The 115343-nt window shown below is 52.8% G+C and carries 97 protein-coding genes and 12 pseudogenes; 46 read left to right on the forward strand and 63 right to left on the reverse strand.

Annotation, left to right across the window (positions count from 1 at the left end):
- Positions 1–246 precede the first annotated feature (246 nt).
- The gene (locus JCM25146_RS24770; protein ID WP_199897680.1) at positions 247–507 is read right to left on the reverse strand and encodes a helix-turn-helix transcriptional regulator; all 261 of its coding nucleotides are present in this window, start codon (positions 505–507) and stop codon (positions 247–249) included.
- Between the two features lie 74 nt (positions 508–581).
- On the opposite strand from JCM25146_RS24770, the pseudogene JCM25146_RS23285 reads away from it, so the two are divergent.
- Positions 582–1047: pseudogene (locus tag JCM25146_RS23285) on the forward strand (IS5 family transposase); the annotation flags it as partial.
- Between the two features lie 9 nt (positions 1048–1056).
- Here JCM25146_RS23285 and JCM25146_RS02445 read toward each other — a convergent pair.
- The 7 genes from JCM25146_RS02445 to JCM25146_RS02475 form a co-directional block, all read right to left on the reverse strand.
- Positions 1057–2409, reverse strand: a complete 1353-nt coding sequence (locus JCM25146_RS02445; protein WP_025825639.1) for a sensor histidine kinase — start codon at positions 2407–2409, stop codon at positions 1057–1059.
- Positions 2406–3080: a response regulator transcription factor gene (locus JCM25146_RS02450; protein ID WP_025825641.1), complete on the reverse strand. Its 675-nt coding sequence runs from the start codon at positions 3078–3080 to the stop codon at positions 2406–2408. The genes JCM25146_RS02445 and JCM25146_RS02450 overlap by 4 nt, the downstream gene beginning before the upstream one ends.
- The gene (locus tag JCM25146_RS02455) at positions 3061–6150 is read right to left on the reverse strand and encodes an efflux RND transporter permease subunit (protein WP_025825643.1); all 3090 of its coding nucleotides are present in this window, start codon (positions 6148–6150) and stop codon (positions 3061–3063) included. Before JCM25146_RS02455 ends, JCM25146_RS02450 begins: the two co-directional genes overlap by 20 nt.
- A complete protein-coding gene (locus JCM25146_RS02460) occupies positions 6150–7301 on the reverse strand; it encodes an efflux RND transporter periplasmic adaptor subunit (RefSeq protein ID WP_025825645.1) in 1152 nt (383 codons plus the stop codon). Before JCM25146_RS02460 ends, JCM25146_RS02455 begins: the two co-directional genes overlap by 1 nt.
- Complete coding sequence (locus tag JCM25146_RS02465) at positions 7298–8533, reverse strand: TolC family protein (protein WP_025825648.1); 1236 nt, start codon at positions 8531–8533, stop codon at positions 7298–7300. The genes JCM25146_RS02460 and JCM25146_RS02465 overlap by 4 nt, the downstream gene beginning before the upstream one ends.
- Before the next feature lie 19 nt (positions 8534–8552).
- Entirely contained in the window at positions 8553–9068 is a 516-nt protein-coding gene (locus tag JCM25146_RS16640) for a hypothetical protein (RefSeq protein ID WP_051543957.1), read from the reverse strand.
- Positions 9069–9277: 209 nt separating this feature from the next.
- Complete coding sequence (locus JCM25146_RS02475; protein WP_025825652.1) at positions 9278–11416, reverse strand: heavy metal translocating P-type ATPase; 2139 nt, start codon at positions 11414–11416, stop codon at positions 9278–9280.
- A gap of 75 nt (positions 11417–11491) precedes the next feature.
- Between JCM25146_RS02475 and JCM25146_RS02480 the strand changes: the two genes are divergently transcribed.
- On the forward strand, positions 11492–11935 hold the full coding sequence (locus JCM25146_RS02480; protein WP_025825654.1) for a MerR family transcriptional regulator: 444 nt from the start codon (positions 11492–11494) through the stop codon (positions 11933–11935).
- 437 nt (positions 11936–12372) lie between these two features.
- On the opposite strand, the pseudogene JCM25146_RS16645 reads toward JCM25146_RS02480, so the two are convergent.
- The 3 genes and pseudogenes from JCM25146_RS16645 to JCM25146_RS02495 all read right to left on the reverse strand — a co-directional run.
- Positions 12373–13656, reverse strand: a pseudogene (locus JCM25146_RS16645) (recombinase family protein); the annotation flags it as partial.
- A gap of 13 nt (positions 13657–13669) precedes the next feature.
- On the reverse strand, positions 13670–14050 hold the full coding sequence (locus JCM25146_RS02490; protein ID WP_025825656.1) for a helix-turn-helix domain-containing protein: 381 nt from the start codon (positions 14048–14050) through the stop codon (positions 13670–13672).
- Positions 14040–14363, reverse strand: coding sequence for a type II toxin-antitoxin system HigB family toxin (locus JCM25146_RS02495; RefSeq protein WP_025825658.1), 324 nt, complete (start codon positions 14361–14363; stop codon positions 14040–14042). Before JCM25146_RS02495 ends, JCM25146_RS02490 begins: the two co-directional genes overlap by 11 nt.
- 361 nt (positions 14364–14724) lie before the next feature.
- Between JCM25146_RS02495 and JCM25146_RS22740 the strand changes: the two genes are divergently transcribed.
- The 4 genes and pseudogenes from JCM25146_RS22740 (at position 14725) to JCM25146_RS02520 (ending at position 15777) form a co-directional block, all read left to right on the forward strand.
- The gene (locus JCM25146_RS22740; protein ID WP_199897681.1) at positions 14725–14901 is read left to right on the forward strand and encodes a hypothetical protein; all 177 of its coding nucleotides are present in this window, start codon (positions 14725–14727) and stop codon (positions 14899–14901) included.
- A 206-nt stretch (positions 14902–15107) separates the two neighbouring features.
- Positions 15108–15370, forward strand: a pseudogene (locus JCM25146_RS23290) (DUF3363 domain-containing protein); the annotation flags it as partial.
- Positions 15371–15430: 60 nt separating this feature from the next.
- Positions 15431–15559: pseudogene (locus JCM25146_RS23295) on the forward strand (TrbI/VirB10 family protein); the annotation flags it as partial.
- A complete protein-coding gene (locus JCM25146_RS02520) occupies positions 15556–15777 on the forward strand; it encodes a DUF2274 domain-containing protein (RefSeq protein ID WP_025825664.1) in 222 nt (73 codons plus the stop codon). The pseudogene JCM25146_RS23295 and the gene JCM25146_RS02520, both read left to right, overlap by 4 nt.
- A gap of 405 nt (positions 15778–16182) precedes the next feature.
- Here the strand turns inward: JCM25146_RS02520 and JCM25146_RS21895 are convergent, their stop codons facing one another.
- Complete coding sequence (locus JCM25146_RS21895; protein ID WP_148298948.1) at positions 16183–16500, reverse strand: hypothetical protein; 318 nt, start codon at positions 16498–16500, stop codon at positions 16183–16185.
- Between the two features lie 270 nt (positions 16501–16770).
- On the opposite strand from JCM25146_RS21895, the gene JCM25146_RS02525 reads away from it, so the two are divergent.
- The 5 genes from JCM25146_RS02525 (at position 16771) to JCM25146_RS02540 (ending at position 25551) form a co-directional block, all read left to right on the forward strand.
- Positions 16771–18735, forward strand: a complete 1965-nt coding sequence (locus JCM25146_RS02525; protein WP_199897682.1) for a UvrD-helicase domain-containing protein — start codon at positions 16771–16773, stop codon at positions 18733–18735.
- On the forward strand, positions 18732–20066 hold the full coding sequence (locus tag JCM25146_RS22755; RefSeq protein ID WP_199897683.1) for a hypothetical protein: 1335 nt from the start codon (positions 18732–18734) through the stop codon (positions 20064–20066). The genes JCM25146_RS02525 and JCM25146_RS22755 overlap by 4 nt, the downstream gene beginning before the upstream one ends.
- Positions 19976–21937: a hypothetical protein gene (locus tag JCM25146_RS22760; RefSeq protein WP_199897684.1), complete on the forward strand. Its 1962-nt coding sequence runs from the start codon at positions 19976–19978 to the stop codon at positions 21935–21937. The genes JCM25146_RS22755 and JCM25146_RS22760 overlap by 91 nt, the downstream gene beginning before the upstream one ends.
- A 1-nt stretch (position 21938) precedes the next feature.
- A complete protein-coding gene (drmB, locus tag JCM25146_RS16660) occupies positions 21939–23639 on the forward strand; it encodes a DUF1998 domain-containing protein (protein ID WP_199897685.1) in 1701 nt (566 codons plus the stop codon).
- Positions 23640–23814: 175 nt separating this feature from the next.
- Positions 23815–25551 (forward strand): nuclease-related domain-containing DEAD/DEAH box helicase, encoded by a 1737-nt coding sequence (locus tag JCM25146_RS02540; RefSeq protein ID WP_025825668.1) that lies wholly within the window; start codon positions 23815–23817, stop codon positions 25549–25551.
- Positions 25552–25798: 247 nt separating this feature from the next.
- Here the strand turns inward: JCM25146_RS02540 and JCM25146_RS22765 are convergent.
- Positions 25799–26131, reverse strand: a pseudogene (locus tag JCM25146_RS22765) (DNA cytosine methyltransferase); the annotation flags it as partial.
- Between the two features lie 524 nt (positions 26132–26655).
- A pseudogene (locus JCM25146_RS23305) lies at positions 26656–27444 on the reverse strand (DNA cytosine methyltransferase); the annotation flags it as partial.
- A 69-nt stretch (positions 27445–27513) separates the two neighbouring features.
- Between JCM25146_RS23305 and JCM25146_RS21150 the strand changes: the two are divergent.
- Together JCM25146_RS21150 and JCM25146_RS24775 are read left to right on the forward strand one after the other, a co-directional pair.
- Entirely contained in the window at positions 27514–27837 is a 324-nt protein-coding gene (locus JCM25146_RS21150; protein ID WP_242400884.1) for a very short patch repair endonuclease, read from the forward strand.
- Positions 27838–28281: 444 nt separating this feature from the next.
- Positions 28282–28635, forward strand: coding sequence for a sigma factor (locus tag JCM25146_RS24775; RefSeq protein ID WP_081774722.1), 354 nt, complete (start codon positions 28282–28284; stop codon positions 28633–28635).
- Positions 28636–28929: 294 nt separating this feature from the next.
- Here the strand turns inward: JCM25146_RS24775 and JCM25146_RS02575 are convergent, their stop codons facing one another.
- Positions 28930–29229 (reverse strand): EthD family reductase, encoded by a 300-nt coding sequence (locus JCM25146_RS02575; protein ID WP_025825680.1) that lies wholly within the window; start codon positions 29227–29229, stop codon positions 28930–28932.
- A gap of 164 nt (positions 29230–29393) precedes the next feature.
- Complete coding sequence (locus tag JCM25146_RS02580) at positions 29394–29783, reverse strand: (R)-mandelonitrile lyase (protein WP_025825682.1); 390 nt, start codon at positions 29781–29783, stop codon at positions 29394–29396.
- Positions 29784–29912: 129 nt separating this feature from the next.
- Here JCM25146_RS02580 and JCM25146_RS02585 point away from each other — a divergent pair, with 129 nt between their 5' ends.
- On the forward strand, positions 29913–30806 hold the full coding sequence (locus tag JCM25146_RS02585; protein ID WP_025825684.1) for a LysR family transcriptional regulator: 894 nt from the start codon (positions 29913–29915) through the stop codon (positions 30804–30806).
- Between the two features lie 75 nt (positions 30807–30881).
- Here JCM25146_RS02585 and JCM25146_RS16670 read toward each other — a convergent pair whose 3' ends face one another.
- The 6 genes from JCM25146_RS16670 to JCM25146_RS16675 all read right to left on the reverse strand — a co-directional run bounded on the left by JCM25146_RS16670 (position 30882) and on the right by JCM25146_RS16675 (position 34284).
- Entirely contained in the window at positions 30882–31535 is a 654-nt protein-coding gene (locus tag JCM25146_RS16670; RefSeq protein ID WP_051543933.1) for a dihydrofolate reductase family protein, read from the reverse strand.
- A 5-nt stretch (positions 31536–31540) separates the two neighbouring features.
- Positions 31541–31708 (reverse strand): hypothetical protein, encoded by a 168-nt coding sequence (locus tag JCM25146_RS22360; RefSeq protein ID WP_159101947.1) that lies wholly within the window; start codon positions 31706–31708, stop codon positions 31541–31543.
- A 4-nt stretch (positions 31709–31712) separates the two neighbouring features.
- Complete coding sequence (locus JCM25146_RS02595) at positions 31713–32039, reverse strand: carboxymuconolactone decarboxylase family protein (RefSeq protein ID WP_025825686.1); 327 nt, start codon at positions 32037–32039, stop codon at positions 31713–31715.
- A 142-nt stretch (positions 32040–32181) separates the two neighbouring features.
- Entirely contained in the window at positions 32182–32325 is a 144-nt protein-coding gene (locus JCM25146_RS21160; RefSeq protein WP_148298950.1) for an SDR family NAD(P)-dependent oxidoreductase, read from the reverse strand.
- A gap of 182 nt (positions 32326–32507) precedes the next feature.
- On the reverse strand, positions 32508–33713 hold the full coding sequence (gene nhaA, locus JCM25146_RS02605) for a Na+/H+ antiporter NhaA (protein ID WP_025825688.1): 1206 nt from the start codon (positions 33711–33713) through the stop codon (positions 32508–32510).
- Between the two features lie 259 nt (positions 33714–33972).
- Positions 33973–34284 (reverse strand): VOC family protein, encoded by a 312-nt coding sequence (locus JCM25146_RS16675; RefSeq protein WP_051543960.1) that lies wholly within the window; start codon positions 34282–34284, stop codon positions 33973–33975.
- A 463-nt stretch (positions 34285–34747) separates the two neighbouring features.
- On the opposite strand from JCM25146_RS16675, the gene JCM25146_RS22365 reads away from it, so the two are divergent.
- From JCM25146_RS22365 to JCM25146_RS24390, 5 genes are all read left to right on the forward strand, one after another.
- The gene (locus JCM25146_RS22365) at positions 34748–35251 is read left to right on the forward strand and encodes an RNA polymerase sigma factor (protein ID WP_025825691.1); all 504 of its coding nucleotides are present in this window, start codon (positions 34748–34750) and stop codon (positions 35249–35251) included.
- 86 nt (positions 35252–35337) lie between these two features.
- Complete coding sequence (locus JCM25146_RS20545; protein WP_051543935.1) at positions 35338–35769, forward strand: DUF4880 domain-containing protein; 432 nt, start codon at positions 35338–35340, stop codon at positions 35767–35769.
- Positions 35741–36307 (forward strand): FecR family protein, encoded by a 567-nt coding sequence (locus JCM25146_RS20550; protein ID WP_051543937.1) that lies wholly within the window; start codon positions 35741–35743, stop codon positions 36305–36307. The genes JCM25146_RS20545 and JCM25146_RS20550 overlap by 29 nt, the downstream gene beginning before the upstream one ends.
- Before the next feature lie 154 nt (positions 36308–36461).
- Positions 36462–38687 carry a TonB-dependent siderophore receptor gene (locus JCM25146_RS20555; RefSeq protein WP_081774725.1) on the forward strand — a complete coding sequence of 742 codons (2226 nt, stop codon included), beginning with the start codon at positions 36462–36464 and terminating at the stop codon, positions 38685–38687.
- The gene (locus JCM25146_RS24390; RefSeq protein WP_277909531.1) at positions 38630–38953 is read left to right on the forward strand and encodes a TonB-dependent receptor domain-containing protein; all 324 of its coding nucleotides are present in this window, start codon (positions 38630–38632) and stop codon (positions 38951–38953) included. The genes JCM25146_RS20555 and JCM25146_RS24390 overlap by 58 nt, the downstream gene beginning before the upstream one ends.
- Before the next feature lie 269 nt (positions 38954–39222).
- Here JCM25146_RS24390 and pnuC read toward each other — a convergent pair whose 3' ends face one another.
- The 5 genes and pseudogenes from pnuC to JCM25146_RS16690 all read right to left on the reverse strand — a co-directional run bounded on the left by pnuC (position 39223) and on the right by JCM25146_RS16690 (position 45201).
- Positions 39223–39780 carry a nicotinamide riboside transporter PnuC gene (pnuC, locus tag JCM25146_RS21175; RefSeq protein ID WP_081774727.1) on the reverse strand — a complete coding sequence of 186 codons (558 nt, stop codon included), beginning with the start codon at positions 39778–39780 and terminating at the stop codon, positions 39223–39225.
- Between the two features lie 36 nt (positions 39781–39816).
- On the reverse strand, positions 39817–40713 hold the full coding sequence (locus JCM25146_RS02630; protein WP_035371855.1) for a sulfurtransferase: 897 nt from the start codon (positions 40711–40713) through the stop codon (positions 39817–39819).
- 5 nt (positions 40714–40718) lie between these two features.
- A complete protein-coding gene (locus tag JCM25146_RS02635) occupies positions 40719–41867 on the reverse strand; it encodes a phosphotransferase enzyme family protein (RefSeq protein ID WP_025825694.1) in 1149 nt (382 codons plus the stop codon).
- An 11-nt stretch (positions 41868–41878) separates the two neighbouring features.
- Entirely contained in the window at positions 41879–42826 is a 948-nt protein-coding gene (locus JCM25146_RS02640; RefSeq protein WP_035371857.1) for an ABC transporter substrate-binding protein, read from the reverse strand.
- A gap of 3 nt (positions 42827–42829) precedes the next feature.
- Positions 42830–45201, reverse strand: a pseudogene (locus tag JCM25146_RS16690) (TonB-dependent receptor).
- 251 nt (positions 45202–45452) lie between these two features.
- Between JCM25146_RS16690 and JCM25146_RS16695 the strand changes: the two are divergent.
- Complete coding sequence (locus JCM25146_RS16695) at positions 45453–46052, forward strand: LysR family transcriptional regulator (protein WP_159101948.1); 600 nt, start codon at positions 45453–45455, stop codon at positions 46050–46052.
- Between the two features lie 717 nt (positions 46053–46769).
- On the opposite strand, the gene JCM25146_RS02660 is transcribed toward JCM25146_RS16695, so the two are convergent.
- Genes JCM25146_RS02660 through JCM25146_RS16705 form a run of 7 tightly spaced genes read right to left on the reverse strand, consistent with a single transcriptional unit; the run spans position 46770 to position 53226 of the window.
- Complete coding sequence (locus JCM25146_RS02660; RefSeq protein ID WP_035371859.1) at positions 46770–48278, reverse strand: ABC transporter substrate-binding protein; 1509 nt, start codon at positions 48276–48278, stop codon at positions 46770–46772.
- A 16-nt stretch (positions 48279–48294) separates the two neighbouring features.
- Positions 48295–48633 carry an ABC transporter ATP-binding protein gene (locus JCM25146_RS23315; RefSeq protein WP_242400869.1) on the reverse strand — a complete coding sequence of 113 codons (339 nt, stop codon included), beginning with the start codon at positions 48631–48633 and terminating at the stop codon, positions 48295–48297.
- Positions 48634–48677: 44 nt separating this feature from the next.
- The gene (locus JCM25146_RS23320) at positions 48678–49187 is read right to left on the reverse strand and encodes an ATP-binding cassette domain-containing protein (RefSeq protein WP_242400870.1); all 510 of its coding nucleotides are present in this window, start codon (positions 49185–49187) and stop codon (positions 48678–48680) included.
- Positions 49180–50199 (reverse strand): ABC transporter ATP-binding protein, encoded by a 1020-nt coding sequence (locus JCM25146_RS02670; RefSeq protein WP_025825701.1) that lies wholly within the window; start codon positions 50197–50199, stop codon positions 49180–49182. Before JCM25146_RS02670 ends, JCM25146_RS23320 begins: the two co-directional genes overlap by 8 nt.
- Before the next feature lie 43 nt (positions 50200–50242).
- Positions 50243–51085 carry an ABC transporter permease gene (locus tag JCM25146_RS02675; protein WP_025825703.1) on the reverse strand — a complete coding sequence of 281 codons (843 nt, stop codon included), beginning with the start codon at positions 51083–51085 and terminating at the stop codon, positions 50243–50245.
- Between the two features lie 10 nt (positions 51086–51095).
- The gene (locus tag JCM25146_RS02680) at positions 51096–52016 is read right to left on the reverse strand and encodes an ABC transporter permease (protein ID WP_025825705.1); all 921 of its coding nucleotides are present in this window, start codon (positions 52014–52016) and stop codon (positions 51096–51098) included.
- 52 nt (positions 52017–52068) lie between these two features.
- Positions 52069–53226 (reverse strand): SidA/IucD/PvdA family monooxygenase, encoded by a 1158-nt coding sequence (locus JCM25146_RS16705; RefSeq protein ID WP_242400871.1) that lies wholly within the window; start codon positions 53224–53226, stop codon positions 52069–52071.
- A 540-nt stretch (positions 53227–53766) separates the two neighbouring features.
- Here JCM25146_RS16705 and JCM25146_RS02690 point away from each other — a divergent pair.
- On the forward strand, positions 53767–54723 hold the full coding sequence (locus tag JCM25146_RS02690) for a LysR family transcriptional regulator (RefSeq protein WP_159101949.1): 957 nt from the start codon (positions 53767–53769) through the stop codon (positions 54721–54723).
- Between the two features lie 46 nt (positions 54724–54769).
- On the opposite strand, the gene JCM25146_RS02695 is transcribed toward JCM25146_RS02690, so the two are convergent.
- From JCM25146_RS02695 to JCM25146_RS20565, 3 genes are read right to left on the reverse strand one after another with little or no spacing between them, the layout of a single operon-like run.
- On the reverse strand, positions 54770–55657 hold the full coding sequence (locus tag JCM25146_RS02695; RefSeq protein ID WP_025825709.1) for an alpha/beta fold hydrolase: 888 nt from the start codon (positions 55655–55657) through the stop codon (positions 54770–54772).
- A 44-nt stretch (positions 55658–55701) separates the two neighbouring features.
- The gene (locus JCM25146_RS20560) at positions 55702–56742 is read right to left on the reverse strand and encodes a TonB-dependent receptor domain-containing protein (RefSeq protein ID WP_051543941.1); all 1041 of its coding nucleotides are present in this window, start codon (positions 56740–56742) and stop codon (positions 55702–55704) included.
- A gap of 19 nt (positions 56743–56761) precedes the next feature.
- A complete protein-coding gene (locus tag JCM25146_RS20565) occupies positions 56762–58033 on the reverse strand; it encodes a TonB-dependent receptor plug domain-containing protein (protein WP_051543943.1) in 1272 nt (423 codons plus the stop codon).
- A gap of 759 nt (positions 58034–58792) precedes the next feature.
- Between JCM25146_RS20565 and JCM25146_RS02710 the strand changes: the two genes are divergently transcribed.
- The 7 genes and pseudogenes from JCM25146_RS02710 to JCM25146_RS16720 all read left to right on the forward strand — a co-directional run bounded on the left by JCM25146_RS02710 (position 58793) and on the right by JCM25146_RS16720 (position 67110).
- Positions 58793–59200 carry a hypothetical protein gene (locus tag JCM25146_RS02710; protein ID WP_148298952.1) on the forward strand — a complete coding sequence of 136 codons (408 nt, stop codon included), beginning with the start codon at positions 58793–58795 and terminating at the stop codon, positions 59198–59200.
- Positions 59193–59768: a peroxidase-related enzyme gene (locus tag JCM25146_RS02715; RefSeq protein WP_051543946.1), complete on the forward strand. Its 576-nt coding sequence runs from the start codon at positions 59193–59195 to the stop codon at positions 59766–59768. The genes JCM25146_RS02710 and JCM25146_RS02715 overlap by 8 nt, the downstream gene beginning before the upstream one ends.
- A 32-nt stretch (positions 59769–59800) precedes the next feature.
- Complete coding sequence (locus tag JCM25146_RS02720; RefSeq protein WP_025825716.1) at positions 59801–61885, forward strand: hydantoinase/oxoprolinase family protein; 2085 nt, start codon at positions 59801–59803, stop codon at positions 61883–61885.
- A gap of 97 nt (positions 61886–61982) precedes the next feature.
- A pseudogene (locus JCM25146_RS24725) lies at positions 61983–63547 on the forward strand (hydantoinase B/oxoprolinase family protein).
- Between the two features lie 508 nt (positions 63548–64055).
- Positions 64056–64184, forward strand: a complete 129-nt coding sequence (locus JCM25146_RS25110; protein WP_408734901.1) for a transposase — start codon at positions 64056–64058, stop codon at positions 64182–64184.
- A 252-nt stretch (positions 64185–64436) separates the two neighbouring features.
- A complete protein-coding gene (locus JCM25146_RS25115) occupies positions 64437–64658 on the forward strand; it encodes a hypothetical protein (RefSeq protein ID WP_408734902.1) in 222 nt (73 codons plus the stop codon).
- Between the two features lie 180 nt (positions 64659–64838).
- Positions 64839–67110: pseudogene (locus tag JCM25146_RS16720) on the forward strand (TonB-dependent receptor).
- Between the two features lie 46 nt (positions 67111–67156).
- Here the strand turns inward: JCM25146_RS16720 and JCM25146_RS02750 are convergent.
- The 7 genes and pseudogenes from JCM25146_RS02750 to JCM25146_RS02780 all read right to left on the reverse strand — a co-directional run bounded on the left by JCM25146_RS02750 (position 67157) and on the right by JCM25146_RS02780 (position 74561).
- Entirely contained in the window at positions 67157–67456 is a 300-nt protein-coding gene (locus tag JCM25146_RS02750; protein ID WP_025825718.1) for a hypothetical protein, read from the reverse strand.
- Positions 67453–68910 carry a PepSY-associated TM helix domain-containing protein gene (locus JCM25146_RS02755; protein ID WP_025825720.1) on the reverse strand — a complete coding sequence of 486 codons (1458 nt, stop codon included), beginning with the start codon at positions 68908–68910 and terminating at the stop codon, positions 67453–67455. Before JCM25146_RS02755 ends, JCM25146_RS02750 begins: the two co-directional genes overlap by 4 nt.
- The gene (locus JCM25146_RS22370) at positions 68910–69122 is read right to left on the reverse strand and encodes a hypothetical protein (RefSeq protein ID WP_159101950.1); all 213 of its coding nucleotides are present in this window, start codon (positions 69120–69122) and stop codon (positions 68910–68912) included. Before JCM25146_RS22370 ends, JCM25146_RS02755 begins: the two co-directional genes overlap by 1 nt.
- Positions 69123–69279: 157 nt before the next feature.
- The gene (locus JCM25146_RS02765) at positions 69280–69801 is read right to left on the reverse strand and encodes a RidA family protein (protein ID WP_035371861.1); all 522 of its coding nucleotides are present in this window, start codon (positions 69799–69801) and stop codon (positions 69280–69282) included.
- Positions 69802–69805: 4 nt separating this feature from the next.
- On the reverse strand, positions 69806–70222 hold the full coding sequence (locus JCM25146_RS02770; protein WP_025825725.1) for a c-type cytochrome: 417 nt from the start codon (positions 70220–70222) through the stop codon (positions 69806–69808).
- A pseudogene (locus tag JCM25146_RS16725) lies at positions 70222–71822 on the reverse strand (FAD-dependent oxidoreductase). The gene JCM25146_RS02770 and the pseudogene JCM25146_RS16725 overlap by 1 nt, the downstream one beginning before the upstream one ends.
- Before the next feature lie 99 nt (positions 71823–71921).
- Positions 71922–74561, reverse strand: a complete 2640-nt coding sequence (locus JCM25146_RS02780; RefSeq protein ID WP_025825728.1) for a TonB-dependent receptor plug domain-containing protein — start codon at positions 74559–74561, stop codon at positions 71922–71924.
- A 595-nt stretch (positions 74562–75156) separates the two neighbouring features.
- Here JCM25146_RS02780 and JCM25146_RS20570 point away from each other — a divergent pair.
- Together JCM25146_RS20570 and JCM25146_RS20575 are read left to right on the forward strand one after the other, a co-directional pair.
- Positions 75157–76347: a TonB-dependent siderophore receptor gene (locus tag JCM25146_RS20570; RefSeq protein ID WP_148298953.1), complete on the forward strand. Its 1191-nt coding sequence runs from the start codon at positions 75157–75159 to the stop codon at positions 76345–76347.
- Between the two features lie 5 nt (positions 76348–76352).
- A complete protein-coding gene (locus JCM25146_RS20575) occupies positions 76353–77540 on the forward strand; it encodes a TonB-dependent siderophore receptor (RefSeq protein WP_159101951.1) in 1188 nt (395 codons plus the stop codon).
- A 213-nt stretch (positions 77541–77753) separates the two neighbouring features.
- Here JCM25146_RS20575 and JCM25146_RS02795 read toward each other — a convergent pair whose 3' ends face one another.
- The 4 genes and pseudogenes from JCM25146_RS02795 to JCM25146_RS02810 all read right to left on the reverse strand — a co-directional run bounded on the left by JCM25146_RS02795 (position 77754) and on the right by JCM25146_RS02810 (position 82029).
- Complete coding sequence (locus JCM25146_RS02795; protein ID WP_025825732.1) at positions 77754–78644, reverse strand: LysR family transcriptional regulator; 891 nt, start codon at positions 78642–78644, stop codon at positions 77754–77756.
- 204 nt (positions 78645–78848) lie between these two features.
- The gene (locus tag JCM25146_RS02800; RefSeq protein ID WP_025825734.1) at positions 78849–79877 is read right to left on the reverse strand and encodes a methionine synthase; all 1029 of its coding nucleotides are present in this window, start codon (positions 79875–79877) and stop codon (positions 78849–78851) included.
- A gap of 28 nt (positions 79878–79905) precedes the next feature.
- Positions 79906–81001, reverse strand: a pseudogene (locus tag JCM25146_RS16735) (DUF1852 domain-containing protein).
- A gap of 17 nt (positions 81002–81018) precedes the next feature.
- A complete protein-coding gene (locus JCM25146_RS02810; protein WP_025825735.1) occupies positions 81019–82029 on the reverse strand; it encodes a LysR family transcriptional regulator ArgP in 1011 nt (336 codons plus the stop codon).
- A gap of 75 nt (positions 82030–82104) precedes the next feature.
- On the opposite strand from JCM25146_RS02810, the gene JCM25146_RS02815 reads away from it, so the two are divergent.
- Together JCM25146_RS02815 and JCM25146_RS02820 are read left to right on the forward strand one after the other, a co-directional pair.
- Positions 82105–82743: a LysE/ArgO family amino acid transporter gene (locus JCM25146_RS02815; RefSeq protein ID WP_369347393.1), complete on the forward strand. Its 639-nt coding sequence runs from the start codon at positions 82105–82107 to the stop codon at positions 82741–82743.
- An 8-nt stretch (positions 82744–82751) separates the two neighbouring features.
- Positions 82752–83072 carry a DMT family transporter gene (locus JCM25146_RS02820; protein WP_025825739.1) on the forward strand — a complete coding sequence of 107 codons (321 nt, stop codon included), beginning with the start codon at positions 82752–82754 and terminating at the stop codon, positions 83070–83072.
- Between the two features lie 24 nt (positions 83073–83096).
- On the opposite strand, the gene JCM25146_RS24780 is transcribed toward JCM25146_RS02820, so the two are convergent.
- The 5 genes and pseudogenes from JCM25146_RS24780 to JCM25146_RS20580 all read right to left on the reverse strand — a co-directional run bounded on the left by JCM25146_RS24780 (position 83097) and on the right by JCM25146_RS20580 (position 87169).
- Complete coding sequence (locus tag JCM25146_RS24780; RefSeq protein ID WP_369347394.1) at positions 83097–83531, reverse strand: helix-turn-helix domain-containing protein; 435 nt, start codon at positions 83529–83531, stop codon at positions 83097–83099.
- A 101-nt stretch (positions 83532–83632) separates the two neighbouring features.
- A complete protein-coding gene (locus JCM25146_RS22775) occupies positions 83633–84013 on the reverse strand; it encodes a DJ-1/PfpI family protein (RefSeq protein ID WP_199897686.1) in 381 nt (126 codons plus the stop codon).
- A gap of 65 nt (positions 84014–84078) precedes the next feature.
- Positions 84079–85588: pseudogene (locus JCM25146_RS16745) on the reverse strand (acetyl-CoA hydrolase/transferase family protein).
- Positions 85589–85793: 205 nt separating this feature from the next.
- Positions 85794–86333 carry a DUF1214 domain-containing protein gene (locus JCM25146_RS24785; protein ID WP_369347395.1) on the reverse strand — a complete coding sequence of 180 codons (540 nt, stop codon included), beginning with the start codon at positions 86331–86333 and terminating at the stop codon, positions 85794–85796.
- On the reverse strand, positions 86225–87169 hold the full coding sequence (locus JCM25146_RS20580; RefSeq protein WP_081774732.1) for a DUF1254 domain-containing protein: 945 nt from the start codon (positions 87167–87169) through the stop codon (positions 86225–86227). The genes JCM25146_RS24785 and JCM25146_RS20580 overlap by 109 nt, the downstream gene beginning before the upstream one ends.
- A 135-nt stretch (positions 87170–87304) precedes the next feature.
- Between JCM25146_RS20580 and JCM25146_RS02840 the strand changes: the two genes are divergently transcribed.
- The gene (locus JCM25146_RS02840; protein WP_035371863.1) at positions 87305–89290 is read left to right on the forward strand and encodes a sulfatase family protein; all 1986 of its coding nucleotides are present in this window, start codon (positions 87305–87307) and stop codon (positions 89288–89290) included.
- Between the two features lie 51 nt (positions 89291–89341).
- Here JCM25146_RS02840 and JCM25146_RS02845 read toward each other — a convergent pair whose 3' ends face one another.
- The 4 genes from JCM25146_RS02845 to JCM25146_RS02855 all read right to left on the reverse strand — a co-directional run bounded on the left by JCM25146_RS02845 (position 89342) and on the right by JCM25146_RS02855 (position 94121).
- A complete protein-coding gene (locus tag JCM25146_RS02845; RefSeq protein ID WP_242400874.1) occupies positions 89342–91531 on the reverse strand; it encodes an arylsulfatase in 2190 nt (729 codons plus the stop codon).
- Positions 91532–91721: 190 nt separating this feature from the next.
- A complete protein-coding gene (locus JCM25146_RS23330) occupies positions 91722–92510 on the reverse strand; it encodes an arylsulfotransferase family protein (protein WP_369347396.1) in 789 nt (262 codons plus the stop codon).
- Between the two features lie 54 nt (positions 92511–92564).
- Positions 92565–93077 carry a hypothetical protein gene (locus JCM25146_RS23335; protein WP_242400876.1) on the reverse strand — a complete coding sequence of 171 codons (513 nt, stop codon included), beginning with the start codon at positions 93075–93077 and terminating at the stop codon, positions 92565–92567.
- A 60-nt stretch (positions 93078–93137) separates the two neighbouring features.
- On the reverse strand, positions 93138–94121 hold the full coding sequence (locus JCM25146_RS02855; RefSeq protein ID WP_159101952.1) for an ABC transporter substrate-binding protein: 984 nt from the start codon (positions 94119–94121) through the stop codon (positions 93138–93140).
- A 169-nt stretch (positions 94122–94290) separates the two neighbouring features.
- Between JCM25146_RS02855 and JCM25146_RS02860 the strand changes: the two genes are divergently transcribed.
- The 10 genes from JCM25146_RS02860 to JCM25146_RS24425 all read left to right on the forward strand — a co-directional run bounded on the left by JCM25146_RS02860 (position 94291) and on the right by JCM25146_RS24425 (position 104851).
- On the forward strand, positions 94291–95112 hold the full coding sequence (locus JCM25146_RS02860) for an ABC transporter ATP-binding protein (RefSeq protein WP_025825746.1): 822 nt from the start codon (positions 94291–94293) through the stop codon (positions 95110–95112).
- 127 nt (positions 95113–95239) lie between these two features.
- On the forward strand, positions 95240–95956 hold the full coding sequence (locus JCM25146_RS02865; protein ID WP_025825747.1) for an ABC transporter permease: 717 nt from the start codon (positions 95240–95242) through the stop codon (positions 95954–95956).
- The gene (locus JCM25146_RS02870; RefSeq protein ID WP_242400877.1) at positions 95922–96914 is read left to right on the forward strand and encodes a TauD/TfdA dioxygenase family protein; all 993 of its coding nucleotides are present in this window, start codon (positions 95922–95924) and stop codon (positions 96912–96914) included. Before JCM25146_RS02865 ends, JCM25146_RS02870 begins: the two co-directional genes overlap by 35 nt.
- Before the next feature lie 561 nt (positions 96915–97475).
- The gene (locus tag JCM25146_RS16760) at positions 97476–99725 is read left to right on the forward strand and encodes a TonB-dependent receptor (RefSeq protein WP_277909533.1); all 2250 of its coding nucleotides are present in this window, start codon (positions 97476–97478) and stop codon (positions 99723–99725) included.
- Positions 99679–100005 (forward strand): hypothetical protein, encoded by a 327-nt coding sequence (locus JCM25146_RS24405; protein ID WP_277909534.1) that lies wholly within the window; start codon positions 99679–99681, stop codon positions 100003–100005. Before JCM25146_RS16760 ends, JCM25146_RS24405 begins: the two co-directional genes overlap by 47 nt.
- An 81-nt stretch (positions 100006–100086) precedes the next feature.
- Positions 100087–100965 carry a sulfatase-like hydrolase/transferase gene (locus JCM25146_RS24410; RefSeq protein WP_277909535.1) on the forward strand — a complete coding sequence of 293 codons (879 nt, stop codon included), beginning with the start codon at positions 100087–100089 and terminating at the stop codon, positions 100963–100965.
- 92 nt (positions 100966–101057) lie between these two features.
- A complete protein-coding gene (locus tag JCM25146_RS24415) occupies positions 101058–102413 on the forward strand; it encodes a sulfatase-like hydrolase/transferase (protein ID WP_277909536.1) in 1356 nt (451 codons plus the stop codon).
- A gap of 21 nt (positions 102414–102434) precedes the next feature.
- Positions 102435–103418 carry a formylglycine-generating enzyme family protein gene (locus tag JCM25146_RS02890; protein WP_199897687.1) on the forward strand — a complete coding sequence of 328 codons (984 nt, stop codon included), beginning with the start codon at positions 102435–102437 and terminating at the stop codon, positions 103416–103418.
- 12 nt (positions 103419–103430) lie between these two features.
- Positions 103431–104000 carry a sulfatase-like hydrolase/transferase gene (locus JCM25146_RS24420; protein ID WP_277909537.1) on the forward strand — a complete coding sequence of 190 codons (570 nt, stop codon included), beginning with the start codon at positions 103431–103433 and terminating at the stop codon, positions 103998–104000.
- Between the two features lie 29 nt (positions 104001–104029).
- Positions 104030–104851: a sulfatase family protein gene (locus JCM25146_RS24425; protein ID WP_277909538.1), complete on the forward strand. Its 822-nt coding sequence runs from the start codon at positions 104030–104032 to the stop codon at positions 104849–104851.
- A gap of 55 nt (positions 104852–104906) precedes the next feature.
- On the opposite strand, the gene JCM25146_RS23340 is transcribed toward JCM25146_RS24425, so the two are convergent.
- The 3 genes from JCM25146_RS23340 to JCM25146_RS02905 form a co-directional block, all read right to left on the reverse strand.
- Complete coding sequence (locus JCM25146_RS23340) at positions 104907–105134, reverse strand: hypothetical protein (protein ID WP_242400878.1); 228 nt, start codon at positions 105132–105134, stop codon at positions 104907–104909.
- Positions 105107–106291, reverse strand: a complete 1185-nt coding sequence (locus JCM25146_RS16775) for a sulfatase family protein (protein ID WP_242400879.1) — start codon at positions 106289–106291, stop codon at positions 105107–105109. Before JCM25146_RS16775 ends, JCM25146_RS23340 begins: the two co-directional genes overlap by 28 nt.
- Before the next feature lie 234 nt (positions 106292–106525).
- On the reverse strand, positions 106526–107944 hold the full coding sequence (locus tag JCM25146_RS02905) for an aminotransferase class I/II-fold pyridoxal phosphate-dependent enzyme (RefSeq protein ID WP_025825755.1): 1419 nt from the start codon (positions 107942–107944) through the stop codon (positions 106526–106528).
- 137 nt (positions 107945–108081) lie between these two features.
- On the opposite strand from JCM25146_RS02905, the gene JCM25146_RS02910 reads away from it, so the two are divergent.
- Complete coding sequence (locus JCM25146_RS02910; RefSeq protein WP_025825757.1) at positions 108082–108942, forward strand: DMT family transporter; 861 nt, start codon at positions 108082–108084, stop codon at positions 108940–108942.
- A gap of 57 nt (positions 108943–108999) precedes the next feature.
- Complete coding sequence (locus tag JCM25146_RS16780) at positions 109000–109806, forward strand: dihydrodipicolinate synthase family protein (RefSeq protein ID WP_369347392.1); 807 nt, start codon at positions 109000–109002, stop codon at positions 109804–109806.
- 171 nt (positions 109807–109977) lie between these two features.
- Here JCM25146_RS16780 and JCM25146_RS02920 read toward each other — a convergent pair whose 3' ends face one another.
- Together JCM25146_RS02920 and JCM25146_RS02925 are read right to left on the reverse strand one after the other, a co-directional pair.
- Positions 109978–112080, reverse strand: a complete 2103-nt coding sequence (locus JCM25146_RS02920) for a S46 family peptidase (protein WP_025825759.1) — start codon at positions 112078–112080, stop codon at positions 109978–109980.
- A gap of 132 nt (positions 112081–112212) precedes the next feature.
- Positions 112213–112833: a DUF1826 domain-containing protein gene (locus tag JCM25146_RS02925; RefSeq protein WP_025825761.1), complete on the reverse strand. Its 621-nt coding sequence runs from the start codon at positions 112831–112833 to the stop codon at positions 112213–112215.
- 262 nt (positions 112834–113095) lie between these two features.
- Here JCM25146_RS02925 and JCM25146_RS02930 point away from each other — a divergent pair, with 262 nt between their 5' ends.
- Positions 113096–113986 carry a LysR family transcriptional regulator gene (locus tag JCM25146_RS02930; protein ID WP_025825762.1) on the forward strand — a complete coding sequence of 297 codons (891 nt, stop codon included), beginning with the start codon at positions 113096–113098 and terminating at the stop codon, positions 113984–113986.
- 53 nt (positions 113987–114039) lie between these two features.
- On the opposite strand, the gene JCM25146_RS02935 is transcribed toward JCM25146_RS02930, so the two are convergent.
- The gene (locus JCM25146_RS02935; protein WP_025825764.1) at positions 114040–114915 is read right to left on the reverse strand and encodes an arginase family protein; all 876 of its coding nucleotides are present in this window, start codon (positions 114913–114915) and stop codon (positions 114040–114042) included.
- Positions 114916–115343: the final 428 nt, after the last annotated feature.

The raw sequence follows: 115343 nt of genomic DNA on the forward strand, positions 1-115343 counted from the left end.
TTCCAAATAAAACAGATCACTCACGCTGTGGTGACAGACCTCCACATCACACCAATCCCGCGCAGCGGGTTCGTTCTGCCCCCATTTACTGACGAAGCACAGACGTCAATCACAATGATGTCGTTGGGCGAGACGACTCTAGTTAGTGATCCGGCTCGGTGTCAGTGTGCATATCGTCGCTCAGTTCACGATTGACCCATATCCACAGAAACAGACGAGAGTGAGCTAGTCGTTCGTTAGATATGCCTACCGTGATGCTGTTGCATACTGCTTTGGCGTAACCCCGAAATGTCGACGAAACTGATTGATTAAGTGGCTCTGGTCATAAAAGCCAACGCTCGTCGCCGTTTGCGCGGCACTTACGCCTTGAGCGAGCAGTGTCTTGGCGTGACCGAGCCGGATTTGTGTCAAGAATTGATGGACCGACAGTCCAGTCGCTGCACGAAAACTGCGCATGAGGTGATATTGGCTGATCCCAACGGCCGAAGCGACCTCATCGATGCGCAAATGTCCATGGAATGCGTCTGCGAGAAATGTCTGTGCTTTCCGGATATCGGCAGAACGCGATGCAGCTTTGACCGATTGTCCGCGCTCACTAGCATAGTGCGGGCGCCCGTAAAAAGGGGACGGATCAGGCCATCGGGCGGCCCCGGGGCGGACTGACCACGAAAATCCATACCATTCTTGATGCCGCGGGGAAGGCTGTGGCTCTTTCTTTGACGCCCGGATAAAGGGCCGACATCACTGAAGCAAAGCTATTGCTCAATGAAGTCGATTCCGTGTCCTTCATCGCCGACAAGACTTATGAAGTCGATCCCCTCATCGAAAATCTTGAAGATCGGGGGATCACACCGATTATTCCATCAAAGAGAAACCATATCTGTCCACGAAAAACCCGTTTTTTGATTTATAAAAAACCGAAATATTATTGAGCGCTTCTTTGCCAGACTGAAGCTGTTCAGAGGCATTGCAACACGCTATGATAAGCGGAAATCAGTCTTCTGTGCAGCAGTGCTACTCGTCTCCGCTGTCATCGGAGCTAACTGACGATACGTCCTAGTCGTCCTGATCATCAGTCTGGGTTTCCAGATCAGGAAAACGGATGGAAACACCAAAACCACGTTTTGTTCCGGCAAGGGGGGAATAGAGCAAGAGCGTGGCGTCCATTTGTTTGGCAATATTGCTGGCAATAGCCAGCCCCAGCCCACTGCCATGTACTGTATGACTTCCACGCACAAACGGGTTTGTTAATCTGGCAAGAGTTTCAGGGGGTAAAGCGGCACAGTCGTTCGTAATATCAATACAGCCGTCAGGCAGAATGGTTACCACAACGGGTGTTGCGATATTGCGGTGTAACAGGGCATTTTCCAGAAGATTACGGATTAGAATACCCGTTGCATCCATGTCTCCGTAAACAAATATTTTCGATATTCCATTTGTTTTTAAAATAATATGCACATCATCATACACATTGCACGAAAGGTCATCGACCAGAACGTGTATGACGGCCAAAAGATCAAAACGGTCTCGGCGGAATGCAATGCCGGACGATGCGCGCGATAATTGCAGCAGTTTTTCTACAGTCCGGGCTAGTCTGCGGGTCCGGCTGGCGATGAGTTCCACCCGTTCATCCAGCTCCGAGCCAGCGGGGAGCATACGACCGAGCATTTGCACCTGCGCCATAAGTGCCCCTAGTGGATTACGGAGTTCATGGGCTGCACTGGCGGCAAAAGCACGTTCAGTTGATAAGGCAGTTTCCAGCCGTTCCATAAGCGTGTTGACGGAGCGCTGGATGGGGAGCAGCTCATCTGGCAGGTTCAGGGAGAGAATGGGGCGCAGGTTCCCGCTCCCACGGGCGCGCATTTCATCGTGCAGGCGGTCCATGGGGCGCAGGGCCCGGTGCACAATCAGACGTACCAGCAACCAGATGACCGGCATAAAAAGCAGCATCGGGACGATGGAAATCATGATGGCCCGTCGGACGGCTTCCTGTCGGTGGAATGTAGGCTCTCCCACAAGAACATGATAGTGATCAGCCGAAGGGGCCGCGACATAAACGCGAAACTGCGCCACGTTGACAAACCCGACCTTGCCACCCTGCACAAACGGAGTGGTGGGGGCATTCTGTGAGCGCAGTACAATATGCCCCGTATCATCAAGCACCTGATACGCCAGTGTTCGGGGGCCAGCTTCTGGTAACCATGCGACGGAAACAGAGGTCTGGTTGCGCATTCGGTCTGCTACAACTGTCTGCAGGCGTTCAGAGACTTCCTGCAAGGAATTATCCAGTCTTTCCGTCACCTCATAACGGGTAAACCCACCCACGGCCGTGCTCAGCAGCAGCATGCCCAGCATGACCACCATCAAGATACCGCTGACAATGCGCGTTGAAAGCTTCCAGCTTTTCATGCGTTGTGCGTCTTGTCATTCAGGCAGTACCCACGGCCACGTATGGTTCGTATGGCCGTATTCCCTACCTTTCTGCGCAAACGGCTGATAAAAACCTCCACGGTGTTACTGTCCACCTCATGGTCGAGGGCGTAGAGTGCTGTATCAATCTGCTGGCGCGAATAAATCCTGCCCGGATTGCGTGATAGCAGTTCCATGATAGCCCACTCACGGGCTGTCAGGTCCAGTCTCTGTTTATTGCGTGCGACTGATTGGTTTTCGCGGTCAATGGTCAGTTCACCAAGGTAATGGATCACCTGCTTACGAGGTGCAACATATCTGCGCGCGACAGCCGCAATCCGCGCAACCAGTTCGTTCAGATCATATGGTTTGACAATGTAATCATCCGCCCCATCAGACAGGCCCGTAATCCGGTCACTAATCTGGTCTTCTGCCGTGGTAATCAGGATGGCAACATTGTGGGATGTCTGGCGGATTCCACGCAGTAATTCGCGTCCATGGCCGTCTGGTAATCCCATATCCAGCAAGATAAAGTCATACTCTACCGTAGCAAGGGCTGCCCAGGCGTCCTCCAGTGTCATGAACCAGTCCACGGCATGCCCTTCCAGGCTAATCCGTTCCTGTACTGCCGCTCCCAGATCCTGTTCATCTTCAACGATAAGGATACGCATTAACTCTGCTCCTTTTCCCGCACGGTCCGGCATATAGCAAGGGGAGCACCAGAAGCGTCAGCAGAGTGGAGGATACAAGCCCACCGATGACAACACTGGCCAATGGCCGTTCCACTTCTGCTCCGGCACTCTGGGAAAACGCCATGGGGAAAAATCCGAGGCTTGCCACAAGAGCCGTAGCCATGACCGGCCGGAAGCGCGACTGGGCAGCCCTGAAAGCAGCCTGGGCAACCTGCATGCCTCTGGCGCGCAAAGCTGATATTTCACTGACCAGCACAACACCATTGAGAATAGCAACACCAAACAGGGCAATGAACCCGATGCCTGCAGAAATACTGAACGGCATCCCCCTGAGTGTGAGGGCAATAACGCCGCCGGTTGCAGCTACCGGCAGGTTGATAAACACGAGCAGGGCCGGAAGTAGGGCACCAAATGCGAGAACCAGCAACGCAAAGATCAGCCCCAGAGCAATGGGCAGAACAAGCTCCAGCCGACGTGTGGCAGATTGCAGGTTCTGGAACTGACCCTGCCATTCCATTGTGTAACCTGCAGGGAGTTTGACCTCCTGCCTGACGCGGGCCTGTGCCTGCGCCACGTAGGAAGCAAGGTCCCGGCCCCTGACATTAGCCTGTATGACCATGCGCCTGCGCACCCTGTCCCTGCTGATGCGTGGTGGACCGTCCACCTCATGCACATGCGCAACCTGTGACAGCATGACACGCCCCAGACCATCGGCCCGCCGGATCTGTAGTGCGCTGATAGCAGCAATGGACGCGACCTGACGGGCATCAAACCGGACCTGGGTGCTGATCATGGCATTACCCACAGTCACAGGGTGCCCTATGTGGCCACCGACAGCTTCTACCGTATCCAGAATATCCTGCATGGCAACATTCCGGCTGGCCGCCTGAATGCGGTCCACGTCAATGACAATCAGCGGCACGGTGCCATCACCCGCAGGGGCTACGTCTGCTGCTCCCTGCACGCCAGACATGACCGCAGCCACCTGATCGCCTAATCTGGCAAGGGTTTGCAGGTTGTCACCATAAATGGAAACAGCAATCTGGGTTCTGACACCCGACAGAAGGTCGTCCATACGCATCTGGACAGGCTGGCTCCATGAGTAAAGCGCATCGGGAAGTTCCCGCCGCAGGGTTTCATCCATTGCGGCAACCAGTCCGGCCTGAGTGTGTGCGGTTTTCCATGTTGAAGGGTCATTGAGGAAAATAAAACTGTCTGTTTCATTCACGCCCATTGGGTCGGTTGGTATGGCGGAGGTGCCAGTATTGCTGACCACGGCTTTGACCTCAGGAAAACGGCGGAGGATCTGCTCCTGCAGAGAAACGGATGCAAGTACCGTGTTTAAGGATGCCGAAGGAAGGCGCGTTGTTGTTACTGTGAGCGCCCCTTCATCCAGTTGGGGAATAAACTCTCCGCCCAGCCGCATTGCCAATCCGGCGGAGAGCACCAGAATGGCCAGAGTGCCACCAAACAGAATGCGGGGATGGTCTTTCCCCCATTTGACCATGATGGCGTATGGCGCGCGCAGGGTGGTTATCAGATACGTCTCGCCTTTGGGGTGCACACGTCCCAGCAGCAAAACGGAAAGAACGGGAACACAGGTAAAGCAGTACAGCAGGGAAGCCAGAAGCGCCATAATCACAGTCTGCGCCATAGGGCGAAACATATGTCCTTCTATGCCCTGTAACGTCAGCACCGGCAGATACACCATGATGATAACAAGTATGGCAAACCCTACCGGGCGTATGACCTGTTGCACGGATGAGATAACCAGAGCCGTGAAGTCCACATCAGGTTCTTCTTCCCGTCGTGCGAGAATATGCTCGACAACAACAAGAGAGCCATCAACAATCATGCCAAAATCAATGGCGCCAAGGCTCAGCAGATTGGCTGAAATGCCAAAATACCGCATGCCAGCCATGGTTGTGACAAGAGCGACCGGAATAACGGATGCAATAACCAGAGCCGCCCGCCAGTTGCCGATCACGACAATCAGCACGCCCAGCACCAGCACGGCCCCCATAAGTAGGTTGTCGCGCACAGTGGCAATGGTGGTGCCGGTCAATGTGGCGCGGGTGTAATAGGGGTCAAGCGTAACGCCTTCCGGCAGGGATTGCCGGATGCGGGGCAGGGCGTCCTTTATGGCCGCCAGCGTTGCATTCGAGCTTGCCCCGCTTTCCATCATCACTACACCAATGACGATTTCACCCTGTCCATCGCGGGTGACTGCGCCAAGGCGGGTGCGCACTCCCATGCCAACGTGCCCAAGGTCTCGCAGGCGCAGGATGGAACCATCGCTGTTGCTTCGGACAGGAATGTTCGCAAAATCATCTAGGTCGCGCACCAGACCACGACCGACAACAATCTGCTGCTCCGCATGGTGTGTAATCCACCCACCACCAGATGCGGCATTGTTGCCATCTATCGCGCGGTAGACGTCTCCAGCAGAAAGATTGCTGGCAACCAGTCGTGCCTGGTCCAGTGTGACTTCATATGTTTCCTCTCCACCCCCGTTCACGTTTACATCCACCACACCGGGCACCAGACGCATCTGGGGCACCACGACCCAGTTCATCAGGCGGTTCAGTTCTGTCAGTGAATGCCCCGCTCCCTTGATCTGGAATTGCATGATCTCACCCATGCCGGTGGCAAGTGGCCCCATGCTGAGTGTAATACCGGGGACGGATATGGTCGTACGGGCCTGCTGCATCCGTTCATTAACACGTGTGCGATCGAGGTTGATGTCCGTATCATCGGCAAACTGTGCGTAAACGACCGAAACCCCACTGCGGGAAACAGAACGTAGATCCGTCATGCCGGGAATGCCGGTCATGCTTGTTTCCACGGGGAATGTAATCAGTTTTTCCACCTCTTCGGTCGCAAGACCAGGGGCGACAACAGACACAAGGACCTGCTTGGGAGAAATATCGGGCACGGCTTCCACCGGCAGACCCATGACCACCATAACTCCGGCAGCCATGAACAGGCTCAGCCCCCCCATGACCAGCAGACGGCTGCGCAGCAATGCGTGCAGGTATTTGAGCACCATCAGTCCGCGTCCATTCCGGCCAGCTCCACAACGGAGCGCAATGCAAAGCTGCCGTGGGCTACAACGTGTTCCCCTTCCTTCAGCCCTGTGTGGATAACGGCCTGCTCACCATTGTCCATGGCTACATCCACCACAACCGGATGGTAATGTGTGTTGTCTTTCTGGATAAACACAACGGACTGACCAGAAATTTTCTGTATGGCTTCGGAGGGCACGACAAGCCCCCGGACACCGTCTTTTCCAGCAAGTGTTCCATTGAGCACCATACCGGGTACCAGTGCGCCAGTCGGATTGGGAACAATGCTGATCAGCCTGACCAGCCCCGTAAGGGCACTGGCCATTGCGCCCACCGTATTGATGTGTGAGATAACCGGCCCTGCTGTCGTTACCGTGCTCTGCTGGGCACCGGGCTGAATATGCGCTGCCTGCTCTGGCGTCACATCGGAGACAACCCATACGCTGGAAAGGTCCGCCAGTGTCATGACATCCTGTGCGGGAGAAAGGTCTGCCGCAACGCTAATATCCAGTGTCTGCACCACTCCATCCACAGGGGCAATCAGGGTAGACGTTTCGTCCCGGCCTTTACGTGCGCCCTGTTCCGAAACCGAGTTGAACTCCTCCTTGAAGCGATGGCCCAGCGTATCCGCATCGGCCTGACGGGTCCGCACATTGGCATTGGCCTGCGCCAGCGCATCCTGTCTGCGGTGTAACTCGGCAATGGATACGGCCTGCCCCGCCAGCAGCTGTGCACGCTGTACAGCCTGTGCTGCATCATGCTGTGCTGCAATGGCAGCGGTCAGGGCTGCCTGTATCTGTGCATCCTGCAACTGGGCGGCGTGCAGGGAATGGTTCTGATAACGTAGTAATGGCTGCCCTTGGCGTACATGTGTTCCGGGCTGTACCAGCACCGCGAGCACCTTACCACTGCCTACGGGGTGAATGTGCACAAGCCGCGTGGTGTCGGGCATGACCTGACAGACGACCGGTATGCTCGGAAAAACCGTGCCAGATGCAACGGGAAAGACCGTAATCCCTTCATGGCTGACCGCTGCGGCATCAAGGGAGATATCGGCTGGTAACGCCTGTTCTGCGGCATAGGCGGCAAACTGCGGGAAGGCGCTTGCAAAACAAAGGAGCAGGAGTTTTTTCATGGCACAACGCCCATGGCCAGCAGCATGCGGATGGTTGCAACACGCCATTCAATGTCTGCCCGTGCACTGGCCATCTGGGCGTTGCAGGCTTCCTGCCGGGCTTGCAGGGCCGTATTCAAGGCGACTTCACCAACCCGCCATGCCCGCTCCTGCGCTACGGCACGTTTTTCCAGACTGTCTGCGGCTGTGCGCATGGTCTGTCGGGCGGTTGTTGCCGCCATAAGACGCTCGCGGACCCGCGTAATTTCCAGATGCACCATGCGGCGCGCCTGCATTTCCTCACTATTGGCCGTGGCCAACCGGTTGCTGGCTTCGGACATCATGGGCGTATTGCGCACTTCACTCGGCAACGGAACGCTGAAGTTAATGCCTACACGGTCATCCCAGGGGCTGCCGTATTGTTTTTCATGGATGGCATCAATGCCAATTTCTGGATTAGGCATAAAAGACCGGCGCGCCAGCTTCATGTTTGCTTCCGCAGCTTCAACATTATGGCGCACGACTTTTATGCGTGGGTCGTTCTCTTCCATATCATGCGGGTCCACAAAACGTGCATGTGCCAGCCCATCACCGCTGTTAAAGTCCACTTCACTGGCACGCCCCAGCAGGACTTCCTGCTCGGCAAGGGCATTATTCATGGCCTCTTGCGCCAGTGTCTGTTCATTACGGGCATTTTCCAGTCCTGCCTGTGCCATCTGGCTGTCCGAAAGAGCCAGTTCGCCTGCGTGCACCGCGTGCGTCACATTCTGGTTGATCCGGCTTGTGGCGCTGTACAGCGCGTTTGCTACATTCAGGCGCGCCTGCGCGATCTGCAATGCTGCGGCAGCTTCCAGCACTTTGATCGAAAGCACCATATGCTCGACGTTAAGCTGCTCATTAATGGATTCAGATTCCGCCCCCGCGACCTCGCGGGTAGCGCTACCTTGCCCGGGCAGCCAGAGCGGTACGGACAGACCGCCCTGATAGGTTGTGTATCCCTCATTACTGCCTATGGCATGGTCATCCATATACTCACCCGAGAGTGTTGGCCCGCCCGCAAACCAGGAACCAGCCGCACTGACACGTGCTTTAGCGGAATGATGCCCCACCTGAAGTGCCTTACGCACGGGGTCAATGCTCCAGGCCACGCTGACTGCATCATGGAAAGACAGCGCTTTTTGCGGTGTCTGGGCCTGAAGGGAGGGCATGCCTATGCCCCAGCAAGCCACACTTAAAAACAGGACAAGCCGCATTGGATGACTCACGTCCCAATCATTGAGGAATAATTGGCTTGTTATGCGTCACGCGTGCCGCCAGATCGTTCCATAAATTCGTGGTCACGAGGTTTATGTCTGCTTTGACTGACGAGGGGGATTGTGTACGAGAGAAAGAGGAGAGGGACATCCGCTCGCCAATCACAAATCGTCCTTGGGCATACAGCATGGCGGAGATTGTTCCCTGCCGCCCTTGCCCCAACGGTCGTTTGACGGTGATCCGCATATGTGGAGGTGGGGCTGCTATAGTCTCAAATGCCTGCACTTGCAGGGCACCGGAAGGACAGGCAACCCCACCCAATACTGCTTCACGCAATACGGAAAATGGGTAACCACCATAGGTGCCATCAATATGCAGGCTAATGCCTTGCCCGATAGTTTTGCAAATATCTTCTGTAGCATCGTTTGCATGGGCCAGTCGGGGGCTCGTGCAAACCAGACTCAGGATGATTACCCCATAACGGGCGAGCTGGATTGCGCTGTTGGTCTGTTCTCGTTTGTTAGTCACGTTCATGTCATCCTGTTGAAAGTCATAACCTTCATAACAGAGGAAAATGACGTGAACCTGAACGGCAGGGAAAAGGTAGAAAATCAGGCTCGCAGGGTATAGCGACTGTTTGCCTATGTCAGGCATGAGAGTGTAGGCCGACGACCCTTGCTCTCATGCCTATTTTGCCCCTTGCCTTTTGTTGCTGGAGCATCAAAGGGCAAGGGCAGGCTCTCCTAATTTTTTTGTGCAAGTCCCGCGGGTTTTGTGCGTAAAAGCCGCAGGGCGTTCAGGGTTACAAGAACGGTGGCGCCGGTATCGGCCATAATGGCCAGCCACAGGCCCGTCATGCCAATAATGGTTGTTACCAGAAAAACCCCTTTCAACCCGAGTGCGATGGATACATTCTGCCGGATATTGCCCATGGTCGAGCGGGCAAGGCGAATAAGGGCCGGAATGTCTGTAATACAGTTACGCAGTATGGCGGCGTCCGCGGTTTCCAGCGCAACATCTGTTCCCGATCCTATGGCAACACCAACTGTTGCCTGTTTAAGGGCTGGGGCATCGTTAATGCCGTCCCCCACCATCATAACCGGGCCACGTGCTGCCAGTTCGCGGATGGTCTGCTGTTTCTGCTCCGGCAGCAGTTCGGCTTCGTAATCCGTGTGCAGCAGGGCTGCAATGGCTGCGGCTGTGCGTTGGTTATCTCCTGTCAGGATAATGGGCGTGACCCCAAGGCTGCGGAGTTGCCGTATTGTTTCCTGCGCATCCTGCCTTGGTTCATCCCGTAATCCGATCAGTGCCAGAGCCGTGCCGGTATAAAGGACAACAACCGTTTTGCCTTCACTTTCCATGGCAGTGGCCTGTGCCGCGGCTGTGCTGGACAATGCGCCATCCTGCATTGCATGCCGGGGGCTGGCGATTGTTATGATCTGCCCATCAAGCATGGCAGACACACCCTTGCCCGCAATGGCGCGGCTATCCTGCACAGTTGGCAGCGCCATGCCTGCCGCCTTGCGTACAATGGCCTGAGCCAACGGGTGGTTGGAGGCTTTTTCCACTGCTGCGGCAAGAGCAAGAACTTCGGCCGTAGAGTGCTGATCCAGGCAGAGAATATCCGTTACCTCGGGCTGGCCCATGGTCAGGGTGCCTGTTTTATCCAGTGCAACCGTTTTGATTGCCGCCGTGGCTTCAATAACGGCACCGCCCTTCATAAGCAGGCCGTGCCGTGCCCCAGCGCATAGAGCCGATGCAATGGCGGCAGGGACCGAGATAACCAGAGCGCACGGGCACCCAATAAGCAGCAGGGACAGGCCACGATAGACCCAGACCGACCACGCCTGCCCAAAAAATAGGGGTGGGATAGCTACAACCAGTGCAGACAGAACTACAATGGAAGGCATGTACCAACGGCTGAAGCGGTCAATAAACCGCTGTGTTGGTGCGCGTGAGTCTTCCGCCTGTTCAACCATCCGGATAATCCGGGCAATGGTATTGTCTGCGGCTGCACGTGTTACCTGTATCCGCAGGGCTGTTTCGTTATTAATCGCCCCAGCAAATACCGGGTCGCCCGGCCCACGTGTTACGGGCATGCTCTCACCCGTTACGGGGCTTTCATCCACACCGCCGGTGCCAGAAATGATCGTGCCATCGGCAGGGATACGGTCCCCCGGCCGCACAATAACAATATCGCCGGGCACAAGTTCTGCTGCCGCGACGTCTTCCAGCATGTCGTTTTTTTCGCGCAGTGCCGTTTTGGGGACCAGCGTGCTTAACGCCCGAATGCCATCGCGTGCATGGCTTACAGCAACGCCTTCAAGCAGTTCGCCCACTGCAAACAGAAAGACAACCAGAGCCGCTTCCTGCGCTGCGCCAATAAACAGCGCACCAGTTGCGGCAATGGTCATCAGTGCTTCAATGGAAAAAGGCTGCCCTGCACGGATGGCGGCAAAAGCCCGTAAGGCAATGGGGATAAGGCCCGCAAGGCACGCTACAATAAAAGGCCAGTTCCCGGAAGCCGGCAGCAGAAGTGTTAGCCCCCATGCCACCACAAGCAAGGTTGCGGTGAGCAGAACAAGATGCCCTTTTCCTGTTCGGTACCAAGGCGCGGCGGTTTGTGTGGTGTGCTCGTCAGACTCATTGCGCGCGCCGCCTGCCTGTGCAATGGCTTCAATACCGTAACCAAGGCTTTTTACCCGGTTTTCAATGTCTGCCGGGGAAGTGGCATGCGTCGTTGCCGTAACCCTGAGTTTTCGGGACATGACAGATATTTCAACCGCTTCAATGCCGGGTAGCTGGTCTACGGCTCCTTTTATTTTTGTAGCGCAGGATGGGCAGTCCATCCCTGTTACGAACCATTCATGTGTATCCGGCATTATATCCTCCTGTCCCAACGAGAGAGAATGAGATAGCTACATCCTCTAGTAACTAGAGGTTCAAGGGGATTCTGCATGTTGAGTATCGGAAAGCTGTCTGGGCTGACTGGTGTAAAAGTGCCAACCATCCGGTACTATGAGCAGATCGGGCTGCTCCCCAAGCCGGAACGGAATGAAGGTGGGCAGAGAATTTACAATCATACCAGCCGCGAACGTCTGAATTTTATTCGCCATGCGCGCGAACTGGGTTTTCCGCTGGACGATATTCGTGAATTGCTGGCTCTGTCGGACGACCCCGACCAGAGCTGTGACGCCATTGATGCCATTGCAAAGCGCCAGCTTGCGGAAGTGGAGCACCGGCTTGTAAGGCTGAAGGCCCTGCATAAGGAACTTGAGCGTATGATAGTACAATGCACCTGTGGCACAGTGCAGACATGCCGGGTTATTCAGGTTCTGGGGGATCATGGCCTATGCGCGGCTGATCATCAGAAAATCGTGTCTCATGATATTGACCAGTAACGACGCAAATGACTGCTTGCTTGGAGTGCCCTGCCAAACTTCCTTTTACGGTATAAATATCAGGCGTGACTATGGCCTGATTTATCAGGATTATTGTGAGTAAAACTCAGCAATATAGTTCTATGAAATGCATATTATTCATGAAAAAATACTCAGGACTGAGAGCGCTAGGCCGTAACACAGGCCGGGCCGGAATGATGATCTGATCAAACCTGCCAAGTCTAATGCAGGCGCTCTCGTGCTGATCGTTTTGGGAGAGAGTGCGTGTCAAAACCGGACAAGAACACACTGCGTCTTATTTTTCCGCAATGGCAGGGTGGGGATAACCCACCATATTATCTGGGGTCCAGATTGCTGGCATGGCTGGCACCCCCATCCCACGGACCGGTTGAGAAATGCTAACCATGCCAGGAGCGGGTTTTGTTATGATCAAACATGCCTTCCTTGATGGCTTCGATGATGCCCCGGATCTGTTTCTCGACCTTCACCTGTTCGATCTGCCAGACATCGGCATTGGACCTGCGTTCGCGATTGAGGCGGTTGGTCTCCTCGGCATAGGCGCGCATCGCCTCGGCCGCGATCTCCGGCGCCATCATCCGGTCCTTCAGCCCGGAGAGCACGCGGCGCTCCAGATCGGGGCGGGGGATCGTCCGGCTGTTGGTGCAGGAGCCGTTGGTGACATGGGACGAGCAGGCGAAACGGTCGGAACCGCGCAAGGTGTAGGGACCGCCGCACTGGCCGCAGAACAGCAGACCCGACAGCAGGGATTTCGGTCGGCGTGTGCCGTTGAGCCGGTTGCGCTTGTGATGCGCCCGCACGGCCTCGGTGACGTTGACGTATTTCTCGGCGATGACGCTCTGACGGGCCTTGGTCGCCTGCCAGAGCGCGTCGTCGACGATCCGCAGGTCGGGAACTTCCGTGATCACCCATTCTGACTCCGGGTTCAGGCGCGAGACGCGCTTGCCGGTGGACGGATCTTTCACATAGCGTTGGCGGTTCCAGACCAGACGCCCGATATACAATTCGTTGTTGATGATGCCGGTGCCGCGCTTCACATGGCCCCGGATGGTGGTGTCGCTCCACAACTTGCCCTCGGGGCCAGCAATGCCCTGATCGTTCAGGGCCTTGGCAATGGCGCGTGGCCCAATGCCAGCGGCGAAGTCATGGAAGATGCGACGGACGATCTCCGCCTGGCGGGCGTCGATCTCGCGGTCGCCCCGGATCTGCTCGCCCTTTGCATTGAACTGCCGGACAACGCGATAGCCGTAGCACAGGCCGCCGCCAGATTTACCGTCCTCGACCCGACCGCGCAGGCCGCGATGGGTCTTGGCGGCGAGGTCTTTCAGGAACAGGGCGTTCATCGTGCCCTTGAGGCCGACATGCAGTTCACTGATCTCGCCCTCCGCCAGGGTGACGATAGGAACGCCGGCGAATTTCAGGTGCTTGAACAGGGTGGCCACGTCGGCCTGATCGCGCGAGATGCGATCCAGCGCCTCGGCCAGCACGATATCGAACCTTCCCGCCTGGGCGTCCTGCAACAGGGTCTGAATGCCGGGACGCAGGATCATGCTCGCGCCAGAGATGCCCGCGTCCTTGTAAGCACCAACGATTTTCCATTTCTCGCGCTTCGCGTGTTCCCGGCAGATGCGGAACTGGTCCTCGATCGAGGCGTCGCGCTGGTTGTCGGAAGAATAGCGGGCATACAGGGCGACGCGGGTCATGGGATGTTCCTTATCAGGCGACCTTATCCATCCGGCTGGGCCGGATCAGCACCTCGGCGGAGATGCCGAGACCGTCATGCAACTGGCGGATCATGTCGATCGACAGGCCGCGCTTGCGGTTCAGCACATCGGCCACCCGGTTGCGTGGGCCGATCATCGGTTCCAGATCCTTGCGGGTCAGGCCCTGCTGCTCCATGCGGAAGCGGATCGCCTCGACCGGATCGGGCGGATCGATCGGATGGTGCTTCGCTTCATAGGCGTCGATCAGGGTGGCCAGCACGTCCAGACGGTCGCCGTCCGGTGTGCCGCTCTTCGCACCCCACAGGCGCCCGACTTCTTCCAGCGCTGCGTCATAATCCGCCTCGTTGCGGATGGGTTTCAGATCAGCCGTCATGTTTCACCTCCGTCACGTCGATCCTGTCATACGCTTTGTGTGTGCCGATCCATTTGATCCAGACGATGCTTTTTTCGAAATCGACCGCCACCACTAGGCGATAGGCATTGCCCTTGATGTTGAAGACGATCCGTTCGGCGCTAACGATGCTGGCCGTCGCATAGAGCCGCTTCACATCGGCGGTGCTCGTCCAGGCGGCCCTGCCGACTTCGGCGAACCAGGCGTCCAGCGCCGCCTTCACGGCCGGCTGGTCCTTCTGACCTGCCAGGCTGTCGACGAACTCTCTCAGCGTGCGACGGGCGATGATCCTCATTGACTGGCCTTATATCACGGGACCATAATGGTCACAAGGAAAATGCACGACAGCCCGGCGAATGGTCTTTCGCCGGGAGAAATGTAGTCGGGAAGGGGAGGCTACCGCATAGGGCCGGATCGGTTCTGACGGGCCTGTTTCCTCTCCAGCGCGCGGGCACGCTCGAACTGCTCGCGGGCCATTTGACGGCCGATCAGGCGGGCGAGGGAAAGGATGGCCTCATTGGAGGGGCTAACCGCATGTTCGGCCGTTTCCGCCTCACTGGCGGGGCCGAACACCTCGATCCTGATCCTGTCGGGTCATCGTCTCACCGGAGGATGCCGGGGATCTCGCCGACCTGACGGGCTACACCCGAGATCTGATGGCGCAGGTTGAAGCCGATCTGGGCACGAAACTCGATTGGGTTGCCGTCAATCATCATAACACCGGCCATTCGCATGTGCATGTCGTCGTCAACGGACGTGACGATCTGGGCGAGGATATGGTCATCAATGGCGATTATCTTCCAACGGCATCCGCGAACGGGCGAGCGAACTAGTGACCTTGGAACTCGGCCCTGCCACCGAGATCGAGCTGCGCCGAAAGCTGGTTGCCGAAATCGACCAGGATCGTTTTACCCGTATCGACCGGGCGATGCTCGCAGAGGCGGAGGACCGGTTTCTCGATGTGCGCTACGAGCCTGATGATCCGCGCGGGCAAGCGGATCGGACCCTCCGTCTGCGCCGTCTTGGCAAGCTGGGCGATATGGGCCTCGCCACGGAACATGCGCCGGGCGTGTGGGAGCTGAGCGAGCGGCTGGAGCCGACGCTGCGCGAGATGGGTGAGCGCGGCGACATCATCCGCACGATGCAGAAGGCGCGCGGGCGGAGGGCGCTGAGCGCGACCCGATGAGTTTTGCGATCCATGATGCAGCACCTGCGACGCCGATCGTCGGTCGCGTCCTCGACAAGCATCTGTCGGACGAACTGGGCGAGGAACTGACGCTGGTGGTCGATGGGATCGATGGTCGCACGCATCATGTCGCGGGCATGGACGCGGCCCGTGTCGCAGAAGCACGGATCGGCAGCAACCGCCTGATCGATCGCAGTCTGAATATTCAGCCGACGCTGACCGACCGGCCGGGCCTGCCGTTCACGCTTATTTTGAATCGCGATCTTGCCCTCACACCCTGGAAAGCGAAGGAACCCCGCCCATGACGAAGTTGAAGCTTGGTCCGATCGAGGATGACAAGCCCGTGAAGATTACGCTGGAGCTGCCCGCCGCTCTGCACCGTAATCTTGTTGCCTATGCTGAGATATTGGGTAGTGGAGCCGGGCAGGCGCCCACCGATCCCGTGCGTCTCGTTGTGCCCATGCTAGAGAGATTTATCGCTACTGATCGGGGATTCGCGAAAGTGCGGCGAGCAGCATTATAACGGGTTACGGGTGAATGAAGACGGGCCGAGGCACAAGCCGACAGGCAGATAGCGCCTTATATCAGACCTCTGGGTAGTCCTTATCTATGTCCAGAAGCAGACACGGTAAGAGTAAAAAGCGCTTATATTCGTAGCATATAAACTTTCACTACTTGTCAGATTTGATATACAATAGGATTAATGAATCGAATATCTCTCCTGGTAAGTTTAAAGGTTAACCACAATTACCGACATTACTATAGATAGACAGACAAATTTTTATGAAACGCCCCGGCGTGGGCTGCATGCCCCGCAACTAGATATATAAAAAAATCAATTAAATCAGCATGCTGTGGATCGTTCACCAATGGCCTATCCTGTGCCGGTGAAGAGACTACACGATTTCAATCGTTTACGTAAACGGGTTCAAATCGGGGGGGAAATACCCGCAACCAAATAGATGCAGGCTACGCGGGTAGCTGCTTCCATCATACCAAGCACTGACAATACTGCCGATTGCCCGCTGCGGCTCGATATTGCCGCCGATCGCCGCATGACCATGCGGTATAGGTCGCCCCATTTGCGCGGTCGCCCGCAGACCGGGTCTCCGATCAACAGCGATGCGAGTACCGCCCATTCAATATCCGTCAGGCCCTTCATATCGCTGCAATCTGCGGCTATAGTTTCGCCATGTGGTCGGGGGGGGGGGAAAGTCATGGCCCAGTTGATGGTTTCGCAACCCATTGAAATCATAAGGCCTTCGATCGCTCAGCCCTTCTCGAATGGGCTTTGAAGGGGGAGGTAGATGACCATCACGGTAGCTCTGAGGACGGTTGATATTTGCAACGATAGTTTGGCGCATTAGCTTGGATGCGAAGGCAAGTGGATACGGTTCGAGTTGCCGTTTGGCGAGCAGGTCAAATTGTTGATACTATCGACGAGCCTCCTCTCGACCAGTCGGCGACCGAGGCCGTCACGTCGAGTAGCCGGATCCATGGACTGAGTCAGGAGCAGATGGCAGAACAGCCGCACGACGCCGGTACGCGTCGGGAGATTATCGGCGCACCTGCGTCCGCCCGCATGATCGTAGAAGCCGGGCCGGGTATGGGCAAGACGGAGGTCGCAGCCCGTCGTCTGGCCAGCCTCATCCGCAATGAACTCTCACCGGCCCAGATCCTGGTCCTGAGCTTCTCCCGAGGCGCGGTTAGGACGCTGACCAAGCGTCTCGGCAGAGTCGACGAGGCCGATCCTCGGGTGGTGGAGGAACTGCGCCATTTGTCGGTGCGCACGTTTGACTCATGGGCCTTCCGCATGCTGAGATTACTTGGAGAGGCCCCTCAAAGGCTACTGGCGCGGAAACACGACGACAATATCGCCGCGCTCACCAATCTGATTACCGGCGATCGCGGCGGCGACGTCCGCCGCTTCATGGGTGACCGGCGACACCTCATCGTGGACGAGTTTCAGGATCTTCCTGGCGTCCGGGGAGATCTCGTCCTCGCTCTGCTGTCGCTTTTAGCTCCGCCGGACCAAGAAGGTTGCGGGTTTACCATTTTGGGCGATCCGGCACAGGCGATCTTCGGTTTCGCGCGTGGTGTTCGCGCGAACGGGGCGCCGTTCCCGTCTCCGCAGGAATACTGGCAAGAGGTCTTGCGATCTTACGGGAGTGGCCTTGACGAGAAAAGGCTCGCCCGCAACTTCCGCGCCGATCCGCCTCTCGCGCGTATGTCGGCCGAGTTGCGCAGCGTGTTGTTAAGCAACCGGCCGGACAAAGAGAAGCTGCGTCACATGCTCGCTGCCGTGGCCGCACTTCCGGAGACTTCGCTCCCCCTCGGACGCGGCTTGCTCGAGGCAGTCACTGGTGGCAGTCGGGCCATCCTGACACAGACCAATGGCGAGGCACTAAGGGTGCTCCAGGCTCTGTACAGGGACGACCCTGAACCATCCACGATCCGCGTGTGGTTGCATGCGGGCAGTCATACAATGTTGCCGCCGGCGTGGATCGGCGGCTTATTGAGAAAGCTACGCTCTACCTCTCTACCACGTACGCAGTTCGCGAAAATTTATGCTCTTCTGACGAAACTCTGGGGAGAGGAGGCCTGCGTTCGGTTGGGGCTGCCAGCCGAGGAGGTTGCGTGGGTTCGATTGGCGCAGGCTAGCGGAGCCCCGAACGATGCGACCGCCATCGACGTTACTCAACTTCGCGAACGTCTGGCTTGGCCCGATGCATTCCCGGACGACCAGTCGATCGCCGAGGACGGTGTGATCGTCACAACCGTCCATCAATCGAAGGGAATGGAATTTGACGCAGTCACCCTGCTCGAGCCCCCCGTCGCTGGCGGCGAAGACGACGATGAAGAGGCCGATGTCGAGAGTGACGAAGAGCAGGGAGAGCGTGCCAGCGTCGCCTATGTCGCCATGACGCGCGCCGGCAAATCTCTCGACCGCGCGGGTGCCGATCAGATCTTCCAAGTGCCGGTGCATCGGAAGTTCGCCGGCGGGCGCAGACGACTGTGTTCATGGCGGAAGAACTGGATCAACATGGAAATGGGTCTTCGGGGGGACGTCGATCCCATCGGCTTCGCCGATCCAGCGCTGTTGGGCGGAGTGGCCGGCGTTGAAGAGTTGCAGGCGTTCCTGCTCTCCAACGCCAGCGCGCTTTCGGGCCGCAAGGTGATGCTTTGCAGGCAGTATGCCGATGGCAAAGCCGAGTGGCATATACATCTCCAGGAGGGTTCGAAGCCGGGCCGCCTTGTAGGCCGGACGTCCAATCGGCTTTCGCTCGACCTGCTGAGGATTTTACACAAGCATCGTCAGAAACTTCCTCGGACCATCATGAACCTCCGTATTTCGTCGGTGGGGACCGTGACTTCAGATGGCACCGGCCGCCTTGGCGAACCGGAGAGAACCAGTGGGCTATGGCTGGGGGTCGGCCTCTTCGGCACCGGTGATTTCCAGACATGGAAGGATAAGAAGTGAGCCGTCCCGATTACCGCTCGGTCCGCACTGATCTGCTGCGCACTGCGACCGCCCTGCTTCTGGGACCTCTCGAACCGAACGAGGAGATCGCTTCAGCACCAGTTGACACTTACCTGACCGGCATCCTTTGGCCGGAAGGTGAGATGCTGGACGTTATGGAGGACGACCAAGACAATGGCGCGCCCAACGACGCCGACGGTGAGATTGATGCTGGTGTGCCTGGTTATCGCGCCGTTCGACCGTGTTCGCTGGGCCTTACATTCGCTGTTGACGAGCAAGCCACAGTCGTCGTCTCGACGGCGTTGACGGCGCGATATGTGCCGATCGAGCGCGAACCGACCGAAGGGGGTAAGAGGCGGCGTCGAATCTGGGCAAGGCGGCAGCTCGACTACATCCACGAGATTCTGCCCGGTGAAGCTGGCATTTGGAGCGTCCACGACTTCGTAGGTCCGGACGGCGCCCCTATTCACGATCCCACAGTCCGACTGCATATTCGTCGACGTCTTTCCGGAGGTCGTCAGATCCTGACGATCACATTGATCAACAAGGCGCAACCCACTGACGACCGCCTGAGAGACGAATTCTGCCTTCTGCAGTCAGGCCTCAAGATCCAATCGATCGCATCAGATGGCCAAGGCGCAATCCGCCCACGGCAGACACCCGCACCTGCTGGCGCGGACGATGACGCACGCTCCGCAGCGCTTCTCTATCGTGACGTGCTTGAATATGCTGTCGGACACGGCGTGGCCGTTATTTGGGAACCAGCTCCGGAACAGCGGATCGGCTGGCTCGAAACGGCATGGATGCCTGTCGCCTCCGTGAAAGGCATGAGCGCGTCCGGGCACGATACCCTGAGGAAGTTCCTCGGCCAACATCCGCAGGCGCTGTCCGCCGAATGGCTGGCCCGACAGGAGGAGCGCGGCAAGGTCACGAGCGTACTCCGCGGATTGGCGTGCAGCTATGAGGAGTGGATCCGCGACGAGCTCGCATCCCGCGTCGACGGGTTTTCGGGCGACCTCCGGATCGCGGCTGACCGGAACCTGGGCCTCTGCAGGATGACGCTCAGGCGCATCCAGGCGGGGATCGATACGCTTGCCAGCGACGAGGACGCTTGGAAGGCATTCACGTTGGCTAATGCGGCGATGGACAGGCAGTCGCGGTTTCCTGCCAAGGGTGAGCGTGCGGGGCCGCTCACTTGGCGGCCGTTCCAGCTGGCTACATACTTATGGTCTTACCAGGTTTGGTCGATCTCGCGGATCCCGACCGCGATCACGTCGACCTGCTCTGGTTTCCCACCGGCGGTGGCAAGACCGAAGCATATCTCGGGTTAACGGCTTTTCAGATCCTCTACCGCCGGCTAACTGACGCAGCACGACGGCACGAGGGCGGTGTAGACGTGCTGATGCGCTACACCCTCCGTCTTCTGACCGTGCAACAGTTTCAGCGCGCCGCTGCGCTGATCTGCGCATGCGAGGCGATCAGGATTGAGCGTAAAGATCTCGGCGAGGCCCCGATCTCACTCGGTCTCTATGTCGGAGGGGACGCTACTCCGAACAGAGTCAGCAAGGCGCTAGAAGCTCTCGACCTTGAACACGACGGTCAGAAGCCGAAATCGACCCCTCGACAGCTGTTGGAATGTCCGGTCTGTGGCAGCAGACTTGACGCCGATTGCTACGAACGGGCTCCAGACGACGCCGGCATAGATATCCGCTGCCCGAACGAGGTTTGCGCGACGGGCGGCAAACCGCTCCCCGTGATGACGGTGGATGACTTCATCTACAATGCGCCGCCCAGTCTCCTGATAGGCACCATAGACAAGTTCGCTCAGCTTCCACGACGCAACGACATCCGGGCCCTCTTCGGCCTGGATGGCGGCCTCCGGCCCGGGCTTATCGTCCAGGACGAACTGCATCTGATCTCTGGACCGCTCGGGTCGATTGCCGGCCTCTACGAGACCGTCGTCGACTTGCTCTGTACCGACGACGGAATCCGCCCTAAGGTGATCGGCTCGACCGCTACGATCGGGCAGGCCAGACGCCAAGTCCGGGCATTGTTCGACCGCCCGGTGCTCCAGTTTCCTCCGTCCGGCTTCGAGGCTGCAGACTCCTTCTTCGCTGTGCGTGACAAAGACGGTCCTGACCGGCTGTATGTCGGGTTGTGCTCGGCCGGTCGAAGCCCGAAGTTCGCGCTCCAAGCGGCAGCCGCGGCGCTCCTCCAGGGGATCGGCCACCTCGTCAACGTTGGAGCGGACCCCGCTCTCGCCGATCCCTTCTGGACTGCCGTCCTCTACTTTAACAGCCTCCGCGAGCTCGGCGGCGCCCATGTGCTCCTGCAAGACGATATTCCACGACAGATTGCATTCCTCGCGAGCCGCCTCGGAGGTGGTGCGCGGGTTCTCGAGACCGATGCAATCGAGCTGAGCAGCCGGGTATCTTCCCGCGACCTCCCAGACTTCCTCGCTCAACTTGGAAATCCGCTTACCGACGGCAGCGATCCGTTCGAACCCGAGCCGCGTGATGCGGTCCTGGCATCTAACATGATTTCCGTGGGTGTCGACGTATCCCGCCTCGGCCTGATGCTGGTCAACGGACAGCCCAAGTCGACCGCCGAATACATTCAGGCGAGCAGCCGAGTGGGCCGCGGCATCGACGGCCTCGTGATGACTCTCTACAATTTCGGACGGCCGCGCGACGTCTCGCACTTCGAGCACTTCTTGACCTATCATGGCGCGCTCTACCGGAGCGTCGAGGCGACCAGTGTCACCCCTTGGGCGCCTCGCGCACGTGACAAGGCCCTCCATGCGGTCATCGTGGCGGCAGTCCGGCACCTCTCTCACGGAATGGACGGCGATGAGGACGCGGTCGACTTCGATGCCAAAGCAGAGGACGTAAGGCTACTCATCGCTGCCATCCGCCAGCGCGCGGACACAGCCTCTGAGGGAATCGAGGCGGAGGCCGCCGCCGAGGACATCGACGCCATCGTAGAGGAGTGGGCTTGGAGAGGCGCAGGCGCGCGCGCCGCTGGAACCGACCTGCTTTACTGGAAGCGGCCCGCCCCTTTCGGCAAGACCAGGCCATATCTGATGACGTCGGCCGAGGAGGGCGGCCAACCGGGTACTCTGGCCTGGATAACCCCGAACTCGATGCGCGAAGTCGAGCCGTCCACCGCTTTTGTATTGAAATCGATCAGCAGGAGGCCCTGACGTGGCAAGACGACCCCGGAGCTTCCCCACGCCTGAACCAATCGATGCTATCGAGCCGATTGGAACCGTTCGCCGATCGCAACTCGTCTCGACCTTCGGCATTGGAGCGATCGTCGATCTTGAGAAGGGATCGTTCATGCCCATGGGCCTCGAGGACTGGGAACGGGTCAACTCCCTACCGTCGCTCAGGATCGGCGAGGAGCGCCTGCAGGCGATGCTTGGTGTCAGCCACTTCCGCCTCGGTCCCGTGAAGGAGCAGTTGGCCGGAACCACACAGATCCGCGCCCGCAGCGCGGCACCCGCAGTGAGGTTTCCCGAGTGGCACGAGTGTCCAAAGTGCCATATCATCGGGCGAGAGGGCACGCCCTTCGAACTCGCCGACGATGGTGCCCGACTGCGCTGCACAGCCCATGGCGGCAATGTCTTCACCAATCCTGTCCGCTTTGTAGTTGCCTGCCGCCGCGGCCACCTCAGCGACTTCCCGTGGGAATGGTGGGCACATCGAGGTCATGAAGAGGGTATTTGCCAGCGTCCGCTGCTGCGGCTCGGCTCGCACGGCGAGTCCGCGTCCCTCGCCGACCTTTTCGTAATTTGCGAGGCCTGCAGCACGCCGAACCGGAAGACTTCGCAGTCGTTAGGGACCGCGTTTGGCGCGGATGCCCTCAATGGCTGGGCATGCGATGGCTTCAGACCCTGGCTGCATGATCGTCAAGCTGACTGCCCGGAGCCGGTGCGCGCTCTCCAGCGCGGCGCCTCCAATGTTCACTTCGGCGTGGTTGGCTCCGCACTTTCCATCCCGCCCGCATCTGAGGCGCTGACACAAATCGTCGAGCAATCCCGAATGTATCTCGATGGCGTGCCCGAGGCGGCGCTTCCCGCCGTCCTGACGGGCGTGTCCCAGACCTACGGCGTCCCGGTGGACCAGCTACTGGCGGCATACCGGCGCCTGCGGTCACTTGAAGGAGGCGGCCCTCCTCTCACAGAAAAGATCGCGCGCGAGCAAGAGTACGACGCGCTATCGCAAAGCCGCGACGACCCCATCGTTGGCGGGGTAGTGCCGCAGTTCCAGAACGATGTACTAGATCCGCCACCGGCGTTGTCCAACTGGTTCGATCTCGTCGGAGCGACGTCGAGGCTTCGCGAGGTGCGTGCCCTTGCAGGGTTTTCCCGGATCGAGCCGTACCCCGTCAGCCCGGAGCGCGTCCGGCAAGCAATTGCAGAAGGCAAGGTATCCCCGCTTTCGAAGACCGAAAGAGCTTGGCTCCCTGGTGCCGAAATAAGGGGCGAAGGCATCTTCCTGCGCTTCCGAACGGAAACCGTCGACGGCTGGATCGAGGACAACCCCGGCCTTATAACCCGCGCCGCCATCCTCGAAACCCGAAGTGGAGCGATCGCGCAGGAGCGCGGCTATGACCGCGATTACACAATCACGCCGCGCCTGCTGTTGGTGCACGCCTTCTCGCACGCCTTCATCCGGCAGATCTCGGTCGAATGCGGCTACTCAGCCTCCGCGCTGCGCGAACGCCTCTACGTATCCGACACCGGGAGGACCATGAACGGCGTCCTCATCTACACCGGCTCGCCCGACTCAGAAGGTAGTCTGGGAGGCTCGTCCGCTTGGCCGACCCCCAACTGCTCGAACCGATCGTCCTCCGAACGCTCGCCAACGCCGGCTGGTGCGGAAGCGATCCGGTGTGCCTAGAGACGGACCCAAGGCAGTCGGGCGATCGAATCAGCGGCGCGGCCTGTCACTGCTGCCTCCTCCTTCCAGAAACGGCGTGCGAGCGCTTCAACCGGGAACTCGACCGTGCGATGCTGGTCGGCGACGCGGAGAACGCTTTCTCGGGCTTCTTCAAAGATCTCGTTTCGGAGGCCCAATGGCAATCCTGATCCCCGACGTCCCGGAGCGCTGCCCCAATAGCGAGCGGCTCGTCTATGAGCGACTGGGGCGCGAGCTGCCGGACGACTGGGTCGTGCTCCACTCGCTTGGACTGCCGGGTCACGAGAAGAAGATCTGGGGGGAGGCGGACATGATAATCCTGTCGACCCTCGGCGTCTTTGCCCTGGAGGTGAAGGGCGGGAAGGTTTCGTGCGCCAACGGTGTCTGGACCTTCTCGGGAGACTTCAAGAGCTATACCAAGCGGGAGAGCCCTTGGACGCAGGCGTCGGGTGCGATGAATGCGGTCAGAGACCGCCTCCAAGCGGCTGCCGGGTCGTTCAAAGATGTGCTCTTCGGCTTCGGCGTCGTGATGCCGTATACGACCTTTACAACGACGGGTGCAGAGATCGTACCGGAGGTTCTGCTCGACAAGCGGCAATTTCGTGACACACTTCGCCACTTTATATCCGCTATCCAGCGATACTGGAACGACGTTTATCTCGAGAAGCGGGGTAGGACTTACCGTGGCCTCAGACCGGACGAAATCCTGCTCGCAAGGCAAACGGTGAGGCCGGACTTCGAAACTGCGTTGAGCCTCGGCGGATATCTCACGGGCGTCGACGCCCGGCTGATCTACCTCTCCAACGAGCAGATCCGAGCCTCGCGCCGGCTTGCCGCCAATCCGCGAACGGTCGTGCGCGGCGCGGCCGGAACAGGAAAATCGGTCATTGCGCTTGAACGCGCGCGTCAGCTCGCTGCAGATGGCAAGCGCGTGCTGATGCTCTGCTTCAACCAGCTTCTGGCTGCTCACGTGCGCGACGGCCTTGCGGCTGAAGGGGGGGCGAAGCCAGAGGTCCGCCATGTCCACGCGCTCTACCGCAAGCTCATCGCGGACGCCGGCCTGCTGTCGCGACTCGAGATAGAGGACCCCGATCATCAGGAATTCTTTCCGAAGCGCTTTCCCGAGTTGGCGGCGGAAGCGCTCTGCGAACGGGACCCGGAGCAATGGGACGTCCTGATCGTGGACGAGGCTCAGGACCTGCTCACGCCAGAGCACCTCGACGTCATGGACTTGCTGGTTCGTGGCGGATTGAGGCGGGGACAATGGCACCTGTTTCTGGATCCTCTCCAGAACATTTATGGTGTAGAGACGCAGGAGATCGTGGGACGGAGGCTAAGTGAGAGTGCGCCGGCGTTCGACGATCTATTCGAGAATTGCCGGAACACGCGGCAGGTTGCGGTGCAAGCCTCGATCATCTCCGGGATTGACCTCGCAGTAGCCGGCGCACCTGATGGGCCGCAGTGCCACGTTCATTACTATGCGAGCAGGGAGGACGGCATTGCCCAGCTCGACGCCATTGTCCGCGAACTCATAGATCGCGACGTCCCGGCCCGCGACATCGTTATTCTGTCCACCCGCCGCCACGAGAACTCGCTCCTCGCGGGGCGATACGAACTCGCAGGTCGCCGCCTCGCCGATCCGTCGGACGAGGCGGCGCTGCGCGGCGGATCCCTGCTGTTCACAACAATGCACGCATTTAAAGGTCTCGAACGGCGAGTCGTCATCGCCACCGACATGGCGGAAATTGGCGAGGATCGGTGGGTGATGCTTCACTACGCGGGACTTTCGCGCGCCCGTGGGCTGCTGCACGTTTTTATGCCTACTTCCGCCCGCCGCGCGTATGATCGACAGGGAGAGGCGTTTGGGAGGCGATTGGAAACTCGGCGGATCTGATTCTTGCTTATGATAGAGCGTCAGTTCATTGCAATTTATTTAAAGAACACTCTAATTGCGCCAGAGTCGTCCGTGATCCTGCCCCCTAACATGCCTTCGGTTTTGAGTCAGCTTCTGTGGATTGATATATGTCTTGTCGGCGTTCTGAGCGAAAGCCTTAGGCGTCATACCGTCGAGACCGGCGGGGGGTCTGACGGCGTTGTAATCGGCTCGCCAGTGAGCCGCGCCGGGGCTCGTGATGCCATACTCAGGCGACATGACTTAGTCTCGCTTTTTCGGCGGGAGCGGAGCGGGTGGAAAGGATCGTGGCCAGCGCCTCGCCGATCCAGCGCGCAAGAAGTGGCGGCACCGCATTGCCGACTTGGACGTACTGCTGGGTGCGGTTGCCCTTGAAGAAGTAATTGTCCGGAAAGGTCTGAAGCCGGGCGGCTTCCCGGACCGACAGGCTGCGGCACTGCTGCGGGTCGGGATGAATGAAGTAGTGACCATCCTTCGAAATATGGCTAGTGACGGTGGTCGATGGGCCGGTCGCCACTTGGACCCGGAAGCGATCGGCGAATTTTCCCGATGACCAGTTCTGGTGTTCCGGTGCAAGCTCGTCTGGAAAGTCCGACGCTTCGGCGACCTGCCGGTCACCTCGGCGAAGACGGCTGCGAAGAAGTAACGCGCGAGGTCGCTTGCCATATGGCTGCGGGCCTGATGGTTGGGCAAGGTCTTGAGGCGAGCGTCAGTCAGCCATCCGGCGAGATAGGCCGGACAGTCGGACGAGATGCCTTTGCCGCGACCTTCCCGCCGGGGAAAGCGCTTCGAAGCGCGAAAAGCATCGTGGTGACGGGCTACGGCGACCGTGAAGGCGAGATGCTGTTCGTCGGCAAGGCCGGTATCTACGTCCGCCACGAAGGCCATCGCGGCCGACACGATCTGCCGCCATTCGTCCTCAGTGTCGGGACCGCGACTGAGGCCGCTTCTCAGCTTCGGCATGCCCTCGATCACTTGGCCGACCGTTGCCTTGAGGCTGTGGCGTACCATAAGCTGGGTCAGCGCACGATCGGATATGCCGGTTGCAATATCGGACCGCAGTCCGACGACGATGACGCGGTGTCGGGCTTGGGGGACGCCGAAGTCCTCGGCTCGTATGACGAAGTCGCTGCCTTTCGGCTCGAAGCGGCTGAAATCGAGCTGCCGTCGTTCTCCCGGCGCCAAGGCAATAAGACGATATCGGCCGCCGCCACGTTCCTCGCCGCCTAGATCCTTCAGTACCTGATCGAAAATGCGGTTTTCGCCATCGACCGAAGAGGAAAGCATCCCTTTGACGTTCTCCATAACGAAGGCAGCAGGTCTGAGCCGGTCCAGGATCCGGATATATTCTTCGTACAGGAAGTGCCGGTGGTCCTCGCTGGCGATGTAGCCTTTCTTGCCTTGATTTCGCGCTCTGCCGACGAGCGAATAGGCTTGGCAGGGAGGTCCGCCGATCAGGACGACGTTTCCGCCAGAGCTTTCGCGAATCTGGTCGAGCCGAGGGTTCAGACGAAGGTCGGGATTTTCCTTGCCAAGTTCCAGCTGCCACGCTTCGGCGACGGCTGCGTCCCACTCTCTGGGAAATTCGGTTGCCCAGTCGGGTTCGCCGCCGCCATCGTTCAGGAACTCATAGTAGCGATCGGGAAGCCCCTCGGCGAACTGGCGCAAAAAAGCCCGCAGGCGCAGCGTCGAATGGGCGGCAAAGTCCTTCTCGATGGAAAGTGCTATGTCGAACGCGCGCGTGCCGTCACTTCCCGAAACGCTCGAAAACCCTTCGGCCAGTCCTCCCGGACCTGCAAATATGTCGACGACAGAATATGTGGGCAAGAATCGTGCGCTTTCGGTCCCGCTGGCATGTTGCACAACGAATAGCATCTGCAGTCAGACATAGACAGGCCAAGGTTGATGGTAGACGTAGTAGATCCGAGGACCCGATCACGGATGATGGCGGGCATTCGCGGCAAGGATACGAGGCCCGAGCGGTTGCTCCGGCAAAAGCTCCATGCAGCTGGCATCCGCTACCGGCTGCATGCGCCCGATCTGCCCGGCAAGCCCGATCTTGTCTTCCCCCGGTTCAAGGCGGTTGCCTTCGTCCACGGCTGCTTCTGGCATCGCCACAAGGACTGTCACTGGTGTAGCACTCCTTCGTCCAACACGGACTTCTGGAGTGCAAAGTTCGAACGCAACGTCGTGCGCGACAGGGACGCGGACCGCTTAACTTTGCTCAAACTCGCTCTCCGGCGAACGCAAGCCAAGCGTCTGTTGTGAGGAAAGGCGTTATTTGATTGATATTAATAAATTATATCGCTGCCTGAAGTGAATATGGGTATCGGTGCTTGCGTGCCCCCGCAACCATCTGAATTTCCAAATAAAATCAGGTCGTTAGCCCGCTCACAGAGCGGGCTTTCTGCGTTCCAACACACCAACTGGAATCATATAGGAATCATCCGGAAGCGAATTCACGCGTAGTTCCGGGACGCGCCGAGTGCGCAGCTAGAGGGCCGGGAAGGGTAAGAATCGGCTTGAGCCGCACAGCACAGAGCCGATCCGCGAACCTTCTCCTTGCCTTCCCTGGCGTCCTCACGTAGCTACCAAATAAGAATGGTTCTTAATGTGGTGAAATGCTGAACGGTTGAAGGAGTCGAATATCCTCTGCCAGCCTGTTCACGGAGTGAGAGATCGACGCCAGTGTCGCATGCAGAGACGATCGAGATGGCCTATCAGAACAGCCGGTCTGAACTGCTGAAATATGCCACGGCCATTACAGGCGACCGTCAGCAGGCAGAAGACATCCTTCAGGACGAATGGCTTCGCTGTACAGCGGCTGCGGTTTCAGAACAGATCAGGGAGCCAATCCGTTTTCTGTTCCGGGTCGTTCGGAACCTTGCACTCGATTACCGACGGCGGCGCACATACGAAAAACGCTATATCAATGTCGAGGTTGATGATCGTAGCACTCGCTGCGTGGGGCGGTTCCGGAGGGTTATGGGGACTGGTTGTTCCGCTTTTCATCTTTGCCTCGGCGACCGGTTTTATTGTTGCCAATTCGATTGCTGGCGCTCTTAATGTTTCTCCCGCACGATCAGGTTCGGTTTCAGCATTTGTGGGGGCGGCGCAATATGGGAGCGGCATACTTGGCTCCGGTCTGATCGGTGTATTTGCGGATGGCACACCATGGCCTATGGGCTGGGTGGTTGCATTAACAGGAGTTGGTAGTTTTCTGTGCACGCTTGCGTTGCTTTTCCATCATGGCGGAAGCAACAAAGAAAAGACCTGACTGCAGGTATTCAGGACGGATAGAATAGAAAGACTGGTCCAAAATTCTTTTTTCACATCACATCCGCCCGAATGGCATTGAGATCAGAGCGCGGTGCCACGCAGAATGATCGGCACGATTGTCGTGAAATTCTTTACATCGTTCATGACAGCCGGTGTATGCGGAGACGCAAGAGCGGCCTGAAGCGCGCTTTCTCCTTCAAAAACACATTCGCAGATCGCATGATTGCCATTTGGCGCCGGACTTGGAAAAAACGCTGTCGCCGAGATCAGGCCCAATGGTTTCCACACGCTGTTTACCAGCGGAATGTGATGGGTCGTGTAATAGTCATGATCGAACGAGGCATCAGCGCTCGCAGGGTAGGTCACGAAGAGTGTTATCATGTCCAGTTCTCTCTTTCCCACTCGCGGGATAGGCATTTTTGTTTGTTAACTCATCATTGTGCCATAAAAATATGTGCTTACAAGAGACCCGTTGCGCAACTGTCCCACTCCCCAATATAATTTTCTGATTGTATTACAGGTCGAGCTTTTATGCCTTTAGGACTTCAGCGACGATACTGTTCGTTGCTGACATGCTCCATCCACTCCGCAGCTTTACCGTCTTTCGATTCAGTGATGGCGATATGGGTCATCGCGCATTCTGGCGACGCACCATGCCAATGCTTCTCCTCTGGTTCAAACCAGACGATATCGCCGGGGCGCACATCTTCGATTGGTCCGCCCTCACGCTGAACCCAGCCGAAGCCTTCAGTGATGAGGAGAGTCTGGCCGAGCGGGTGTGTGTGCCAGGCCGTGCGTGCACCCGGTTCAAAAGTGACGGTCGCGCAGGCAAGCGCACCACTACCAGCAAAGGGCGCATCGACCCGGACAGTGCCGGTAAACCATTCGGCCGATCCTTTAACGGAGGGTTTGAAACCAGGACGACGGATATCCATACATAGTCTCCTTCAAAGAGTGCCTAACGGGCAAAACACCACCCAACAGCTTCATCAGACATCAAAGCATGAGGTCATTTCCATGATTAGATGCTATGATCAGCTTGATCTTATGCTTGGAGTTCATAAATGCGCCGCGAGGAACTAGTCGATCTCAATGCGTTCATGGTGGTCGCGGAAGAACAGAGCTTTACACGGGCAGCTGCGAAACTTGGTACGTCCCAATCCACGTTGAGCCATACGATCCGTCGATTGGAAACTCGTCTGAATGTCAGGCTTCTTACACGCACGACCCGCCGGGTCGCCCCGACGGAAGCGGGCGAACGTCTGTTAACAACACTTGTTCCAGCGCTCGACACAATCAGCAGTGAAATTGCTTCCCTCAGCGAACTTTCTGAGAGACCGTCAGGCACAGTCCGGATTACGACTTCCGAACATGCCGCCAATACGCTGCTGTGGCCGGCACTTGCTAAGATTCTGCCCAATTATCCGGATTTGCATGTTGAACTGGCGATTGATGCCAGTCTAACCGATATTGTTGCCGAACGTTTTGATGCCGGAGTACGCCTTGAGGAAACAATTGCCCGCGACATGATTGCGGTTCCTATCGGACCTCCTTTGCGTATGGCCGTTGTCGGAGCACCGTCCTATTTTGAACGGCATCCTATCCCCCAAAAGCCACAGGACTTATCCCATCATACCTGTATCAATCTGCGTCTTCCGACCTCTGGCGGTGTTTATGCATGGGAGCTGGAAAAGGGGAAACGGGCGCTGCGCGTGCGTGTGGATGGGCAACTAACGTTCAATAATGTGCCAATGATCCGTCAGGCGGCGCTGGATGGTTTTGGTTTGGCCTGTGTTATGGAAGACCAGATGGCGGCATATCTGGAGGATGGGCGTTTGATACGTGTCTTGGAAGACTGGTGCCCGGCTTTTCCCGGATATCATCTCTATTATCCAAGCCGCCGGCAATCGTCTGCGGCCTTCCGTTTGATTGTGGAAGCTCTACGCTACAGGAAATAAAAAACCTTATTCAAGGAATTGTTTTTTCTATTTTATATCTCAACCACAGAACACCGTTATCGCGCTTTTCAACATCTAGAAGCTTAATGCCTGCCCACGAGCTGGCTCATTGTCTGTTGCACAAACCCAGTCGAAGCTACTGGCAATTCCTGATACACCATCGATCCCTGGATAAATCATTAAACTTATCTCGTTAATGACTCCTGCTTGCAGGAAGGCGCCATTAATCAAGCCCCCACCTTCAAGTAGCAGTTTACGACGTCTAAATGTATTTCCTAGAACTGCAACAGCTTGTTGAATGTTACGTCCATCTGGCCCAGCAAAACAATAAGAGATACCATTGTCGCGTAATGTTTGCAGGTAATCGTCAGCAACATTATCTGCAAGGACTGCAACAATACCGTCTCCTTCAATATCAGAACGTTCATATTGCAACTTGCCGTGCGGGTCCATAAAGATCGCTAGGCGTTCGGTCAGGTTTTGCGCCACATAAGGTTCTCGTGGAAACTGGTTGTTGGTGCCTTTCCGGGGCTCGGTCGTGTTTACAAAATGTTCAGAGGCAGTTGCTCGTCCGATAATCCAACCATCGGCATCGTATGTCTTTTCAACATCATAATACTGGTTGACGAGACTGTCTCGATTCACCCCATCAACGGGAAGGGTCCAACGATCAGGCACAATGCGGCCATCAATTGAGCTGATCATATGGCAGATAATGAAGGGCTGCATAATACTCAGTAGTCCTGTCTGGTCGGACGAAGATTATAGAGTTTAACGTCCTGACGCAGTCCTTTGGAGATGACCCGAACGGTTGTCTTGGTCGCGGAGCAAGCAGTGGCCTCATCAAGTCCGCTGCGGGTACCCGTGACAACGACGATTGTCCCCTGAACATTTTGCGTCATGAATTCAGCCTTTCTGTTCGTCAAAAACGCCGCGCGCGATGGTTAGAGCGGTGGATGCCGTGGGCCACCCGGAATAGAAGGCAAGATGTGTGATAATCTCGATGATCTCCGCTTCGGTGACGCCGGTGGCGAGCGCCTTACGGATATGAAAACCCAATTCGTTGGTGCGATAAAGCGAGATCAGGCTGCTGACTGTCACAATACAGCGCTCACGTGGGGTAAGACCTGGCCGTTCCCAGACATCACCGAACAAGACATGATCTGTGTAGTCGGCAAGGCCGGGAGCGATATCACCGAAAGCCTTACGGGCGGGTGAAGGAGTATCGGGCATGTGTCGAACTTTCTACATGTTGGTTATTGCAACGGTTGATTTACTGAGCGTAGTAGCTACCATCGACAAAAAGTGCTTGTCCGAGCGTCAGGCTGGCACTTGAATTGCAAAACCAGATTACACGTCGGCAATTTCCTCGGGGCTACCTAAACGTCTGATTGGCTGCATTGACATCTGCCAGCATTACTGACGCGCCTGCACGGGCAAAGGTCTGTGCAGGTGCCAGCCCCATTCCTGCACAGGCGCCGGTTACGAAGGCGATCTTGCCGGAAAATGTTTCTGTCACACCCTCGTCCTTGTTTCGAGCTGCTGAGCGTGAGATTTAAAAGCTGATCTACTTCAATGATTAGTCAATATATTTCGCATGAAGCTATCTCTCAAATTCATAAATGAAATGACAAATTTTCATGTGGTCGTTGAAGTTTTTGCGTTAGGGTAACGAATTTGTTTCTGCTTGCAGGGCGTCTTCTAGCGAGAAGGTGGCCGGTTATGCTGGGGCAAGAAACGCAACCAGAACCATCCGATCAGGGCAGACAGAATAGAGCCGACAAAAATGCCCATCTTGGCTGGGGTCACAAGGTCTGATCCGGCAAATGCTAGGTTCGCTATAAACAGGCTGATCGTGAAGCCAACGCCGCACAGCAGCGAAAGACCGAACAACATTCTCATTGGGGTTTCACCTGGAAGCGTCGCGATCTTTAACCGGGCCGAAAGCAGCGTCGCGCCAAAGACACCGACTGGCTTGCCAATAATCAGTCCCAATATGATCCCTAACGGAACAGCCTCCAGCATCATGCTCGGATAAATACCCACCAGTGATACGCCCACATTCATGAAACCGAAAAGCGGCAGGATCACCCACGTGACAAGGGGGGCCAGCACGGAGCTGGTTCTATCAAGAGGCGTAACCTGTCTTACGTCTTTTTCGGATGTTGTTGCCGGCAGACAAAGCCCTGTTATCACCCCAGCAAGAGTTGGATGCAGCCCAGAGTCCAGCAGTGCTATCCACAGCGCGACGCCGCCGATAGCATAAGTCCATAACGTCCTGATCCCAGTCCTGTTCGCACCGATCAATGATGCCGTGACAAGTGTGGCGGCCACCAAAGCGGGCCAGTACAGAGCACTCCCGTAAAACAGGGCGATCACCACGATACCCAGCACATCATCGAAAATAGCCAACGCCATCAGCCAGGCTCTGGCTCCGGGCGAGACATGTCGTCCAAGAGCAAGAATGATAGGCAATGTGAATGCAGCATCCGTGGCAACAGGAATGGCCCATCCGCGCGTCGCTTCCGGATGCCCGTATACCACCAGGAGATACGTCAGGGCGGGCACAACCATTCCGCCTAGTGCTCCGACAAGCGGCAGGGCCACGCGACGTAGTGACGAGAGGTGGCCGGAGACGATTTCCTTCTTGATTTCGAGAATGACCACCAGAAAAAACAGGGTCATAAGCCCGTCTGAAACCCATGCCTCTATGTTTTCCGGCCCATGCGAGCCTAGAAGAGAAAGCTTCATGGGTGTCGTTATCAGGGATGTATACCCCAATGCCCACGACGAATTTGCCAACATAAGGCCCGCAATAGATGCGAGCAGGAGAACAGACGCTCCGCCTGCGGGAGAGATAAGGAAACGTCGAATATGGGCAGAAAACGCGAAAAAGGCTTCAGTCATGACTGTTTATTGGACACGGCAGGATCCCTGACAAGTTAAAAATCTGGGTTATCTTGTCATAATCTTCCTCTTCACGTGTTGGACGAAAGCCGTTACAGCCTGTCTAATCCCGCATCGTAGATCAGACAGGCTGTTCAGGTTGCTCAGCCGTTCATGCCGGGCATTATTACGGGTTTCCTTGAAATGCTTCTACAGGCCGAACCGGAGTTAATGTCGTGATTTCGATGAAGTAGCCACCCTTCGCTTTAAAGTAGAAACACTACGCGCCGTGCGTGTCGCGTGGTGCCTGCACGTCCCAGCCATCCGCGCTTAGGCGCTTATAGAGAGCATCGACATCCTCGCGAGACTTTTGGATGAAACCAATGTGCAGGATGTCGAATTGCTTGGGATAATCGAAGCCGTCGAGCTTGTTGTCAAAATGGTTGACGATCAGCACAAGCCCATCGTTGTCTTGCATGATGGCCATCTTGCTCCCACGCACAACGAGGGTGTGCAGGCCGAAATACTGTTCGAACATTACGCGATCAGCCTCGGTATCGTGGCTGTAGAGATTGATATGGTTCAGCTTCATGACTGTGTCTTTCCGTTGGTGAAACGGACACGAGCCGGTCGCAACATGGACAACGACGACCGACCACAGACGAGGCCAATCCTCGTCGTGTCCGGCCATGGCCAAGAGCGGTCTTACTCGCTCAAGCGTGACTGTCTCTGAAGAGACCACAGGTTGTCACCATACCTGCATCGCTGTCTTTTTAGGCAAAAACGACTTTGCTGATACCAACTGCAGCGGTCAAGTGGCATACCGTGTCCCCGCAACCACTTCTGTCATAACTAGCTCATCATCGACGTATGATTGTTCACTCGTCTGCTTCTGGCAGATGGGAGATTGTTACTGCTTAACTGCCCCATGGTCTGCTTCTGTTCCCCTTGTCTGGATTGACGTTGTTCGCTACGGAAATGATAATTGGTCGCAATTAATGCCTGATGTATCAACGATCGGGGCTGACTGGCCAGTCAGGGGAACCACACGTGGGATGTCGAACAACGTATCCATACTGAACAAGGCTTTCGTGTCGGAGCGTAACGCTCTGGGACGCCTCTTTCAGAAGATGGGCACCAACGTCGCGCCTGACGATTTACTCCAAACCCTCTGGATTCGTATTCAGAGAGTCGCAGAAAATCCCCCGATTCATAACGGCAAAGCGTATCTGTTTCGCCTCGCTTCTAATCTCGCAATAGATCAGGGCCGTGTCGATGCGCGCGTCCAGCGTTTGCAGGATGAAGCACGGTCAATTCTCTATGGGGACGAAACCAATACGCTGGACGCGGAAAAGGCGTTTCTTGCGCGAGAGGAGCTTGAGCGCGTCATCGCCGTCGCCAAAAATCTGACTGAACCGACCCGCACCATCTTCTGGCTTAATCGTATCAAAGGGATGTCGATGGGCGATGTTGCCAGAATAATGGGCGTCTCACGGACGACCGCCGATAAGCATCTGAAGCGCGCTATAGCTCAGCTTGGAGATGCGCGGGACGGCTGATATTTTCTGCACGAGGGGTGAGGGATACGGGTTCGAGAAACGTCTCTTTCTTGCCGGGCAGATAATCAACGGCTCTGAAAGCAGGCATGACCGATTTCAACGCATCCTATGACCGTGAGACGACAGAGGCGGCCCGCCATTGGATTGCGCGTCTTGCTTCGGGCGATATTTCCGAACAGGAGATGGCTTCCTACAAGCAATGGGTGGCGGATGAAAAGCACCATGAAGTTTTTCAACATGAACTAAAACTATGGCGCAGTCTGAACCTGATTGCAGATAATCTGGCTCCAAGTACTGCTATTTCCATTCAGGCAGCGCGCATGAAACAGCGACGACGCAGGGTCGTTGTCGCTTCTGTGTCTGCCATTGCTGCCTGTGCTGCGCTTCTGCTGGCTGCGCCCGACATCACCATGCGTCTGCGCGCCGATGACTGGACGACGAACCACATTGAGGGGGTGGTTTTGTCTGATGGTTCACATGTTGTCCTCGATGCGGACTCAGCTTGCCGTGCATTATGAGCATGGGGCGCGTACTGTCGCATTATTGCGTGGTCGTGCCTGGTTCGACGTCAGGCATGACGCAGAGCATCCGTTCCGGGTAGAGGCGGCAGGAAGTGTAGCCGAAGATATCGGAACGGCATTCGAAATCGATCGGCGCTTGACGGATGAAAGCGTCGAAACCTCTGTGCAAAGCGGCTCAGTGCGCGTTTCCTCCCGCAATAATGGCTCTTCCGTCATCCTGACTGTCGGGCAGCGCGCCGTGTGGCGTGGTGATCATGTTTCACGGGAGACTGACATTGCACCTGATTCTGTAGCCTCATGGCGGGATGGTCAGCTTATGCTGACTTCCGTATCTGTTCGATCGGCAGTCCAGACGATTGCCAGATACCGTGACGGCAGGACGTTCATTATCGGCAATATCGACGACCTTCCTCCCGTCACGGCTCTGGTGGACGCACGCAGGCCTGACGATGCGCTGGCTGCTTTGGCGTCTGGAACGTCCATAAATATCTATCGTTTGCCAGGTGGCATCGTCATCGTGCGTAGAAAAAACTAAAAAACGTACCGTAGGGGTTGGGAAGCGGCCTCCGAGAAGTGTCTTAGGAGTGCAAGAGGTAAGAACGCCTCGCAATTGCAGTTTTGAGAGTCGCATTCTTGGAGGGTTTTTCGTTGTTGCATGTTCTTCCAACCGGGCGTCGCTTGGCATCTCGATGATGCTGGCGCTGGGAACGTCGCTTTCCGCACTGGGCGGCTCACCCGCGTTTGCCCAGCAAGGACAAGCCGCCACTTCTTCGATCCATCTCGATATTCCACGCCAGCCGCTCTCTGCTGCATTGCAGGCATTTTCGCGCCGGACCGGGATACAGGTGGTTTATACGGCCTCGATTGATGCGGGGATCATATCCCCCGGCATTTCTGGTGATTTCGATGTGATGACTGCCCTGTCAAGGCTTCTGTCAGGGACGGGGGTGACGTTTCGTCAATCAGGGAAGGGGGCTGTCGTCCTGGCGAAAGCCTCGGCTAGTATCCCCCTCGGTCCGGTGCGCGTGGGAGGAATCGTAGTGCATCAGGACCCGACTGGCCCAGGTGTCGGATACGTTGCGGAAAATACGATGGCGGGCACGAAAACCAACACGCCTATCACGGAAATTCCGAACTCGATTTACGTTATAACAAAGCAGCAAATGGTTGATCAACAACCACAAAACATTGCAGAAGCTTTGCGTTATACTGCTGGCATTCGAACAGAAAGTGAGGGAACTTACGGGAATGGATCTGTGCATGGAGGTGATAGCGGTATTATACAACGCGGTTTTAGTACATCGCAATTCGTCGATGGTTTGATGACGAACTCTACAAGTGCTGGGGAAACAGCTTTTCTTGAACGTATCGAGGTGTTGAATGGCCCTGCTTCTGTTATGTATGGGCAAACAACGCTTGGTGGTATGGTGGCGATGTCTTTAAAAAAACCGACTGATACACCGTTACGTCAAGTGTCGCTCGGTTTTGGTAATTGCGGCCGATATCAAGCTACGCTCGATTTAAGCGATAAGATTACGAAATCAGGTAATGTCCGCTACCGCATTGCAGCAATCGGGGTTACGCAAGGTACACAGACCAACTATGTTGATTATCATAGAGTTGGTGTTTTACCTTCGATAACGTGGGACATCGATAAAAAGACATCACTAAGCCTGTTGGGGATGTACATGTACACACCTGGAGATGGTCTGGGAAACCAATATCCGGCAATTGGCACCCTTTATCCCGGGGAATATGGCCGTATCTCCAGGAGCACATTTATTGGAGAGCCCAACTTTAATGTTTCGAGTGAAAAGGATGCGATGTTTGAATATCAGTTTCGCCATAAATTTAATAAATACATAAATTTTTCACAGACGTTTCGATATGAAGATAGTACTAGGAACCAAAATCGCACTTATTACGACGGGCAAGAAGACGAGACTGCAACGACGGCATATTTGCAACCAAATGTATATTATACAAACACGAACACAATCGGTTTAGACAGCCGATTATTCGGAAAGTTTAACACTGGTTATTTGAATCATACTTGGGTTGTGGGATCTGATTTTCGTCAGTACAATTATAATTCAAATTATATGGTCGATAAAAATGAACCATCTGTAAATATATATAATCCTGTTTATAATTATACACCATGTTTTACATGGAACCATGCTGGATGTCAGTTGAATGGTTATATATACAATGCATCGTACTTTCAAGAAGGTGTCTATTTTCAGGATCAGATAAAATGGAAAGGATTGTCAATACTGATTGGTGGGCGTCAGGATTGGGTTAATATGAAATACGATACCGATAATTCGTATACAAACCGAAATGCAAGTAATGTAAAAACACTTACCTCCTCTACGGACAAAGCTCAGCCACAAAGCGCATTTACGTGGCGAGCTGGTATTATCTATAAATTCAATTTTGGTCTTTCTCCTTATTTTAGCTACTCGACATCATTTGTCCCGCAGATTGGGTCTACGGACTATCAGGGGCGCCCGTTCTTGCCATTAACTGGAAAGCAATTAGAGGCTGGCCTTAAGTATAAAGTGACGAATAGGGATATTCTATTAACAGCAGCTGCATTTCATATCGATGAGGATCATTACCTGATCAGTGATCTGGCACATTCGACCTTTAGTACGGATGCTGGGAAAGTGCGTTCGCAAGGCTTTGAGGTATCAGCAAATGCAAACGTAACAAAAGAACTGAAATTGATAGCTTCATATAGTTACACTGATATTAGATATGCAAAAACAAATAAAAATCGAAAAAATTTGATGTTTTTACAGATTCAACTTACGGAAGTGCAATTTCTCAGTCGGGGAAATCAGTTCCCTATGTGCCCAAAAATATGTTTTCTGTTTTTGCTGATTACACGTTTTCTTCCACCCGACTAAAAGGGTTTGGAATAAATTGGGGTGCTAGATATACGGGGTTTACTTATGCTGATAATGTTGAATCTTTTAAAACCCTTCCGTATATTTTGTTTGATCTCGGTGCGCATTATGATTTTGGTCAGTCAATTTCTGCCCTGCGTGGATTGAAGGCGCAGCTGGCGGTTTCAAATCTGGCGAATACATATTATGTATCGGAGTGTCAGACGGATTATTGTTATTTGGGGCAAGGACGGCGAGTGTATGGGAACTTAACCTATAATTGGTGAAATTAGGCCACCCAAGTTATAGAGTTTTTCCCATTGAATTCAAGATACTCCCCCTCGTCTCCATACCAAAGCTGAGGGGCGCCTCACAGCAAGAAGTATGGATTGTTTTCCCTGTAAGATGCGTGGGGGTAACTCAGTCAAACTCGGTGGATAGCTGTGCTGTATTGCGTCTAGAAACATACTCCGGAAGGGAGTGATTTCAATGCACCAGCGATGAAAACCACATCTGTCTCTCTGCAACCGCTATGTTCTGGTTATGTGTTCTAAGCTTAGGGTTGCTTTTGTTTCCAAGTGTAGGTTCCATACAAAGCCAGTAGAGCAAACGTAGTATATAGACCCGATGTTAATAGGTCTGTTCGATACAAAAAAAGCCAAGCATATGTAAAGTCGACTAAAATCCATAAATACCAGTTTTCTATATATTTTTGTGTTGTCCATAAAGAGGCTAGTAAGCTTAGGCACATTAATATTGAATCAAGATAGGGTTGTGGATCATCAGTAAAATGGGAAAAAAGCCATCCAATAGGAAGGCCTAGGCATGCTGTTAGTAAGGCCTGTGCTATAAGGTTTTTGGGCATGAACGATCGAGAAAAACTTTTTTGTTTTTGATCTTTTTTTGAGATTCTCCATGAATACCAGCCGTATCCAAGAATAATAAAATAAACACCTTGTAACAGCATGTCGCCATAAAGGTGCCAGATATAAAACTGGCGTAGGTAAAGGGCGACCCCAACCATGCCAACTGGCCAGCACATCATGTTCCGTCTCGCAGTAAGCCAGACCCCTGCGATATTGATCGCGACTGCTGCGACTTCTAAAGAAGGCATGTTTTCTTTTCACCTTCAATTATTAAGGAAATAAGTTCACAATGAATTTGTTACCAGAGGCAGTTCAGGATCCGCTGACCACTCCTGTAACGATCCATCATAAAGGGTCGTATTGAATTGTCCGACAAGTACCAAAGCCACAGCGACAACTGCTGCAGAAATACCTCCTCCGCAATACAGGACAAGGGGAAGAGGCTTGTGTGTTAGAAAAGGTTGAAGAATGCTCTGCAACTCTTGTACGTTTTGGTAAAAACCCTGCGCGTTCAGTAGACTGCGGGCGGGTAAGTTTAGGCTATGGGGAATATGTCCGCGCCTGCTGTAGCGGGTTGGACTTGTGCCATCGAACACAGTTTTAGACAGGGCACAGATGAGTGTGCCATTTTCTGAGCCGTTGACGATACGAAGGACGCGTTGACGGTCGCACCAAAGTCTGGGTTGGAGGGTAAAGATAGAATGTGATCTTTCTCCGATGTTGCTGTTTTCTAATTCGGGTAAGCTATTTTTAGTGGCGGTTGGTTGTCCCGCATTTTGCCATGCACTGTACCCACCATCCAGAATTCGCGCTGTAACCCCAACACTGCGGAGCATCCACCAGAGGCGCGCCGCCCAGAAACCATCGGTTTTATCATACAGAACGGGTGTGATCTGAGGGGTAATGCCCTGTGTAGCAAAGCGTATGGCAAGGTCTTCCAGAGGAGGAAGCGCAAAGCTGAAAGGTTGGGATGTATCGGCAAGGTCGTGCGTCAGATCCAGATGTCGCGCATTGGGAATATGTCCTTCACACCATTGCGCTTGGCCGGATTCAACCCGGTAATCTCCGTCAAATCGGGGGGAGGGGAGTACAACGCTCGTATCAAAAATAGCCAGAGAGGGGTCTTGCCTGCGCTCGGATAGTTCAGCAACGCTGATAAGGGAGGATATGGAATGTGCCATGGCGGTTATGGGGCCTTGCTGCCGAGTGTGTGAAAGTGCCTGATAAGGCGTTGCCCTTGCTGCGTGGCAAACCAGTCGGCATGTCCTAGAAGATAGGTATCGTAAGCCAGAGTTGCATTTTGTCTGTCGTTCAGAAGGCTGTAAAAATAGTCGATTTCGCTTAGTGCAAAGTCAGTATGTACAATGGGGAGTATACCGGCCAAGGCTTTTATGTCTGTGGTGCTGAGTGGCGTTATGCTGGAATAACCAGAAAGTAATGCTTCCAGTTGATCCAAATTGGCAGTGGGGGCAACACCATTTTCCATATCCAGCCAGGAGATCAGATTACGCTCTATGGCGGTTGCGAGGTCGAATAATGCGGAACTTTTGCTTGCCAGACCAAAATCCAGAACTGAGGAGACTGCCCCGTTCGATCCGGGAGCAGACCAGAGCAGATTGGAGGCATGCCAGTCTCCGTGTGTCCAAAGCCGAGGGACTGCGTGTAAAATGGCATGTGCGTTGGTATGGTATGGTGCGATCAGATGTGTCTGGATATCGTGCTTCCAGTTCCGTTCGTGCAGAAAGCTGGCCAGTCCGGGGCGAAAGTGCAAATCTGCGTCAAGAGCCTGCAAGGGGTCTGGCTGGCGGATCAGCCTGTCGTCTGAGACAAGCAGGCGTGTGCTGCGGGGGGACGCGTTGTAATGCTTGAGTGCTTTATGCACCCGTGCCAGCATGGCGCCCGCGGCATAGGCATGACCTGTATTAAAAAACGGGGTCCAAGACGTGCGGTCCTGATACAGGTCCAGCCCGACGGCGATGTCATGCACTTCATAGGTCCACCCATTGTGGAGGACCATTGTTTTTCCGTTTGCTGTTTCCAGCAAAGACGCGACTGGAATACCCTCCTGCTTCAGGTGCCGGATAAGGGCATGTTCTTCTTCCAGATTGCGCGGTGTGCGCAGGGCAAGCCCATGGCGTTTGACAAAGAGCATACCATGGTCGGTTCTTATTATGGCGGCCGCAGAAAAGGGGCGTGGACTGCGCCATAGAATGGCCTGCAATGTACCCGCGCGTGGAAAATGATGTAGGACCACCTCAAGTTCTGTGTCTTTTATATCAGGCCAGTCTGCTTCTTTCCGGGCGGTGCCCATGCCATGTGTATATGGGACCGTCATTGCATGCCCGCTCATGAATGTTCGTGCATGGAGTAACGGAAATCCTGTTCAATAATAGCGGAACGCCAGATATTCCTGTCAGACACAATGGCGTTTTTTGCCAGCCAATGTGTGTATTCCTCCATAACGTCCGTGCGGAGTTCTCCCCATTTTCCGTTGTGCAGCCATGTTGGCGCAATGGCTTTAAGGGACTGGCTGAGGAGTTCTGTAGGAAAATATGGTGTCGCCAATTCATAGGCGGGGAGAGCCGCGAGCGGGTTGTGTGCTGCTGCCAGAAAACCTTTTTCAGATGCATCGAGGAACAACCTGACTTTATCAGGTGTTGTCTCAATTATATCATCACGGGTGCACAGAACATAGCTGTGATAGGCAGGTGCGCCCAGTTGCCCCAACGGCCAGACAAGACGCTCCTCCTGCGGAATGGCACTGTCCATCAGTGCTTCCCATGCCCAGTATCCGCCAAAGCTGGCGTCTGCGAGGTCATGTTGTAAATCTTCTGGACGAAATTCCCGGAATTGAGAGTTCACAATTTTGACGGCATCAGGGTCTCCACCATCGGAGGCAACAAGGTGCCGGATCATGGCAAGCCCCCGAGGCGTGGGATTCATGGCGAGTTTTCGCCCTGCCAGATCACGTGGACGGTTAATATTTTTGCTTCTAAGAGTTTGTATGGTTTCCAGCGCGCTGTGGTTTATGGCGGCAATGGCCCGCAGTGGTTCTCCCCCATCACGCCGGACCAAAAGCCTGTTGACTGGTGCAACGGCAAAGTCAGCGCGGGCCTGTAGCAGGTGTTCAAGGGAATCACCGTGCCACGGGTCTGGCACAGTTATATGCAGGTCCAGTCCGTTCTGCTCATACCACTTTTGCTGCCGGGCAAGGTAGAAGCCTGCCGAGTTTGGCCATGGATGGAAGTATTCCAGCATAAGGCATGTTGAACAAAGGTTATGTGACTGTGACATGCCTTAAAAACCTGTGGAAATAGTGGCAAGTGCAGCAAAACCGCCACCAATATAGTAGCTGGGGGCGCTACCGGAGATGGTGTTACCGTGGATGCCTGTGGTATCCCGCGCGTTCAGCGTTGGACTGGCCACCCCGGAAAGGTAATGCTCGTTTGTGATATTGATGAAGTTCATGCGTATTGTGGGCTGGTGCAGATGATAATGATCGGAAAAGCGATACCCAATGGCCAGATCGCCAGTCGTGTGGTCTGGCATGCGCTCATCGTTCATGAATGTTGCATATTGGTGTCCGGTGTAATGCACTGTTGCAACACCAAAGAGATGACCATCATCATAACTCAGCCGATGGCGGCTTGCAGTGATGGGCTGCGGACAGCAGTGCGGCCCTTGGTCGGCAGAACATCACCTTCTGCGCTAATATTATTGTCGATGGTCGCATGTAGGTACTCGCCCGACACATAGGGGCTAAAGTGGTGCCACGGCTTTAAACCGACCTCTACATCCACCCCGCGCGATGTCTGTCCACCTGCATTCATGGTTGTCGCAATGATAGAGCCATTTTGGACTGCAAGAGTAGAGATCTGACGATTTGTAAAATTGTAATTAAAAAGCGTCAGACTTCCCACAAGCCAGCGATTGGATAGGCGGTAGCCCAACTCTTCCGAGATGGAGTATTCGTCACGCAGATTATGACTTCCCGCAGTGACAAGACTGCCTGAAGAAGGATCATAAGCGTTATAGAGCGCAGTTTGGTCGGGCGCTCTGAAGTTTGTGGTAGCATTGAAAAATATCTGGTTATGATCATCAATATGCCAGCGCAGACCCAGTCTGGGCAGTGGTTCCATGCTATTGGACCCAACCCGATATTGTGGGCCGGGCACGTTATTGGTGCCAGAGCGGTTGAGCATGACAATTTTGAAGCCCAGATCTATGGCCAGTCGGTCATGCAGGAGTGAGATATGGTCCCCTGCAAACAGTGCGTTACTTTGGGAAATAGTATGAAAACTGCCACCTAGCAATTTTTGACCGTTAGCGAGATGAATCTGGCTGTTCGCGTTTTCTGCCCAGATGTCAGCTGAGGAGCCATTGGTCTGCACTGCGGTAAAAGGCTGCTGTTCGTTATCATCGCCGTAGTCGTACCAGTAGCCGAAGACAAAGTCGTTCCATGCCTTTTTATAATGCAAGGCAACAGTAAACCCGGAGCGGTAACTGCGTTGCGTGTAGTTTGCTCGCACAACCGCTTCTCCATTTTGTGCGCCAGGCAGATTCAGCGTATCTGGCAAAGCCTGTGTGCCCTGATAAAGGCCACTCTCGCTCAGAACGGTGCCTCCGGGAGCATTGCCATAAGCAAACTGGGCGTAGGGTGTGCTATCAAGTGTCAGCCGGTCAGTTAGACGCAAATGAACAGGTGCCCCTGCATAAAGTGTTCGTTCTGGCTGGCGCCATAGGCGCCAGTAATTGGCTCCCTTGTTCTGGTCGGAAGCATCGTAGCGGGCTAGCAGATTGTTAGAGCCCCCAATCCCATCGCTTTTCCAGCTTTCCATACTGACTTGAGGGTAATAGCTGGTAATGGTGCTGTTAAAGGAACCGAGCAAGCTGGCATGGTTGCCTTGCCCCCATTCCTTGAGAAATTTAAAATCAACGTGTTGCTTTTCGTCACGTCCTGGGCCGCGCCAGTTGTCCGTAGCTCCATGAGAGTATGAGACAAAACCCCGTAATCCTGTATGGGCAATATCTCCTGTATCCATACGTATGAATTCACGGTTGGTATTGTAGGAACCGTAAGATGCACTAGCAAATCCTCCCGCTTTTTTGGCCGGGTTGCGAAAAGTGAGCTGCATAAGTCCGCCCGCAGCATTAAGCACCGGGCTGTCCAGATCAGAAGAACCTTGGGCGAGAGCGATTTCCTGATAATTTTCACTATCGGCAAATTGGCCGGGATAGCCGCTGGAGTAGGCCACATCGTTCAATGGCATACCTTCCAGCACATAACCGATCGAATCCCCACCCAGACCGCGCACACTAATGTCCGTGCTAGGCGAAAAACCAAATGGATCAGAGGTCGCAACATTCGCGCCAGGCAGGAGGGAGGCCAGTTGAAAAGCTGTTGCCATTGGTACCTGCTTGTCCATGAAATCCCGGTCAACCGTGCTAACAGCCTTTACCCCATCCTGTTCGTGAATAAGTCCTCCGCCCGGCTGGTAACCATGCAAGGTATTGGCGAGACCTTTGATAACAATATTTTCTGTCGTACGGCTTGAGTTGGCGGGAGGAGATGGCGCTATTCTGGCAGACTTTCCGGGCGCAATATTTTGTGCGGTTGTGAATGGTCGTGGTGCAGAGGCGCTATTTGCAGCATGCGTGGATACTGACATAACAAGCAGACCACAAGCGGAGACCCCGGCGCATAAAAAGGATTTGCGTCTTTTGGTAAGAGGACGAAGTGCCAACAATTTAGGGTCGGCATTGTTCATACGGGGGTTTGGCATAGGATTCTCATGGGTATATTCACTTTCCTTTTGTGTGATATATAAAAACACCAATTAAAAATAGATATTTGTTTTTCTCTCTGTTATTCAACTATGGAATATTGGGTTACGATATATAACGGCTCATGGTGGGTAATATGAATATGGAACACCTTCGTGCCTTTCTTTTTTTGGCAGAAAGGGGAAATTTCTCCGATGCTGCCCGCGACATGGGTATGTCACAGCCGTCACTGAGTAAAAAAATCCGCCGTCTTGAAGATGTGCTGGGGGCTAATCTTTTTACGCGTACTACGCACCAGACAAGCCTGAGTGCCTTCGGACGAAATTTTTTAGATGAAGCGCGTAGTCTGCTCGACCATTCAAACCGCGTAATGGAGCGAGGCCAAAAATTAGCGCGAGGGCGTGTAGGAACAATACGGATTGGGTTTACTTTTTCTGCCATGGATCTGCTGACGGCTATTTTACCACAATTTAGCGAAAACGATGGCAGGTTTGATATTGTGCTGGAGGACATGTCTTCTGGAGAGCAGGAGCACGCACTTAAAACAGGTCAAATAGATGTGGGGTTTATGCGTCACGGACGCGATGTAGAGTTGAACTTTCTTTCCTTGACGCATGATGATCTGGTGTTGCTGGTACCTTGTGATCGAAATGATATTACTGGACTTGCAGATATATCCAACTCGAATTTGCCTTTAGTGCGATTTAAAAAAAACATTTTCACAAGGAATCTATAATCGGACGGAGCAGATATTAAATGCGTGTCTTGTGCAGCCGACTTATACCTTATGGTTTAACGAGAGCCTTAGTGCCATTCAGGTTGTGCGCTCGGGCTTGGCCTGTGCAATGATCCACCGTTCCAGCTTATCTATACTGTCTGAGGCGGAAAAAAATTTTACCATTCATGAGATAAAGCACCCGTCTGCCCGGTGGGAAGTTGGAATGGCCACGTACGATTTTGGAATTAATCCAGCGCGAGATCAATTTCGTCAGGAATTTTTTTCATATTACAATAGATAGAAAATATTTTTAAAATTTTTGTCTACTTAATATTGTTTGTGTGTGAATAAAATATAGATATTTCTGGATCAAAAATTCAGATTTTGTAGGCATGACTGTGGGGAGGAAGCCGTTCAGGGGTCTGAGACTTTGTCTAAAGTTATTGGTTACCATGAACTTATTAATAAGTGTCCTGAACGGCTTGTGGTTGTGAGGATGGAAGCGTTTGACGGTTGTCATCTTGGTGGTCCGGTTCAGGTAGTCAACCAGATCGTTCGCTCTCTCTGGTTCTCAGGCAGCAAAAATAGACTACTCACAGGCTCACCTCCATCAGTAAGCTAGTCAGTCGCAGAATATCATTCAATTCTATAGATTAACAGGCCAGAATACTAATTGACGGCATACGCTTATAGCTACATGCAAAGACTATAAATATCTGCGTCAAAATAGCTTTGTTACAGACTATTGGGGCGAAGGTGCATATCAAACGCACGTAGCCACCCATCTCCACGTGGCGTCATCAAAACTCTTTTTGCGTGAGCGTAGGTCGCTGGTTCCGTATACATAAAGACAACGGGAGCTTGTTCACACATGATCTGTGTCGCCTGCATATAGGCATTCTGGCGCAAATCGTGGTTCGTCGTTGAATCTCCGGTTTGAAGAGCTGCATCAAACAATGGATTGTTCCAATAAGAGTAGGGATTTCCGGTCTGGAAAAGACTAAGGAAACCATCAGCATCCAGCGTTGGCCATGCCTGCCCAAGAAGAGAAAGAGGTGCTAGCTTATGTGTCTTACGATATTTGGCAATGTAATTTCCAAAATCGATAAGGCGCAGTTTGGTTTTTATTCCAACGGCCTGAAACATCTGCTGAACAGCGAGTGCAACTTCATCACCTTGCAGGTAACTGCCTCTGGGAATATCAAATTCATAGACTTGATTAAGGTTAATACCACTCTGTTTGATCAGTTTTCGAGCTGTTTCGGGGTCATATTTGTATGCCGTGAGGTCTTTGTTGTATCCGAAATACGCAGGAGTTAAAACCTGACAGGTGGACGTTGTCGTCTGGTTGTTGAAAATTGTTGCAACAATGCTTTTTTTATCGACAGCGTAGTTAAGTGCTTTCCGTACAATTTCATTGTTAAATGGAGGTATTTCTGTATTTATTTTTATGAATACAGACCAAATGGATGGTGTAGAACCTGCGATAAGATCAGGTTGTCTGCTAATTTGTTTTAGTTGTGCTGTTGGAATTTTGGAAACATAGTCAACAGCTCCAGTTTCAAGCGCATAAAGAGCCGTCGTGATTTCGGGTATGATGCGGTAAACAGCTTTTTTAAAAGAAGCCTGTGGACCAAAGTAATCAGGGTTCGCGTGCATCGAAACATGATCACCTGGAACAATTTCGTCGATAATATAAGGGCCTCCAGACGACACTTCGTGTGACGGATCATGTGTCTGGGTCCATTCGGGGGGGAGCAGAAAGAGCATGGACAATTGGTCAGGTAAAGCCGGGAAAGGGGAAGATGTCTTGATCTGGAGATGTGTAGGCGACAGAATAATAACTTCCTGAATACGGGAATACCAGGACGCGGCAACAGTAACCTTTTTCTTGTTCAGAATACGGTTGATGTTCCATGCCACGGTTTGTGCATCAATTGGTTCACCGTTAATAAAATGCGCATTTGAGACTAGAGTAAAATCCCATGTGTTATCATCAAGAGCAACCCATTTGGTGGCAAGGGATGGAGTAAGCCTGCGATCGGGAGCGCGTAATATCAGGGCAGGGTAGACATTGCTCAGCACGGAGAGGTCTGTGCCAATGGAAGCTGTTTGTGCCGGGTCAAAATTATTAATGTCACCAGATAAAGCAATGGTAACTGTTTGGGCCTGTGCAAGCGATGCGCCATAAACTGTAAGAAGTAGGGCAAAAAATGTTTTTGGAAAATAATTTTTGATCATCATGTAATTCCTGACAAAACTAGTTTTGCAAAACAAAATGCCCTGAAGAAACTTCCGTCATTGTCATGTCTCGTGACGGACGTGGGAGAGAGGCCCGGTCAAAACTTGGAGCGGATGTTGAATGCTTGGCGTGTAAGGACGGAACTGCATTGAGCAGCATACGGGTATAAGAGTGCTGCGGATTGTAAAAAATACTTTCAACAGGGCCAGTTTCTACAATTCGTCCCTCAAACATAACGGCGACACGGTGGCAAAGATAGCGCACCATGGATATATCATGCGAAATGAAAAGATATGACAAACCCATCTGTTGTTGTAAATTTTGGAAAAGGTTCACTATCTGTGCCTGAATGGACACGTCCAGTGCTGTTATGGGTTCATCCGCAACAATAAATTTGGGCTTTAGAGCAAGGCGCGTGCAATACAGATACGCTGCCTCTGGCCGCCCGAGAACTCATGTGGGGAACGTGTCATCAGGCTTGGGTCCAGCCCAACCTGCCGCAATAATGTGGATATGTGGTCTTCTGCCTCACGCAAAGAGCGAACAAGCCCATGGACAAGCAAAGGTTCAGCAATAAAATGCTGGATAGTTTTGCGGGGGTTGATCGCTGTGTAAGGATCTTGAAAAATCACTTGCATGCGTCTGCGCCAGGGTTTCATCTCGCGGGACGAGAGGCTTGTAATATCTGTACCTTCGAAAAATACACGACCTTCATCAGCGGGTTCCAGACCGAGTAAAAGACGACCTGTTGTGCTTTTTCCTGATCCGCTTTCACCGACCAAACCAAGGGTTTCGGATGAGTGAATGGAAAAAGAGACATCATTGACTGCCGTTGTGTAGTGATTGCCGAATGTCCTGTTTTTATATTTGCGAACCAGATTGCAGACTTCGATTAAGGGACGCTCAGACATCGGAAGCCTCTGGATGTAAGGAAAGTAGGGCAGGCAAATCATACCAAGCGGCAGCCATATGGCCGGGCAGGCTGTTGGGGACTTGACGCAAAGGCGGTGTGTCGCGGTGGCAGCGTGGTGTGGCAAAAGGATTGCGGGGAGCAAAAGGATCACCCGGAGGGGGGGAGAGCATATTCGGTGGGCTACCAGGTATCTGATAAAGTCTTTGTCCTGAATGCATACTGGGCGAAGGTATGGAGCGTAGCAGCCCCCATGTATAAGCAGAGCGTGGATCGTTTATAACAGTGGAAAAGGGACCTCGTTCCATAACACGACCAGCGTACATGACTTGCAATGTATCTGCGAGTGTACTGACCGAACTGATATCGTGTGTAATCCAGATAATAGTGATCCCGGATTTTTCTTTCAGGTTTTGTATCAGATCAATAATCTGTGCCTGTATTGTAACGTCGAGAGCTGTTGTTGCCTCATCTGCTATAAGTAGCTTGGGGCTGCAGGCAAGACCAATTGCAATCATGACGCGCTGGCGCATGCCACCGGAGAATTCATGAGGGTATTGTGTCAAACGGCTGGCAGGGGCAGAAATTCCAACAAGGTCGAGTAATTCTATCGTGTGGGCAGTAGCCTGTTTGCGGCTCATGCTTGTGTGCCGCAAAATAACTTCCAGAATCTGGCGCCCAATAGTCAGAACCGGGTTCAGGGATGACATGGGGTTTTGAAAAATCATGCCGATTTTTCCTCCCCGGATATTACGTAATTCTTTCTCGGTGAGTTTAAGGAGATTTTCCCCATCAAATAAAATTTCACCAGAAACAACGCGCGCTGGAGGGCTGGGCAACAGGCCAAGCAAAGCCATGATGTGTACACTCTTGCCTGAGCCACTTTCCCCCACAATGCCTAGTGTTTCGCCAGGCATAAGCGAATAAGACAAATTGTTGACTGCGTGGAGGGGGCCCTCAGCCGTGTCGAACACAATGGAAAGATTGCGTATTTCCAGAAGAGGAGCAGTCATGATGCAACCATTGCGTAAATAATGCTTAAGGGTAGGTGAGACATCATCTTTTGAGCCGTGTTTTGGGGTCAAAATAATCGCGCAGCCAATCCCCCAACAGGTTAACAGCGAGTGTTGTTAGCAGGATGGCAAGGCCTGGAAAAAGAACAATCCACCAGGCTGTGGAGATGTAAACCCTGCCTTCTGCCAGCATCTGTCCCCAGTCCGGGTCAGGGGGTTGCACGCCAAGGCCAAGGAATGAAAGTGCGGCCATCATGATAATTATTCTGGCAAGTTCAAGGGTGGCAATGACCATAACTGGGGTCAGGACATTAGGTAAAATATGTTGACGCATGATCCAGAAAGCAGAAGCTCCAATTGCTTTGGCTGAAAGAATAAATTCTCTTTCCTTAAGAACCAGAACCTGGCCACGGATGATCCGTGTATAACGTGTCCATGATGTTAGAGCGAGAACGATAATAACGTTGCCAATTGATGGGCCAAGAACTGCCACCACTAGAAGTGTGAGCATCATTAATGGAAATGAGAGTTGAATATCGATAATTCTCATTAAAATACGGTCAATAATTCCACCGGAAAACCCCGCCAGAATTCCAATGCCTGTGCCTAAGATTGCCCCCAGTGCAACTGCAGAAAAAGCGACCATCAGTGTTGTTTGCCCGCCGTAAATCAGGCGAGACAATATGTCCCTACCAACCGGGTCCGTGCCTAAAGGGTGCAGTCCGGTCCAGTCTGGAGGCAGTAACCTTTCGTGCAGGTTGCCAATGATCGGGTCGGGTAGGTTGATCCATGGCGCAATCAAGGCGAGTACAACAAAACTGGAAAGCAGTATAAAACCAGCGCAGCCTGAATAAGAACGCAGGAGAGTTTTAAAGAAGTCTTTCATGGCAATACATTCAACCCCTGCTGCGGATGCGGGGGTCTAGAAACTGATAGAGCAAATCGACAGAAAGATTAATCAGGACAAAGAGTGCTGCATCTATGAAAACAGCCGCCTGAATAACAGGAAAATCACTTGCCTGAATTGCCTGAATGGTAAGCCGTCCAATGCCGGGCCATCCAAACACTGTTTCGGTTACAACGGAACCTCCCAGCAGTTCGCCAGTTAGCAACGCGACCATGGTTGTAATGGGGATAAGGGCATTACGGGCAATGTGCCAGCACAGAATGGTAGTTGGATATAAACCCTTTGCTCGTGCTGTACGAATATAGTCTTCCTGCAAAATATCCAGGATGGAAGAACGCAACAGGCGTGCAAGTGACGAAAAAACAAATACTCCTAAGGTTGCAGCCGGTAGAATTAGATTCGACAGGGTTCCATAGCCGCCCGCAGGGAGCCAGTGCAGATGCACGGCAAACCAGAGAATAAACATAATACCGAGCCAGAAGGTTGGCGTTGCCTGAGCCAGAACAGCAACAGCCATGATTGTCAGCTCGGCAATACCCCCTTTTTTTAAGGCGGCAACAGCGCCTGCAATTGTTCCGGACAGCACTCCCAAAAACAGAGCGGTGCTGGCCAGAAGAATGGTGGCGGGCAGTCTTTGTAGAACAACCTGAAGAGCAGAGTAGCCGAATATAAAGCTTTTCCCGAAATTCCCATGCAGGATGTCAATAACGTAGTGGATGTATTGTTTCCATAATGGTAGATCAAGGCCATAACTATGGGTTAAGGCAGCGATTTGCGCATTGGTGGCCCCGATAGGAACAAAAAGCGTTATAGGGTCTCCCAGAATACGGGTGATGAAGAAAACAATTGTTACAACGCCCCAGACCGTAACCAGAGCCTCTCCCATCCGCTTAAGAAAAAACATGACCATTAAATGACTCATTCCAGAATGAGAGAGGGAGCGCTCGGACCCTTCCTGACTGTCAGCGCGCGGGGAGAGGTGTATTCATCCATTCATCACCTGATAGTTCCGGATCATTGTAAGATTCCAGATCTTGGTAATGAATGGCGCAGTCTTCAACAAAAAACGACTGTGTAATATGGCGTGTCAGGCGCTCTGCCCCTTCGCTGATTGCAGGAATGTCACCGCTAACCTTGCCGTGCGACAAGGTGGCCGGAAAGCAGAAGCAGTGTACAAAATGCAGCAGAGGGCATGATCCTGGTTTTTTTTCCTGGAATTCAAAACCGTCCCCCAAATCTGGTGAATTTAAAAGTTCCTGATTTTCAAATCCAGAAGGCATATCTTCAGCTGTCGGCTTGAAGCGATCTTTCCAGAAACGAATATGCGGTGCAAGGCTTGATAGCTCCGGGCGTAAAGAGAGGTCGACATTAAATCCCGTAGCAGAAATGATAAAATCAGTATCCAGCACACCTTGAGAGGTTGTGATGGATACATGATCCGAGTGGGCAGAGCAGGACAGGAGTTCGCAGTCCAAATGGAAAAATGCGTTTTTATGTGCACTGACCCTTAAAACACTGGAGCGTGGAGGAGGGGTCTGGTGGGAGAGAACGCAATCAAGGAAACGCCATTTCCAGTGGTCCGGTAGCGCATGAAAACCATGCACTACGCCCATGCTACCGATTCCAGTAAACTTATTGACACGTGGCAAATCTTTGCGGCGTATCAGCACATCGACCCGCGCCGCGCCAGCCTCTAGTGCCGTGGCAGCGTTGTCCATGGCTGAAGCACCTGCACCAATAACGGTTACGTGCCGGTTACGCAGTGTAGAAAAATCAAGTTTTTCAGAAGAATGCATCCAGAATTTGCGAGGGATCTCTTTGATAACAGAGGGTGTATATCCACCTCCCAAACCGTCCCGGCCTGTAGCAAGCACCAGCCTGCGGCAGAGAATGGTCTCAGATACGCTCCCTGTTTGCACCGTGAGTGTAAGAAGCCCGTCTTTATGAAAAGCAATGTCGCGCAGATGCACTCCGTTGCGGACTGGTGAGTTTAATACGCGACGAAGCCAGATTAGGTAATCCTGCCACATGAGTGTTGGAATTTTATCCAATTCTTCCCATGCTTGAACACCAAAGCTGGCTTCATACCATGCGCGGAATGTAAGGCTGGGAATACCCATGCATGGACCAGAGAGAGATTTGGGTGAGCGGAGTGTTTCCATGCGGGCATAGGTTGTCCAAGGCCCTTCATGCCCTGCGGGAGACTGATCAAGAATAACGTGTTGGTAATGCCATATCGTTTGAGATAGCCGGATACGGTTATCCCGGCCATACCCCCCCCAATGATGACGACGTCTATGACCGGATTGCCGTCTACCTTGCGTGCGGGGATCCATGTGGATGTAGGTTGGTTGAGCCATGTCAGGTCCTGCTGAATGCGTAGTTCAAGCTGCTGGAGTGCGCTCATTTGCTCAGTGGGTTTGAAAGCTGACATGTCTGATCCTTCGGGTCATTAGCAAAACGGAGTGAGCGATAGTCATTAGTCAGGTAGGCTACATGTGTGTGTTAGATCGTTGCTGCATATGTTATAATGCATAATATGCACTGTAAATTACTATAATTGTTTATTTTGCAATCATTGTGGCGCATGCTGCGTGCATTTCCTCAAGGATGCAGACATGCCATTTACGCCCCCGATATTTCGAGAGTATAATTTGTCCATGATATCCGAACTTCCTGATCTGAAGCAGATTGAAGCTTATTGTGCCGTTATGACTTCTGGCAGTATGTCGGGGGGGGCAAAGCTGTTGGGGCGCTCCCCTTCCATGGTAACACGGCTGATTCAGGACCTTGAGGAGGCTCTCGGGTTTACGCTGTTTCATCGTAATGGACCGCGTATTGCGGCTACGGACCAAGGAGTACGCTTCTACCGCGAAGCGCAGAAATTGCTTGGCAGTATTCATAGACTGCAAGAAAATACGCGCTCCATTGCGCATAATGCAGAAAGCTCTTTGCTTATAGCTGGCACTCCAGCCCTTGTGGGTGGACTTCTGCCGCGCGCTATTGGTCGTCTGCCAGCAGCGCTGTTGCCTAACCGGTTGCACATTCAATCTGCGTCGGCACAAGAGGTGATTCACATGGTCGCCCGGAAGGAAGCTGAGCTTGGCGTGGTCAGTTTTCCGTTTAACAATTCCGGCGTAAAACTTGCCTGGGTCGGGCAGGCGGATTGCCTCGCGGCGGTATCCGTCCATGACCCTTTGGCCAGATGCAATGAAATTGACGTCAAGGATTTGTCGGGGCGCCGGTTTTTGACCATGGGCGACCCCTTTCGGATACGTAGTCGCATTGAGCGTGCCTTGTCGGATGCTTCTGTTGTGCCATCGGGGGTCATGGATTCTAACATGGCCATGGTCATGTTTAATCTGGTTGGGCAGGGGTTGGGTGTAGCCATATTGGACCCCGTAACTGCCACGACGTTCAATCATCCGGATATTGTCGTCAAACCCATTAATGTGAGCATCTCCTACCTTTTTGCTGTTATCACGTCTGAAGGCACTGTGTCGCATAGTGTGCTTGAATTGTGCGATATCCTGAAACAGGAATCGGCCGCCATGCTCCCGGCTTTTCATGTTTACGATGAAGATGCAGTCGATTTTAATGATCATGAGGGCACTTGAATTAACACACTTTCATGGGTTGTGCGGTGGCTTTGCTTAAAAGTGGTCAGACGTGCTTGCTCAGAAAATCAGAAACCAGTTGGTAAGCCGTATCCGATGGTATGGCGTGGTTCGTATTGGGTATGATTTTCAACTCAGCATGTGGAATATCTCTGGCGATCCTCTCAGACTGATCTTTCGGGCAGATCCAGTCATTCGCGCCACACATGACCAATGTTGGGCATGGGATAGATTTAAGGTCATGTGTGACATCGTAAGAATGATCGGCAAACAGATCGTTATGAACGTGCGCATTATATCGTGTGGTGGAAACCTGTAAGGCAAGCCTGTCCCGGTCAAGGGCGTCAGGATTTTCTTCGTAGAGGGGAGCAATGGCAAACATGATAAGCCGGAATTCTTCATCATTCACGATGGTAGGCGTAAAGACCTTTTCAAGCATTTTTTCCGTTGCCATTGGGGCATACTGCGCACGACTTTTAAAGTTTTCTAACGCTCCCTGTTCATGATGCCAACTTGGAGCTGTGCCGCGTAAAATAAGAGCCTCAAGCGCATTAGGATGGGTAATGGCGTAGCTGAGTGCGATCATGCCTCCAAAAGAACCACCAAGCAGAATAATCTTTCTATTATTGCAGAGTTTCCGCCGAATGCACTCTATATCATCGACCATTTGGGCGAAGGTAAAAGGGGATTGCGTTTCTGACCGTCCGTGCCCGCGCATATCAAAGCCTATGACACGGTAGGATCCGGCTAAGTTGGCATAGGTTGCGAACACGGCATCGTGGGTGCCAAAACCACGTCCACCATGCAGCAGAATAATAGGAATGCCAGATTCCGGACCAATGGAGGATAGTGTTAACAGTGCTCCGTTAACATCCATCTGAAATGTTGTTGCACGCCATAGGTCATCGTGAACTGTTTTGGAATACTGCGACATGCTTCTGGTCCAGACTGGTGGTTATGAGTGATGTTCAGGGCGTATCAATATGTGTAGCTGACGCGCCCGCCAATGAAACGCGGTGCGCCGGGCAGCCAGTTTACGTCGGGCGATGCAACATTGCCGCTGGTATAATAGCGGTTGCCGAGCAGATTGGTGGCATATGCCGTTACACTCCAGCGACCTTTGTTCGGGCGGAAAGTAATATGGCCGTTGAGCAGGAAGTAAGAGGGAATTTTGTAAACGCCCTCACCAGCTGGAGCTAATGCCTGCTGTCCGACATAGGACCAGTCCAGCCCCAATTCCAGGTCATAACGACGCGATGGCTGGAACACATATTCCGCTGATCCATTAAAAGTCAGTTTTGGCATACCATTATCCACACCATTGAAATTTTTATAAATGGGTGTGTAATAGCCATGAACTTTGTAGAACGCAGCAACAGACGTCTGATCAATCGTGTTGAAGTTCTGGTAATGTCCCCTCTGGTAACCAATGGTTTGCCGTAACGTGAGGTGTTTAATGGGTTGTAACTGAATACTGCCTTCGACACCTGTATTCTCGGATTTGGGAATATTTACATAGTAACCAAGGCTACGCGCGCTGGTTACATAGCGCCCCAGATAAACCTGATTTTTGTATTCATTATGGAAAACAGAAACATTAAGGCGCAGTTTTCCTGGGATAAGGTCGCTTTTAAAGCCTGCCTCATAAGTAATGAGGTGCTCAGGTTTGTAAGGTGTGAGCTGAGCCTGCTCAGTGGTGTTGTTCGCAGTAAAGCCCCCAGGACGCGAACCGCTACTGACCTTGGCGTAAAGCATCAGGTGAGATAACGCCTGCCAGTCCACACCGCCAGACCAGTTAAACAGATGACTGGAGGTTCTTGTGTCGTTAAATTGATACAGGCTTTTTATGGCATTGGGGTTGTTTGCCAGATACTGTGTTGTTCTTAACCCATTCAGGTTCTGCCAGTTATTCTCTTCGTTTCCAGAAGCATGAAGCGTTACTGTTCTGCTCAAACGATAGGATAGGTTAATAAACTCATTTAATGTGTTCTGTTTTTGTACATAATTGGTCTCAGACATATAGCCTGATGGCGTGTCGCTAAAATTGTAGAAAAAAATGAGTGTCGAGGTTTGTATAAGTATAATAAGCTCCAGCTTTCCACTGAAACCTATTAGAGTTTTGAGAGAAAAGAGCGACTTCCTGAGAAAATGTTTGCTGTGAAAAGCGGCGGAAAGAATCATCCGACGCAAAATTAGATGCATCCTGATCAGAATACTCGCCTACATTCGCCTGATCATAAGCTGTAATGCTTTCCAGGCCGAATGACCCGAAAGAATGGGATACCGTACCATTCAGGCCCCACACTGTATTATGTTCACTTGGAGCACGGCAATGCTTGAGTGAACTGAGTTGCGCAAAGGCAGAGCTGCAACTCCACAACGCCTCGCGGCGACCAAGTGAGGTGTTGAGATTCAGGGAGGGGATCAGATTGGTTTGTGGCTGTTCATTGAGCAGCTCGGAATGATCAACCGTGACGTATCCACCCAAGGTGACAGTTGTATCAGTATCCGGGCGCCAGCGCAGTTTGCCTCGGATCGCCGTTAGGTCAGCATCACCCAGATTTTTGCCAGTTTGAGGATTGTACTGCCATCCTCCTCCTTGCAAAGATTGCGCGGCAAGACGGAACGAAAGTTTGTCTGTAATCGGGCTGGATACAAAGCCATACAGGCGGTTGCGTGAGTAGCTCGCAATATCTTCGGTTATACCATAAGAGAGTTTGTCAGTTGGATCGGCAGTATGGAGGGATACTTCCCCGCCGGTATCCGTCTGGCCATGGGTAAAACCTACAGGACCTGGGGTAACATCTACCGATTGCAAATCAAAAAATGCCCCTGCGGTTGCAAAGGAAAAAGGATAAGCAATGCCATCTACATAGGTCATGACCGAGGGGATATTATTTTGAGTAAAATCCTTCATGCCGATCCCACGAAGATAGAAATTGACCGCCTGCCCACCATTCGTGGACTGGATGACCAGATTAGGTGCAAGCTTGGTCAGGTCATTAATAGATGTCACGCCCTTTTTTATTAGCTCTGCGCTGTCGAGATGTGTGGCGGCATCTGGGTCATGCTGTGCTTTTTGGAAAGCAAAGCTTTTTGCAGCAACTACGGAAACCTCTTCTTTATCGGCAGCTTTAATGTGAGGGCTGGCAGACGCTTTTTTGCTATGTGCGTGGAGCGTCTGGCTTTTGGCCTCTATTGGCAGCACGCACAAACTCGCACTGGCAAGCAGATAGACAGACCAGTGCCTCCATATTTGTATCTGTGGAGCAATATCTGGGTTTTTTCGTGTATTATAAGCGTATCTCATAAGGCCAGAACCTTTTGCTTTCCATAATGCCAGGAAGTGGCTGCTTTTGCTGAATGAGGTAGAGTTCAAGTATTGCGGCAGAGGTGTTGCGCCACGTTAAAAGGCAGCGTGTGCCAATGCGGGTCCGCAACATAGAAGTGAGCAGGGTATCAACGCATGGGGGCAGTGCGCGTTCGTTGCCTGCATGGCGTTGCATGCGGCTGGAATAAATGCGCCATAGCCATTGTGGTTAAGGTGACGCATCAAAGGATTCAACTCCATCGCTGGCAGGACATGCTCGGTAGCGGCATCGAAGATGCACAAAAATTCATAATATGCGACAATACGCATTGTTGTTGCTATTCATGCAAATCACATGCAGAAATGTCAATAAATTTAAATCACTCCAAAAAAATAGTTTAATTCTGCAGGGTTAAAAATTTAGTTAAATATCTGAAAAACAAGATATTTTAAGAGTGAAGTGGTGTCTTTGTTTTCAATATCAATGTGCTTCGAGATACCGAAAAATATATAAGAATCTCCCAATCTTGGTAGTTTTGTGAGTTTCATCAAGAGTGCTGTGAGGCGGAAATAACGCGCAATTCGGATTGAGGTGTAATTTTCAAACGATATGGTTATGCATAATTTCTAATATACGTAATTCACTGTATTTTATGTTGCATAAAATGAAATAAGATATTAGAATGTTGCTGTATATGACCCGGAGTGAGGTGGGAAACTCAATTGATCACAAATGGCGATACAGGAATCCTGAAGCAGTTGACGGCTCTTTCTCCTGAGTTGGTGTCTGACGTTTCAGCTTTTCGGGATGCCGTCCTTAATCCGGAAGACGATTTGGGGTTGCCATCAGCAATGCGCTGGAGGTTGGCTGCGCGCATTGCTGGTTGGCTCGGCGACGAAGATCTCGCCGCTGCGTATCGGCGGGTCTGCGCGACAAACGAAGATGCGGTGTTTATTTCAAAAGAGCTCCAAAAGAATTTGGAAGAGGCAATCATCGCATATGCCAATAAAGTTACAAATCACCTGAAATCTGTCTCCCGTGAAGATATTGATGAACTGGTGCTGGCAGGCTTGAATACACCGCAGGTCGTGGCGCTTTCCGAGTTGTTTGCTTTTGTCAATTTTGAGTGTCGGCTCAGGATGGGGTTGGATGCAATGCATGGCTAGGTTTTCTGTCAAACCCTTGCGTTGGGAACCATATCTGCCTCCTGTAGATGTCGCCGAGGCAACGGACGCGCAATTGGCTGCTATGCAGGTTACTCCTTCGGGAATAAAAGTATCGCCTTATGTCAGAACATTGGCGCATGACCCGCAATCCTATATTGCGCGCACACAGCTTTATAATCACATCATGTACGCCAAAGATGGTCTGGCCCAGCATGATCGTGAGTTGGTGGCGCTGGTTACATCTCTTATCAATGGATGTGTATATTGTGCTTCTGTACATGCGCGCAAATATATCAGCCTGACTGATCGGGATGATATTGTGCAGGAATTGTATGTTCATGGTGTTGGTGGAGCATTTGATGTGCGCATAAAAGCACTCATCGATTTTTGTTATCACCTTGCAGTCAGCCCAGTAAAAACTGATGGAAGAGCAAGTGAAACTCTGAAGAATCGGGGCTTCTCATGTTCGGAAATCGTTGATGTTGTTAAGATAGTTGCCATTTTTTCCATGGCTAATCGTTTAATGCACACACTTGGCCATGCACGCTCAATGCAGGATCGTGCCTGAAAATTACAACCGGTCAGGGTAAGGGAGACCGCATGATGGCGGCTAATCAGGGTAGAGAAAATGGTATTCGTGTAGGTGTCGATACCGGTGGTACCTTTACGGATATATCAATCTATAATCCACAGACCGGAAAAATTTCTGTCTGGAAAGTGAGTAGTGTCACTGATAATCCGTCAGAAGCCATTATCTCAGGTGTGCAGGGCGGGCTGGAAACCTTTGGCTATGCCGCTACTGACGTAGATTATCTGGGACATGGCACAACCGTTGCGACCAATGCTCTGATCACGGGCAATCATGCCCGAACGGGTATGGTTACAACCGCAGGTTTTAGGGATGTCCTGGAAATACGCAGGCAAACACGGGCTGACCTGTATGATCTGCAACAGGAAAAAACACCAGTTCTGGCGCTACGGGATCTTCGGCATGAAGTGCAGGAGCGTGTAAATTTTGACGGTTCTGTGCATATTCCCTTGAATATAGAAGATGTGCGCAGGGTGGCCCGTATTCTACGTGAGCAGAAAGTAGAAGCCGTTGCGGTCTGTTTTCTTTTTTCTCACCTTTACCCTGAGCATGAAGAGGCAGTGAAAAGTATTCTTGAAGAAGAAATTCCTGGAATTTTTGTGTCATCTTCAAGTGAGGTTGTGCCGGTCTATCGTGAGTATGAGCGTTTCTCCACAACTGTGGTTAACGCGGCTCTTGGGCCGATCATGCAAAGCTATCTGAACAAGTTGTGGCCGCGTTTGCAGAATATTGGTGTTAATGCACCTGTGCATCTGACCCAGAGTAATGGTGGTGTCATTTCGTTACAGGATGCAGCAGCTTTTCCTGTGCGCACCGTATTGTCGGGGCCAGCTGCAGGCGTTGTTGGTGCCTTGCAGATTGGTCTGGCAGCGGGCTTTCCCAATATGATTACTTTTGACATGGGAGGCACTTCAAGTGACGTGGCTCTTATTGATAATGGGGAACCACAACTTGCAACGGATATTGTCGCACATGGCCACCCACTTAAAATTCCCATGCTTGATATTCATGCTGTTGGGGCAGGGGGCGGATCTATTGCGTATGTGGATTCAGGCGGGCATCTCAAAGTTGGGCCGCATAGCGCTGGCGCGGTTCCCGGTCCGGTCTGCTATGGACAGGGTAATGTGCAACCAACAGTAACCGATGCCAATGTGGTTTTGCAGGTGCAAAATCCCATACATCTGCTGGGCGGGCGTCTGGCGATTGACCAAGTCAAAGCCCGAGAGGCAATAGCGGGGTTGGCTGCAACTCTGGGGTTGGGCGTTATGGAAACAGCCCAAGGTATTATTTCGGTCGCCACGGCAAACATGGCTAAAGCCATTCGTGTTATTTCGGTTGAGCGTGGATATGACCCGCGAGATTATGTGCTTATGGCATTTGGTGGCGCAGGTCCGGTCCATGCTTCTCGCCTCGCACGGGAGCTTGAAGTGCCACGTGTGCTTATTCCGCGTAACCCAGGAATCCTGTGCTCCATGGGTCTGTTGATGACAGATCTGAAGGCACATTTTACCACGGGTCGGATGATAGAATTATCTCCAGCAGGTATTCCTGACCTGATAAGGGATATTTCCAGCTTGGATCAACAGGCTACAGATTGGTTCGAGCGTGAAGGCACTGCACTGTCGGACCGGGCCGTTAGTAGAAGTCTGGATGTGCGTTATCTGGGGCAGGCATTCGAACTGACGGTAGAGGCACCTGCCGGTGTGGTGGACGAAGCTTTTGTTGGCGAAGTGCGTAGGCGCTTTGAAGTGGTTCACCAGCAGATGTATGGATTTGTCTCCCCAGAGGAACCGATCCGTGTAGTGGCTGTCAGACTTGAGGCCATAGGGGCTGTGCCGCGCGCTGCATTAGTGCCAGACATGACGGAAACCGATAGCCCTGTTGAAGATGCCATTATAGGTGAACGGGCAGTATGGCTGCCAGAAACAGGTAGTTTTACGCCATGCACCATTTATGAACGGGACAAGCTCCTTTACGGTCATTGCATTGCTGGTCCAGCGATTATTGAACAGATGGACTCGACAACGTTTCTGCTGCCGGGGCAGATAGCCCGCGTGGATGGTTATCTCAATCTACTCATTGAGGAGAGTGTGTAATGAACGGAAGTTTCATGATACTGAAAAAACATCTCCGGTCATTGACCCGATTACTGTTGAAGTCATTGGGAATGCACTGTCCACAATTGTCGATCAGATGGGACGGGTGCTACGGCGCTCAGCATACTCTGCCAACATAAAAGAACGTGGCGACTGCTCTGCGGCTTTGTTTGACACAACAGGCCAACTTATTGCGCAAGCACAGCATATTCCGTTCCATCTTGGATCGTTGCTGGGCATTGCGGTCGAAACGCTCGCGCGTGTTGATCTGGATAGTGTTAAACCGGGTGATGTTTTTATCGGTAATGATGCATACACGGGTGGAGGAACCCATCTTAACGATATTGTTTTTTTAGAACCTGTTTTTTACGAAGAGAGCATTGTCGCGTGGGCTGCAAATCTGGCTCATCATTCTGACTTTGTTGATCGTGGACATGCGCATATTTATCAGGAAGGATTAAGAATTCCACCCGTAAGGCTCTACCGCGCGGGCAAGCTGCAGCAAGATGTTTTCGATCTGGTTTTGCTGAATTGTCAGGTCCCACATGAGCGAAAAAATGATTTCCGAGCTCAGATGGCAGCCAATCGTATGGGGGTGCAGCGTTTTCAGGCCCTGTGTGAGCGTTACGGCGTTACCCTTCTCGCAGGAGCGACTAAACTGCTTCTTGATTACTCAGAGCGCAAGACCCGTGCCGGTATCAACGCCTTAAAAGATGGGACGTATTACTTCAAACACGATTTTGATACTAGTCTCTGGCCAGAAATTCTGTCTTTGGTGGTCAGTATTGAAGTCAAAGGAAGTGAAATTCATTTTGATTTTGAGGCTGCCCGCCTCAGACAAGATCAGGTTTGAACATGGTGTTTACCATGCTTCAGGCATCAGTTTACTATGTAATCAAAACCTTGATAGACCTTGATACGCCAGCAAATGCTGGGTTCCATCGTCCTGTTTCAATTAGTGCGCCTGAGCAGTCTATTGTCAATGCGCGCTCACCTGCTGCCGTTTATAGCCGCCATGACGTTGCACAGCGTTTGATTGATATGATGTTGGCGGCATTGCTTGATGCTGTCCCAGAACGGGGGATTGCGGCATCAACCGGGATTACAGTCATGACAACAAGTGGCTTACATCCGCGTACCGGGCGCTTCAATGTGTATAATGAAAGCATGGGAGGTGGCATGGGGGCGCGGGCCACGCGTGATGGTGTGGATGGCGTGCATGTGCACGGCACAAATTCTGCCAACATCCCTGTTGAAGCATTGGAAACAGAGCACCCTTTGCGTGTTGAATGTTATGAATTGGTGACAGACTCAGGTGGGGCAGGAGCATTCCGAGGAGGAATGGCTATTCGCCGTCGTATTACTCCCATTGGCAACGCTGTGTCTCTCAATGTCGGTGGACCACTGAATCGTGTTCCGGCATGGGGAGTGCTGGGGGCACAGCCTGGTGGGTTGTCCCGTGTAGAATTGAGTGCTGGAGCGACGCCGTTAGTGCAACGGAATGGCATCTTGCGACCGGGTGAAAGTGTTACGGTCATTACATCGGGTGGTGGTGGTTATGGTGAGCCTCATTCACGATCGCGGGAATTGGTGCGTAAAGATTTGCGTGAAGGTCGCATTTCAGAACGGGCTGCAAAAGAAATTTATAATTTGAAGATTTGATGGCGGGAATTTTTATAGGAGTGAAAGGTAATGATATCGGAGATGAGTTACAATATTATAAGTAATGTTGATTTCAGAGCGTCTTTGTTTGTGGCAATATTTATTAATTACTTCATCTTGATGGGTGTTTTCTGGATAATGTTTGTTTTTTAAAATTCAGGGTAATTCTCCACGGATCACGTTGGTTTTTCTTTGAAGGGAATACCGGCGTGGTCTCTGTTTTTTGAGTTTTTAATGACCTAAACTGCGTCGATGTGGATGCTCTATTCTGGTCTCAGGGGCAGAACCGGGGCTTTATGAGGCCGTCAGATGTGCTACTCCACGCCTTCTGATGCAGGCATCTGTACTATGCTAGCCTCACGACCTGTTAATTCATTGAATTGAACGGTGTTCCGTGTTTCACAGTCTTACCTATTTGAGGTGGTGCGGTGAGTGACGTGTGTTTGCTGTCTGAGAGGCAGATAGAGCGGATTGAGTCATTTTCCCTCTTGCGCACGGAGTACCATGCATGGATGACCGGTGCGTTCTGAGCGGGATCGTTTATGTGATCCGCAACGGCTTTCAGTGGAAGGATGCCCCGAAAGCGTATGCTCCGCACAAGAATTTGTATAATCGCTTCATCCGGTGGGGCCACTAGGGTGTCTTTGACAGGATATTTGTTGTCCTGACAGAACAGGCTGGCCCTTCAATGCGCCTGATGATCGATGCAACACATCTCAAAACACACCGGGCAGCGGCCTCCCTGCTTAAAAAGGGGCTTTTCTCCGCCATATCGGACGGACAAAAAGACGGCTTGAACTCAAAGTTCCATGCCGTATGTGATGGACAGGGACGCCCTGTCCGCCTTCATCTGACTGCTTGAGAGATCAGTGATTTCAAAGGCGCTGATGTGCTGCTGGCGGACCTGCCGGATGAGACAGAGGAAGTCATCGCTGATCGGGGATACGACAGCAATAAAATCAGACAGTCTCTCGCGGATCGGAGCATTACCGTTTGTATTCTGCCAAAGAAGAACGGGCGGCGTGTTGCGACCCGATATGGCCGGTGCGCTCATACATTCATGTCCGCAATTCATATCGCAGCAAGAGTCATTTTTTACCTCAAAAAATGAGTCCTGAGCCTAAGGCGTGCAAACCCTTCGAGACCGCGTACGCCAGATATGAAAGGTGTGGCAGGCACGCGGGAAATGGGCGCCGCTATTGTGCAGTGCATCCCGCGAGAGTTGCTATTGCAAATAACTTGCATTTACGACATAAGCGCCAGAGCCAATATCACCATGTGAGTCCTAAAAATGAGTTTTCGTGCATTCTGCCTGAACACACTCTCAGTTTCTGGTCTGCTAATGGGCCTCGAGGTCTCTGCGGTTTCCATAGCTGTTGCGGGTAATGCAGACCCGTCTCCCCGTAATGCGCAACGGGCAGGGGGATCTGTGGCTAAGTCTTCGGGCAGTCAGGCTAAAAAGTCTGATAAACAGACACGTGACAACAAAAATCTGGGTCAGCAAAGCCAAGAGAACGAAAATATCGTTGTGAGGGCTGCTCGCCAGAACCGTATGTATGTTTCCAGTGGTGGTGATCTTGGCGCACTGGGAAAGAAAAAAGGTTTGGATGTGCCTTTTAATATTCGCAGTTACAATTCCAGCCTGATTTTGAACCAGCAGTCACAGACGCTCGGAGATGTCTTGCTGAATGATCCGACCGTGCGGACAACTACGGGTTATGGGAATTACGCACAGCTTTTCCAAATCCGTGGTTTTACGTTGTATGGGGATGATGTGGCTATTGATGGCCTGTACGGTGTAACCCCACGCCAGCTGGTTTCTCCCCAGTTATATGATTCAGTGCAGGTGCTCAATGGTGCCAGCGCCTTTCTTAATGGTGCAGCACCGGGTGGCTCCGCCATTGGTGGTAACGTCAACCTTGTGCCTAAAATTGCTGGCACTACGGATATTACGCGTCTTACCGGGGATTATACTAGCAGTGGTCAGGGGGGAGGGGCCTTTGATATCAGCCGCCGTTTTGGTCAGGACCATGCTTTTGGTTTGCGTTTTAATGCCGCTGGTATGGACGGGGATACCCCGATCAGGGACGAACGGCGTGATGACGTCGCACTCGGCGTTGCTTTTGACTGGCACAATGATGATACGCGCATCAACATGAACATGAATTACCAGAAACAACAGGTTTTTGGTGGTCGCAGCGCAATTATTGTCTCCAGTCTGGCAACAACCATGCCAACACCTAGAACAACGGCTCCTTCCGCCAACTGGGGACAGCGCTGGGCTTATACGGATCTTAGCTATGTGTTTGGTACACTGAATGTAGAGCATGATTTTGGATCGCATATAACCGCTTACGGAAAATTTGGTGCGCAAAGTGGTAACGAAATGGGCAATTACGCGACCACCACACTCACCAATTCCATTACCGGTGATGGCACTGTAGGTGCTATGGCGACCGCCTATAATGTGATGAATGAAGCTACGCAGGCAGGGTTACGCGGGCATGTCACGACCGGCCCGATCAAACATGAACTGAATGCCGGTGGGGCTGCTACATGGGAGGCATCGGATTCCGCTTATGCTATGAGCCTGACATCACAAGCAGGTAATATCTATAACCCGACACAATTTACGCCGTCTGAGAGCTACGCCCGAGGCAACATGAATGACCCCGGCCGCGTATCATGGAATAAACTCTACAGCCTTTTCCTGTCAGATACCATGACCGTCTGGCACGATCGCATCGCTTTAACGGGAGGTTTCCGGTATCAGGATATTCTGTCCAATTCCTTCGATTATGGTACGGGTAGTCCGCTGTCGCATTATAGTTCTGCGGCTTTTTCACCCGTCATTGGGCTTGTTATTCATCCTACCAAGCATACTGCGCTTTATTTCAACCGTATTCAGGGGCTGTCGGCAGGGACGACCGTGGGGTCAACCTATGTTAATGCCGGTCAGGTTTTTGCGCCTTATCAGAGCACCCAGTATGAAGTCGGCGCGAAGTATGACGTCGGGCGTTTTTGCAGCCGGTGTCGCTTTCTTTCAGACGTCCATGCCTTATGGCATGACACAGAGTGTTTCCGCCAGCCAATCCATCTACACTCAGGATGGCAGGCAGCGTAATCAGGGTATGGAACTGACCTTCAATGGTGAGATCGTGCACGGCCTGCGCTTTAATGGCGGGTTGACTCTGATTGACGCCAAACAGGTCCGCACGTCAAACAACCTGTATAACGGCAATACGGTTATTGGCATTCCTAACTACACCATAAACGGCAACCTTGAATATGATGTGCCCTTTATCAAAGGTATGACACTTGTCGGGCGGGTTATCAGCACAGGCAAACAGCAGTTTAATAATGCCAACACGGCACACCTGCCTGCATGGTCACGTTTTGACCTTGGTGCGCGCTACACATTTCTGGTTGATAAAAAGCCCCTTACGGCCCGGTTTGAGGTCACGAATATTGGCAACCAGCGTTACTGGGCCTCTGTTTACCAGAGCAACCTTATTATGGGTGACCCGGAGACCTTCAAATTTTCCATCAGCGCCGATCTCTGATCGGCAGGAATGGTCTTAAACCGTAGCTGATGGGTGGCTCTGGGCGTCACCGGTGTGACTGAAGGCACGCCAGACCCAGAGCCGTGACGACTCCTGCGAGGGAAAATGTGCCGCACCAGTAGAATATGCCAGCCGTTGGGCCGGCGGTCATGCACAGGGCAAGAGACATCAGTGGGGCTGCCAGCAACACCAGTTTGCCCAAACCGCTTGGGACTGGCCCATTATAACCCAGCAGACGGCAGATTTTAGGCTGCTGGATTGCATGGGCGCTCAAAACAATGACCCACGTTATAAAAGCCCATAATGGTGCGCCATCCAGAACAATGGTAGGTATGAACTCCTTCATGTCTGGTGAGGGGCGTTCAGGCGTTGATGGATTGCTTTGGCACTCATCCCAACCACCAGCGCACAGCAATCGATTGCGCAAAAAATGTTTCTGCCCAATAGAACTGTCCAGCTCGAACGGGTCAGAATATCCAGAATAGGCAAGCCCATGCCTAGGATGGTGACTGCCAGCAATTGCTGCCGCCAAGCCGACATGGCCCGCTTGGCAAGAACCAGCCCCCACGCATGTAGCAGGCTGAAGAGCCAGATAGCCATAAAGATATTGCGTTCCCACATCACGCGGGAGGCGAGCGTCGCACTTAGCAGACGATTGGTCCAGAACAAACCGAGTGCTGCAACCACAAAGCCGACCAAGACTGCAATTACGAGAGATTCAGCCAGACAAAAGCTGATTGTATTCCCATAGCGGCGGCGATACCGCATAAGAAAAAGCACAAGACCGCTTGCAATAAGCAGTGTTCCCCCAAGTCCGGACAGAAAATAAAGCCATCGGAGCGGTAATGGTGTCCAACGGGCAAAATGAAACCCTCGGAAGCCCTGCGATAAGACCGTTGTAGCGCCAATGTGTTTTACATGGCGGAGGAAAGCCCCATCCTCGTAACGGAACTCTGCTTCATCCCGGGTCATCAGAAAGCTAGCTCCATCAGCACGCACGGCACTGATGTGATGTGGGTTAAACAGGAAAAAACCGATCTGTCCGGCTCCAAACTCCGCCTCTGCCCGTGTCAGCATGGGGGTAAGGGATGGTAATGCCTGCGGTGTTTTAAGCGCGGTTGGCATTGGGCCTGCTTGCCGGTGAATGGCCGCACCGTCAGGCAGGACTGCCGCTGCATGAATAATAACGCCAGTATACGTTATGCCCACAATAAACGGCAGAAAAAACACACCGGCAAGGATGTGCCCATCCAGCCAGGCCCGTGCGCGCGCTGCAAATGGGCGGAACAGCACAAGATCTGGCAACAGTAAACGTAGATGGATGATAATGCCGGAGAGTATACCAACCAGCATGGCCAGACCCAGCATATCGACAACGCGGCGCCCCCAGTCGCGGCCCAACCAGAGCGTGAAATGCAGGTTATAGAAAAGTTGCCCCCCAACGGTCTGTCTGACGTTGATGCGTTGCCCATCTATCGGGTCCAGCGCTGGGCCGACAAATTCATGCCCATCATACTGCAACACTCTCAGCACGGGATCACGCACTGAAGGGAGGGAGAGAAAAGGTTGCTTGCCTTGAGCGCGCAGCGTTTCCAGATTTTGACGTGCGGCTTCAAGTGCTTTGGGGGAGGGAGCGAGGCCAGACGGCAGCCTTGAGTTTTCTGGCTGCATCCAGCGGGTTATTTCTGTGTTAAAAACAGCCAGCGTGCCACCAGCAAAAATAACGCAGAGAAGCAGCCCGGTTACAAATCCAATCCAGGTATGTAACCATCCCAAGCGCTGGCGCAGTGTGTCACGCATCAGCCTAGCTGGCAGGCAAGCATTGCCAGTGTGCCTATTATGCCTAGCGCCAGCAGACCATAACGGTGCCATCCAAAACCGATGATCATGAATATGGGAATAAGTAGGCAGGCCATAATCTGGCCAGCCACATAGGCATTTTCACCTATGGAGGAGAAGTGTAGGGCAACAGCCTGCACAATGGCCGCACCACTCCCCCATGCCAGACTCATACATATGACAAGACGTAACACACGCGAATAAGCAGGAGACCACGCTTTGAAGGGAATTATGCGACTCATTCTCATGTTATTATAATGAAGCGCAACAGAGGTAAAGATGTCGGGCATGCTCACAAAGCTTTCTGGCCTGTGAGCATGCACCGGATAATTAGTGGTGAGACGGTCGGACGGCTACGACCTCAATCTCCACCAGCCACCCCGGGTTGGCGAGCTGCGCTACACCAAAAGCAGAGCGAACCGGCAGATTGGGTTGTGACTTGGTGCCAAAAAACTTGGTGTAGCCTTTCATCATGCCTTCAAAATCAAGCTTTTTGGTTTTTGCATCTGCCACCATAAAAACATGCATCTGCACCACGTCTCCCATGGTTAGCCCCATGCCTGCAAGCGTGTCCTCTATCCGTTTGAGGGCTCCTTCCGTCTGTGCTGCCATGTCACCATAAGCTTCCAGACTTTTCTGTGGTGCTTTTGTGTTGGTAACGGGGGCCCCCATACCGCTCAGATAAACGGTGGAAGAACCGGCAGGCACTTCAATTGCTGAAGCAATGGGAAACGTTGGCTCGTTATGTCGGATAATATCACTTTGGGCATATGCCGGTGCTGAAGACACGGAGGCTGCCAAAACTGTTGTTGCAAAAAGGGAAGAAACTCCTGCGAGTTTGAATATGTGCATAGTCTTATTGCTCCTCGGCTGTCAGATGGGGACGCATCAGAGCGACTTCTGACGGGTTGAGTTTATCTGTATAATGATTACCAAAATGCGTACGAATATAGTTCACCACATCCGCAACCTGTTTGTCATTCAACAGGCCGGAGAACCACGGCATGGCTCCATAGCCGTTAAGAATGACGGTTGCAGGGTAACTAGCAGCCTGCAAGTGTGGGTTATGTGCCAGAGCTGGAATTTGTGCTCCAGCGCCTACGGCGCCCTGCCCATCTGGCATATGGCAGCTCTGGCAGATGTGGCGGTAGATTGCCTCGCCCGAGGGTAAGGCTTCTATTTTGCCAGAAATTGCACTTGCGCTATCAGCCCGGGCAAAACCGGCAGGCACAACAACAGCCATTAGCGCCGAGAAAAGGAGAAATTTACGCATCAGGCTGCTCCCAGGGCTCGTTTGTGCAAACGTGTAACCGCATCCAGCGCGGAGAGAATGGCTCCTTCCTGCCAGCAGCCGACGTAAGACGCATGCTCGCCTGCCAGAACCAGCCTCTGGTCAATGGAGCACAGCGTTTTATAGTGCGTTTTGCGTGCCTCCTCGCTCCACATGGAACAGCAGCCCAAGGTCCAGGCACCCGGCTCCATGCAAAACTTACACCATTCAGAAATTCCTTGCGGTACTGGGGGTGAAAAGCCATTCCCTGCTTTATGCCTTGTTCCAGTCGCTCCTGTGGAGTCATTCCTGCAAAGTCATATGCGGCAGGGCCAAACATATAGCCCCCCAGCAGCACGGCTGGTCCTTTGGAAAAAATGCCGTGGCTTGGGTAGGAAATCTGGCTGATGGGCTGATCCGTAAAGCTGATGCCGCCGTAAATCTGGTCATCTTCCTCCCAAAAGCGGCGCTTGAATTCCAGACCAAGTTTAACAGAAGATGCATAGGGTACAGCACCGATGGCGGCCTTCATTCCATCACTCACCTGCACATCCAGCTGTGACAGAATGGAGAGAGGGATTGTGCAAACACAATAATCAGCCTTTGCCTGACGCACCACACCACCATGCTGCATGTCGTTATAGGTCACACTAACACCATGGTCATCCTGGTGGATGGCCGTGACCTTGCAGTTGAGTTGCAGGAGGTCTTTAACCTGTCTGGTAAAAGCCTTGCCAATATTGTCCATCCCCCCCACAGGCTGGAACATTGTTGTCTGCATATCCAGCCGTTCATGGAACGCCATCCAGTTCCACATGCCTGACTTCCAGATTTCACTTCTATTCATCAGGTCCGAAGGTATTGGGGCACCATTAAGCCCGCCGCCCTGTGGCTTTTCAAACCCGCGTCGTAGCGAGCTGAGATTACCTTTGGTATAGGTCAGTTCCGGCGTAAGGGCCCCCCATCCCTGCATGGCGTCTTTCAGGTGTGCCACCTCATCAGCACTCACCAGATCATCGAGCTTGTGCTGGTCCACAGCTTTAGCCAGAAGCTCTGCGGTAAAGCCTGTAAAATCAGATGCCAGTTCCCGGTAACGGACTGCTTTGCCACCAAAAGAACCGGTCGAATGGAGCCAGCTATTATGGTTCAGCTCAATAAAGGGTTCCAGTTGCACACCAAACTCGCGGCAGTAGTACAAAAGCCCTTGATGGTGGTAAGGAATACGCCACGGGCCGGGGTTTATGTAGTTCCCGGGAGCAAAGCCAACTTTTTGCGTTGCACCGCCCAGCTCCGTTACCGTGTCGCCTCCACGCAGGCTAATGTTGCGACCACCGCTACGTGTCTGGAATTCAATAATTTTAACATCATAGCCTGCTTTGCGCAGTTCATAAGCACTGAGCATCCCCGCAAGTCCTGCTCCGAGCACCAGAACCGAGGTTCCTTTTTTGGCTCCAGACAGTTTGGGAGGGCCGGAAAAATCCGTTCCCATGGCATGGCCCATACTGGTCATGGCTTGGTAAAGTGCAACGCTTCCTGCCAATGTACCAATACGGCTCAGAAGTTGCCGCCGTGTTTGTGAATGGGTGTTTGATGGACTTGCCATTGAGTATCCCTGCTTTTTTCTCTTACTCACGGTTCCAATAAAAACCGAACCGGCAAAACATGCCTGACGTGTAAAAATATGCGTCAGGCATGATCTGTTTTAGAAATCTGCGTTCAGACGACCATAATAGTAGGCACCTGTGATTGGCACCTGCAGAGAGAACTGGTCGTAAGGCTGTGCGCCGCGGGAGTTGTTGATCTGCGCAACCATACGGGGTTTGACATCGGAAATGTTGTTAACACCCACAGCCATGTGCCAGTTCTTGTTAAAGCGGTAGCCTATTTCAATATCTGTCATCCAACGCGGTGTGTTCTTGAACTGGTTGAAGCACACATTGGAGTAAGCCAGTTTTCCACCACCCGAGCAGGGGGTGTTCTGGTTCTGCCAGTCGTAATAGGTCAGCATGGAGGTGGTTTCTCCATACCGGGTTTCACGCACGTTAAAGTCCCAGTTTTTGTAACGGTAGAATGCGTTCAGGATAATCTTGCTGCGTGGGTAAGCCGTTGTGATGTAAGAAATATTCTGTGCATTCAGCAAAGGATTGCCATTTGTATCCAGTGCGTTGTGATGCAGACGGGTACGGTTGAGATCAAGCGCCAGAGTAAGTGCGAGCGTGCCAGCCGTGCGGAAACGGAAGGTGTAATCAGCTTTGATATCCAGCCCCTGAGTGCGTGTGCTGGCTCCGTTGGTCATGAAGTATGCAGACACGTTGTCAGCAATCAGGCCATTGGAAGGCAGGAGATAACCAAGTTGTTCAATGGCAGAAATAGCGCTGGCACCATTGACCGTGCCGCCACCGACAATACGGTCGCGCAGGTTAATCTGATAAACATCTGCTTCAACATGGAACCCACGAACTGGTTCAATAACAATGCCACCGCTGGCACTGACTGAACGTTCGGGTTTGAGCTTGCTGGCTCCCAGTGTGCGGGCAGCGTCCGAATCAACTGGCAACAGGCCGGAAGCGCCATTGGGGTCCACGTTCATGGCAGAGTAGTGCTGTTCCGCCAGTGTAGGAGCGCGGAAACCCGTGCTGATGGTGCCACGGAAGGCAATGCGCCGTGTTACGTCATAGCGGGTGGAAACCTTACCGTTTTCCGCGTTGCCAACGTCTGTGTAATGTTCAAAACGTCCGGCAAAGTCCAGGTCCCAGTTTTTGAACGGATGGAAGTCACCATCCACATAACCGGCCCAGATGTCACGGCTCCAGCTTCCTGCACTTTGCGGGCCAATACCTGCATACCCCTGTGTGCCACCCAGAATATAGGACGCCGGGTCGCCTGCCGTCAGATCATAGGTTTCCAGCCGGTGCTCAGCGCCAAAAGCCAGCAGCATTGGAACTTTTTGAGCAATGTTGAAGTGTCGGCGGAAGTCGAGGTTATTGGTCCACTGTGCAAGTCTGTATGTTTCTGCGCGGACGTTTGTCGGGGTCCAGCCGCAGCCAAGTGATGAGTAGTTGGCTGAGGTGCTATCCAGAGAGCAGTCAGAGGACAGCATACCTGTGTTGGCAGTATTTTTATTGCCAATCTTGGTTTCGTCAGCACCGTAAGTGGTGCTTAGATCCCAGTCGAAACCGAAGAAATTATCACCTTTAAGGCCAATGGTTGCCGCGTAATCGTTTTCCCGAATGGTTTCGAGCGGGGAAAAACCGGATGGGTAATAGGTCGGCGCAATGGTGGGAATACGGTAGTTTTCGTATGCTTCACCATAACGATGTGCATAAGTGATCAGGCCGTAAAACTGTATATCGTCGTTGATCTTTTTGCCAAAATCGATGGCAAGATTTTCACGCGTTTCTTCTGGCGTGCTCATGATCTTGTTGGAATCAAGTGGTAAGTTCATGGCGTTAGCCACGACACCGTTATAATACCCGGTTGTGGTTGCGCCATTGGGCCAGGAGCCTATCAGACGATGATCTGATGTTTTGACAACGTAATGATCTGTGTGCGTGATCTGGCCAGATAGATGGATATAACCATCCTGACCCAGCTTCAGCCCGCCATCTGCATTCAACTGGTATTGCCAGCCGTCACCGTTATAGGCATTGGCCCCGGTTTGGGCTGACATATGCAGGCCGTGGTCGTCTTTTTTGGTAATAATGTTCACAACACCTGCAATGGCGTCTGACCCGTACATGGCAGCAGCACCGTCTTCCAGCACTTCAATATGGTCAATAGCATTTGCTGGGATCATGTTCAGGTCAACGCCGGTCGAGCCAAACTGGGGACCTGCGTCTGCTACAATATTTGCTGTGGAATGACGGCGTTTGCCATCAACAAGAACCAGAACTTCGTTCGGGTTGAGACCACGCATCTGAATGGAAGATGTCAGCGCGGCGCTGTCTGCCGCCATGGCCTGCACGTTGATCGAGGCGTATGTCCGCACCAGCGAATCTGCCAGATTAACCTGCCCAGAACGGCGTAGTGTTGCTGCCGTTAAAACGGTAACAGGGGACGAGCTTTGCCTTGCTTTGCGGTTGGTGGAGTGGGTACCTGTTGAAACATTAACAGTTTCAACATCCCCTGCGTACAAAGCCTTTGTGTTATCCTTTTTACGGCTCGCCGATGTTGGCGCGGTCGTAGTAACGGGAACCGCCGATACTTTTGTTACTTTGCCGGAACGTTCGTGCGAAATTTTCCGGTGTGTCGTGGCGATTCCCGTAGTTTCTGCCACAGAAAGAGAGGGCAGAACGGTGCAGAGTGTGGTGGCAAGCAGAGAAAAGCGGCGCGCTAATCGCATGTTTCATGTCCCACTTGTAAAGCATTATTGCTTCAACAGCCGTATTACATTCTGGATAAGAAATGATAGAAAAAAACATACCTGCCGTGGCTATTCTGCATACCGTTGCGAAAACGCAACATATGACGCTCCGCACTGGCTGTTGCTGCATCAATACCGGCAGCAATGATAGACCTGAAGATCAATCAGGTAATTTGAGCGACTGTCTAAAAACCTGACTGGTGATCCGCAGACTAACAGGCGGAAGGATATGTGGGAGGAGACAAGGCTTTGTCCGATGGTCTGTCACAAAAAACGTGGCGAACACGCATCTGCACATCACATGCATCCATTATCCTGCAGCGAAAATTAGTTACCAAAACCCTAAATAATGTGAGCTCATTAGGCCTGATTCTGTTTTTCGCACGTTTGTTGAATAAAATTCATGTGATTGATTAAGTTACATATTTTCAGTGCGAAGCGATCATCAGTACTGTCATAATCCGATATAAATGAATAAAATGTAATTTATTGTCTCTTTGGAGAGGGTGGGGAATCTGCTAGGTGCGATGCTCATGAGAATGACTCGCATTAACCTCTATGGTAGGATCTTGATGTGACACTCCGTCCTGTAACACCTCTACGCGTAACTGCCCTGTTAGCCTCGACGTTCCTCTCTCTGGGGGGAGTTTTTGCTGCCGAGGCAGCGGATACTGTATATAATAAGAACAACAAGACTGCCTCTGACGAAGTGGTGGAAAAAAAAGCGGATGATCGCAAGGAAGTAGCGGTCAAGACGAATAAGAACCAGAAGACCATCGTCAACGTTGCGTCCAGGACAGATGAACACATTCTGGTCAAAGCCCGCAGATGGGACCGTGGGAGCTATACGGCGGCAGAAACCAGTGCCTCAACTGGTTTGCCGTTAAGCCTGCGGGAGACCCCGCAAACTGTGACAGTCATAACCCGGCAGGTTATGGATGATCAGCAGATCAATACTCTTGATGATATTCTGAACACAACGCCAGGTGTAACGTCGTATGCGAATGATAATGCTGGCCGAACAACATATCGCGCACGTGGGTTTGACATTACCAACTACAAAATAGATGGAATGCAGATTGATGCCTCAACCAGCTTTGGGGGTGTTGGGTCATCCATGAACATGGATCTGTACGACAACGTGCAGATTGTTCGTGGGGCCAATGGTCTGCTTGGCGGGACGGGTGATCCGTCCGCTACCATTTATATGCAGCGCAAAGCGCCACAACGTGAGTTTGCAGCCAATGGCCTTTTAAGGTTGGGGAACTGGAATGAGCACCGCGTGATGGCCGACCTGAATGCGCCACTTAATCGTTCGGGCACCATTCGTAGCCGTTATGTCTTCTCGTGGGATGATACGGATACTTTTCGGGTACGCGAGCATGTTAATCGCATTGGTGCGTTGGCAAATTTTACAGCAGATATCTCTCCTCGTGACACCCTTAATTTTGGTTTTCAATATGAAAGAACCCAGAATGATGGTGCATCCTGGGGGTCAAACGTGCCGATCTGGTATGCGGATGGAACGGCAACAAACCTGCCACGCAGTACTAACCCCGCAGCCGACTGGAGCAAGGCGGTCCGCGACCAGTACACGGCATTTATCAACTATGACCATGATTTTTCTGCCGGATGGCATCTGAAAGTTGGTTATATGCGCACTCAGGGGAGTTCCTACAACAATCTTGGTGTTGCAAAAGTCAACAATGCTTCACGCGGTAGTATGGTGGTTTCTGGAATCAGGATGGAACAGGTGCATATCTGAATGCCTTGCATGCCGAATATGAAGATGCGCGTGACAATGCTGACGTCCATGTTTCTGGGCCTGTTCATTTTCTAGGTCACGAGCACCAGTTGGTATTTGGGTTTAACGGTTATAATGATGAGTTGACTCAATACACCTTTAGTAAGGCCTTGGGGAACTGTTCTATCGCAGGGGTTAGCCCGTATTCTGGGTGTCAGTACCGTGCTACAGGGTTGCCAATTGCTAATTGGCAGACGTGGGATGGATCTTATCCCAATTTTACTACGTATAGGACCCACGCGCGTGAAGTAGACGTTACACGCAATTATGGTGCTTATGCATCTGGTCGCTTTGTATTGGCAAAAGGTCTGTCCTTAATTCTGGGCGGGCGTATGAGCAGTTATCAGGCTTATACGGGCACCTATAACAAAGCGAATCAATATTCAGGTTCTTCCAGCACGGGGCAGCAAAATGCAGTTCTGACGCCGTATGCAGGTATGGTCTATGACTTTACCAAGACCATGTCGATTTATGGAAGTTATACAAATATTTATACGCCCCAGTCCAACCTGCGGGATGTTGATAACAAACCTTTGAATCCTGTTATGGGCAAAAGTTATGAAACAGGATTGAAGGGGGAATTTTTCAAGAAGCGGTTAAATACCTCTTTGGCTTTCTATCTTAATCGGCAGAGCAATGTGGCTCAGGCAACGGGGGCGACAAATGCAAGCACAGGTGAGGCTATTTACGATTCAATTGATGGCGTAAAAACAGAAGGTATTGACTTTGACGCTTCTGGCGAGCTGCTACCTGGTTGGAATGTCTTTTTCGGTTACAGCTATCTTTACGAAAAAGGTCTGAGTTATCGTCAGGACCCACACCATCTTGTACGCCTGACAACGAGCTATACTTTCCCCGGTAAGCTGCATCATCTTACCATTGGTGGGGGTATATCCAGCCAGTCTAGCACGGAATGGTCGACCAATCCGGGACGTCCTCTCGGAAACGGTAAGTACGATGCCTCCAATCTTCGTGTCAAAGGGTATACGTTGGTCAACATTATGGCGCGTTACCGTGTTGCGAATTGGTTGGACATTGCAGGAAATATAACAAACCTGACGGATCGCACCTATGTAAGACAGGAAGGCTTTTATGATGGTATGATTTATGGAGAGCCCCGCACGTTCAGCTTTACTTTGCGCGGTCATTATTGATTTCGCAAATCATTTTCTGATCTTGAAATTGTTTAACAGCAGGGAACGGAAGTCCCCTGCTGTTATTGATTTCTAAGGTCTTCAGGGGGATAATTATTGGGTTCTCTTGTTCTTTTGTATTAAATTTAAAATTATTTTCGGCTCATACATATGAGCTTAGCGCCAAGTCTTCTACTAGGGTAGGCGGTCAGGTAGGTGGGATTGCCACGTGATTCATTGAGCAGACGCTGCAAACTCTATAAAATCGCGCAGGTAGTGAATGTCTTCATCAGTCTCTCTATGACCAAGGAATATCTGTTTCGCAATGCCTTTTTTACTCAACTTTACAGGATAAAGTTCAAAACGAGTGGCATATTCTGTAACCAGCCAGCGTGGGAGTGCTGCAACACCTCGGCCATGTGCGACCATAACCAGCATGATATCTGTTGTCTCGATCTGCTTCTGTCGCCGTGGCGCTATGCCCGCTGGTTGTAAAAACTGTGTAAAAATATCAAGACGTTCTGATGGGACGGGGTAGGTAATCAAAGTCTCGTTTGCAAGGTGCTCTGGCAAGACGAATTTTTGTCCCCGCAAGGGGTGTTCGGGGCCAACAGCTAGAACAAGCTCATAATCAAAAACTGGTGTGAACTTCAGACCGGGTTTGTAGAGAGGGTCGGGCGTAACAAGAATATCAACCTCATTACTGAAGAGTGCGCCAATACCACCAAACTGAAACTTCTGACGTACATCCACATCAACCTTAGGCCATCTCTCCAGATATGGGGATACGACCTTGAGGAGCCACTGATAACAGGGGTGACATTCCATGCCAATGCGGAGTGTGCCACGTTCGCCATTACTGAACTGTTGAAGACGTTTTTCCGCTAATTCGAACTGAGGAAGAAGGCGGTTGGCGAGTGCCAGAAGCCATTCTCCAGCTTGGGTGAGTACAAGGGATCGTCCCTCCCGCCGCCATATCTTGACTTCGAACTGGGTTTCTATCTTGCGGATAGCGTGGCTAAGCGCAGGCTGGGTCAGATTTAGGCGCGTGCTTGCCGCAGTCAAGGAACCTTCTCTGGCCACTTCCTGAATAATTTTCAGGTGGCTGCGCTCCAGAATACCCATGCTCCACTCCAAAAATGCACAGAATGATACAGTTATAAAATTATATCATAATGCTTCGTAAAGCCCATGTAGTAAACGACGGTGGTTTTTATGCTCGTGGCCGTATCAGGTGCGAGGCGAGGGGACTATGCTCCGCCAGAGTAACGGTTGCAGTTCTTTAGCTTCCGTTACCAGTTGGTTGCTCATGTTTTGGCATGGACTCTACTAGCTAGAGAGTTCTTTACGGACAATGTCTGCACCAGCGCTTAGGGCTTTGAGTTTATCTCTTGCAACCTGCCGAGGCAGAGGGGCCATGCCGCAGTTGGTGCAGGGGTAGAGGTTTGGTGCGTCTACAAACTGCAAGGCTTTGCGTAAAGTATTAGCAACGTCTTCTGGTGTTTCAACGGCATGAGTTGCCACATCAATCGCACCGACCATAACTTTTTTGCCCCGGATGAGTTCGATCAGGTCCATTGGAACCCGGGAGTTCTGGCACTCTAGGGAAAGTAAGTCGATATTGGATTTTTGTAGTTTGGGGAAAATTTTCTCATATTGCCTCCACTCTGACCCCAGAGTATTTTTCCAGTCAATATTTGCTTTAATGCCATAGCCGTAGCAGATATGGACTGCTGTTTCGCACTTAAGACCGTTCAGAGCCCTTTCTAGAGCTGCTATGCCCCAGTCATTGACTTCATCAAAGAACACGTTAAAGGCGGGCTCATCAAACTGGATAATATCAACACCAGCGGCTTCGAGTTCTTTGGCTTCGAGGTTAAGAATTCTGGCAAATTCCCACGCCAGTTTCTCGCGGCTTTTGTAATGGCCGTCATGGAGTGTATCAATCATAGTCATGGGGCCGGGCAATGCCCATTTGATAGGTTTTTTTGTTAAAGTGCGTAAAAATTTTGCATCTTCGACAAAGACGGATTTTTCGCGTGTTACTGTTCCTACGACCGACGGCACGCTGGCATTGTAGCGGTTACGAATTTTAACCGTCTGACGGTTTTCAAAATCAACGCCACTCAGGTGTTCAATAAAAGTTGTTACAAAGTGCTGGCGTGTCTGTTCACCATCACTGACAATGTCAATGCCTGCGTGATCCTGGTCATCTAGTGTTAAGCGCAACGCATCCTGTTTGCCTTCGAGCAGTTCTTCCCCCTGTAGTTTCCAAGGTGACCAGAGTGTCTCAGGTTGGGCGAGCCAGGACGGTTTTGGTAAGCTGCCAGCTGTTGCGGTTGGGAGTAATGTTGTCATGAGTGATAGCCTTATGTTTTTGGTTTAATCATGCGGAATAACTGGCAGACCATTGCTCAAGCCTGTCATGGTAGGGGCTGATAAAGCTTTCTTCCGTATATTTCCCCTGTGCAATGGCCAGTTGACTGCGTTCTTCTCGGTCGTAAACAACACGCGTGAGCGAATAGTCCTGATGACTTAAGCTGGGATGGTAGTCTTTGGGGGCTACCGAATTGGCATTATAAATTTCAGGGCGATAAATTTTGGAAAACCTCCATTGTACTGATAGTACTGATAAGTTCGAGAGTGGAGTAATCAGAAAGGAGGTCGCCAAAAAAGTAGAATGCCAGAGGCGCCACGCTATCAGGGGGTAGAAAATAGCGTACCTTCATGCCCATTTTTGCAAAATACTGATCAGTCAAAGAAAATTCATTTTGTTGATATTCAACGCCGAGCACCGGGTGCTGGTTATCTGTCCGATGATAGGTTTTGTTGGTAGAAACACTCAGGCAAATAACCGGGAGCTTATGAAAATTCATTTGATAGGCCGGGGATTGGAGGAGGCATTTGAAGAGCTTTCCATGTAAATCTCCAAAATTATTGGGGATATTGAAGTCAGGTTTATTCTTGTTATAATTTGGCAGTAATACGCTAAAATCATAGTCCCGTACATAAGAAGAAAAGTTATTTCCCACCAGACCAGAAATTCGTTTTTGATATGTTTTGTCTATGATTGATGTATTCAGAATTTCAATGAGAGGAAAAGAGTTTCTTCTGTTCTCAATGTCTATGTCGAGTTCGAAGGAAATAATTTCAACTTCTACAGAATAGCGATTGCCTTGCAGATTATCCCAATGAGCGAGACTATTAAAACGATTATCAATCATCTGGATGACATTGCGCAGGTTTTCTTGACGGTTTTCACCTCTTGCCAGATTGGCAAAGTTGGTTGTCAGGCGCGTATTGTCTGAAGGGTGGTAATGTTCATCAAACCGAATGCGTTTAATATTGAATGCAGATTGCTTTATCATAGTTGTTTTGCGTCCTGTTTTTATATTGCTGATTTGTTTTACTGTTCTCATGCTCAGGCATATTGAAGATGTTATGCCTGAATGATCTATTGAATAAAAATGATTTGATTTCATTTATCCATAAATATCATTCATGGATTGAGGACTGTTTTTAAAGGAAGGCCATCTATGCTCTGGCTGTTCTTACGCGTAGGGCTGACAATAGGAAGATGCAGATTATTCAAAAAACTCTTGTTTTGGCGAGATTTAGATCGTGGTGAAGCTGGGCGGTTCAGTTTTTTCAAGTGCTGAGTTAATTTTCCCAGAAGGTCACTCTTTAGTCGTGGAATAATCCAGTACAGAGTAACATCAATAGCATGCTGCGGAGGAAGCTCGATGAGTCTGCCTGTTGCAAGATGTTCCTGTGCCAGACAAAGAGGTTGTAGGCCCCACCCAAGACCAGCCAGTGCAAAATCCAGAAATCCCTGAGGGGAGGGGATGTAATGTACGTGCAATGGCAGGGGCGTGTGGTGCACATCTTGTAGCCAGCGTGTTTGCAGTTTGTCACGTTTTTCAAAGCACATGCATGGTGCCGTTGCGAATGCGGCACGCGTGAACCCGTTGGAAAAGTGACGCAGTATAAAATCGGGACTAGCGCAGGCAACGTAGCGCAACACGCCCAGATGGGTTGTGTGGCATCCCGGTACCGGAGTGGCATCTGCCGTAACTGCGGCCATAACATCGCCCGAACGCAGCCGATCTGCCGTATGAGCTTCATCTTCAACAAGAAGGTCCAGAAAGACATCTGTCTCTTTTGCAAAGTCGGCTATTGCTCTGGGGAACCATGTTGCCAGACTATCCGCGTTTACTGCGATTTTAAGGGTTGGGGAGCGGGAGACCGCCATAACCCCTTGCCCGCAGAGTTCGGGAATTTCGGCCTCAAGTAGGCGTACCTTGTCAATATGCGCGCAAAGCGCTTTGCCCAGGGCAGTGGGCAGGCAAGGTTGGCCTCTGACGATCAGGAGCGATCCCAGTCTTTCCTCGTATCCTCGGACGCGTTGTGAAATTGCTGAGGGGGTGAGGCCAAGAGCGTGAGCGGCCCCTTCAAAAGACCCTTCACGCACAACGGCACTGACAGCATTCAAGGCGGCGTAATCTAGCATGATTAAGGATTGCTTCATATCATGTAGAAAAACAAGTTTTTCTTATGTCGCAAACGTGGCTATCCAGGTTTGATGATGTCTTTTCTACTTCCATTTTGTTCTGGTTTTGCCCTGTCTGCCTCTTTGATCGTAGCCATTGGCGCACAAAATCTGTTCGTGCTTCGTCAAGGATTAAAGCAGGAGCATGTTGGTATGATTGTTCTGTTCTGTGGTTTTTCAGATGCCGTGCTGATCATTGCTGGAGTGAGCGGAATGGGAGCAGTGGTTGCAGTCCTACCCACGTTAACAGTGGGGTTTACACTAGTTGGTGCGGGATTTTTGGCATGGTATGGCACACAGTCCTTACGTCGTGCGGCCCAACATGGCAGCATGTCTGTCGAGTTGGGGCAGAGTGTTTCGTTAAAAAGAGCGCTGGCAACTGTTGCGGCTTTTACGTGGCTTAATCCTCATGTCTATCTCGACACAGTCTTGTTGATGGGGGCTGCGGCCACGGCACAACCCTTGTCGGCAAGGCCCATATTTGCGGTTGGCGCGGCATCAGCCAGTTTTTTGTGGTTTGCTGCTCTGGGGTATGGGGCGCGCTTCTTGCAGCCTGTTTTTGCCCGCCCGCGTGCCTGGCAGGTTTTTGACTGCATTATTGGAGGAGTCATGTTCGTCCTTGCAGGCTTTCTGCTCTGGAGTGGTGCATTTCATCAATTTCTGAAACAGGAATAGGACATTCCATGCATTGGGTTGCGCTCCTTCTGGCTGGTGTTTTTGAGGTGGTCTGGGCAACAGCCATGAAGCAGTCTGCCGGTTTTTCCAGATTATGGCCTTCCGCGCTCTGCATTGCCGGGATGCTGATCAGCATTGGCCTGCTTTCTGCCGCCATGCGGTCTTTGCCACTTGGAACAGCCTATACGGTCTGGACCGGAGTGGGAGCTGTTGGGGCTTTTGTTGCCGGGATCGTGTTTTTTGGTGAGCAGGCTAGCGTAATACGCTTTGTGGCGGCAGTACTTATAGTGTCCGGCCTAGTCTTGATGAAAATAGGAGATCAGGCGTAGGATACCGCGCTCTGCATTCCAGAGTCAGTGTCGTTGACCAAAGCGTTTTCTATACTCCGCAGGTGTGACGCCAAGATGGCGCTGGAACACCCGGCGCAAAACCCTGACAGACCCAAAACCTGCCTCGGCAGCTACGACTTTTGGTGGTTTACGTCCATCTTCCAGCAGACTGCGGGCAATGGTAAGGCGTGTCTGCTCTACCCACCGGGCGGGAGATAAACCGGTTTCCTTCGCAAAGAGGCGCGTCAGCTGCCGGCGTTCCAGCATGACCATGCGGGCCATTGCTTCCACACTGTATTCGGCATCTGGTTGCTGGATGATCTGGCGCTGGAGAGACTGTAAGGCAGACCGACCTGCAGGGGAGAGTTCCCGCTGCCGACTGTACTGCAACTGCCCACCGGGTCGTTTGTAAAAAAGGACCAGTTGCCGGGCAACGTCGCGGGCAATTCGTTCCCCCATATCCTCCCGCACCAGAGAGAGTGCCAGATCCAGACCGGAAGAGACACCGGCCGCAGTGCGGAGCGGACCTTCCTCCCTGACAATAGCGTTTGCATCCACACTTACAGCGGGGAACTGCTGGCGGACACACTCCACATCTGCCAGTGCGCGGCAATGGTGTGGCCATTTAGCAGGCCAGTTTGCGCGAGAGGAAAAACACCCCCACAAATTGATCCAAAACGGCGGGCTTTTGGGGCTTCCCGCAACAACCATCTAGTCAAGACCGGATCAGAGGGTCTGTTTGCAGCATCGGGAGCACCTGCGACCAGCAAAGTATCAATGCATGTGTTATGTATATCCCCAAGCAGCAGGTCGGCCCGCAAATGAAAACCACAAGAACTGCGAATGTCCTTTTTTGCAGCTATGATGACAGAGCGGTAAAGTGGGGCACCATAAAAAGTGTTGGCTTCCGCAAATACATCGGCTGGTCCGGCGACATCCATTAACTGGACGCGTCATTCACCATAAAGACAATCAGAAGTTCGGTCATCCTGCTTCCGGTTCCTGTTTAGTCCGTCATGCTTCCGGTTTCCATATAACGCTGGTGCCAGGCAAGGGCAGTGGGAAGATGATGTGGAATATGCTGGCCAAAGCTATGCCGGCGGGCCTGATTGAAATACTCTTGCAATGGCGCTCTAAAGTCGGGATGTACGCATTTGGCAATAATTGTCCGCGCCCGTTCTGCAGGGGCGAGCCACGCAAATCAGCAAGTCCTTGTTCAGAAACAATAATCTGCACATCCTGCAAAATATGGTCAGTGTGGGGGAGCATTGGTACGAACGCTGATATTTTACCCCCTTTGGCCGTGGATGGCGAAACGAAAAGAGACAGGTATGCATTACGGGCAAAATCACCCGACCCACCAATGCCGTTCTGGATACGTGACCCCATGACACAGGTGGAATTGACGTTGCCATAGATATCCGCCTCAATCATGCCGTTCATGGCAATAACACCAAGGCGTCGGATCAGTTCGGGGCTGTTGCTGATTTCTTGTTGCCGCAAGATGATCTTCTGACGGAAGAAAGCGGCGTTGTCGTTGATGCGTTGTGCAGCCTCCGGGCTGAGGGAAAAAGAGGAGGCCGAGGCAACGGCCATCCGCCCGCTTTCCAGCATGGACAGCATACCATCCTGAATGACTTCACTAAAACCGGTCAGGTTTTCAAACCGGCTCGCATTCAGCCCCTCCAGCACAGCATTGGCAATGTTCCCGACACCGCTCTGTAACGGCAGGAGAGAGGGGGGAGACGCCCCTGTTTGACCTCATGCTCGAACAAATCCATCACATGCCCGGCAATCTGCCGCGCGGTGGTATCCGGTTCAGCAAAAGCTGCGTTACGGTCAGGCTCATCTGTTATGACGACAGCTGCCAGCCGGTCTGGGTCGATGGTCAGTGTGCTGCTGCCAATGCGATCTCCGGGGTGTATGAGCGGGATGCTCTGCCCGTAAGGTGGCATCCGCACGCCACCCCATATATCGTGAATGCCAGCAAGCTCAGGGTTCTGCCATGTATTGATTTCGATAATGATCTTGTCAGCAATCTGCACCCACGTGGGGGTGTTGCCCACGGATGAACTGAGAATGATCTGCCCATCAGGCGTGATCGCAACGGCTTCGATAATGGCAACATCAGGTTGGCCATACTGCCCCTGCCGCGCCTTCTGGGCGACCTGACCGAGATGTGTGTCGAGGTAGAGGGTACTCCCGTCATTAATCCGGGCCCGCATTGTGGCGTCCCCATTATAGGGTGCCCGAAACGCCAAACCGTTGGCCTGCGCAAGAGCGCCATCAAGTTGTGGTCCTGTTGACGCGCCAGTCAGCAATCGAATTGTGAATGGTGTACCAGCGTCGTGTGCCGCTTTAATGCGTTGGGCAAGGGCTTCTGGCACGGCTTTGGGGTAGCCCGCACCAGTAAAACCACTGGTGGCAATAGTATCACCATTCCGGATCAATGCCGCGGCGTCCTCGGCCGTCATTACGCGGTCAAGGAAGAACTGGTTCTGAATGCGGTCTCTCATGGCATGCTCTCATCCGAGTGTTCTGCAAGTCACTTATGATGAGAGCTGAACAGCACGGACAGCAACGGCAATAATGGTCCGACAAAACGGTATCATGGACCATATTGAGACATGTCTCGCCACATGCCTGTGATCCTTACGATGTCGGGTTTGATCTGCCTGTTGTCCGTGCGGTCAATCACGCGGGATATTCAGGTTTTACTCCTTAGCTGTTATCAACAAGTTGAAGGGGAGGCACATTCCATGTGCGGTTCAGCAATGCCGGTTGTGGCAGATAGGTGCGTAGGAAGAGACCAAAGGGCGCATGGAGTGGCGCTGGCAACCAGTTTGCGGTCTGCTGAGCCGTGCTCGGCTTTTGCCGGGAAATAATAATATCCAAACTTCCATCGGGATTTTTGATCAGACCCGGGGTTCTGTCTCCAATCGTATAGCGATTGATGGGATTGCGGGTGAAGAAATACTGGTGATCAGGCGTTGCTTCGTAAAGACTAAGGGACCAGAAGGCATTGACCGGAGGTAACTGACCTGCGGCAAAGTGGAGCAGGAGATGCTTTCCGGCAGGGCATGTCTGTTGCTCGGGTGTAAGAGCCGCAACAAGATACAGGGCCTCGTCATTAGGGAGTGCCAGCAGGCCACCTACGGCGACCTGCGCGCGATAAAGGTAATCCTGCCCAAAATTGCCCAGATCAGGTTTTGGCCAGAACCATCCGTTATGTGCAGCACCAAGCGTGCTACGGTTGGCCAGTTCAGATTTTGCCCGATCCAGACCCAGGTGGATTTCAGCAGCCTGTGCGGCGGAAAAACTGCCGGGATTGAATCTACTATTGGCCGTGAGCCTAAAGGGGCAATTTTTTTTACAACTGCTTCATCTGTCGCAAAGGCCGGTGTTTCGTTCAGCAGGTCCTGTGCTGCGGCAAAGTAATCCTGCCAAGAGGCATTGCGGCTGGTGCTAAAAACCGGAGGTTTTGCAACTGTTGGTGCTTGCAGGATAATGCGGTCCTGAATGTCATGCGCGGCCGGCAGGTCCTGTGTTCCGTTCACAAGTGTGCGGATCAGCAAGCAGACCCAGCGTGTCGGTGAACGGATGTCTGTTAGGGAGTGGGTGCTTTGTTCTGGCCCTATAATGGTGAAGGACCCGCCGTCATTCCCTGTTGTACGCGTGCCAAGAATGGCAAAATTGTTTGTGTACATATCAATCAGGGCTGCGGAAATATATCTGTCTCCCGTCGGGGGGACATGGAGTTTGACTGGGCCAGCCGAGAGGTCCAGCCATGCCACGGAATAAAGCGTGTCATTATTAGGGGTGGTAATAAAGCGGTCTTGCCAGTCACTTAATGTGCGTTTGTGAATAAGCGTGTTTGCAGGGTTATCTTTCAGAATTCGTGCCCGAGCAAGGGCATTTTCCGCTAACGGAACAGTAAAAATCCATGCTTGCCGGCTGGCTTCGGCAAGAGGCGGTAAGGGCGGGGTTACTGGCGGCACTTGTGCCTGCACAAGTCTGGGGGCGAGGAGTGAAGTGAGCCCCGTGCTTGCGGCGAGAGCCATAAAACGGCGGCGATCTGGGGTTGTGAAGGAAACCATGACAATTCCACTAATAATAAAAGTTAGTAATGCATTGAATCGAAAAATATCGTATTTAATATCCTCAGTAAAGCTGTAAGTTACAAAATTATATCGTTATTAAGCGTGTATTTTTAGGGAAAAGACCAGAACATCATGCATACGTTTTCCAGAAGGCAGGCTCTTGCAGGAAGTGCCGCGTTATCCACTCTGCTCCTTGCTCCGCGTGGTGCAGAGGCGCGGACACAGTCACGGCCAAATATTGTATGGATTATATGCCACGATATTCATGCCCCATTGCTTGGGTGTTATGGCAATGCTTTGGCCCAAACTCCTACGATTGATCAGTTGGCGCAGGGCGGCATTCGGTTTGACAAAGCCTATGCCACTACGCCTGTTTGCTCACCTTCCCGTTTTTCTATGCTGACCGGAATATCACCACAGAGCTGGGCACCCGCGGAAAACATGCGTTCTGTTGCAAAGGTTGCCGGTTATATTCAGGCTTTGCCGCAATATATGCGTGCAGGTGGGTACTACTGCACCAACAACGTGTTTACAGATTACAATTGTGATTTTGATCCGCACCATATCTGGGATGAGTGCTCCATTACGGCGCACTGGCGTAAGCGTCCCCAAAATACGCCATTTTTTAGCGTTTATAACTATCTGATTACCCATGAATCGCATGTGTTTGAAACAACGCCGCTTGTAACGGATCCGGCAAAGGTTGATGTGCCGCCATACCTGCCAGACACACCGGAGGTAAGGGACGCACTGGCGCGTAATATTGATATGGTGAACGCGCAGGACAAAGCTGTTGCTCATATTCTTGAAGAACTGGAACAGGATGGGTTGGCGGAAGAGACAGTCGTCTTTTTTCTGGCAGACCATGGGGGCGTGGCCCCTCGAACCAAACGGTATTGCTACGAAGGTGGGCTGAACGTCCCCTTTATTGTGCATTTTCCGCAAAAATATGCCCATCTTGCACAGCGTCCTTTAGGCCAGCCCAGCCCGGACCTTGTTAGTCTTGTGGACATGGCCCCCACGACCCTGACCTTGGCGGGGCTGCCTGTGCCTGAAGTCATGCAGGGACAAAGTATGTTTGGGGAATCTGCCATAACACCAAGGCGTTATGTGTTTAGTGGTCGCAATCGTATGGATGAATGTTACGACCTGATGCGTACAGTCACCGATGGGCGCTACCGTTATATCCGTAACTATATGCCGCACCGTATTTATGGCCAGCACAATAGTTACGAGTGGATGGGGCGGGCTTACCAGTCCTGGCAGGCGCAGTGGCTGGCGGGGCATCTTGATCAGATACAATCTGCATTCTGGCAGACAAAACCTGCCGAGGAGCTGTATGACCTGCATCAGGACCCTCACCAGATACGTAATCTGGCTCAGGATCTGCAGGCGCAGGATACGCTCAGGGAGCTTAGTGCGGCTCTTGATGAACATATGCTAAAAACACACGACAATGGGTTTATGCCAGAGACCTCCGAACAGCAGGGGTATTTTGTCAGCCGAAACGCAGATATTTATCCGTTAAGTGAGCTGTTGCCGCTGGCTAACAGGGTCATTACGCGTAATGCACAGAATATGGAACCGTTTGGCAAGGTTCTGGCACACCCGAATGAGTCCATGCGTTATTGGGCAGCGACTGGCCTGCTTATTCTGCAGGATTCCTTGAGTGCGAGAACGGTAGAGCGAATCAGACAGCAGTTTTTGGTGGAAACATCACCTTCCGTGCGTGCACTCCAGAGTGAAATTCTGCTGAACAGTCGGCGAGGGCAGGAAGCGGCTCCGTGGCTTGCGGCAACCATTCGTAATCCAACCGATAGTACGGCGGCTCTGGCGGCTCTGGTTGCTGTTACATGGAGTAGCCGCACGCAGGCTCTGGCCATCAAGCCTGCGGTAGAGGCCGCGCTGAACGCAAAAAACGTACCCACAACACTGGAGGGGATATTGATGCTGTTCGCCGTCAAGTCCTCGGCTGGTTATCTGGACACGGTTCTGGCAGGCACCTATGCGCCAGATAGCAGGACCAGAAAGGAAGACCCTGCGGCCATGTTCCACACTCCGGCAGGTCAGCTTTTATTCCGGGCCATGGGAGGCGTTCCGGGTAATCCGCAGATATGAGCGTGATTACATATTGGTGAGAGGCATGTTCTGCCTCTCACCATTTTGTTGTTACTGCAAATCGGTGACAACAAGTTTTTCAACCGTGCCAGAAAAAGCCGCGGGGGCTGTATAGTCTGTGCTGACGGCTGATCCCAGATCCTGACCAATATCCAGCATTTCGGATGTTTGGACGGTAACGTTGGCAAAATGGACTGTGTTGCTGGCTTTGCCATCAAGCGTGATTGTTACGTTGCCGGGGGTGGGCTTGTGGCTGGTCAACCATCCCAGATTTTTGGCATGCGGGGTAGGGGCGCCCGAAGTGGCCGTGTTTGCAGGTTCCACACTCACAACGATATGGTGTTTTCCTGCATTCAGGGGGGAGTTCGAGCGTATTTTACCAACCGTGTAACCGTTGCTGTTCGCCTGATAAACAAGATGATGGTTCTGGGCAAACAGTGTAACGCCCCCATTCAGGCCACCGTCAGCAAAGATAACCCCCTCTCCGCCTTGTGTGGGTACATCGACGTCCGCCTCAAGCGTGTAATGACCGCCAGACAGATGAGGGGCATGCCACTGGTCAATGCGGCTTGTGCCGCTACGGTAGGTAAAAACCTTTTGTCCGCTTGCTGCACCAACAGGATAGAGGCCTGCAATACCCGGACGGAGTGGGTCAACCTGATTACGTCTGGCCTCTTTGTTGAAGAGAGCCTGAAGTTCTTTCAGTTTTTCGGGGTAACGCTCGGCTAGATTGGTAGCCTGACTGTAATCATCATCAAGTTTGTAAAGTTCCCAGTTGTGGGTGTCATGCTGGCCTTGTGTCAGGTAGGCGCTGCCATTGGGGCCTTCCCATGTCTGTTGTGCAAGAATGCCTGCCCACCAGCCATCGGCGTAGATGCTACGGTTGCCGTTGGTCGCAAAATACTGGATGTGGTGGCGGGATGGGGCAGCGGGCTGTTCCAGTGTGTAGAGCAGGCTGGTGCCTTCCAGCGGCCATTGAGCAACGCTGTTCGTTGTGGTGGGGGGTGTTATGTGCGCAGCTTCGTAAAGGGTTGGTGCAATATCCACCAGATGGCTGAACTGGGAGCGCAGACCTTGCGCCTGCGGGTAGTGGGCAGGCCATGAAACAACCAGCGGGTCTGTGGTGCCACCCAGATGGGATGCATCCTGTTTTGTGCCCTGAAATGGGGCGGTCAGCGCCCACGCCCATGCTGCGGCATAGTGGTTGAGGTAATGCTCATTCCCCAGGGCGTTGGCTATTTTCAGGCGCTCTTTGACTGAAGGAATTGTGCCATCCGCATTTTTTGCGTCATGGCCCAGAGGCCCTCCTTCTGCACTGCCGCCGTTATCGCCAAAAATTTCCAGCACCAGAGTGTTGTCGGCCTGACCTTCCTCACGGATTGTGGCAAGCAGTCGACCAATTTCATGGTCTGTCTGCTCAGCAAAACCTGCATAAACTTCCATTTGATGGGCTACGAGTTTTTTCTGGTCCGGGTCGAGGGAATCCCATGCTGGCAGGCCAGCCGGGCGGGGTGTCAGTTTTGCATTGGCGGGGATCACTCCGAGTGCTTTCTGGCGGTCGAATATCTGCTGACGCAGAACATCCCATCCTTGGTCGAATTTGCCCTTATATTTTTCTATCCACTGATGCGGGACTTGGTGAGGTTCATGTGTGGCACCCGTTGCATAATAGAGGAAAAAGGGCTTGTCGTGCTCCAGTGCGTCATGGGTATGCAGCCAGTTTATGGCGTTGTTTGTTATATCTGTTGTAAAATGATAGCCCTGTTCGGGCGTTTGTGGTGTTTCTACTGGAGTGCGGTCGCGGTACAGGCGCGGGTAATACTGGCTGTCTGCTGCGGCGAGAAAACCGTAAAAATGCTCAAACCCCCAACGCCCTGTGGGCCATAAATCATAGGGGCCAGTAGGGTTGGCCTGCCAGTAGGGAGTGTTGTGCCATTTACCAAAAGCCGCAGTGCTGTATCCGCCGGCTTTCAGCACGGCCGCAACCGGTGTAACCGCCGGAGGGAGAATGGTGTTATACCCCGGATAAGGAGCCGCCGCTTCGGTAATGGTGCCAAACCCGACCTGATGATCGTTATATCCGGTCAGTAGGGATGCGCGCGAGGGTGCGCAAAGCGCATTGACATGAAAGTTGTTATACGTTGCTCCGTGCTCGCTTAACGCCTTGAAATTTGGTGTGGCAATAGGTCCACCAAATAGTTCTGTTGCGCCGAAAGAAACGTCGTCAACCAGTATGACCACAATGTTAGGTGCCCCTTTGGGGGGCTGTATGTCTTTAGGCCATACCGGAGCGGGCTCGGCCCTGACGTGTGCTGTGGAAAAAAATACTGTGCATGCGAGTAAAAGACCTGCTTTCCCGAGGTTTAGCATCGGTGGTTTGTCCTGTCGGTGTTGCGTGTAATGCCGGGGTGTTGTGTTGTGGCAGGCGTGCTCAGGGGGCGGGAGGAGTGGTCAGTGCTGCTTCGGTATGCGGGGTACCATCCGGTGCCCAGTCATAGGGGACTGGCTGAATGCGATAGACCCAGTTTGACCGGGTGGGGTGACCTTCCCCCGTTGTCGGGGCTTCTCCAGTATAGGGGGAGACATATTCCCATACGATTTCTCCAGTTGGCGTAACCTGAAAAAATCTGCCGTTCATACCTTCATCAATAAGGGTATTGCCATTGGGCAGACGGTCTACAGAACTGATAAAGCTGCTGTAAAAACTCCAGGGTGCACCACCCGAGTTTTGCCCTGTATAGGACCAGACAACCTGATTGCTCACCGGGTTGATTTCCAGAATGCGCGAGCCAGCGGCAACCTGTAACGGATGGGCCGGGTATCCGGCTTCTCCCTGATTATCAAAAACAAGTATATTGCCCGCTCCGGGCAGACCTTGTGCAATCAGGTGGGCATCATGCTGACCAACAAACTGATTGACCGGAAAAGGAGCAGGAGAGTCCTTGCGTCCGCGTGGCGGCAGGTTGGGGCCAAGGCGCCAGACAACTTTGCCGGTGTCCGGGTTTAGAATGGCAATAAAGTTGGCCTCTCTCGAATCAACAATAATGTTGCCGGGAGCAAAGCGTTTGTCCCCCTCCTGCTCCCAGTGGTTGGGGCCTACGAGTTGCATGTCGTTAAAATGGAGGTAATCGGGGTTTTCCGCATGGAGTACCAATGCAAGCTGCGCAGGCGTAAAGCCAAATTCTTTCAGATGATCACCTGCTTTCCACGTCCAGCGGATGTGCCGTCTGGGCCGATGTTGTAGATTACATCATCCAGCACAGGTTTGGCCCCGTCAGATGTTGCGGTTCTGGTTGGCCAGCAGCAGGGTTCCGCCGTCTGCCAGACGAACCCAGTCGTGGTGCTGGCGGGCATTGCCACCGGGGGCCTGTGTGCCCCATTCCCAGAGTGTTTTGCCTGACCAGTCAACATATCCAAACGTCCGGTCACGAAAGCCGGCAACGGCACCGGGGATTTTGTGGGTTCCATCACCGGGAATCTCCGATAGCTGAAGGCCAATGACGCCTTTCTGGTCATCCACAAGTGCGGGGTCCACATATTTGGCAGGAAAGCCGGATTTATCCCATCGGTGGACTTCATGCCCATTCATGTCGATCAGGTGGGTGTGCCCATCACTGCCGGAAAACAGGACGAAGCTGTTGTAAGCCTTTTGAGGGTCATACCGGGTGACACCTGTAGGAAAAACGCTGGGAGAAGCCTGCACGGAGGGAGCATGCAAAACCAGCGTGCTCAGGGCTGTTGCGGCCAGAGCCGCCAGACGCCGGATAGATGTGAGATGAAATACCATGAAGTGTTCTTTCTTTAAAAACTAAGGAGAGGTTTGAGCAGGGAAGGGCGGCGGGTATTGCTACAGGGGAGTAACCACCTGTGGCGTCTGCACTGGGTTGAAGGCATTGGTGTAAAATGCGCTGGCAGGAAGGGAGGCCGAGCGCATGTCCCCCCGCCAGGCATACCAGGGCTGGAAGCGCGAAAAATCTTCAGGAAGGATGTAGCCACCACGTGTAACCACACTGGTAGAGCGCCAGTGTTGGGCGGGTATGGTGCTTTCACCCCGCTTTCTGTTTTTTATGATATATGTAAGGAATTTTCGTACATCATCGGGCGGCGTTGTTTGTGCCCATGTGATGGCGCGGGCAGTTGCCTGCGTAAAATGGCGTGCACTTTGCGGCCAGGCTTCCATGTAACTGTTACGCAGGATAATGCTGTCTGTATTGCCCGGACCATACAGCGCATATTCTGTTGTGACTTCAAACAGGTCACTTTGCTGCAAAGCAACTTCGCGGAATACGCTGGACAGAACAACAGCATCCACACGGCCATGGCGGAGTGCCTGCCCTGCAACAACAGGGGGAATGGCAACAAGGATGATGCTTCGGATTTCTGCATCCGTCAGGCCATAGGCCTTTAGATACTGTTCAATAAAGCACTCATGCTCGGCCATGAGCGTATTGACCCCGATCGTTTTGCCTATCAGGTCTTTAGGAGTTCTCAGAGAAGAGTCTCTGCGGACAAATAGCCCCCCAGACGTCAGCTTGTCCGCACCGCCATATGCAAGAACAGCCCTGACCGGAGCCCCTGCGGCTACGAGCTTGATGATCGCGCCGTTAAAGGCCTCTCCAAAGTCAGTGTCTCCGGTTGTGGCGGCCTGTAAGTCCTGTGGCCCGCTGGTCGTGTTGCCCACCCATTCCAGCTTCAAAGGTGCCAGATAACCGAGCGCATCGGCCAGTTCGGGGTAGAGCACAATACCGGCCAAGCCCTGATAACGCAGGCGGTCAGGGTGGCCGGAGTCCCGTGGCCTGGCGAACACACGTGGAGAGGCAAGCACGCTCATTGATGTGGCGGCCCTCAATATAAAATTGCGGCGGGAGAGGGAGTTCGCCATTCCACTATTCCAGAAAGTTAAAACTTGAAAAAACAACTTGACTATATCGCAGCATTTAATTCAACTCATTTTATTGCGTTAGTTATAAAAACAACTATGCAATGGAGTTAAATCAGTGATGACCACACAGCCAGCCAGACCAATCAGGCTCCGTTTTGAAAATCTGAGCAAAAGTTACCCGGCCACTGTGCGGGCGGGGCGCAATGCAACAGGCAATCTGGTGCTCAAAGATATTGAACTCGATGTTTTTGAGGGCGAGTTTCTTGTTATTGTCGGGCCGAGCGGGTGTGGAAAATCAACACTTCTGGACCTTGCTGCCGGGCTGAGCCTGCCCACCGGCGGGCGCATGGTGCTGGACGGCCGGACTGTTACAAAGCCCGGACCAGAACGCAGTGTTGTGTTTCAGAATTATGCTCTTTTCCCGTGGAAAACAGTATTCGACAACATTGCTTTTGCTCTGGCTGCTGCCGGTGTGCCGCGTCGGACACAATATGAGCGGGTTAGGCGTGTTCTGGCTCTTGTTGGTCTGGAGGATGCGGCAGATCGTTATCCACACCAGCTTTCAGGCGGGATGAAGCAACGTGTGGCTATTGCGCGTAGTCTTTCCGTCGAACCGGAAGTGCTGTTGATGGATGAGCCATTTGGCGCACTGGATGCTCAGACCCGTGAGGATCTGCAAGTGGAGTTGCGCCGGTTGTGGCGTCGCAACAATATGACCATCATCTTTATTACTCATGATATTGATGAGGCACTCTCCCTCGGTCAGCGTGTGGCCGTTATGGGGCGTGCGCCGGGGCGTGTTGTTGACGTTGTGCAACTGCCATTTCAGCCCGATGCCGCAGTGGATGAAATACGCACACATCCAGAATACGGAGAACTGCGCCGTTATATTCGTGCAGTTCTGTCTCACCCGGATGCGGCGACGCAGGCTGCGGTATGAGCATGAGGACAAAGGTATAATGAGCGCATCAGTAACAGAGGGTTATGCCAGAGCCCAATCTGCACGATCAGGTGGCATCCGGACACTGCTCGTCTTTCCGGCTCGGTTCATAAGCAGGAGTGCGGCGTTGGTCATACTGGCCTGTGTATGGGAGGTCATTTCTCGCACGGGAGTTATCAATCCGCTCTTTTTACCCCCATTTTCGGTTGTCGTGACCGAAGTTTATCATGGGTTCGCAAGTGGTTATCTAGTTCAGCACGTCATGGCCAGTCTGGGGCGTGCGGTGCCGGGTCTGTTGCTGGCTTTGCTGGCTGGAGTGCCCCTTGGTCTTGCTTTGGGGACTTCTGGCCGTTTGAACACGTTTATAGACCCTGTTGTAGAAGTCCTGCGGAATACGTCTGCCCTGGCATTGCTGCCCGTTTTTACGCTGATGTTGGGGATAGGGGAAACATCCAAGATTGCCATGGTGTTTTATGCAGCACTCTGGCCCATCCTCCTTGGCACTATCAACGGGTTACGCGGCGTGGATCCGTTGTGGATAAAGGCTGGCCGCTCCATGGGCCTTTCTGGCGGAAAGCTGTTTGTAAAAATTGTTATTCCCGCGTCTCTTCCTTCAATTTTCACGGGCATTCGTCTTGCCGCTGCGGCAGGTCTTCTGGTTCTGGTCGCAGCGGAAATGGTCGGCTCCAGAGCTGGCCTTGGTTACGTGATCAATGCGTCCCAGCTCGATTTTGATTTGCCGGGCATGTACGCCGCAATCCTTGTCCTGTCCGTTGTGGGCTACGCAACAAATGCGGCTCTTGTTCTGGTTGAGACGCATTTTTTACGGTGGAAACAAACGTAACAACTCAACCTGTTCAGTCTCTGACGCTTTTGTAAGAGGTAAGATCATGTCTGAAACTTCTGTAAAAACGCCTGCTTCGTCCGGTCTGTCTGAGCTGCATGTTCGCCCTATCGCGGGTGCGCTGGGAGCAGAAATAAGTGGCATCAGGCTTTCTGGTGCTCTTGATCCGCAGATATTTGCGGAGCTTAAGGCGCTGCTGCACAAACATAAGGTCATTTTCATCCGCGGGCAGGTGCATCTGAGCGATCAGGAGCAGGAGGCGTTTGCAAGTCTGTTTGGCAACCCTGTTCCGCACCCAACTGTTCCATCGGCTGATGGAACAAGCGCCATTCTGTCCATAGACAGCAAACGCGGCAATCGTGCCGATAGCTGGCATAGCGATGTGACCTTTGTTCCCAACTATCCCAAGGTTACGGTTTTGCGTGGTGTGGTTGTTCCGCCTGTGGGAGGGGATACCGTGTGGGCAAATACCACGCTGGCGTATGATACTCTTCCTGCTCCCCTTAAAATTCTTGCTGATAATCTGCACGCGATACACACCAATACTTACGATTATGCAGCATCACACCGCGTGACATCGTCACCGGAATCTTTGGAATATCGGCGTATTTTTACCGCGACACAATTTGAGACAGAACATCCGGTTGTGCGCATTCATCCTGTTACCGGTGAACGCACTTTGCTGCTGGGTCATTTTGTTAAAAAATTTGTTGGGCTGTCGCAGCGTGATAGTCGTCGTATTCTGGAGTTTTTCCAAGATCATATTACCGGTGTGGACAATACCGTGCGTTGGCAATGGAAAGTAGGCGATGTGGCAATTTGGGATAATCAGGCCACCCAACACAGGGCTGTTAATGATTTTGGAGATGAGCCGCGTCTGCTACGCCGTAGTACTATAGAAGGTGAGATACCTGTAGGTGTGGATGGCTTTGTGAGCACCGTAGTTTCCGCAGAATAAACACATCCAGGCAATGATGTTGGGCGATGAGGCGTTGCGGGTGGCAGAGTAAAGTTGCTGCCAGCAACGCCTGTTTTTTGAGTCTTCGCGGATACTGGTTTTATTGAAAAGCGCTTCCTGTTGACAAAGTTTATCGGAAACGATTCCGTAAACCTCATCTCCCTAAATTGATCATTCATAAGTTCAGGGGAGCCAGTCGTGTATTGCGGACCTCAATCATGGATAAACGGCTGATTTTTAAATTTTGTTACATATACTACAAAAAAATATTGTGAATAACGTCGGCGCAGCCTGAAAAAACAGACGTAGAACTTGATTTTAAAAAATAGAATATTGTAATTAAAGAAAAAATTTTCACTAATACATATAAATTCTTCCCCGCGGTGAGCGACCTGATGGGAGAGGATGTGTTGAAATGTCGATAAAATATGGTACAAAAGACACAATGACACATAAGAGTCGTTAAATTTAAAAACCACTAACAAAATTAGTTTGTAAAAAAATAAATCAACTAAGATATTGTGATTGTGAAATTAACAACGTTATAGAGTAGTGAATAAGATGCTGTCTTCAGGAAAAACCTTACTGATAGCTTTTGCCCTGGTGGCGGAAGGCGGCATGGCCGAGCAGGTTCTGGCTCAGGGTGCGGGTAATGTGACATCCAGCCATGGAGCGCACCACCATGCGCAGCGCTCACAGGCACGATCGGCCGGGCACGTGCAGGCAAAGCCTCGTTCTGCGCCGGATTCAAAGCCCCTTCAGGCCAAGGCGGAGGAGATTTCGGTCTCTGTGGCGGCAACCAGCAGGGCTGCCCACAATATTGACCGCGAAACACATGAGCTGCAAAAAGTGCCTCAGGCCAGCACTCGTATCGATGCCAAAGAACTCAGGGCGGAGCATATCACTGCTTTGCCGCAGGCAACCCGGCTCCTGCCAACGGTTCAGTTGAATATTTCCAATCCTCGTAACACTGCAATCAATATTCGTGGTCTGGGTGCTGCGGGTACGGCCGCAACAGATGGGATAGAGGGCGGGGTGGCAGTGTACGTGGATGACGTCTATCGCTCGCGCCCGGGCACGGCCCTGACAGACCTGCCGGATATGAATGGCATTACTGTGTTGCGTGGTCCGTCCGGTACAGAGGGCGGCATGGTGACAACGGCTGGTGCAATTTCTCTTACGACCGCAGCGCCGGACCTGCATACACGCCATGTGTACGGCGAAGCAGGTGTGGGCAACTTCAACTACAACCGCTGGAATCTGGGTGTGACAACACCCATTATCAAGGACAAGCTCGCTATCAGGCTCAGTGGTCTGGGTTATGGTTATGATGGCTGGGTCAAAAATCTTGATGGCGGTGGAGATACGGGAGGGCAGACCAGTCGCGCCTTCCGTGCGCAGGTTCTGGCTCATCCCACAGATGAGATCAGCGTGCGTATTATCGGCGATTACTCGCACCTGCGTGAGAACTGCTGCAACCCGGGGCTGGTCAAAGGTTCCACCACCCGCTCGGATGGTCAGGCCTGGTTCGCTGGGTCTCTGGCACAGCGGAGTGGATGGACGGGCTATACCCCCTATGTTGGCAATGGTTATACGGTTGATCGCAACTCCACAGCGACTGCGGAACAGGAAGACATAGGTCTTTCGGGGCATATTGATTGGCACCATAATAACTTTACGCTGTCGTCTATTACCGCGTACCGGTGGTGGAACTGGTGGCCGTCGAATGATGGTGACCTGAATGGGATCAATGCCGTCACCCAAGGGAATGCCAAGGTTAACCAGAACCAGTTTACGCAGGAATTCCGTTTTTCAAGCTCGCTGGGCAAGCTGCTCGACTACCGGGTGGGTGCGTTCTACATGTGGCAGGAAAACCGGGTGTATAGTGATCAGGCTTATGGTGACCAGATGGCCCAGTGGGCGGGTTATGGCATGCCAGGTGGGTCCAGCATTGCGACAACCGCGCAGGCCAACAATGCCTTGAACGGCTATAATGTGCGTAGCTATGACCAACCGACCACCAACTACTACGCGGCCTATGCCAACGGCACATGGCATGTGCACCCCAAGATCGATATTGTAACGGGTGTGCGCTATAACTACGCAGCAAAAACCGGTAGTTTTGCCCAATGGCAGATAAGACCATCGAGCTATAGCTCAGCCGTTACACCGCTGAGTGTGGCGCAGACAATCTGGAATACTTACGGCAGCAACGGCACTGCCGATTACGGTGCTCATGTTGATAACGGGTTTGTAACGGGTCAGTTCGTAGTGAATTACAAGCTGACTGACAATGTTATCGTGTATGCGCGTTATGCTCGTGGCGGCAAGTCTGGCGGCTTGAATCTGACAAGCTTTAACGCCAGCCAGCGCACGGCGGGTGCTGTTACGCCAAACGTGGGTAAGGAAACGGATGATGCGTTCGAGGTGGGCTCCAAGGCATCTCTCCTTGATAACCGGCTGCTGGTCAGCGGCGCACTCTACCAGACAAATGACCATAATTATCAGGTTACTGCGACACATGAATATCAGGGCGCGCTGGTTTCCTATCTGAGCAGTGCACCCAAGGTACGGGTTCGTGGGGCGGAGGCGGACATCCACTACAGCCCGATTGTCAATCTGATTACCTCATTGTCCGCATCGTATAACGATGCGCAGTTTCTGGAGTATTCCACGGGGCCCGCCGGAAGTCATTACGACGGGTGCATGGAGCATGAACCATACACAGGTTCCGTTTGTGCCGCGCTGGGCGTTGTCTGCTGCGGTGCAGTACTCACATTCTGTCGGACATGCGTTCCGTTCCAGCGTTGATGGCTACGTAGGCGGCAGTTACAACTACAACACCAGAATGAACACCAGTGCCAACAACTCGTCCTACGGCTGGGTGCAGGCTTATGGCACGCTCAACCTTAACTTTGGCTTCCGTGACCATTCAGGGCGCTGGGATTTTCAGGGCTTTATTAACAACGCCACGGATGAGCGGCGGATCAGCCAGCTTTCTCAAGGTGGGGGTATGAGTGGTAACGGGGCATGGTATGCCTATGTCACGCAGCCACGCAGCTTTGGGTTTATTGCTCGGGCTAATTACTAAAATTTATCGGCAAGGAAACCATATTTCATGGTTTCCATACCATTTTTATGTCCTTCCATGTTCGATCATAGAGTGAGCGCCATGCGTCGTTTTGTTACCTATGCTGCCAGTCTGTTTGCGGCCAGTAGCCTGAGTGCCGCAGCTTTTGCCCAGCCTGCCCCGGCAGCACCTGCGCCACAAGCTGTTCATCCGGCTTATCCTCAGTCCCCACGTGCACCACAGGGCGCGCCCAACATCTTGCTTGTTTTGCTGGATGATGCCGGTTTTGCAACCAGCTCGGCTTTTGGTGGCAAGGCACGCACGCCCAATCTTGAACGCTTTGCCGCGGAAGGGGTGCGTTACAATCAGTTCAATACCACAGCCATCTGCTCTCCCACGCGTGCAGCATTGCTGACAGGGCGTAACCACCACCAGGTCGGGTTTGGAAACCTGATGGACATACCAGCAGGGTTTGATGGGTATAATACCGTATGGAAGGCACAGACCGCCTCCATCGCGCGTGTATTACAGATCAATGGGTATTCGACTGCAGCCTTTGGCAAGTGGCACAATACACCACGGTGGGAAACGTCGGCCGCAGGGCCGTTCAATCATTGGCCAACGGGTCTGGGCTTTGACCATTTTTACGGTTTTATGAGCGGCACGGATGACCAGTGGGAACCACATCTTTACAATGACACAACTCAGGTCCCCAATCCGGCCACTCCTGAACAGGGGTACCATCTGACCAAAGACCTTGTGGGCAAGGCGGTCGCATGGGTGGATGACCACGAGGTTCTGGCGGGTAACCGTCCTTACTTCCTGTATTTTGCAACAGGTGCGGTGCATATGCCGCATAACGTAGCACCCGAATGGATTGCAAAAAACAAGGGACGTTTTGATGAAGGATGGGACAGTTACCGGGAACAGGCATTCGCCCGGCAGAAGCAGCTTGGTGTTATCCCGCTGATGCCAAACTGACTCCTCGTCCTGCAGGTCTGCCTGCATGGTCCAGCCTTTCTACCGAGCAAAAACATCTTTATGCCCACCAGATGGAAGTTTTTTCGGCATATATGGAAGAAACAGACCAACAGGTTGGCAAGCTGGTGGATACACTGCGTGCGCGACCGGGGGGCGATAACCTGCTGGTGTTCTACATTGTCGGGGATAACGGAGGAAGCGGGGAAGGTGGCCTTGAAGGCACAATTGTTAATGAAGGAGCAAGCGGCGTTGGCGCACCAGACAGCTTTGCCCTGCAGGTAGCCAATTATAACAAGCTGGGCGGGCCAGACGTGGCTGACAACTATGCGGCAGGCTGGGCATGGGCCACCAGCACGCCGTTCCAGTGGATGAAGCAGGTCGCCTCTCATTTTGGGGGAACACGCAACCCGCTGATTGTGGACTGGCCCGGCCATACTCAGGCGTCTGACAAGGTAAGGACCCAGTTCAGCCATGTTAACGATATTGCTCCAACCATTCTGGATGTTCTTGGGGTGTCTCTGCCAGAGCAGATTGACGGTGTAAGACAAATCCCGTTTGAAGGGCATAGCCTGTTACCGACCTTTACCAACCCGTCGGCTCCCGAAACACACACCGAACAGTATTTTGAAATTTTTGCAAACCGCGCCATTTACAAAGATGGTTGGGTAGCCGCAGCACGGCATGACTACGAGCCGTGGAATCTGCTGCATGAGGTGCAGAAACTTTACACGTCACCCACGCAGAATGATCGGTGGGAACTGTATCATATTGCCACTGATTATAGTGAGGCCGAAGATCTGGCGGGTAAGGAGCCGCAGAAACTGGCTGAACTCAAAAAAGAGTTTACCGCAGAGGCACAGCGCAATGGTGTCTTCCCCCTGCTGCCGCCGCCGGTGGGTGCTCCAACAATTGTAGCACCTGATACGCACAGCGTTACCTACCCCTCGGATATTTCTGGCCTGCCGCCTCATGGTATTCCTGTTCTCGCGGGCAGAGCGCACCGGGTGGAGACAGATATTGCCGTTGCAGCTCCAAACGGTCGTGGTGTTATTCTGGCTCAGGGCGGGCGTCTGGGAGGATATGTTTTGTATGAAAAAGATGGTCGCCTGATTTTTGAAAACAATATTTTTGGTCAGACGCACGAGGTGATCGGCTCCAATGACCGCCTGCCCGCAAAGGCTTCCAAAGTAGGCTATGCCTTTACACCTGATGCGGGTGGTGCCCCCAAAAGTGGTTTATGGCAACCTCCGACCGATGGGACACTGCAACTGCTGGTTGATGGCAAGGTTGTTGCTCAGGGCAAAATTCATAAATACCCAGCCGTTGCCGGGAGCTATGCTGAAACCTTTGATATTGGTCAGGACAGGGGCTCACAGGTCAGCCATGACCCTGCAGGCAAAAGTCCTTATGGGGGCAGGCTGGGCGATACACATCTTACTGTTCAGTAAATCAGGTGGATACGAAAGAGCATGATACAGGATACCCGGGCGGACACCATGTGCCTTATCAAAGGAGGCAGCTTTACAATGGGGTCGGAACATTTTTACCCGGAGGAACGGCCATGCCGCCGGGTGAGTGTGTCGGATTTCTGGATAGATAAAACGCCAACCACCAACCGTGCCTTTGCCGCCTTTGTTGCGGCAACAGGCTACTGCACAGTTGCTGAGGTAGCACCCGACCCCAAAGACTACCCGGGTATGCCGCCAGAACTGGCGGTTCCGGGTTCCCTTGTGTTTCACAAAACGGATAGACCAGTCCCGCTGAGTGATCCCATGCAGTGGTGGGCCTTTGTGCCCGGAGCAGACTGGCGGCATCCTACCGGGCCGGAGAGTTCGATCGAACATATTATGGACCATCCGGTAGTGCAGGTCGCCTATACGGATGCTGTGGCTTACGCTGCATGGGCAGGTAAGGCTTTACCGACCGAGGCAGAGTGGGAATATGCCGGGCGTGGTGGTCTACAGGGGACGGAATATGCATGGGGGGATGAACTAGCCCCCGATGGCCAGATCCTTGCCAATTACTGGACCGGCATTTTCCCTTTTGCAAACCAGAGGCCGGGAGGGGGGTACCGTACAACGCAGGTCGGCAGTTATCCCCCTAACGGGTATGGATTGTCGGATATGATCGGCAACGTTTGGGAGTGGACGGAGGATTGGTACATCCTGCCCGAAGCGCAATTGCGTAAAAGTGGCAAACGCCCATGCTGTGTTGTGGCCAACCCGCGTGGTGGTACCCTGCGGGAGAGTCTGGACCGCGAGGGTGGGGTACCCATTGGGCGCAAGGTGCTCAAAGGCGGGTCGCACCTGTGTGCAGCCAATTACTGCCAGCGCTACCGCCCGGCTGCCCGGCACCCACAGACAATAGAAAGTGCGACCAGCCATATTGGTTTTCGCTGTGTTGTGCGCGCAGCAGATGCGGATGTGGTTCCGGTTGCAAACATTCAGGCTTAAAGGAGTTTTATAATGGTTGGAGCCAATAGTGGGCGCCGTGGTTTTCTGGCTGGTGTCACCGGCCTTGGTCTGGGGGCTGCGCTGCAAGGTGTTCCGGCTGCGCAGGCTGCTACTCGGTCGAGCAAACCCAATATTATTTTTATTCTGGCAGATGATCTGGGTTATGCAGATGTCAGTTGCTTCGGCAATCCGGATTTTTCAACCCCCGCCATTGACCGGATCGCTCATGATGGTATCCGGCTGACACACGCCTACGCCAATTCAGCAGTTTGTTCGGCAACCCGCACGGCGTTGATTACAGGCCGTTATCAGGACCGTATCGCCTGTGGGCTGGAGGAGCCGATCAGCGGTGCCAACAAGGCAGTCGGCCTGACTCCTGGTCTGCCAACCCTGCCAGCACAGCTAAAAAAGCAGGGCTACAAAACAGCTCTTGTCGGGAAATGGCATTTGGGAAGCCCCCCGCATTTTGGTCCGCTTAAAAGTGGGTATGACCATTTTTATGGGATATCAGGCGGTGCGGCAGACTACTTTACGCATCAAGGCATCCGGGAGAAGACCAGTTTTACCGTGATGACCATCTGATCCATGAGCACGGCTATCTGACCGGCCTGTTGGGGCAGGAGGCGGTCCGGCTGGTTAAGGGATATGCACGGGAAAAAGATCCCTTTTTTATCAGTCTGCATTTCAATGCACCGCACTGGCCATGGGAAGGGCCGGAGGATGAGGCTGAATCACGACGTCTCAAAGGGCATATTTTTGACTATGATGGCGGTAACCTGAAAACCTACGCCAAAATGGTGCAGGCAATGGATACCCAGATAGGCCATGTTCTGGATGCATTGGAGCAGTCTGGACTTGCCCAGAATACGATTGTAGTTTTTACAAGCGATAATGGTGGAGAGCGCTATTCCGATACATGGCCATTTACTGGCATTAAAGGAGAGCTGCTGGAAGGTGGGTTGCGTGTACCCGCAGTCCTGCGTTGGCCAGAGCAGGTCAAGGCCGGGCAGGAAACAGCGCAGCCGGTTATAACAATGGACTGGCTACCAACTTTTCTTGCAGCGGCGGGGGGCGTGCCAGACCCTGCTTTTGCAAGCGATGGTATCAACATTCTACCATTTCTGGCTGATCCGGCGCGGACGCAGGATCGGTCTTTTTTCTGGCGTTACAAACTGCGCGACCAGCATGCCCACCTTCTGGGGCAATACAAGTATTTAAAGATTGAGCAGAACGAATTTCTTTTTGACGTGGTCAATGATCCCAGAGAGCGGGCCAATCTCAAGGACCGTCAGCCAGAACTGTTTGCGCACCTTAAACAGGAGTGGGAGCAGTGGAACAGCCAGATGCTGCCTTACCCGGAACGCAGTTACAGCTGGGGGGCGGATGGCAAGCATTTTGCCGACCATTATGGTGCAACACCAGAAGAAGATTGATGTGAGCATGCCCGTTATCTGACCTCGGTGCAGGAGCGAGGTCAGATAGCCTGCTTTATGCAGGCACGGGTGGTTCGTGGGGGGATATGCCATCAACGCGGTTAACAACTGCCCCCGAGGGTGCGCGGACGGGCCCATTGAGTAGTGGGTCCTGTGTCTGCTGCATCCATGTAAGGAGTTTGCGCCGCATATCCTGCAGAACGGCCTGACAATCAGGGTCATGCACCCGGTTGTCATGTTCGGTCGGGTCAAAGGTCAGGTCGTAAAGTGCTTCCTCCGGCACATGCTGGGACTTCCATCCGGCGGCAAGCCATATGGTTTTGCTCGGGCTGTCATCACAGTTTGGAAGAACTGGTGTGTTACGCTGGTCAAAACGGCGAATGTACTTCCAGCGTTTGCTCCGCACGGCCCGCATGGTTCATACGCTGCGTGGTAGGAGACTTCAGCAAAAATGGTTTCATGAATTTCTGCATCATGTCCCATCAGGCATGGCAGAAAAGAGGTGCCAGTCAGCCACGCTGGTGCAGGAAGGTTCAGATAAGCACACAGGGTCGGAAACAGGTCGGTCTGGGAAATAAGCGTATGATTTTCCTGCCCGGCAGCCAGCCCCGGCCCGCGCATGATAAACGCCGTTCCCAGTCCTTCGTCTGTCAGGGTGCATTTCATGCGGGGGAAAGGCAGTCCGTGGTCGGTTGTAAAAATAACCAGTGTGTTACGGTCATATCCATTCCGGCTTAATGCATCCAGAACGCGGGATACGCCGTAGTTTAACTGGCGTACACTAGCCCCGAAAGCGGCAAAATCATACCGTGTTTCGGGCGTGTCCGGTATTGAGCGTGGTACATCACGCACCTGAGCAATGTCCTGTGGTTGTGGTGTTGGGTATTCTCTATGGGTTTCAAAAAAACCGACATCAAGAAAAAATGGCTGGCGCGGCCTTGAATCCAGAAAACGTTCAGCAACCGGAGCCACAACACTTGCTTCGGATAACCAGTGGCCCTGTGCATCGCGCACGCATAGATTACGGTCATACCCTAAAGTGTTGGGGTCAGCTGCAACATGCTGCATGCCGGTTAGCACGGCCTGATACCCATAGTGTTGCAGGTAACGGAAGATGAGTTGCTGCGGGTCGTTCAGGCTAAAGCCCCTGTGTGCCAGCCCGTTCATGCCTGAACGATGGGCGGGCTGGCCTGTTAGCATTGCTGCACGGCTTGGCGAACAGACAGGAGCGCCGCTGAAAACCTGATGGAAAAGTACACCCTGCTGGGCAAGGCGTGCAATGGCAGGGGCAGGAACACCACTTTTGTAGGGGCTTAGGTACCGCCCGCTATCGTGCGAGTGAATGTAAACAATATTGGGCCGCGCATGTATGGTGGATGCATGGGCAGACGCAGGCAGAAGGGCAGTGGCACTGCCTTGCAGAAGATGGCGGCGTCTCATGTCAAACTTTCACGTTAGCAGGCAAAAACAGCATAATAACGATCAAAGAATGGCATAAAAACAAAACAATCACAAATTTAAGTTGAATTAAAAAATAACAATAAATGATGTATTATATACAGGACACGAAAAGTCGTGCTGATGATCTTACCCGGAATATTAAGCCCCCTCCTTGATTCAGGAGTTCCAGAGCGTTGATCTGCGTCCCTTCAGGCAGAGCATTGTCCGCAATTCTCAGGTGTCGTCTTGATAGAAGTGGACGTTCCTGCCGGTTAGCAGTTTTTCTAGAGAGTGAAAAATTCTTTGATTTTCACATTGTGTCACATTGAACCGCATGAATGCAGAGGCAGACTGGCTAACACTGAAGACATTACCGGGAGCGTGAATGATTTTATCGTGTAGGCTGTCGAGCGCGATCTTTGTTGAATCCTGCCCATCAGGCAGTCGACACCATAAATAGAAGCCTCCTTTGGGTACAATCCAAGGGAATATGCCAAGCGTTTCCAAAGTATGCAGCACTGTTTTGCGGGATTTTTCCAGACGTCTTTGAATTTCCAGCATGTGTTTGCGATAATTTCCACCTTCGAGCACATCTGCGATGACTTCAGTAATCATAGGGCTTGGGGCGCCAAAACTGGTCGCAACCTGTAGGTCAATCAATCCTTCGATCAGGTCTTTCCGCGCGGCAATATAACCGCATCTTACTGATGCAGAAAGCGCCTTGGAAAAACTGCCAATCCGTATAACGTGCTCCAGCCCGTCCATGATCGCCAGTCGGGGGGAGGGGATTGTTTCAAAATCCGTAAAGATGTCATCTTCAACAATTACAAGACCGGAGGCCGCGGCAATACTAAGCAGGCGGAAGGCCGTCTGGGGGGAGAGGGTTGCGCCCGTGGGGTTATGCAATACCGAGTTGGTGATGTACAGGCGCGGTTTTTCCTGTTGAACAATGCGCTCAAAAGCTGCGGTATCAGGACCGGTTGCAGTGTAAGGCACCCCGACAATCCGGATTTCATGCGCTCGGAGCAGGGCCTGAAAGTTGAAGTAACACGGATCATCCACCAGCACCGTGTCGCCACGGCGTGCCAGCAGGCGGCAGATCAGGTCAACCGCCTGCGTGCCAGACCCCGCGAGCAAAACCTGATCGGGGCTAATGGCAAGACCTTCTGTTGCAAACTGGGACGCCAGAAGGCGACGCAAGCGTAGTGCTCCTCTGGTGCCACCATATTCCGACAAAACATGGCTCTCCCCGCGTGCTACAGCCCGTAAGGCTTTACGCAGTGTATCATTCGGCATCCATTCAGTGGGGATCCAGCCGCAGCCGGGTTTTAGAACGCTTGGGTCAGAATCAAGGGATTGGCGCGATACCCAGAACGGATCAATGGCCCGAGCAGCAGGAGTGGACGCTTCTGCCAGCGATAGCGGCGGAAGTGCGCGCCCCGTAACATAAAAACCTGACCCCAGACGCGGTGCAATAACACCCTCGGCTGCCAGCCGGTCATAGGCCTGCACCACGGTGGACGGTGAGGCCTGCATGGTTCTGGCAAACTGCCGGATGGACGGCAGACGGTCACCAGGAACAAGGGAGCGGGTGGCAATGCGCTGCCGGATCGCCTCCATAATGGCGGATGTCCGTGTTGGTTGATGTTTCAATGCCAGTCTCTGTAATTGTATGGGTTATATAACCCATACAGTTTTTTATAACTGTATCAGATTGTAACTGGTCCGGGCAATGCTGCTCCATACATTCAGGCGCACCATATACCCCATAATATGAAGGACCCCTGTGCATGAAACGGACAACGGAAGGATGGGGCAGTGGTCTGCTGGGTGTCATCATCTTTAGTGGCTCCCTTCCTGCTACGCGCGTTGCAGTCGCGGATTTTTCTCCTGTTTTTCTGACCTGCGCGCGTGCCGTTATCGCGGCACTGCTGGGAAGTGTCTTTTTGTTCGCACTCCGTCAGCCCCGGCCCCAACGGCGGGATATTGTTCCGCTCAGCCTTGTTGCCGCTGGTGGTGTGGTCGGTTTTCCGCTGCTGTCAGCTCTGGCTTTGCAGCATATTACCGCAGCCTACTCCATTGTATTTATAGGTCTACTACCGTTGGCCACGGCAATTTTTGGGGTGCTGCGTGGGGGAGAACAGCCCAAGCCTGCCTTCTGGTTATTCTCCACCATTGGTGGTGCTGTTGTGGCCGGGTTTGCACTCTACGGTAGTCAGGCAGGTAATTTTGCAGGCGATCTTCTTATGGTTGCGGCCATTCTGGTCTGCGGTCTGGCGTATGCGGAGGGGGCAACACTTTCCCGCCGTCTGGGAGGTTGGCAGGTTATCTCATGGTCTCTGCTTTTGTCCCTGCCGCTTATGGCGCTCATTGCTCTGGCTTATCTGCCAACCAGTTGGGGGCATATTCAGCTCTCCTCATGGATTGGCCTTGGTTATGTTTCGGTCTTTAGCATGCTGGTTGGTTTTATCTTCTGGTATCAGGGGCTGGCCCTGGGGGGTATTGCCAGTGTTGGGCAGCTTCAGTTGCTGCAGCCTTTTTTGGGTCTGCTGCTTGCTGCACTCTTTTTGCATGAACCGATTGCATGGAGCATGCTGGCTTCTACGCTCATTGTTGTCCTATGTGTAGCTGGCGCAAAGCGTTTTGCCTGACCCACAAAGTATAATATTGCTGGTGACCTGATTGCGTCATGGGAATTGAGGTCTGATATGTCACTTTTTCACGGTCTGTCGGCTTTTCCCATTACGCCTGCCAATACGGAGGGTGTGGTCGATGCAGAGGCAGTCATGCATCTGGTCGGCCATCTGTCTAAGAATGGTGTGGATTCCATTGGTTTGCTGGGCAGTACCGGAACCTACGCCTATCTAAGCCGCATCGAGCGGTGCCGTGTGCTGCGTGCGGCCGTCAAAGCAGTCGGGGGCAAAACCCCCCTGATTGTGGGGATTGGCACGCTCCGCACTGACGATGCACAAAACCTTGCGCGCGATGCCGCAGCCGAGGGAGCAGACGGGTTGTTGATGGCCCCAGTGTCCTACACACCGCTGACACAGGAGGAAGCATACCAGCATTATGCCGCTGTAGCGGCTGTAACGTCTTTGCCGCTCTGTATCTATAATAATCCGACCACGACGCATTTCAGTTTCGGGCGTGAATTGCTTGCCAGACTGGCAGATGTCCCCAACATTGCCGCCATAAAAATGCCAGCTCCCGCCGAAGGCAAGGTCGCGCAGGAACTGGCGGAGCTACGGGCCAGCCCTATTGGCAAGCTCAGCATTGGTTACAGCGGGGACTGGATTGCGGCAGAAGCCCTGCTGGCCGGGTGTGATGGCTGGTTTAGTGTGCTGGGCGGGTTTTTGCCGCAACTGGCCAAGATCATGGTAACGGCTGCACGCGCGGGTCATGCGGATGTAGTAATAAGTCAGTGCCAGAAGGCGCTGCTCCCTGTGTGGCGGCTTTTTCGGGAGTTTGGGAGTCTGCGGGTTGCCTATGCCGCCACCAATTTTTGGGACTTGTAAGTGCCCAGCCGCCTCTACCTCTTCAGCCGTTATCCCTGCAAGACCAGCAAAGAGTTGTTGAAGCGCTACGCGCATGCATGGAGGCGTGCGCCACAAACCATCTGCTGCCATGATGGCCGTATAACTGGCGCAGAAGGTTTTTGGTGCACTCCAGCAGGAATAAGCGGAGCGTTATCGGTGCCCGTTTATCAGCTCTTCGGCGAGTGCCTGTTCGTCATAAACCACGCGCAGTGCGGCGATGATGGCGCTGGTGTCGGTGGAAACCGCGCGGTTGGAGGTGATGTTATAATAGAGATCACCAGCAAGGCTTGGCAGGTTGCCATCAAAAATCAGCCCGACAGCATGGCCCTCCCGGTTCAGCACTGGTGAGCCGGAGTTGCCGCCGACAATGTCGTTTGTTGAAACAAAGTCCAGATGCGTGGAGAGATCCAACCTGCTTTTTGCATCCAGCCACCGTTGAGGGAGCTGGAAAGGCGCACTGCCTGTGGCGTGGCGGTACATGCCGGCAAAGTCGGTAAAGGCGGGAATGTTTTTGCCATCCTGCGTCCAGCCGCGCACCGTACCGTAGGACAGGCGGGGCGAGAATGTTGCATCTGGGTAAAGTGCATCAAGCCGTCCCTCGGCCTTGGCCTGTGCAAAACGCGCACGAGCAATTGCTCCTTCGGCCTGATGCAGAGGAGCCGATACTTCATCGCGCATACGGTCGCGCAGGGCGGTTAATGTCGGATGAAGGCGGCGTGCAAAAGCAATCATCGGGTCTGATGAGGCGTGAATGGCTGCATCCCCACCTTTCCACAGTGCAAGGCGCACGGCGGGGTCTGCCAGCTTTGTCTCGCGCACAAGGCGCGCGGCAAGGGTGTCCGGGCTGTCATTGCCCAGTGCCTCGCGCACCAGTGGGTCATCTGCGCCCAGTATCTGGCGCAGTGTGGTTAGCCCAAGGGCAAGAGATGTGGTTTCCAGTTCAGGGTAGACGGGGGTTTTTGCCGCGAGTGCGGCTTCAATTTCCCCCAGTTGTGCGTCATGGTAGCCTGCGTTGCGTTTTGCATCCGGTTTCTGGCGTTCGGCTGCACCGTTCACAAGCATCATGGCTTTACCTGCCAGTCCATCAAGCGCCATATGCAGGCCAACATTCCGCGCAAATAGTTCGCGCTGCACGGCTATTGCTTTGTCCACCATGGCAAATGGGGTGCCAAATTCCTGCTTGCGGGCGGGGTCGGCATCAATCCATTTCTGGAGTGCGGCATCTTCCTTGGCGCGGCGGGCAACAATGTCGCTTGTACGCAGCGCGCTTTGTGTGCCGGAATAGGATTTCAGACTATTTTGTGTGCTGAAGAGTTCGTCCTCAGCCTGTTTCTCGTGCTCGGCACTTTCACGCGCATATTGCCATAGCATTCCCTCACGCACACTCAGCAGAGCAATAACCGTGGGGTTGATAACGTCGCGCTGGAAGGCAAGGGCGGCTGCGGGCAGGCCGCGTTCCGTCCGGCCCGGATTGCCAGAGGTGAAAACAAGTTCGTTCTCACGCGGGCCGTTGATATCGAACTGAAGATACGGCGTGTGAACAGGCTTGCCGTTTTCGTAAACGCGCAGCATGGAAAGGTCGATATCGTAGCGTGGATAATTGAAGTTATCCGGGTCTCCCCCAAAAAACGCAATGCCCTGCTCAGGTGCCATGACGATGCGCACATCCTGATAACGACGATAACGGTAAAGTGCCGTCTGTCCCCCATGGTAGAGTGATACCATATCGCACCGCCAATGAGCGGCATCGCCTTGCAGGCAGTCCTTTGTCAGGCGGCTTTCAATCTCCTGCAGGGCAGTGGAGTATGCCTTGGCGGTTTTCCCTTTTGTTTGTGCGTCAACCTGAGAGGAAACATCCGAGATGGAATCCAGTCGGTCCAGTTCCATTCCTGGGCATTGTCGCTCCTCGGCCAGTGATTTTGTATAAAAACCATTGCGAAAATAATCGTGTTGCTTGTCCGATAAAGCAGCAAGGCAGGAATTGGCACAGTGATGGTTGGTCATGACCAGCCCATCGCCGGATACGAACGAGGCAGAGCACCCTTCTGCCAGACGGGCAGAAGACTGGATAACATGCTCAATCCACTCCGGCGTTGGTGTAAAGTGATAGGCAGACTGCATTGCCGCGACCGGAAGGTGGTCAAAGGTCCACATGCCTTCTTCTGCGCGGGCGCTGTGCGGCGCAACGAGTGCTGTGATGACAAGAGCCAGAAACGCAGTCCGAAAAGAGCGTTTACCCAAAGAGCGTTCCATGGCGCATATGTCCTCAGATGTTATAGTGTAACTTTTTCATCTCACGTGTAGCAGCTTTATCTGTCAAAGAAAATGCAGGGTTACGCTGGATATCAACGTGGCCCGCGCATGGGGGCAACAGGGTGCTAACACCTACTGCTCGATAATAGGAGTAAGTGCATGTTCCGCACCACACATACAGGCATCCGTAGTGTCGATCGTCAAAAGCAGCCGCACACGTTGGGCCGCAGGTAGGGATGACAGTGGGGGGGAGCGGTGCAGAATACCTAAATTTTCGGTCCAGTTGGGAAATTTGCGCCCTTTAAGGAAGACAATATCGCCCGGCGCTGCGGTGTTGATCTGCTCACTGCCATCAGACTTCCATTGTACGCCGGGGCCTTGGTACGCGCGCAGGAGGCGCAGGGTTACATAATCCACATGGAATTTACGACAACTGTCCCCGGTAATGCGTTCCAGCCGCAGGCGGAGGGAGCTTTGTCCGGCAATTGAAGCATAAACCTCTGCCAGATTCAGGATGTCCGCAAACAGTGGGAGTGTCACGGCTGTAAAGGCGGTGCGCAGGGACGCCGAAATCATGGGGATTGTGCCGCGTGCCTGCAGAAGGCGTAATCCGTTTTCAAGATATGCCCGCGATGCGAGGTTTAGGGCGGTGCTTAAAGGGCTTGGGGTAAGAGTGATTGCGCAGTCCGGTTCAAGAATTTTGCGGCTTGCGCAGAGAAGGTGCACTTTTTCCCCGGTCTGGCAGGCGGGCATGTCAGAAGGCTCCGTGGCTGATTAAATGGTTATATTATAACGTAACAATTGTGGGGCGGCAACAGAGACCAGTCTCAAGGGATTTTGGCGCATCCAAGAACCAGGGCATGCCGGTGGAAGCTGTAGCAGAGTTGCTTTTTGTGTAGGGTTTATTGATTGTGATGGCCCGCTGGCACGCATAAAAAAGGTCAAGGCAGAACCCGCCTGCACGGTGTGTCTTGTGAGGAAAGCGCCGGGGCAAGGGCAGTTAAGGTAAGTAACAATGTTCCGAGAAAATTTTAACGAACTCCTGTCTTTTCTGGCGGTTGCTCAGGAACGCAGCTTTACCCGTGCGGCCGCCCGACGCGGTGTAACACCCTCTGCGTTAAGCCACAGCATGCGTCTTTTGGAAGAACGGTTGGGCGTCACCTTGCTGACCAGAACAACGCGTAAGGTTGTTCCGACAAGTGCTGGTGAATATATTCTGCAAAATATTCAGCCGTTATTTGATGAGATGGAAACACGTCTTTCAAATCTGGAGGAGTTCCGGAGCAGTCCCAGAGGTAAGCTGCGGATTACCGTAACGGATGAGGCGCTATTGTATTTTCTGCGACCCAGAATTGCCGATTTTCTTAAAAAATACCCTCAAATCAACATGGAAATCGCAACGGATATGCGCCTTGTTGATATTGTGGAGGAGGCATTTGATGCAGGCGTAAGGCTGGGAGAAATGGTCACACAGGGTATGGTCTCTGTGCCGGTTTCTCCCCCTATTGACTTTGTTGTTGTGGGGGCTCCGTCCTATTTTTCCACGCGTTCATTACCTAAAGTGCCCAATGCGCTTACTGAGCATAATTGTATAGGTGTCCGGCTTCCAACTCACGGCTCACTCTATAAATGGCGTTTCAGGCAGAATGGAAAAGACATAAAATTCCAGCCAACAGGTCAGTTTATCTGCAACAACGTATTTGCTACGCGGGATGCCTGTTTAGATGGAATAGGTCTTGCCTATATTCCCAGAATTATTGCCCAGCCCCATATTGCAGCAGGCGAGCTTGTTACGGCTTTGGAAAAATTCTGCCCGACACATGCCGGTTTCCATCTTTTTTATCCAAAGCATAGCCAGCATTCCATGCCACTTGCTCTTTTTATTGAAGAGGTCAGGGTAAAATAATGCTGCGCAAGGATCGTGCCATAAAATGGCATGATCCTTTCGGTCTCCTCCCATCAACTGCCCAGAAGCGGAAGCTGCCTGAGCATTTCCTGCAAATTCAGCGCATCCCACGGCATATGTTCGGCAATGGTCAGGCCAACGACCTGCTTTTCTGTCGAGACTTCCCCGATCAGTTTTAAAACGTCTGCAATATTCAGCTTTCCTTCCGCAACATCGCCAAAGTCATGTTTCCCACGGCCCGGTTTTGCAAACAGAAGGGAGCGGAAGTTATGAGGATCAAGCACGTCCAGATCCAGATGAATTGCCAGAACTTCTATCTTGCTCTCATTGAGCCACTGCATGACTGGTTGTGCGCCATTGCGCACCTGTTGCGGAGAGCAGGTGTTGATGCCGTGTTCAGCAATAAAACGGGTTTCATAAGGGAGCGGATCATGAATACCAGCGATCATGATCTGCTCTGCTTTTACAGGCTTTTTGACTTCATGAGTCAGGTCAGGGTCTCCGTGCCCCATAAGCGCGCCCAGCACATGGGCATGCGCGTTTTTGTACTGCTCAGGGGTTTGAACATCCGGGTGCGTGTCAATCCATAGGATGCCAAACTTGTCCCCATAGTGTTCTGACAGCCACGCAAAGGGGGAGAGGGAAACCAGACAGTCGCCTCCCAGAACGGCAATCGATCGGGGTTGATGGTGTTCAATAATGCTGCGGGCTGCTCTGGCCTGTTTTATCAGCACACTGCGCCCGTGCATATTGTTCTCAAATGGCAAAGGCGTGCCGGTCGGTGCGTCAACAGGAACCTCCTCAACCGGGCCTTGGGCGGGTGGTGCAAGCCACGCGAGCAGTTGAGAGCCCAGATAATAAGGGGGATTATCGCCGCCCTGCCATTGGGGGAAAATCAGGCGCAGTGTGTTTTTGTCCTGCTTTGACACGATTAGTCTCCTGAAACGCGCAATACGTAAGGGCTTGCGCTCCGCACCGGGGCTGTGTGCATCGTCCGGGCATTACAACTCCATACCCGCCATAATAAAGTGCTCAGAGCTTATACCTGCGGGCAGCGTCCATATTTCTCCTCCTTATTCCATGAATTATATACATTTCATAGATTATTATTGATGAAATATTTTCACAAATATATTGAGCAGGCATGGTATAGTCATGTAGAACAATCCTATCATAATAGAGAGTTTTTTGCCTGTTTGTAGTGCCGTAGAGAGAGGGAGGTTCCAGGGCACGGGGAGGTATGTGTGCCGGGCCATCAGAACAGGCTTGATATGACAGTCCTGTTTCTGAGATAATCAGGTTATGATTAAGCCTGACGCAGTCCATTGGGTGAGTTTTACAGGAATGGGCTGGATAT

The sequence above is a fragment of the Acetobacter okinawensis JCM 25146 genome (assembly GCF_000613865.1).
Lineage (GTDB): Bacteria > Pseudomonadota > Alphaproteobacteria > Acetobacterales > Acetobacteraceae > Acetobacter > Acetobacter okinawensis.

Coding starts and splice junctions, on each gene's coding strand:
- JCM25146_RS02445 (WP_025825639.1), bottom strand. CDS start 2,409: ATGAAAAGCTGGAAGCTTTCAACGCGCATTGTCAGCGGTATCTTGATG.
- JCM25146_RS02450 (WP_025825641.1), bottom strand. CDS start 3,080: ATGCGTATCCTTATCGTTGAAGATGAACAGGATCTGGGAGCGGCAGTA.
- JCM25146_RS02455 (WP_025825643.1), bottom strand. CDS start 6,150: ATGGTGCTCAAATACCTGCACGCATTGCTGCGCAGCCGTCTGCTGGTC.
- JCM25146_RS02460 (WP_025825645.1), bottom strand. CDS start 7,301: ATGAAAAAACTCCTGCTCCTTTGTTTTGCAAGCGCCTTCCCGCAGTTT.
- JCM25146_RS02465 (WP_025825648.1), bottom strand. CDS start 8,533: ATGCGGCTTGTCCTGTTTTTAAGTGTGGCTTGCTGGGGCATAGGCATG.
- JCM25146_RS16640 (WP_051543957.1), bottom strand. CDS start 9,068: ATGAACGTGACTAACAAACGAGAACAGACCAACAGCGCAATCCAGCTC.
- JCM25146_RS02475 (WP_025825652.1), bottom strand. CDS start 11,416: ATGCCGGATACACATGAATGGTTCGTAACAGGGATGGACTGCCCATCC.
- JCM25146_RS02480 (WP_025825654.1), top strand. CDS start 11,492: ATGTTGAGTATCGGAAAGCTGTCTGGGCTGACTGGTGTAAAAGTGCCA.
- JCM25146_RS02490 (WP_025825656.1), bottom strand. CDS start 14,050: ATGACGGCTGATCTGAAACCCATCCGCAACGAGGCGGATTATGACGCA.
- JCM25146_RS02495 (WP_025825658.1), bottom strand. CDS start 14,363: ATGAGGATCATCGCCCGTCGCACGCTGAGAGAGTTCGTCGACAGCCTG.
- JCM25146_RS22740 (WP_199897681.1), top strand. CDS start 14,725: ATGGCGCAGGTTGAAGCCGATCTGGGCACGAAACTCGATTGGGTTGCC.
- JCM25146_RS02520 (WP_025825664.1), top strand. CDS start 15,556: ATGACGAAGTTGAAGCTTGGTCCGATCGAGGATGACAAGCCCGTGAAG.
- JCM25146_RS21895 (WP_148298948.1), bottom strand. CDS start 16,500: ATGGGTTGCGAAACCATCAACTGGGCCATGACTTTCCCCCCCCCCCGA.
- JCM25146_RS02525 (WP_199897682.1), top strand. CDS start 16,771: ATGGCAGAACAGCCGCACGACGCCGGTACGCGTCGGGAGATTATCGGC.
- JCM25146_RS02540 (WP_025825668.1), top strand. CDS start 23,815: ATGGCAATCCTGATCCCCGACGTCCCGGAGCGCTGCCCCAATAGCGAG.
- JCM25146_RS21150 (WP_242400884.1), top strand. CDS start 27,514: ATGGCGGGCATTCGCGGCAAGGATACGAGGCCCGAGCGGTTGCTCCGG.
- JCM25146_RS24775 (WP_081774722.1), top strand. CDS start 28,282: ATGGCCTATCAGAACAGCCGGTCTGAACTGCTGAAATATGCCACGGCC.
- JCM25146_RS02575 (WP_025825680.1), bottom strand. CDS start 29,229: ATGATAACACTCTTCGTGACCTACCCTGCGAGCGCTGATGCCTCGTTC.
- JCM25146_RS02580 (WP_025825682.1), bottom strand. CDS start 29,783: ATGGATATCCGTCGTCCTGGTTTCAAACCCTCCGTTAAAGGATCGGCC.
- JCM25146_RS02585 (WP_025825684.1), top strand. CDS start 29,913: ATGCGCCGCGAGGAACTAGTCGATCTCAATGCGTTCATGGTGGTCGCG.
- JCM25146_RS16670 (WP_051543933.1), bottom strand. CDS start 31,535: ATGCAGCCCTTCATTATCTGCCATATGATCAGCTCAATTGATGGCCGC.
- JCM25146_RS22360 (WP_159101947.1), bottom strand. CDS start 31,708: ATGACGCAAAATGTTCAGGGGACAATCGTCGTTGTCACGGGTACCCGC.
- JCM25146_RS02595 (WP_025825686.1), bottom strand. CDS start 32,039: ATGCCCGATACTCCTTCACCCGCCCGTAAGGCTTTCGGTGATATCGCT.
- nhaA (WP_025825688.1), bottom strand. CDS start 33,713: ATGACTGAAGCCTTTTTCGCGTTTTCTGCCCATATTCGACGTTTCCTT.
- JCM25146_RS16675 (WP_051543960.1), bottom strand. CDS start 34,284: ATGAAGCTGAACCATATCAATCTCTACAGCCACGATACCGAGGCTGAT.
- JCM25146_RS22365 (WP_025825691.1), top strand. CDS start 34,748: ATGTCGAACAACGTATCCATACTGAACAAGGCTTTCGTGTCGGAGCGT.
- JCM25146_RS20545 (WP_051543935.1), top strand. CDS start 35,338: ATGACCGATTTCAACGCATCCTATGACCGTGAGACGACAGAGGCGGCC.
- JCM25146_RS20550 (WP_051543937.1), top strand. CDS start 35,741: ATGCGGACTCAGCTTGCCGTGCATTATGAGCATGGGGCGCGTACTGTC.
- JCM25146_RS20555 (WP_081774725.1), top strand. CDS start 36,462: ATGATGCTGGCGCTGGGAACGTCGCTTTCCGCACTGGGCGGCTCACCC.
- pnuC (WP_081774727.1), bottom strand. CDS start 39,780: ATGCCTTCTTTAGAAGTCGCAGCAGTCGCGATCAATATCGCAGGGGTC.
- JCM25146_RS02630 (WP_035371855.1), bottom strand. CDS start 40,713: ATGGCACATTCCATATCCTCCCTTATCAGCGTTGCTGAACTATCCGAG.
- JCM25146_RS02635 (WP_025825694.1), bottom strand. CDS start 41,867: ATGACGGTCCCATATACACATGGCATGGGCACCGCCCGGAAAGAAGCA.
- JCM25146_RS02640 (WP_035371857.1), bottom strand. CDS start 42,826: ATGTCACAGTCACATAACCTTTGTTCAACATGCCTTATGCTGGAATAC.
- JCM25146_RS16695 (WP_159101948.1), top strand. CDS start 45,453: ATGAATATGGAACACCTTCGTGCCTTTCTTTTTTTGGCAGAAAGGGGA.
- JCM25146_RS02660 (WP_035371859.1), bottom strand. CDS start 48,278: ATGATGATCAAAAATTATTTTCCAAAAACATTTTTTGCCCTACTTCTT.
- JCM25146_RS23320 (WP_242400870.1), bottom strand. CDS start 49,187: ATGTCTGAGCGTCCCTTAATCGAAGTCTGCAATCTGGTTCGCAAATAT.
- JCM25146_RS02670 (WP_025825701.1), bottom strand. CDS start 50,199: ATGACTGCTCCTCTTCTGGAAATACGCAATCTTTCCATTGTGTTCGAC.
- JCM25146_RS02675 (WP_025825703.1), bottom strand. CDS start 51,085: ATGAAAGACTTCTTTAAAACTCTCCTGCGTTCTTATTCAGGCTGCGCT.
- JCM25146_RS02680 (WP_025825705.1), bottom strand. CDS start 52,016: ATGGTCATGTTTTTTCTTAAGCGGATGGGAGAGGCTCTGGTTACGGTC.
- JCM25146_RS16705 (WP_242400871.1), bottom strand. CDS start 53,226: ATGGGTATTCCCAGCCTTACATTCCGCGCATGGTATGAAGCCAGCTTT.
- JCM25146_RS02690 (WP_159101949.1), top strand. CDS start 53,767: ATGATATCCGAACTTCCTGATCTGAAGCAGATTGAAGCTTATTGTGCC.
- JCM25146_RS02695 (WP_025825709.1), bottom strand. CDS start 55,657: ATGTCGCAGTATTCCAAAACAGTTCACGATGACCTATGGCGTGCAACA.
- JCM25146_RS20560 (WP_051543941.1), bottom strand. CDS start 56,742: ATGTCTGAGACCAATTATGTACAAAAACAGAACACATTAAATGAGTTT.
- JCM25146_RS20565 (WP_051543943.1), bottom strand. CDS start 58,033: ATGAGATACGCTTATAATACACGAAAAAACCCAGATATTGCTCCACAG.
- JCM25146_RS02715 (WP_051543946.1), top strand. CDS start 59,193: ATGGCTAGGTTTTCTGTCAAACCCTTGCGTTGGGAACCATATCTGCCT.
- JCM25146_RS02720 (WP_025825716.1), top strand. CDS start 59,801: ATGATGGCGGCTAATCAGGGTAGAGAAAATGGTATTCGTGTAGGTGTC.
- JCM25146_RS25110 (WP_408734901.1), top strand. CDS start 64,056: ATGGATGACCGGTGCGTTCTGAGCGGGATCGTTTATGTGATCCGCAAC.
- JCM25146_RS02750 (WP_025825718.1), bottom strand. CDS start 67,456: ATGAAGGAGTTCATACCTACCATTGTTCTGGATGGCGCACCATTATGG.
- JCM25146_RS02755 (WP_025825720.1), bottom strand. CDS start 68,910: ATGCGTGACACACTGCGCCAGCGCTTGGGATGGTTACATACCTGGATT.
- JCM25146_RS22370 (WP_159101950.1), bottom strand. CDS start 69,122: ATGAGTCTGGCATGGGGGAGTGGTGCGGCCATTGTGCAGGCTGTTGCC.
- JCM25146_RS02765 (WP_035371861.1), bottom strand. CDS start 69,801: ATGCACATATTCAAACTCGCAGGAGTTTCTTCCCTTTTTGCAACAACA.
- JCM25146_RS02770 (WP_025825725.1), bottom strand. CDS start 70,222: ATGCGTAAATTTCTCCTTTTCTCGGCGCTAATGGCTGTTGTTGTGCCT.
- JCM25146_RS02780 (WP_025825728.1), bottom strand. CDS start 74,561: ATGCGATTAGCGCGCCGCTTTTCTCTGCTTGCCACCACACTCTGCACC.
- JCM25146_RS02795 (WP_025825732.1), bottom strand. CDS start 78,644: ATGGGTATTCTGGAGCGCAGCCACCTGAAAATTATTCAGGAAGTGGCC.
- JCM25146_RS02800 (WP_025825734.1), bottom strand. CDS start 79,877: ATGACAACATTACTCCCAACCGCAACAGCTGGCAGCTTACCAAAACCG.
- JCM25146_RS02810 (WP_025825735.1), bottom strand. CDS start 82,029: ATGCTAGATTACGCCGCCTTGAATGCTGTCAGTGCCGTTGTGCGTGAA.
- JCM25146_RS02815 (WP_369347393.1), top strand. CDS start 82,105: ATGTCTTTTCTACTTCCATTTTGTTCTGGTTTTGCCCTGTCTGCCTCT.
- JCM25146_RS02820 (WP_025825739.1), top strand. CDS start 82,752: ATGCATTGGGTTGCGCTCCTTCTGGCTGGTGTTTTTGAGGTGGTCTGG.
- JCM25146_RS24780 (WP_369347394.1), bottom strand. CDS start 83,531: ATGGGGGAACGAATTGCCCGCGACGTTGCCCGGCAACTGGTCCTTTTT.
- JCM25146_RS22775 (WP_199897686.1), bottom strand. CDS start 84,013: ATGGATGTCGCCGGACCAGCCGATGTATTTGCGGAAGCCAACACTTTT.
- JCM25146_RS20580 (WP_081774732.1), bottom strand. CDS start 87,169: ATGGTTTCCTTCACAACCCCAGATCGCCGCCGTTTTATGGCTCTCGCC.
- JCM25146_RS02840 (WP_035371863.1), top strand. CDS start 87,305: ATGCATACGTTTTCCAGAAGGCAGGCTCTTGCAGGAAGTGCCGCGTTA.
- JCM25146_RS23335 (WP_242400876.1), bottom strand. CDS start 93,077: ATGGTATTTCATCTCACATCTATCCGGCGTCTGGCGGCTCTGGCCGCA.
- JCM25146_RS02855 (WP_159101952.1), bottom strand. CDS start 94,121: ATGAGCGTGCTTGCCTCTCCACGTGTGTTCGCCAGGCCACGGGACTCC.
- JCM25146_RS02860 (WP_025825746.1), top strand. CDS start 94,291: ATGACCACACAGCCAGCCAGACCAATCAGGCTCCGTTTTGAAAATCTG.
- JCM25146_RS16760 (WP_277909533.1), top strand. CDS start 97,476: ATGCTGTCTTCAGGAAAAACCTTACTGATAGCTTTTGCCCTGGTGGCG.
- JCM25146_RS24410 (WP_277909535.1), top strand. CDS start 100,087: ATGCGTCGTTTTGTTACCTATGCTGCCAGTCTGTTTGCGGCCAGTAGC.
- JCM25146_RS24415 (WP_277909536.1), top strand. CDS start 101,058: ATGGAAGAAACAGACCAACAGGTTGGCAAGCTGGTGGATACACTGCGT.
- JCM25146_RS02890 (WP_199897687.1), top strand. CDS start 102,435: ATGATACAGGATACCCGGGCGGACACCATGTGCCTTATCAAAGGAGGC.
- JCM25146_RS24420 (WP_277909537.1), top strand. CDS start 103,431: ATGGTTGGAGCCAATAGTGGGCGCCGTGGTTTTCTGGCTGGTGTCACC.
- JCM25146_RS16775 (WP_242400879.1), bottom strand. CDS start 106,291: ATGAGACGCCGCCATCTTCTGCAAGGCAGTGCCACTGCCCTTCTGCCT.
- JCM25146_RS02910 (WP_025825757.1), top strand. CDS start 108,082: ATGAAACGGACAACGGAAGGATGGGGCAGTGGTCTGCTGGGTGTCATC.
- JCM25146_RS16780 (WP_369347392.1), top strand. CDS start 109,000: ATGTCACTTTTTCACGGTCTGTCGGCTTTTCCCATTACGCCTGCCAAT.
- JCM25146_RS02920 (WP_025825759.1), bottom strand. CDS start 112,080: ATGGAACGCTCTTTGGGTAAACGCTCTTTTCGGACTGCGTTTCTGGCT.
- JCM25146_RS02925 (WP_025825761.1), bottom strand. CDS start 112,833: ATGCCCGCCTGCCAGACCGGGGAAAAAGTGCACCTTCTCTGCGCAAGC.
- JCM25146_RS02930 (WP_025825762.1), top strand. CDS start 113,096: ATGTTCCGAGAAAATTTTAACGAACTCCTGTCTTTTCTGGCGGTTGCT.